Here is a 115,343-nt window from a genome sequence, read left to right on the forward strand (position 1 = left end):
ATCGAAAAGGCCTCAAAACACTTTGAACACTCCAATAAGCTTAACTGCTACTTTCACTTCTCTGTGATCAACGCCTCTACTACCAAACTCCTTTTCAACCTCTTCAGCATGCTAACCAAAGAAACCAGAAAAGGAAATCAAGTCACCATATACTGGGTGGTGGAGCAGGACGATGAAGACCTCATCGACGTAGGGCTAGACTTTAAAAATGCGCTAAACCTCGACTTCAGAATTACAGTTAAGTAGAGTGGGTCTCTACTTGAACTGTGATCTCAACTGTCAACCCTTTTTTCTCAATGTTGACAAACTTAAGGCTCCCGCCTATGGAATTGATCCGGTTTCTTATGTTGGAAAGACCAATCCCTTCTCTACTTTTTTCAGACTCCCTGATCCCCTTTCCATTATCTGAAACATTTACAATAAGCATACTTTTATCGCGATACGCCATAACCATGGCTTCAGATGCCCCAGAGTGTTTGATAATGTTATTAGCCAATTCCTGAATCACCCTGTAAAGGTTTACTTTCACATCCTCCTCTAGGGACAGGTCTCCCAAATCATACTGAACATCAAACTCTATCTCGGAAATACTATTGAGGGTTTGACTAAGCTGATCGAGTAACTCTGCAAAAGTCATATTGCTCATATCCGCAGACATCAGGTTATGAGAGACGTCTCTTGTATCCAGTGTGATCTTTTTTATGTATTCAGTTAAGGTATCTATTTGCTCCTGCAGAGCAATCTCATTGCCCAAATAACTCTTCAGGCTATCTGACTTCATCCCGCAGGCGACCATTTCCTGCACTATGCCGTCATGCAACTCTCTGGCCAGGCGGTTTCGCTCCGCTTCCTGTGATTGGATGGTGTTTTCAAGAAGTTTTTCTCTAAACCTACGCTCTTCTGTCACATCTGCTATGACCCCAATCATTTTTACGGGCTTACCCTGTTCGTCACGGGTGATGTACCCCCTGTCCTCGACTATTGCCATCGATCCGTTCTTCCTTTTGAAGCGGTACTCTCCAGACCAAAATTGCTCGCCAGCCCGACTAAATGCTTCATCCAGCGACTGCATAATTCTGATATTATCCGTTTCATGAATTTTCTTCTTCCACTGACTGAGTGTGGATCTTCCAGGCTCATAACCAAAGAGCCTCTTATACCCCTCTGTCCAGAAAATCCGCTCTGTATTCACCTCCCACTCATAGATTGCCTCCAGTGCTGCCTTTGAAGCCAACTCGAATCGTTCATTACTGTCCAGGAGCTCCTTTTCAACACGTTTTTTCTCATCAATATCCTGAAAACTTCCATAAAGACGGACGCACTTACCATCCACCATTTCAGCCCCTCCGATAGCCCGCACCCATTTTTCATTGCCTTTAGCAGTAATGATTTGCAACTCCAGGTCCCAAGAGCCACCTTCCTCAATAGCCATCTGTACTCCATTGGACACTGCCTCCCGATCTTTCCCTTCTTTGTAGAAATTAATGGCCTCTTCCAGATTGGGTTCATAGTCCTGAGGCACCTCATGAATCTCCTTAGTCATGGGTGTCCAGTATAGTCTGTTTTTAATCATATCCAACTCCCAGCTTCCCATTTTTGCCAACTTGTGTGACGCCTGAATGAGCCGCTCCAGTTTCTTCTTTTCGGTAATATCTTTTCCCACGGCCATGATTACATTCATTTCCTTGCTATAGGACGCTGACCAGGAAATCCATTTAACCACACCACTTTTTGTGATGTACCGGTTCTCAAAATGGTTCGTAACCATACCGGTGAGTAAATGATCAAATTCTCTTTCTGTCTCCAATCGGTCAGGCTGGTAAACAAATTCCAAAAAATGCCTGCTCAAAAATTCCTCCTCCGAAAAACCCAGGTTACCACTAAATGCGGGGTTTACACGCTTCAATAAACCATCGCTTCCTAAAATGCACAGCAAATCAGCACTTAGCTCAAAGAAATTGTTGAGTTCCTCTTCAGATCTCCTTCGTCTGATTTCCGGAGCCAGCTGATGACTAATGGGACCGAGCGTACCTTGTAACCGCTCCATAATGCCTTTTTCGCGTTGGTTGATGAACATGATAACTCCGATCACTTCATCACCGTGCATAAGTGGCACCCCATAAGCAGATTCAAGTCCGAGCGCCCTGGCCTCCTTACCCCGAACAAACCGCTTTTCATTGCCTATTGATCCCCAGTGATGGACAGTTCCCGTTTCCCATACCACACCTACTATTCCATCGCCCAATTCCATTCTCTGAATCTGCAAGTAGTTTTCGTACTTATCAAGCTCTTCTTTGGGATCCAATTCATAGGTTACCATACTCACATACTCACCGAAAGCCGAAGGCAACCATACCTCCACCAGTGTCACGCCTGTGAACTCACGTAGCAATTTGGCCACCCGCTTTAAAGAGTTATTCAGAGAATCGGTGAGTCCCATGACTGCACTGATGGATAACAGGAGGTCCTTCATCCGCTCCTGATTTTTTTGATCGGAAATATCTCTGGTGGCTCCAATTAACCTTATCGCCTTTCCCTCATCATTCCGAATAATAAAGCCTTTGTCATGCAAGTAGGCATATGAACCATCTGATCTCATAAACCGATACTCATGTTCACAAAACGTAGACTTTGGATTTTCTAACTCCAAAAACAAACGATCAAATGCCTCCTCCATATCATCCGGGTGGACATGCTCTTTCCAGAAATGAATGCTACGGGACACCGAAGAATCATATCCTAATAAATTCTTCACCACGTTTTCATCACGACTTGTTTGGCCCGATTCCAGGTCCCAATCATAAATAATATCCTGTGTGGCAATAGAAGCCAGCCGATAGCGCTCATTACTCAGCTCCAGTTCTTTTTCCCTCTGCAGCAAAGTGGTGATGTCCTGAGAATTTACAATCAATCCATTAATAGACGGTTGTCGAAGTTGATTCGTAATAGTGCATTGGTGCCATCTCCATTGATTAAATGCATTTCGAAACCTATAGGGTTCTACGATAACAACGTCTTTACCCTTCACTCCCTTAAAAGCCTCCATGAAAACACTTATATCATCCTGGTGGATAAAAGAGAATATGCTTGTCCCCCTAATTTCATCCAATGAGTACCCCAGTAATTTTGAATAGTTGTTACTGTTAAACAGGAAATCTCCATCCGTTGAAACGGTGGCTATAAATTCGCTCCCACTTTGAACCAAAGCCTCAAAACGTTTTTCGTTTTCCTGCATTTGATTCATATATTCAATTTTGGACTTTACTTCACCTAGTTCACGCATCGCCCTCACAATTGCTGCCGGCAGGAGATGAATCTGATTTTTATTGATAAAATCAGAAGCACCTGTCTTAATGGCACGCACTGCATTTTCCTCACCTAATGTACCTGTAACGAATATGAATGGTGTGACAGGATCATAGTCCCTAAGGATTTTTAAAGCCTTAAGTCCATCGAACCTTGGAAGGTTAAAATCTGAAATAATCAGATCCGGATTAAATGAGGTGAGTAGATCAACATATTCATTTTCCTTGTCTGTGACCACAAAGCTGGGATCGAAATCCATCACCTCAAACTGAAGCTTGACCAACTCAGCATCACTCCTTACATCTTCCAGTATCAGTACCTTCAATTCTTCCTTCTTCATATCCTTAGCTCAGTTACATTCGATTTAATCCCAACTATTCAGGAGTCAGTATTTCCATTTTTACGTGGATGTTGATTTAAGATCCCCCAATAGTAGCCCACGTCCTTCACTGCCTTTACAAACTGGTCGAAATCGACTGGCTTTACGATGTAGCTATTTACTCCCAATTGATAAGTCTCCACAATGTCCTTGTCTTCCTTGGAAGAAGTAAGTACCGTCACCGGGATGAATTTGGTTTTGGGATCGGAACGAACGGCTCTTAGCACCTCTATTCCGTCCACCTTGGGCATTTTTAGATCCAGCAGAATAATCTTGGGAACCTGCAAAGTATCACGACCTTCGTACTCGCCTCTTCCAAACAAAAAGTCCAATGCCTCTTTACCATTTTTCAACCAGACAATTTGATTGGATAAGTGAAAGTCCTCCAGCGCCATAAGCGTTAGCTCTGCATCACTTTTATTATCTTCCACGAGTAGTATTTCTACAAAAATTCGATCGGTCATAGTATTGGATTTTTAGATAGTGAAAAAGAAAAGATGGCACCATTATTAAGCTCTGAATGAGCCCATACCCGCCCCTGATGGCGTTGAACAATCCGCTGAACAATAGCCAGACCTACCCCGGTTCCTTCAAACTCATCATCAGAATGAAGTCTTTGAAAAACTCCAAATACCTTACCTACAAACTCCATTTCAAAGCCTACTCCATTGTCTTCTATATGATAAATCACCTCCTGAGGGGTCTCTTCCGCTGTAATTTTAATGATGACTTCTTCCCGTGTAGACGAAAACTTTAGTGCATTGTCCAGCAGATTACTCCAAACCAACTTAATCATTTCCCGATCTGCTGGAACCTGAGGCAGATCGCCTACAAAAAACGAGATTTTGGGTTTTTCATTCAACTGTGTCAGTTCAGCAAACACCTGACGTATCAGATGAGCCATATCAAAATTGGCCAACTGCCTTTCCACTCTACCTATTCTCGAAAAAGCCAAAAGATCATCTATCAATTGTCCCATTTTCGTAGTGTTTTCAACAATCATTTGTAAATAATGGTTTTCCTGGGATCCTAGTATCCCCTTGGCCTTCTTTGCCAGCACTTTGGTAAATCCATCTATGGCCCGAATTGGTGCCCTGAGGTCATGCGAAACTGTATAACTAAAGCTTTCTAATTCCCTGTTGATGTTTTGGAGTTCGGCTGTACGTTCATCCACCCTTTGTTCTAGTACTTTATTCATTTCCTCTACTCTTCTATTGGCCAATACCTGCTCTGTATTATCTCTGGCAATGACGGCAACCTTACGTACCTGATCTCCTTCAAAAATGGGTGCGATAGAAGAAGTATAAAATCTATTCCCTCCTTTCAGAACAGCCTCATGGTCAATGACACTTGATTTCCCAGTCTCAAATACACCACGTACTCCTGCTTCCAAAACCAGACGAGTGGCTGGGGTCTGGTAGTCATAAAAGCTACTCCCGATTACCTCACTCATCTCCAGGCCCTCCGCCACATGGTTAATATATAGTATGATCCCATGCTCATCCACCATAAAAATCACATCCGTGCTATTCTCAAATAACACCCTAACCTGGGCTTCGCTCACTGTTAATTGGCGTAAAGCCTCTCGGGTCTTGTCTCGCTCTGCTGAGATGATTCTCTCCTTTTCCAGAAAGTAGGATTCTGCGATCACATTGAGGGCAAAATCAATGATTTTATTCATGCCAGCTAGTGTGAGAAGCATGCCTCTGATATCACCGGTGAGTTTCGCAGAGATGTACGGCTGAGCATAGTCCCGGTAAACTTTAACGATATAAGACCAATCAGAAAACTGAAGTCCCATCTGGGCATAAGCAACTCCCTGGTCCAGCAACTGAGCGGCATAAGAATCCCAGTCTTGCTCACGTATCGCCTTTTTTTGGAGGATTCTGGATTCTTCATCCTGCTGATCCAGCTGCTCGGTAGTCATGCTGTTCATTATCGCACCCAAAACCGGATGTTTTGCCAGGATCATTCTAAGCTTCTCAGCTATGTCATGATGATGCTCATCCATGAAATCATCATAGGCCTCCAAAGCCAAAACATCCTCAGAGTCAAATTTTGGCCTCAAACCTTTGATTTGCTCCCCATCAAGGTCCTGTGTTAATGTTTTAGCTTTCATATCTGGGTAGTGAAATAGAAAAAGTAGCGCCCTCATCAAGGATAGCCTCTGCCCAAACCCTCCCATTATGGCGATTTATAATCCTTTTCACAATCGCCAACCCAACGCCTGTACCTTCAAACTCGTCCTCGTTGTGAAGCCTTTGAAATATTTTGAACAGCTTGTTGGAATACTCTGTATCAAAACCTACTCCGTTATCTTTGACTTGAATAACTGTTTCATTTTCCTGATCATAGGCGGTGATCTTTATCAACTGCTTTTCCCTGGTGGAAGAATACTTAATGGCATTGCTGAGGAGGTTCGACAGCACGTGAGAAATCATGGCCCTGTCTCCCCTGATAAGGGGCATTTCACCTATTGTCAACTCCACTCCCCCGGTATCCATAGAATGCTCAAGTTCTTTGTAAATTTCCCTCACCAAATCTGCTGGATCTATTATGGTATAGACTTTTTCAAGCCTCGACATTCTGGAAAAATCCAGTAAGTCATCTATGAGCCTACTCATTTTGTCCACATTTTGAACAATCATATCGAGGTACCGGGCATGACCAGGCTCCAAACTCGATATCTTTTCTTGGAGGATTTGAGAAAATCCAGCGATAGCTCGAAGAGGAGCTCGAAGGTCATGTGACACGGAGTAACTAAAAGACTCCAGCTCTTCGTTAATCATTTGCAATTGTTCTGTTTTCATCTTCAACGCCTGCTCCTGATGATATTTATCAACAAAAAATTGAACCTTCGCTATCAAAACCTCGGGCTCAAAAGGCTTCGTTATATAGCTAAAAGCCCCCTTCTCGTAACCCTGGAATACATTGATGCTATCTGTGAAAATGGCTGAAATAAAGATGAAGGGTATATGTACGGTCTTTTCCTCCTCACGAAGAATACTTGCCAATTCATAGCCATCCATTTCAGGCATCTGAATATCCAACAAGGCCAGTGCAAAATCATGATGAAGTGTCAGCCTGAGGGCTTCGTTTCCACTAGTGGCTCTGAAAAGGCGAACGGGCAGGTCGCGCAAGATGCGCTCAAGAGCCACAAGGTTCTCAATTTTATCATCCACCATCAGTATTTTAGGCTGATCATCTACATCCTTGAGTGGTTTCACTTGTTCGCTTATGTTAAACTCAGTCATCTTTTACCTTTTTTAATCCAAATTCTCATTAAAGAAATCAGTCGATCTACACTTACCGGCTTGGTGATGTAATCATTGGCTCCTGCTTCTATACATTTTCCCCTGTCTTCCTTCATCGCTTTTGCCGTAAGTGCAATAATGGGCAGATCCTTGAATCGAGCCCTCTTTCTGATTTCCCTCATGCAGTCATACCCATCCATCTCGGGCATCATGATATCCATAAGGACCAAATCAATATCATCCTCCAGCACCTCCAAAGCCACTTTCCCGTTTTCTGCTTTAACAATCACCAATCCCTTCTCTTTCAGCACCTTACTCAGAGCAAAAACATTTCTCATGTCATCATCCACCAGAAGAATCTTTTTCCCATGAAATAAGGTTTCTGTATCATACATTTGAGTGATTATCTCCTGCTTATGCTGAGGTAGGTTACCGACGGTTCTGTGAAGAAATAGCGCTGTTTCATCCAGTAATCGTTCTTCGCTCTTAACCCCCTTTACGATAATGGTTTCCGCATATTCCTGAAGCTCTTCATTTTCCTTCTTTGTGAGCTCCTTTCCTGTATAAACTATTATCGGTGGCACTTTTCCCTTATTTTCATTTTCAAATTTCTTAATCAATTCAAACCCACTACTGTCTGGTAATCCGATATCCAAAACAATGCAATCAATAGAGTCCTCTCTGAATTTCTCAAGTGCTTCTTTGGCAGTAGCCGCTTCAACGCACACCACGTCCCCATTTCCAATTAGTTTCACAATGGATTTTCTCATCACATCATTATCTTCAATGACCAAGAGGGTTTTCAATTTCTTATTGATAAAATTCTCCATCCTGCCAAATGCCTCATCAAGCCGTTCTTTGCTGACAGGTTTTGTGATGTACTCTATAGCTCCTGACCGGATCGGATCCAGTGTTTTTTCATTAGAAGAAATCACATGAACAGGAATATGCCTTAAATCGGGGTTCCCCTTGAGTTCCTTCAGCACCATATGTCCGTCCATTCCGGGAAGCTCAATATCTAGCAAAATGGCATTTGGTCGGTACTGTGCAGCGAGGATTAACCCATCTTCTCCTGAAGAGGCGACTAAAAATTTGAACCCTTTAGATGTGGCTTGTTTACCCAGAACTTTAGCAAAATCAAGATCATCTTCAATGATCAGCACGGTATGACTGTCTTCAGAAATCTCATTTCGATTATCCTCAATGGACGGATAATTGATGAATTGGTGAGATGACCCTACGGTTTTTTGTTCCGTTCTCATGGTATGAGCTGTAGTCGCCTTCTCATCCTTTAGGTGCAAGGGAAGGTACAAGGTAAATGTGGAGCCTTCACCAGGAACACTTTCCAGAACTATTCTACCACTCAACAATTTGGCTAGTTCTCTTGATATTGAAAGACCAAGGCCTGTACCACCATATTTTCTGGAAGTCCCACCTTCCGCCTGCTGGAAGGCTTCGAATATAATGGTCTGTTTGTCCACAGGAATCCCTATACCAGTGTCTTTGACCGAAATACTCAGTTGATCATTCGGAGCCAAATCAAACATCACCTCCACACTCCCTTTTTCCGTGAATTTCAGGGCGTTACTCAAGAGGTTTTTCAATACCTGATCTAATCTCTGTCTGTCTGTTCTAATCATTTTGGGAAGATTCTTACCCATAGTTGAGACCAGCTTGACGCCCTTTTCATCTGCAATCCTCCTGAAATTTCTCAGCAGGTCTGCAGAAACTTCCTCAAGCATTATATCGGCAAGATTCAACTCAATCTTTCCTGATTCGATTTTGCTCAAATCAAGTATTTCATTAATCAGCCCGAGGAGATCGTACCCGCTCTTGGCGATGATCTGAGCACTTTCCACCTGCTCCTCTGTCAAATTTTCAGCACTATTCCTGGCCAGGTCGTTGGAAAGTATCAGCAGACTATTGAGTGGGGTGCGAAGCTCATGGCTCATGTTAGCAAGAAATTCACTTTTGTATTTGCTGGTTATCTCTAACTGTTTAGCCTTGAGCTCTATCTCGGTACGGGCTGTTTCGAGGGCACTATTTTTTTGCTCCACCATCTCCTTCTGCTCCTCCAGCTCTTCGTTGGATACCTGTAGCTCCTCTTGCTGTTCCTTAAGTCTGTGAGTTTGCTCCTCTAATTCTTCATTGGTTTGTTCCAACTCTTCCTGCTGCTGCTGGAGTTCTTCACTTTGCTGCTGAGTTTCCTCTAGCAAGAGTTTTATTTTATTGCGGGATATTGCTGAATACATGGTGATCCCCACATTCTCCATCACAGATTCAATGAAAGTGGTAATCTCCTCATCAAACGGATCCAGCCTACCAAGTTCGATCACTCCGAGGGTCTCTCCATCATAAAGGAAAGGGGTTAGCAAAACGTACGCTGGCGTGACTTCAATCAAAGAAGAATGGATGATCATGTTCTCTTCGGATGTATCTCCTAACAGAAATGATTTTTGGTCTACGGCAACCTGACCAACCAGCCCTTCGCCCATCTTAAATTTCACAGCCGCAGAATGACCCATCGCATACCTCCCAGTTAGTATAAGTTCATTCCCTGACTCACTGACAAGGAATAATGCACCTACTTTGCATCCAGCATATTCGGCAAGAAAACTCACAATATCATCAGCCAATACTCCCTCTTCCTTATCCCCGCGCATGACTTCATAAAGCGTATTCTGCCCCCTTGTCAGCCAATCATACCTTCTGGTTTGTTCGCTCTTCTCCTTGAGAGAATCCCTCATCCCGATAAGGGCTCTTGCCAGCGTGTCAAGTTCCAGTGCCCCACCTATATTCACCTGAGTTTCCAGATTACCACCTCCGATTTCCTGTGCCACGAGTACGGTCTCAGTCAGCGGACGTGTGATGGCTCTAGTAACCACTACAGCTAAAATGGTACTAATGAGAACACCAGCAAATAACAAAATCCATTCAATGAGACTCAGCATCCATATCTGATTTCTAATCACAGCAAAATCAGTGATCATCAGTTGCTCATGATCTTCGGCCATGAGCCTCACTATTTCCTTAATTTCCTTGTTGACTGGAAGCATCCGGTCATCCACAAGATTGATCGCTGCGGTTAACTCCGATTCACTCAATTCTTCGACCCGTGATTGAAGATTTTCCATTTCAGCAATTAACGGGATCAGCATATCCTTCCTGCGTATATTCTCTGGATTAGTCCAGTGTGCAGATAATCTCTCCAATGAGGCAAGTGAAGGTCTAATTTCAGTTTCCCATGCCTGTTTTCTTCCCACTTTAAAGGTATCCTTCTTCAGAAGCATCCATCCTCTCAGTTCGGCAATACTGCGATTGATACCACTGAGCAATTCGATATCTGCTCTGGCCGAAGGCTGCCTAATACTTAGAAGCCGCTCCGTACTATCATCCACTGTGCGAACCTGAATAAGTGTGCCTACCACAGCCACCATGAGCACGAGCGTAATGAGACCGTAACCAAAACCTATTCGCTTACCTAGTGTGTTCATTTTCCAAATCATTCGCGCATCATTCATTTTTGATCATTTTCAATTAAATGTGATGAAATAATTCTTCATGGATTTCCATCTGCCAGGTTGACCGAATGCACTTCCAGTAAATACTTTATAATGCCTTCCATGGTCAGTATCCTGTCTGGTTTGGCCAATGCGATGGCAGCCCGGGGCATAGCCTCTACTTCGGCTCCCTTTGGGTCCTGAACAATGGTCATACCTCCCATCTCTTTGATTTGCTTTAGCCCTTCGGCCCCATCAAAGTTTGCACCTGTGGCCACCACCCCAATCAGATGCTCTCCATATGCCTCGGCGGCAGAGATGAATGTAACATCTATGGCGGGTCGGGCATAGTTGACACGCTCATCCACTGTAAGGGTGAATGTGCGATCCCTCTCGATCAGTAGATGATAATTTGGAGGAGCTACATATACAATTCCAGATTGTATTACTTCCTTCTCATCTGCTTCTTTGATGAGCACCTTACAATCCCTTTCGAGTAGATCAATCCATGAACCAGGCGAAGCATCCGAAAGGTGTTGTATGATAATGAGGGCCATACTAAAATTCGCTGGTAAGGACATAACCAGGCTCCTGATGACCCTTAAGCCACCTGCCGAAGTACCAAATACAATGACCTCATATTTATTTGCCCTCACGACTTATAGGTTTTTCTATATATCCTTTGTCTCTTATCTAATGCATCATAAGAAGTGGCGATTTCCGTGAAATCGACACTCTCCTTGCTGCCCAGGCACAGAAATCCGCCTTTTACCAGGCTGTCATGAAAAAGCCTGTGTACCCTGTTCTGTAAATCCCTGTTGAAATAAATCAATACATTTCTGCAAATGACCACCTGCATCTCTGCAAACACACCATCAGTCACCAGGTTATGATCCGCCCAAACGATGTTTTTACTTAGTCTGCGATCGAATATGGCAGATTCGTACTGCGCATAGTAATAATCCGAAAAATCCGCCGTCCCTCCACTGGCCTGGTAGTTTCTCGCATATTTCTTCACTTGGTCCACTCCATATATGCCCTCCTTGGCATGGCTAAGGGCGGTCTGATTGAAATCAGTGGCATAAAGCTGGCAACGGTCATAGATACCCTCCTCTTCCAATAGAATGGCCATGGAATAAACTTCTTCACCGGTACTACATCCTGCATGCCATATTTTCACATAGGACCATGTTCTCAACAATGGGATGACCGTCTCTCTAAGGGCCTTATAAAACCCGGGATCCCTGAACATTTCAGTCACCCTGATACTAAGATTATGAAGTATTTTCTGTGCGAAGGAATGATCATGAAGTAAGTGGTGCTGGAGAAGGCTGATGCTGCTTATTCCATAAGTATTCAAAACATGGTATAATCTCCTGCGGATATGCGCCGGAGAATAGTCCCTGAAATCATAGCCGTATGCTTTATCCATGGCCTCTAAAAATGATTCAATTTCAATATCACTAATATCCATTGAGGCTACTCCCATTTATGACAGGCTTAGAAGTAAAAGAATTTGATATCTGGTTTCCCAGAATCGTAAAATAACCTCCTGTAGAAACACTAAGGTTTAGCTAAAGCTAGCTGAAATAAAAAGAGGTGTATGTAACATAAAATACAAATTTTATGTAGTACTATTTACGACAAGGAATCAGGATAACTACTGATTAGAAAACCTAAAGCTCAAGCAGCCCATTTTTGATGGTGTAGTTAATAACTGAAGCGTTGTTTTTCAAATTCATCTTCTTCAAAATCCGGGTGCGGTAGGTATTAATGGTGCTAATGCTTAAATCCATCTCAGAAGCGATTTCAGAAACCGACTTTCCTGCACCTATATGTAGCATGACCTGAAACTCACGATCAGACAACACTGAATGAGTGATTAAATAGGGATTGATGAGCTCATTTGCCAGCAGATTCCCGATCTCGTAAGGTATGTATTTACCACCCTTCAATATCTGATTTACTGCTTGCACCAGGTCGTCATACCCGGCATTCTTGTTCAGGTAACCCATGGCACCAGCCCTTATGCACCGCACTGCCATTTGATCCTCGGCATGTATACTGAAAATGAGTGAAGGAATTTTGATATTAAGATCCTTGAATCTATTGAGAACTTCTAATCCATTACTATCAGGAAAATTGATGTCCAAAATCACAAGATCCCAGGATTCGCCAGAAAGGCGCGCAATGGTTTCTCTGGCGCTCTGTGCCTCTCCAAATTCAAACTGTGGGAATTCATTGGTCAAAATATACTTAACCCCAACACGAATGGCGACGTGATCATCAGCTATCAATATCCTCTTCTTTCTCACCAAATTTTATTTTCGAATTAATTTGTACCGTAGTACCACGTTCTCCACTAAAAATAATTAATTCTCCCCCTATTAAGTTAGCACGTTCCCGCATCCCCAGGAGTCCTCTGGAAAAAAAAGTCTTTTGAGAATCAGGTATTCCTTTTCCGTTATCTTTAATCTCCATATTAAGGTAACCATTCTTCTCAACAACAACAACCCTCAGCTCTGTGGCTTCAGCATGCTTCATTACATTATTCAGGGCTTCCTGGCAAATTCTAAAATAGGCGATGGAGATAGACTTGTGAAAAAAGTCAACTGAAGTGTCAAAGGATTTAATACATGGGATTTGAGTAACTCTTTCAAATTCCTGTATCAGCCAGTTAAGTGAAGGAATTAATCCCAGGGTATCCAGTATTGCTGGTCGTAGGTCTAAGGAAATATCCCTGATTGTTTGAATCGCACGGCTCAGACCATAACCAATTTCATTTGCTAAATTCAGGTCTCCAGCAGCAAAACTAGTTTTTTTGTTCAGCGCAGCAAAAGACATTTTTAAACCAACGAGCTGCTGACCTAATTCGTCATGTATCTCCCGCGCAATCCTTGCCCGCTCCTCTTCAAGAACTTCGTTCATTTCTTTTGCGAAGGCTTTACTTTCATTTTTTGATCGAATCAAATTATCATAGTGTCTTTTCTGATCAGTAATATCTGTCTCTATCTCAAAAAAGTAGAGAAAGTTTCCTTCTTCGTCAAACACCGGCTGACCATCAATCTCTACCCAAAAAGATTCACCACTTTTTTTGTATTTCAATAGCTCGCAATGGAAGGGTTGCTGCTGACTCATCTGGCTTTCTTTGAAAGCCTGTATGGTTTTATCTGTACCTATTCCATGTAATACATACCTCGACTTTTTACCCAGTATCTCTTCTTGCTCAAACCCTGTCATCCTTGTGAACGCTTCGTTTACCCATTCCACTTTTCCATCCACATCGGTGATCAATACGGCATTCACTGTTTTTTCTGCTATCAAAGAAAGCCGCCTTACTTCCTCATTCTGCTTCGACTGCTCAGTCACGTCCTTCCCAACACCCCTGACTTTCTCCGCCTTCCCGAGATCATCTTGTACTACCTCGCCAATTGACTGAATCAATCTCACATTACCTCTTGCATCTATAATCCTGTAGGTATGCTCATAGGAACCACCACTCTCCAAAAATTTATTAATCCTGAACTGAACCTGTGGTAGGTCTTCCGGGTGAATCAAGGACAAAAAATCCTGGTAAGTAAAAGAATCCTGGATATCCAGTCCAAAGACCTGAAACATTTCCTCCGACAGCACCACCTCTTGAGTTTCAATATTCATCTCCCAACTCCCTATCCCGGCTATTCGTTGACTTTGTGCAAGTAATCGCTCACTCTCTCTTAATTTCTGCTCCGCTAATTGCCTTTGCGTAACATCCTCTACCACTCCGAAAATTTTCCTTGGTTGATTATCAGCATCCAGCAATATCTCACCCTCAGATCGAATTACAACAACCACCCCATCAGCCCTTTGAATCCTATACACATGTGAAAATGCCCCTCCTACTTTCATATAGTTCCCAGTCCGCTTTAGGAAATCATTCCTATCCTCAGGATGAATTAAGGATAAGTAGTTATCCCAAGATGGTTCCAAAGCAGATGGTTCCAACCCCAGAATCCGATACATCTGCTCAGACCAAAACGTTTTAGAAGTTACAAGATCAACCTCCCAGCTACCCATGCCTCCGATCTTCTGACTGTGGGTCAGAATACGCTCGTTGTCTTTTAATCGCTCCTGATAGCTATGGTTTCTTTTCATGATTGAAAGGATAGTACTCTCTTATAAAAATAAAACAAACTCCATGAACCGAAACGACCCCACCTTATTTACCGCGTAAAATCTCCTTTTCAGGTGTGACCAAAAGTGGATAACTTTACCCAAAACAATTGCTATGAAAGACGTACATCCAAAACTGATCGTTTTATTAATCTCATTAAGTTTTGTCCTGGGATGTAAGAAGGAAGATATCAAAAAAGAAAATCAGACCAATATAGTGGGCACCTGGCTGCTCAATACTACTTCTAAGTCCAACTGCGATGACCCGGATCTCAATGGACTTCAGTCGCATCAGTGTACTGACGATAATTGTACAAAGTATATATTCTCCAGTGACTCCACCGGCATGACCTACATTAAGGAATTCATCACCGATGGCATACTGATGTCTGAAATAGGGACCTACTCTGTAGGTGAGTCCAAGCTCACGATGTGTCTGGAAACCGAAGACGGTCCTGAATGCACAGATTTCAAACTGGCTTTGACCGTAAACACCATGGACATCAGTGGTAAAAACCAGGAAACGGGCTGTACAGAAGCACTCTTCTTCGATAAAGAAGCCGGGGAAGAAACCAACTAAGCCTTTGCTTAACTAATCAATTACTTTAATGACATGCCATGGATAAGGAAGCTGCAAAGCATCATAGGGAAGCCCATATTCATGGTGAAAAGCATTTTTTCTCCAAATTTCAGGACTACCTGGGTGAGTTTGTATACGGAGCAATAGACGGTAGTGTGACCACTTTTGCAGTGGTAGCCGGAGCGGCCGGAGCTGGTCTGGACAGTGCGGTGGTTATCATTCTCGGTTTCGCCAATCTTATTGCCGATGGATTTGCCATGTCTGTAGGGAGCTATCTTTCCACCAAATCAGAACAGCAAAACTATCATAAGCACAAGCAGATAGAATATTGGGAAGTGGATCATATGCCCGAAAAAGAACGGGAAGAAATCAGGGAAATCTACGCAGCGAAAGGATTTGAAGGAGACCTCCTAGATCAGGTGGTGGCCACCATCACGGCAGACAAGGATCGATGGGTGGATGTAATGATGAAAGAAGAACTGGAAATGGCGGAAGGAACCAAGTCTCCCCTCGCCATGGGCTCCGTTACATTTATCTCATTCATCAGCCTGGGGTTCATCCCACTTATCATATATGTAGGGGATTATATCCAACCCATATCGGCTGATCTGTTTCTGATTTCCAGCCTGCTCACAGGCGTTTGTTTTTTAGGTATAGGCTATCTGAAAAGCATCGTCACCAATACTCCGAAGCTCCAAAGCATTATGGAAACACTCCTGCTTGGAGGTGCCGCAGCCACTCTTTCGTACTTCGTGGGGAATATTCTCGAGCGAATTATTTCCTGATAAATCTGTCTTTTTGAAAATATTGATTCAGAAAACATTCACCCTCTTCACCTTTTATTTTGATAACAAATCTTCTAAATCTTCCAGACTTTTTCCTTTTGTTTCGGGCATCATAAAATGGGTGTAGAGCAACTGTAGGACCATAAAGCATCCGAAAAACACAAATGCCACCCACGGCGCAAATGTATTGATCAATACTGCCCCAAAAAGTGTGATCAAAGCTGCAAATACCCAGTGTGTGCCACTGCCCCAAGCCTGACCGTAGGCTCGCACCCTATTAGGAAATATTTCAGATATAAATATCCAGATCACAGATCCCTGGCCAATGGCATGGGAGGCGATGAAAGTCAAAATGAATATGAGCTTGAATATGGCACTGGACTCGACATAAAACCCATAAGCCACCATGAACAGGCTAGTGATATAGCCGATAGAGCCAATATACATCAGTTGCTTTCTTCCTGCTTTGTCGATCAACACCATCCCCACAAAAGTGAAAGCCAAATTCACGATACCGATTGAGATCGAACTTAACAGTGAATCGGATGAGCCAAATCCTGCCTTCTGCAGAATCTCCGGAGCATAGTAAAGAATAAAGTTGATCCCAGACAGCTGGTTGAAAAAAGCAATCAGAAAAGCCAGTATTAACGAACGTTTGTACTTTGCTGAGAATACTGAAGATTTATCATCTTTTGTTTTACGGTGATCCTCTTCTATGGCCTTTAGCATAGCAGAAGCTTCTGCCTCAGACGAAGACAACTCCTTGAGCACCTTTTCGGCACCAACATAATCGTTCCGATGAGTAATCAACCATCTCGGGCTTTTGGGTACACCCAGCACCATTAATGTGTAGATGAATGCGGGTAATGCCTCTATTCCCAGCATCCAGCGCCAATCATTATCTCCTCCTACACCCTGAAGAAGGTAGTTAGAGATGAATGCTATTAGGATTCCAAAAACGAGATTGAACTGATAGAGAATACCCAAACGACCCCTGTTACTGGCTGAAGATATCTCCGAGATATAAGTAGGAACGGCAATTGAAGACACCCCCACTCCTAATCCTCCAATGAAGCGAAAAAATGAGAACCAATAAGGGTCTAATGCTAAACCACTGCCGAGAGCTGACACAAAATACAGAACACCAACCCAGATCAATGTGGTCTTTCTGCCAAGCCTATCGGTAGGAATACCTGCCAGCATAGCCCCCACCACAGTGCCCCACAGCGCCATAGACATGATAAAAGTGCCATGAAACCACTCTGAGGTATTCCACAACTCTTTGAGAGGTAGGTTAGCCCCAGAGATAACCACCGTATCAAATCCAAACAAAAAACCCGCTAAAGAAGCGGTTAGAGAGGCCATAATCAGCTTTTTACTCATGCTATTTTACTTTTCAGATTCATTTTCTTTTTGATATATGCCGAGGCAGCTCCTAGAATTGCTGCACTTTCTCCAAGGGTAGATAGGTGGATTGGCTCCTTTATTCCGGTTTTGGTGAGTTCCGCTTGCACCTTAGGCAAGAAAATATGTTGCGCTTTTAACATATTCCCTCCCAGGATGATCGCGTCAGGGTTTTCTTCGGACACAAACAGGCCAATCAATTTTGCCAGGTTAAAAGCGAACTCCTTAAATATCGATCTTATTGACGGTTCACTATTGCTCATTTCTGTGAGTTCCTTTACTCCAGAAATCTCCTGGCCGGTCAGCTCCGAGTATCTTCGCTTAAACCATTTCGTGGAAATAAAATCTTCAACTATTCCATCATTGAATGGGTATTGCCATAGCTCCCCATCTACACCTACTCCATGCCTGATTTTTGCGGTCCCGCATCCAGTTCCAAGCGTTATACCAATTGGATGTTGATATTTCCGACCAACTCCCATGTCCAATTCGCCTTGAAGAAAACAAGCAGCATCGTTGGTCATCTGAATGTCTTCCTCAGGGATATTCAAAGCATGAGCTAGCGTCTCACAGACATTTAATCCATACAAATTGGAGTATTTCGACAAGCCATCTATGTGGCAAATACCTCGCTTATAATCACATGGACCGGGCATAGCTAATCCGATATGTTTGGACATATCATTATAATCACTATAACAAGATTCAACTATTCCTCGCCAAACATTCAGTATCTCTTCAGTTGATCCTTGTGAATCCAATTCCACTCTTCGGAGAGAATCCTGAACAATTATCCCATTGCCCAAATCCACCAATCCGGCGGTTACATGTGAGCCCCCGATATCCATACCAAGGACATAACTATTTCCCACAAATAGATTAGTCATATGTGCTCTCAGACTACTTGATTAGTTTAAAAGTGATTACGCCTTGTCCGGTGTGAAATCTCAAAATATAAATACCTGACTTCAACGAGTTCGCTCCGATTTGATCCTTGTCACTCAACTTAGCATTTAGAAGCAGTTTTCCACTGAATCATCTATTTCAAATGGTGTCTGCTTATAAAGGGGTTATCGGATGATAACTCTGGTGACAAAAGTTCCATTGGTTGTACTGACCTTCAATAGGTAAATTCCTTTGACAGAGCGACCAATACTCACCTCAACTTCATTTGGTAGTTCATGATAGGATGACCGTTGTATTTGCTGACCACTCAGGTCAATCAATTCAATTTCTCTGATACCATCATCCTTGTATGTATGAACTATGAGTTGATCTCCAGCGCTGATCGGATTTGGATAAATCTGAACCTCTGCTGGCGACAATTTCTCAACGTGGCCCTTTTGATCTTCATGGCTTTCCCGACAACTTACACAACTCTCTTCAACTCCAAATAACTGCCATTCTGCGAGCTGGAGCAGTGAAGACCCATTATTGGCAGTAATATCCAATCGATAACGCTTGTAACTGTTGTCATTATCAATGTAGAAGAACCTTCTTTGATAGCGATTAGAAAAATCCTGATTTGTTTGCGTGTCCAGGTCTACCCAGCTCGTGCCATTGTGCCCTTGCAGTTTCCAGTCTTTGGGATCCCGGTCTTCAGCATCGTTAGCGGATGTTATGGAATAGGCAGTCACCCGGTGACCTTCGGATGTTTGATACTCAATATATCCTTCGGCATGAGTTGTCAGGTATTTAGTTAGTGATGAATTATCAATGACTTTATCAATTTCTTCCCCACTAGGAGAGTCGTCATGCTCATCAGAAATGGTGCCACCCCCATCAGTGATGTCATAGAGTAGTTCAAACCAATTCATATGAAACTCGCCCTCATTGCCTAGCAATTGAAGCACAGTATTACCTGCAGAAGGAAAATCAATCACTGCATCAAGATCGTGCCATCCAGTATTACTGGAAATTGAAATGGAATCGTAAAGCGTAGAAGAATTGGCATCTTTTATCATCATTTCGGCATCATTGCTAATGTGACTATTTGAGACCCTGGCCTTAAATAGGTATTGCCCCGCGTTATCAATGTCAAGAAAATAATCCATGTGATCTCCGACACCTATATCATTACTCGTATACACTATTCCATTGTCGCTTCTCTGATCCACGAACACTCCCGCTTCGCTATTGGAGTTTTCAGCCTCAATCTTCACATAATCACCAACCACAACAGCTTTATCGAAACGAATCCAATTCAAATTGAAAATTCCAGTTTGAGCATTAACCCTGAGAAGATGGGGCCCTTGGGAAAGGGATATTTGATCGGATAGGGTCACAAAATCACTCCAAGTGCCTGTGCCGTCAATAGTAAGTGTAACAAGTGTACTGCCATCTTCGACCAGTTGTAAAACACCCTGGCCTGAAAGTGCATTGTCTCTGGAAACCCTGGCCGAAAACAAATAGGTAGCAGTGGTGGGTACATATACGTAATAATCCAGCCAACTGCCTGTCTGCATCGATAGCTGCTTGGTACCGAGGTTATCTTCTGATTCCTCACCATAGATCTCCGTTTGATAGGGACTGGAACCATTGAAAGTTGGGCAGCCTGTACCACTTTGTTCACTATGCTCTGTATGGGCATTTTCTGCTTCAAGTCGAGCATCGGTGAGGCTGAAGGCTCGGAAAAATTTCAGCCAATTCAAATTGAATCCCCCTGTGCTGCTAGAAATTCTAATCGTATGACCTCCTTCACTAATATTCAAGATGGTCGAAATCGATTCATAAAATTGCCAATTCCCGGTGTTCGGAACATCTATCGTTTCCACTGGCGTACCATCAACCTCGACTGTTAAAGACTTTCCGGACAACTCACTGGACACTCTCGCGACAAACATATAATCCGTTGTAGAATCGGCATAAACCAAGTATTCTGCCCATTCGTTTGCGTCAATTCCAGCCAGGCTGAGTCCACTACCTATATCACAGTTCGTTTCTGTGCCTACACCAGCATGAGCGGATATAAAGTCCTCTGCCTGAATTGTTCTGACAAATTTGGGAATGAAGGTCAGTTCAAACCAGTTGATATTGAACCCGCCATCAACTGCATGAATTCTCAAAGTTTGAACCCCTGCGGTCAGTTGTACATAGGCGGTCTCCGTTTGAAAATTTTGCCATCCTCCAGTATTCGGAATATTCACTGTGGTCAGCACATCAGCTGACTTTTTCAATTGAAATGATCTCCCTGTATAAATACTAGCGATCCTCGCATCTAGCTTATACCACCCATCTGATTCAACGCTTAGCTCATAGTCCATCCATTCCCCAGCATCAATGCCGCCTACATTTTGCCCACCACCTGTATCTGTTGTAGTTTCAGTAACTACTCCACTCATAGATTGGTAATCTTCCGCTTCAATTTGGCCGCTGACCACACTTTTTATACTATCCAGTTTGAACCAATTGATATTGGCGTTTCCATGTTTCGACTCCAACCTGAGTATTTGAGCTCCTGCGGCTAAAGTAGCTGTGGTACTTTGGGTGGCCCAGTTTTCCCAACCTCCTGTGGAGGGGATGGCAATTTCCTGTATCAGGGTAGCACCGCTTTTCAATTGGAGCGTATCACTTCCTACTGGCTGACGTGATGCGCGAACCAAAAAATTGTATTGTCTTGATTTTTTCACATCCACGTAATATTCCATCCAATCACCTGATCCTACCGCATCAACCGTTTCCCCACCACCAAAGTCAGAGGTTCCTGATGTTCCTACTCCCGACATCTCCACAAAATTCTCAGCTTCTATCTTTTCTGAGGTTAACACCAATGGATTTTCAAAGCGAATCCAATTGAGATTGAAACTACCATTTGGTGCTGACAATGTTAAAAGCGTATCCACGCCTTCAGTTAGGTTGATCATGCCAGTCACCGTTGAGTAGGTCTGAGCATCACCCGTATTATCAATATCTATTGTTGCCAGAGCATTTCCATTTGATGAGATAGTGAGCTGACGTCCACTATTGACACTCGCCGCTCTCACCCGAACTAAATAGGTGTCGGTGGAGGTTACCCTAACTTTGTAGCTGATGTCATCTGGAGCATCAAAACTGGTAATATTCATACCACAATAAGGGTCTGCATCTCCATTTTCCTCAACACTAACTCCAGTTGCACTGGTATAATTTTCAGCATTAATTCCACCAGGGATCAAAAACCCATCATCATGTGAGATCAACCCAAGTTTCACGGCCATTTCTAATAGTGTAATTCCCGCCAGCTGAGCGGAAAGCACCGCATCACAGGTTGATTCACCCCAATATGGCCCTGTATGATAGTTCACCAGATTTAACCCTCCACTCACCAGAGCACTTGCATTGTCAGCAACCATCGCCTTATAAGTATCTCTCTTGATAGACGAAACGGATGTTTCCATGGCAAGCTCAGTTAAATACCTTATCAAAATTCCCTTAAACAAAGGAGCGTCCCCACTTGCTCCTTCACTCTTATAAATCCCATCATTCAACAGATTATTTGATTCCCCTACAGCATAATCTGCGGTAAGAATAGCATCATCCAAATAATGAGTGCTGTCTGTAGCTCTGTACATTTCCAGTGCAGCACCTATAAATGTCCCATGCCCATAAGTGAACTCCCAGAGATCAATTTCACCGGGTGCGTTTTTGGGGTCTCTGTTCACTCCATCATATACGCGACCCGAACTTGCCACCAGATTACTTTTAACCCAACTATAGAGTCTTCGAGCCAACGCAATATCTTCAGCATCACCCAAATACTGATACCTTCGGGCTGCCACTATTACAGTGGGAGAATTGGCAGCATTGTTCTTGTAATCTCTTTGTGATTTGCGCCAGGCAATACCTCCTCCCATTATATCATTTTCCCCAGTCTTGATATCCTCCAATAATGTGGTGGAAACATCAAGAAATAAGGAAGAATCTGACGGATGAGTACCTTTGATGGCTTCAAACGCCCTAAAACTGGAAATGGCTAACCATTCCATATCATCATAAAAATTATTGTAGTGCCCATAGTTGTTGTTGAAGGTTTCATTGGCAGTTTCCATCCCATTCACCAAATCTTTCATGAGCTCTACAGCAGTGTCTCGTTGTGTCCCGGAAGTAGCTCTTTCATACCTATCTACCAGGACTTCTAATGCATAACCATTCCACCAATAATGAAAATACGTATTGGACGGGCTCGTACTCTGATCAAAAAAGTAGCCCCCCGTAACAGTATAAGAGTAATCGTCAACAAGAGCCTGCTGCGCCGAATCAGCCAACTGTTCATAGCTTTGGCTCCTTAAATTGAACATGCTCAGCAAGCTTACTATTGTGAAAATTAGTTTGGTTTTCATGGATTAGGGGTTTGGTTTTAAAAAAATTAAATGCTCTTTAGCACTTCAGGCCTTTCATTGAATGTTTTGAGAATTAATTCACCAAACAGGGTATTTGCCCAGGCAAACCATTCTCTCGAAAACTTCTTTGGATCATCTTTATGGAAGGATTCATGCATAAACCCGGTCTCTGCATCTGTATCCATAAGGGTTTTGATACAAGCCGCTATTTCCGCATCGTTTTCGCTAGTCAGGGCTTTCATAATAATGGACATAGGCCAAACCATATCCATACCCACATGGGGACCTCCAATACCTGACGCAGCCTTTCCCTCGAAGAAGAATGGATTGTCCTTGCTCCAGACAAAATCTCTGGTGTTCTGATAGATGGGATCGTTCTCAGATACACACCCTAAATATGGAAGTGCTAAAAGGCTGGGCACATTAGCATCATCCATAAATAGCTTGTTTCCAAATCCATCTACCTCGAAAGGATAAATATTTCCATAACCCAAATGTTCTACAATAGCATATTCCTTGAGTGCCGCCTCTACCTCATCGGCTAAGGCTATACACTCCCTGGCAAGTGATCCATCACCTAATACTTCGGTAGCGATCTCAGCCACCTGTCGCAAACTTACCACGGCAAAGAAATTGGATGGTACCAGAAAAAGATATGTAGTAGCATCATCAGACGGTCTGAAAGCCGATGCAATCAAGCCAACAGGGACTACCGGGTTTCCAAAACCTCTACCTGGCATGGTGTCGGTTTGTATGGGCGTTTCGCGCATGAATTTGTAAGGACCATCCCCTCCTTTTCGTTGTTGCTCCTTAAATGTTTTAAGTACCAGTTTCATGGCCTCTTGCCACTCTGAAGTAAAGACAGAGGTATCTCCTGAGGTCTTCCAATAGTGGTAGGCCAGTCTAATGGTGTAACACAAAGAATCCACCTCCCACTTTCGCTCATGCAGCTCCAGCTTCATTTCTGTATCATCACTCTGCCAATGCCCTCCGGTAGCTTCCTTGTTGAATGCGTTGGCATACGGATCTATCAGTACACATTTGGTTTGCCGCCGCACAACTCCCGCAATTAGCTTCCGAAGCTTGTCGTCTTTGTTTATCAAAGGTAAGTACGGCCATACCTGGGCCGTACTATCCCTTAACCACATAGCTGGTATATCTCCTGTAATAACAAATGTATCTGGCAACCCACCTTGCTCTTCGTACTGAACGGTGGTATCCAGTGTATTGGGAAAACAGTTTTCAAACATCCAAGCCAGTTTTGGGTTGTCAATACCCTTTTTCACTGCGCCTATAGTTTCTTCAACAGCTTTGCTGACAAAGTTTCGTTTTGACTTTGGAGGGCGGTTAGAGGTGTAACTCTTATCCCCTAAAGGCACTGGGAAACTCATTCCAGACAATAACGTGCCTACCCCAATCAGAGAAAGGGTATTGGTTTGAATAAACTTTCTTCTATTCATTTTATCAAATGTTATTGTTGAGTTATAAAGTTTTGAGAAGTCCTTCGTTTTCAAGAACTGCAAGTGTCTCCATTAAGAACACACCGCTCAGAGCCACTGTGAGGTCCACAGAAGATGAAACTTGCCCCTGACCATTTATAGGTGGGCTGACCCTCCAATCATGATTGAACAAAAACGGATAAGCAGGGTTTTTTGCCTTATCCCAGGCACTTTCCCCATTATCAACCAAGTAATCAATTACATTCCTTCGCTCTCCATCACTTAACCCTTCAGAAAGAGCCAGCACACCAAAATAGCGCATCATAATCCCTTTGAACAACCCCCCATCTCCATCGCCCTCCGGGCGGATGATGCCTGCAGAGCTTGATAAAAGTGATTCTGTAGCGGAGAACGTCTTTAGTGCTTTAACCAACAATTGGCGATCCTTTGTGATGGTATAGAGCTCAGCAAGAGCACCGGCATATGTTCCTTGGTTATAGGTGAAACGCCAAAAATCTTCGGTACTGTTGTCTCCGTCTATCTCAGTTCCTCCCTGACGACCAATGCCATCCCATACAATTCCGGTAACAGGATCAACGAGCTTTGATTCTTGCCAAGCCAGAATTTGTTTTCCGAAATCAAGGTCAGCTGCTGATCCGGTAATTTTATGAAGCCTAAAGGCCAAAATTGCTGCTGGACCATTCGAAGGGGCATTTTTATAATCCAGTTGGTTTTCATTCCATGCGATTCCTCCACCGTGATTATCATTCCATCCAAGTTTGATATCTTCCCATAGTCCCTTAACATCGTTGAGGTATTCTTCATTTTCTGTAAGCTCATAAGCTCTTAAAATGGACAGTGCCATCCATTCGCGATCGTCAAAAAAATCATTGTTTCGAAGTGAACTGATATTGTTTTTTATACCAGAAATCATTTCGTTCATCTGATTAATTGTTGATGGGCTCTTGGCCCTGACGGCAGCATCCACCACGGCGTCCAGCGCATTGGCCTGCCACCAGTAGTGCTGAGTATTCAGGTTCTTTTTATTATCCGTATTATAAACACCTTTTTCCGCGTTCCAATAAATTAGGTTCAGAGAATTGAATGAGGAATCAGCCCGAGATATCCAGGAAGGAGGCACCGGTTGTTTAGGTTCGTTTTCATCAGGATCCAGGTTAGATTCTTCTTTGCAACCCATAAGGGGAAGCAGTATTAAAATAAATTTTAAGAGTATCATCCTATTTTTCATTAGTAGATTTTCAAATGGTTCTTGAAGAATTTTTCTACACATTTCCGCGCAGGTCTGAACCAGTCTTTAAAAATTTGGGCAATAGTGTACAAGGCCGCACAATGATGTGCGGCGTTATACATGTATGAAGAAATGTGAAGTTTTATTAAACTATCGAGTGCTTACGATAGCTCCATCTACTAAGGACAAATTGTTCTCCCCTTCCGTATCTGAAGCCCAGTCTGTGATCAAATCAGTTGTAGCAGGCTTGGCAAAAGGCCAGTAGCCAATCAGGCCAGTTTCATCCCCGTCGATAATAAAATCCATGTCTTCTTTGATTTCGGCTGCAGACCTTGCCACTCCCCAATAGCGCACATCAAACATTTTACCGACCAACCTTCTTTCAGGTTGTTTAAAACCCGCACTATTACCCAATGTAAGAGGCTGAGCCCCTTCCTGAGCAGCTACTTCACCCATTCTGTCTCTATCAGATGCATCTAGTGACCCTATTTCATTCCCATTGATGTAAGATTTCATAGTCGTACCATCAAAGGTGCATGCTATATGAACCCACTCATTTCTAGGAACAATAGCCCCGGGAACAGCCGTAACATCAGGTTGAAGTCTACTCTCTCCATCTGCATCCCCAATTGCAAAGTCAAGCGCGTCTCCATCTCCAACTCTTACATTCCACCCCCAAACACCGTCAGCATAAAACTCGGTAGAAGCCATTTGCCCAAAGAATCCCGGCTTATCCGTGTAGTAGACCCAGGTTTCGAATGTGAATTCGCCTCTATTGAAAATACTCGCGGAATTGCTACTTTGCTCCACGGCAATTGCATTTTCGGAACCATTGGCCGAAAACTGCAATGCTGCATCTTCAATCTCTCGAGCTGCAAATGCAAATCTGGCATCTTCGAGTGAGGTCAACGCGGCATCTATTTCTTCCTGAGTTGCAGCCTCGTTGTTGCTTACGGTTTGAGCGTCTGCCAAGGCCGTTTCCAGTGGTTCCTTAGAATTCTTATAGTACTCTCCAACACCGTTCCCCTCAACGGATGAAGAAAGCAAAGTCTCTACGGTTGATATTTCTGCTGTTAATGCTGTTAAATCAGTATTCGGACCTTTGTCCTCCCCGTCATCTCCGCATGAATTCAGGGTAAAAATCACAAGTACACCTAGGGACAGCACCAGGGCCCTAATCCCGTAAATTTTGGTTTTGTTGTTAAAATCAATCATTGTAGTTCAAGTTTAGATTTAATTAATATTCAATAAATATGCTTTTCGTTTGGTCATCTGGTTAATCCGGGTATCCTGGATTCTGATCCAGGTTTGGGTTTACGTTTCTACTGGACTGCGGAATAGGAAATAAGGTTCTGAATCCGTCACTCACCTCCTTATCCCACCAATTTCCAGTATACTTTTTGTATCTGATCATGTCCGTACGGCGTAAGCCCTCAAAGGCCATTTCTCGTCCTTTTTCATCATACAATTCATCTAATGTTAGGTTTTGATAAGTTGGAACATTTGCTCTGTTTCGTATTACATTGATTGCATCAAGCACATCTTGAGGAACGATACCCCCATTCCTGAGAGAGGCTTCGGCTATATTGAAATAAATCTCCGCTAACCTGAAAAGCACTATATCATTGGAGAACCCTACCGCACCATATTCTACCTGATACTTAATGTTTCTGGCCCCTGAAGCTTCATTGCCATCTTCCATGTTTGGTACATCCAACTCAAAAACCAAGTGCTGTCCATTCTTGTCATTAGTTCCCAGAATAGGATTACCATCTCTTCCGTACTGTGGTCCCCACATAAACTGGCCTCTCAGCAAAGTCGGATCATTCTCGTTTCCGGGAATAAAAACTCTTGAGTCAAAAAAGCATCTGGCATCATTTAGGGTGTCATAAGTTTCTATAAACTCACGGACACTGACCATGCCATTGTATCCACCATTTCCCTGATATCCAAACTGTGGTTCTCGCTGCTGCCAGTGGGTAGTGAATTGAAACATTTGCTGTAAATCATTTCCAAAAAGCTCATCAGCTGGAATAGCAAAAACATTTTCGTCGGAGGCATAATTATCGGTTTTGAAAGGAGCATCCCACTGTGCCTCCAGCGAGAACGAAGATCCCAATACCAAACGACTAACTTCAATACAATCAGTCCATCTGGCCTCACCTGTATACACTTCAGCATTCAGGTATAGCCTTGATAGCAGACCATTGGCAGCTTCTTGAGTAAATCGTCCGTACCATCCTATATCACCTTTCTTAGGAAGGTTGGCCCTGATGTCCAGGATTTCTTCTTCGATAAAATTGAATACTTCTACCCTTGTATTGTTGGACGGGCTAAATTGGTTAATCGCGGTTACTATCGGAACATTGCCAAACAGGTCGAGCAAATAATAGTAATATAGGGCTCTAAGTCCTCGTAGTTCAGCTTGATATTGTAGTTTGTCCGTAGAGTTAACCGCATCAATATCCTTAAAGTCAAAAAGCAGATTATTGCATAAAGCTATTCCTTTATACATGTCGTTCCAGGAAATAGCGAAAGAACCATCCTCCACAGTCCACTCATGGCGATGCAATCGAATCCAGTTTCCGTTATCAAAGCCATCTCTACCCTTGGTAGGCCAGGCAGCCTCATCCGTTGACAATTCTTGTAAGAGAAATACCCCGCATCCATTGGTGGAAAAATTGAGGAAGACTTGTCTTAGATGAGCATATGGCCTCATCACTGCCGACACCACTTCTTCTTCATTCTGATAGAAATTACTCGCTGTAACTTCACTATAAACTTCTTCATCCAAGTCTACACAACTGGATAGACTAATCCCTAGCAAAAATATTTTCAGTAAATTTTTCATGATCAAAATGTAATGTTGAGGCCTAGTAAATAAGTGGCAGATCTTGGGTAGAAACTACGTGTATCCCACCCGAAACTCAGCCCTCCGTTGGTTCCACTACCCACCTCCGGATCAATTCCAGAGTAGTTAGTCAATAATGCCACATTTGTAACCGTGGTGTAAATCCGCGCCTGTTTGAACACAGACACATTTTTCAGGTTATAACCGAGGGTAATGTTATCGAGTCTTAGGTAATTACCCTTTTCCAGATAGTAATCAGAAAATCTTAGGCGATCATCGAGTGAAGACTGGGGCTCATCCAACATTGATTTGAAGTAATTGGATGGTGAATTTGCCGTATTCTCATACCATAACCGTTTCTCATTAAAAACATGATAACCTGCAGCTCCTACCATGTATACGGATAAATCAAATTGCCTCCAGCTAAACTGGTTGTTCAAGCTGAAAAAATACTTCGGGAGCCCATTCCCTATTACTTGGTAATCAATGTTTTCATCAATTCTTCCATCATTGTTTTGATCCTTGAATACCCATTTTCCATCAGAGCCGATCTTTTTAAACTTAAAGCCGTAGAATGTACCAACAGCTGTGCCTTCAGCCATCATATACAGAGACGTTGCTACATTTCCATAATCACCATAATAAATCGTATCTGCTTGAAACTGATCATTGGCCAGTGAAATGACTTCATTCGTATTGATAGAGAATGTGGGTGTAATGTCCCACTTAAATTCATTGCCATCTATGGCCTTGAAAGTCCCTATAAATTCAATCCCCTGATTCTTAATTGATCCGACATTTGTGAATAGCACTGGCTCTAAACTTGGGGGTGTTTGTGTGTTAAAGGAACCAAGCAAATCATCTGTGATTCTGGTATAAAAATCTACCGAACCAGTCACTCGTTCAGATAAAACACCAAAATCCAATCCTATATTCAACTCCTTGCTTCGTTCCCATCTCAAATCCGGATTGGGGTTATTAATGGGGCCATAAGTGAAGATCCACTGCCCATTGTAAAGTGCTCTTCCGCTTTCACCTATTCTGGCAAGAGACTGATAAGGTGCAATTCCCTGACTTCTTCCTGTCACTCCATATCCGGCTCTCAATTTTAGGGATGAAATGAAGGGAAGGTCAGACATGAAGTCTTCTTGCGAAATTCTCCAACCACCAGAAACGGCGGGAAATAAACCCCACTTATTGTTCTCACCAAAAACACTCGCTCCCTCTTGTCTCAAACTAGCATTAAAAAGATACTTAGTCGACCAGGAATAGTTGAACCTCCCAAAAAAGGCAATGAGTCTATAGCTCTGTTTGAAACTTCCAAAATCAGCTCGGCCATCCTGCAGAAAGCTCCCAGCTCCGATATCATTGTATTTGAGCTTGTTGGTAAGGAAACCTCGATTGAACATATTGCTACCGTGCGTAACATTGTTGATCAAGCTATATCCAGCCAGTAGTTTGATGTTGTGTTTACCAAACTGTTGATTGAAGTTTGATGTTGCTTCGAAAATATTCTCAACCGATGAATTATTCTCTTTTTCGGCTCTACCCGGAATACCTGACAACACGCTATTTCTTGAGTCTATGTCTTCAAAAAGTGAGCGTTCATAGTTTCTTAGAAAAGAAGATCCTTTGACCGAAACTGATAGGTTATCAGTAATATGACCTGTGAGGTTTACGTTCAGATTTACCCTGTTACTTATTGCTCCGTTTTCAATCTGTTTCAGCAGTGCAACCGGATTTGAAGCGCCCATACCTGGCAACTGATAGAAAGTGCCATCTTCATTATACACTGGAGCGGTTGGGTCATATTTCAACGCCTCATCCAAAGCATTGTAATTGGCAAAAGCCTGATCGGAGCGGTTTCCACCAATGGTTCCTTCCGCCTCCAGCCACTTGTATATTTGTTGTTTGAAGTTTAATCTAAAATTGGCCGTCTTATTGCTACTATTCAATATTAGCCCCTTGCTATCTCGATACCCCAAAGAGAAGCGCATCTGGGATGTTTTTGTTCCTTTTGATATTGCCAAAGAATGATAGGAACTCAATTTTGATGTGATCAACTCATCCGTCCAGTTGGTATCAAAACCCTTATCAATAGACTCTTTGCTAAAACCCAAGGTTCTCATCACATCGAGGTATTCCTGAGCATTCAACATTTCGGGGTTTCTTCTTGGCTTCTCTATAAAATAGGAACTGGTATAAATGATCTGACTCTTCTCTCGTTCACCAAACTTAGTCTCCACTATGATTACTCCATTACTACCTCGGGTTCCATAGATAGCGGCTGATGCGGCATCCTTCAGTACGTTAAAGGATTCAATGTCATTAGGGTTTAGAATGTACAAGTCAGGCATAGTACCGTATACACCGTCTATAATTACAAGCGGTTCATTGTTAGCGCTAATGGTACCCACGCCTCTAAGATTTACCTGCGGAGTGCTGTTTGGATCACTTCCTGCTTGGTTTATGATGGAAAGACCCGGCACTTTCCCTTTTAGCAACTCAACAGGATTATTTGTCACTCCTGCTCTGAAATCCTCACTTTTGATTTGAACTATGGAACTAGTAAGCTCCTCCTTTTTAGACGTGCCATAGCCCACAACCACTACTTCATCAAGCGCCTCAATATCCATACTCAACTCTACATTGATCTCAGTACGGCTATCTACGGGCACTTCCATTGTCTTAAAACCAACAAATGAAAATACCAGCACATCCTGCTCCTCTGCCACTATAGAATATAAACCATTCACATCTGTAATAGTGCCAATAGATGTCCCTTTGACTTGCACTGTGGCACCTGGGAGCGTTTCTCCCGAGTCGTCAATCACGCGGCCACTTACTGTGATCTGTGATATTAATTCCTCGTACAACTCCGGATTTTGGGTATTGTCTAATACCAGTTTTATGGAAATTATTTCATTTACTCTGCGGATAGAAACTTTTGACTGGCTTGACACGTCCTTCATCAATCTTTCCATATTCCATTCTCCTTTTGGAATACTTATCTTTTTACCCTTTAAATCAGAACGGGTATACATAAATGAAAAGTCAGTGGCGTCTTCAAGCTCCTTTATGAGACCCAGCAGCTCTTCATGGTTTTGCCTGACATCCACATGGGTCTCCACGAGTCTTTTTCTTTGCGCGAGCGACTCACCGGCAAATGCCATCGTGAGCGAATAGCAAAAAATCATCGTGCATATGGCCAGTTTGGACATAAAAGAAATAAATAAGTGTACTTTTGTATTCATAAGTTGTTGGTTAAATCCAAGACTTGTAGTTCAAAAAAGCCGAGTAGTTTTCCCCAAAACCATACTCGGCTTTTGTATTTATTTGATTAAAATATCGTTATTAAATCCCCATTTATCTTATAGTCAAATTCGTAGTTATAAGAAAGACTTTCCATCAGTTCCTGGATTGAGCAATCTTTACAATTTATAGTTATTTTCTTTTCTTTCAGTGCAATTTTGTCGTAGGAAACTGAAACACCGTACCACCTTGAAAGCCTTCTAAACACCACGGCGAGTTCTTCATCTTCAAAAACCAACCTCCCATCCATCCAACCGAAAGCTGCAGCACTATTCTCAATACTTGACCGACTAAGTATATTTTCTCTCTTGTTATAAGTTGCTCTCTCAGCTGGGAGGATATCGACAAAGCTTCTGCCCGAAGGATCACTCACCCTGACTTTCCCGGACCGTACAAATACCTCAGAAAAAGACTCATCTTCATAGGCCTGAATAGAGAAGGAAGTCCCTAATACCTCAATATTGATATTGTCGGTGGTTATAATAAATGGCGTGGATTCATTCCTGACTACATCGAAAAAGGCCTCACCGGTCAAAACCACCTGCCTACTGTTGCCTTCGAACACTTCCGGGTAACTAATCTTCGATCCTGAATTTAATTTGACGGTGCTACCATCAGCCAATTGTAACTCTAACTTCTTTCCTACAGGGGCCACCTTTTCAACCACACGAATAATATCCGAATTACTAAGATTGCTGCCTGACCAGAAATTATAAACTAGCCAACTTGAGGTAATAAGAAGCGCAACTGCAGCTGCCATATGATACCATGTAACATGAAACTTCTTCGATTCCTTTTGACCATGATAACCTGCAGACAAATCGATTTCATCAAGTAGTTGAAGCCAAATTCGATTTTTTGCACTCTGAGCTGAAGGGTCTGATGATTTCCAGTATAACTCAATCTTAGTTAAAATCTGACGATTCTTCGGATCCTCATCCAACCACTTTGACAATCTGTGCTGATCGTCAATGTTCATTTCATTATTCAAATACTTAAGAATGATCTGGTCCATAAGATGCTTTAACTCTATGTACTATAAAGAGTCAAAAGCATGTCTCAAGTCACATTCAAATCTAAAAATTTGTAATTATTTCACTGATATGAGCATACGCCTGCATAAAATCCCACTAAAAAACCGCTTAAAATAACAATTTCACAATTATCCAAGCAGCCCCATAGTACCAAGAAACAGCAGAACAGAGAAACTACCATAATTAGACTTAGTACCACCCGAAGCCTCAAGATAATCTGTAACTTCTTCTCTTATTCGGGAAACAGCCTTCGTCATGTGGTTTTTTACCGTTCCTTCCGATATACCCATTTCTGTTGCCACTTCTTTCACAGATTTTCCCTCCTGTCGGATCAGCTTATAAACAATCTGGCATTTATCCGGCAAAGCATTTATAGCATCATTTATAGCGCCAACCAGTTCTTGCTCCAGCATTACCTGTTCAGGATCGTGTCTATCAATCTCTTTGATAGTTTCTTCCAAATTACTGCCAAAAAAACAATTGGGATTTCGTGTAACGAACCTTATTGCTGAATTCTTTACCGTAATGAAGAGATAAGAATTGATATCCCTAATTGAAGTGAGACTATCTCTATTACTCCAAAGATTCATAAATACTTCAGAAACAATATCTTCGGCAGATTGCACATCATGAGTTATGCTCTTAGCATATTGATAAAGACTTGTAAAGTTCTGATCGTAGCAGCTTTTGAACCATTGATGGGTGTCATCAAGTGAATTAATATTATGAATTTTCCGCCTTATGGTCATTTACTTTAAAAAGTTACTCATGCAAGCTGCATCTAAGCTGAAAATATTGCTTAAGTCACAATGATATAAATAATCAATCTCAATTGATAATAAAATAAAGTTCTCTCAAGCCTCTTTGATTCCTGTTATGTAGTCGGTCTGTTCCACTTTGAGCATATTATTCTCCTGAGCCAGAGCCACTCCTCCTTGGAGGTGCCGCAGCCACTCTTTCTTACTTTGTGGGGAATATTCTCGAGCGAATTATTTCCTGATAAATCAACCTTTTTGAAAATATTGATTTGCAGCTTATTATAGGGCAAATTGGTTAATATTGCATTTTATCAGATCATGAATAACCAGACCAAAAATCCGCTTATGCTCATCTGGGATCGAGTCAAAAACATGGACGACCTCAGGGCCTTCATTGAATCTAAAGCGTTTCAATATTCCATCATAGCCCTTATTATTATCAATGCCATCACCATAGGACTGGAAACCTCTGCCACTATTCGGGAGTCAGCGGGGCTTTGGCTTACAGAAATAGACAAATATATTCTGGTCATCTTCACGCTCGAAATCTCTGTGAAAATCGTGGCCTATCGTCAGAAGTTTTTCGCCAACACCTGGAACATTTTTGACTTCCTCATTGTGGCCATTGCGCTGATCCCAGCTGCAGGCCCCCTGCACATCCTCCGTACCCTCCGCGTGCTACGAACCGCCCGCCTCATCAAAAATGTACCTAAGCTTCGTTTGATCATAGAGTCTTTGCTCAAATCTATTCCAAGCATTGGATGGATCGGGGTGCTGCTATTTATGATTTTCTACATTTTTGCGGTGATTGGTACCGATTTGTATCAGGATCAGTTTCCTGAGTACTTTGGCGATATGGGCAAGACCTTTTTCACCCTGTTTCAGGTGATGACGCTGGAAAGCTGGTCTTCGGGGATTGCCAGGCCTATGATGCAGGAGGTATCCTATTCCTACCTGTTTTTTATTCCTTTTATCCTGCTGGCTACCTATACCACACTCAATGTATTCATTGCGATAGTGGTCAACACGATGAATGAGATCAACCGTGCTGAAATGAAAGAAGAAGAAGAGCGGGTGAAGGATTTCGTACATCAGGAGCACGAGCAAATGCTCGATTACCTGTCTAGTATTGAGAGAAAAATCACCCAGCTCGAGAAAAAAATAGATCAGAAGAATTGAGCTCAACTCACTCTGCTTCGAGTTCAGGGTTTTTATCCACCAGTTCACCATCCTCATATCGGTAGGCTATCGACAGGTTTCCTTCCTGGTCATACCACTTTGCCAAACCGTGAAGTTTTCCATCAACATAGGGCGCCTCCTGCATCAGCGTACCATTGTCATAGTATTTGGTAAGCGGCCCATTCAATACCCCATCCTCATAGTTCCTGGTTTCAATTACCTTTTTACGCTTGTAGACCACATACTCACCATCCAGCTGATCACTGTGGTAATAGCTTTTAGTCTCCACATATCCCTGCTTGTCAAATTTCAATGACACCCCCTGTTTTTTACCCTGATTGTAGGTTTCCAGAGAGGTAATGGCTCCTTCTTTGTCGTATGTAACCCATGAGCCATGCTTAACCCCATGGAGTACGTCCCCTTCTGTCAGGATTCTCTGATCATCCCGCTGGGTGGCTTTGCTCAACCCCTCCACATCTCCATAGGCATTCACCTCTGCCGCAGATGGGATCAAAGATGTTTCCAGAATCACAGGTGTCCCGTTCTGGCAAGCCATCATTCCTCCAAAAACCAACATCAACCAAATTGAACCAATTCTATTCATGCTATTACAAAGTTTTTAGGTTTAAGATGGGCCAAAATTATACAACCAAAAGAAAAAATTCACTTCCGTAAAATCGGAAACTGAGACTCAGTCAAAACAATGAGTGGCAACCAGCGTTCCTTTATTGATGAAAAATAAGTACCTGGAGGCCTGGATAGAAGAGGCCACTTATATACCTGAAAAAATTGACCGGCACTTTAGCGGACTGGACGAACAGATTCTGAACCAAAAACCTGCTGTCAACAAATGGAGCATTGGGGAGCTACTGGATCACCTGATGGTGACAAATACGCTGTATTTCCCCAGGTTTGAGAAAATCATTGCCCATGAGCATTCCAATCCGTTCGGGGCGAGATTCACATACCTATCCAGTTTTTTTGGCCAGTCGATATTCAAATCTGTACACCCTGAGAATCCCCGCAAAATCAAGACGGTACGCAAGTTTCAGCCGGTGAAGAAGGTGTTCACGCTGGATAAAATAAAAGAATTCAAAGACCACCACGCTGTATTAATGGATTTCGCCCATAAAACTGATGCGGTTGATCATAAAAAAATTATCATCACTTCCCCGGCAAGCGCACTCATCTTCTATTCCCTGGAAGATGCATTCAGGATCATACTGGCTCATGAACAGCGACATATCCAGCAAGCAGTTCAGCTTCTCCCCACACCAAAAGAAATGCCCGTATCTTCCTAAAAAAATACGGGCATCCGCGTTCGTTAAAATCGGTCAGATTTAAGTAGTGTACATAGAGTTAAACATCACATAATCGGTGGTAAGGTCTGTACCCCAGCCGATTGCTGAAGATCGCCCCTCGCGCAGCTTCATTTTGATGGTAATCTCGGATTGTTTAAGGATTCGCTTCACCAGGTTGATGTCAAATTCCTGAGGCTTTCCCTGAACCATCATCATCACCTCCTCCTTGTCATTGCCCAATGAGAGGTCTACCTTATCCACGTCAAATGGGACTCCTGAGCGCCCCATAGCCGCAAGAATACGGCCCCAGTTGGGGTCGCGACCGAACATGGCAGTCTTCACCAATGATGAATCAGAAACCACCCGAACAATTTTACGGGCCTCCTCCCTGTTCTTGGCTCCCGACAACTGGTACTCAATAAACTTGCTGGCTCCTTCACCATCGGATATAATCAGCTTGGCCAGGTGTATCATCAGTTCACTCAGTTTTTCCTTGAAAGTGATGTAGTGAGGATCGCTGGCGGAAGTGATCATCTCATTGTCTGCCAGTCCATTGGCCATAATGCTGGCCATATCGTTGGTGGAGGTGTCCCCGTCCACGGTGATCATATTAAAGGAATCTTCCACTACTTCTTTGAACGCCTTGTCCAGTAGCTTTTGATCTATGTTGATGTCGGTGAAGGCAAAAGCCAACATGGTGGCCATATTGGGATGAATCATGCCTGAACCTTTGGCAATCCCGCCGATATTGATGGTATTGCCATCTATGTCAAATTCCACATAACCTTCTTTGGCGAAAGTATCTGTGGTCAAAATGGCATTCGCCGCAAAACTCCCTGCCCGGGAGTTTTCAGAGATCTTCTTTACATTTTCCTTGATCCCCTCTACTACTTCCTCAGTAGGAAATTTCTGCCCGATGATACCCGTAGAAGCGATCATCACCTGGTTGACATCAATTTTGAACTCATCAGCAGCCGTCTGTGCCATAGCCAGAGCTCCCTCCGCCCCCTGCTGGCCTGTGACTGCATTGGCATTACCGGAATTCACGATAATGGCCTGCGCCATGTGGTTAGACTCCTGCAGGTGTTTTTTGGTCAATTTAATGGGCTCCGCAATGACGAGGTTCTGAGTAAAAACCGCCGATACTTTGGCGGGCACCTCAGAGTACATGATAGCCAAATCCCGGCGCATAGACTTCACGCCCGTATGCGCACCCCAGCATTTGATGCCTCTTACATTGGTAATATTTCTGATCATATTCAAAGCAATAGTATTTTTAAGGTTGTAATGGTGAAATACGAAGACCGGAAGTTTCGTCCAGCCCGAGCATAATGTTCATATTTTGAACAGCTTGCCCGGCGGCCCCTTTTACAAGGTTATCGATGACACTGATCGTGATGATGGTATTGGTCCGGTCATCATAGGTTGTAAAAATATCACAATAGTTTGTCCCCCGCACCTGTTTTAGGTTGGGCAGCTCATTCCTCAGGCGTACATAAGGCTCGTTTTCATAATATTCTCTGAAAATTTTCTCCAGATCCTGAGTACTCACCTCACGGGTAGGCTTGGTATAGGTGGTAGAGAGTATCCCACGGTCTACGGGCAAAAGATGCGGTGTGAAAAGCACTGTTGCTTCACTGTTGGCGTATTTACCAATGATCTCCTGTATCTCTATGGTGTGCCGGTGTGATTTGACTCCATAAGCCGAAAAATTGTCATTCACCATTGGGAAATGAGTATTCGGTTTTGACTTGATCCCAGCACCCGTTACGCCGGTCTTGGAGTCTACGGTAATCTGATGCTTGTCAATAATACCCTCTTTCATCAAAGGCGCAAGGGCCAGAATAGCAGATGTAGGGAAGCAACCCGGATTAGCCACCAGCCTGGCTTCCCTGATTCTTTTTCTGTAAAGCTCTGGAAGACCAAAGACAGCCTGATCAAAACCTGGCTCAAAATGATGATTTTTCTGATACCATGCCTCATACACTGCTTTGCTGGAAAGCCTGAAATCTCCACTCAGATCTACTATTTTGAACGATTTATCATGGTTAGCCTTCACAAAATCCATGGACACGCCATGTGGTAACGCCAAAAACACCAGATCAAGACCTGCTTCATCCAGGTCATCAATTCCTATCAGTTCGGGCTCAAAAATGTCCTTAAACTGGGGGTGAACATCCGAAAACCGTTCCCCCTTTCTGCTCTCAGAAGTGATCGATGTGATGTTCACATCCGGGTGATTGATCAATATTCTCACCAGCTCGCTACCCGTATATCCGGTGGCTCCTACAATTGCTACGTTATATTTAGACATTTATCTATTTGCTTTGATTGACTTGAGCAATACCTCAAAAACTGTTTTCAAATCTTCCATGGGGATGTTGAGCGGCGGCACTAACCTGATGACATTGCCGGCTGTGGCATTGGCCAGTACCCCGTGCTCCATCATAGTGGCTACCACAGGTTTGGATTCTACACTCAGCTCTATGCCTATCATAAGTCCATAACCTCTGATTTCTTTAATTTCAGGATACGATGATTTTACGTTGGCCACTTCCGCTTTTAACCAGGCTCCTTTTTCAGTGGCCTGTTGCAACATTCCTTCCTCTTCCATGGCTTCTATAGTGGCCAGCGCTGCTGCACATGCCAGGGGATTGCCGCCAAAGGTGGTGCCATGGTCTCCCCAATCGATGGCCGATCCCACCTTTTCTGAAGCCAGCACAGCACCAATGGGCATGCCTCCGCCCAGGGCTTTGGCCAGGGTCATCACATCCGGCTTCACATCATAATGCTCATGGGCGAACATTTTACCAGTGCGCCCCATGCCCGATTGTATCTCATCAAAAATCAACACGAGGTTTTGCTCATCGCAATATGCCCTCAGTGACTTAAGAAAAGCTGAATCTGCCAGATTAATCCCTCCCTCGCCTTGTATGGGCTCGAGCATGATGCCTCCTACTTCCTGAGTGACCATACTTTTGATGGCCTCCAGGTCATTGAAAGGAGCATGCAGAAATCCGGCAGGAATAGGCGCAAAACCATTCATCATGGCCTCCTTACCTGTGGCGGCCACTGTGGCTAAAGTACGCCCGTGAAAAGCGTTTTTCATCGCTATGATGGTGCCTCCGCGTCCGTGCTTACTGGCATATTTTCGGGCTATTTTGATGGCTCCCTCTGCAGCCTCTGCTCCACTATTTCCGAAAAAAACCCGCTGGAGACCCGATAGATCAGCCAGCTTTTTGGCGAGCTCCATTTGCGGTTCACTGAGGTAAAAATTAGAAATATGAATCAACTCATGGGCCTGCCGGCCAATGGCATCTGCCACTTTGGGGTGTGCATGCCCCACGTTATTCACCGCGATTCCTGCCAGGGCATCAATGTATTCCTTGCCCTCCATATCCCATAGGCGGGAGCCCTGTCCTTTTTTGAAGGCCAAAGGATAGCGTCTGAAAGTGGGTAAATAGTAGGTTTTGTCTAATTCGTGTAGTTCTTCTGTTGAATAACTCATTGGTTATTTTAATGTGATTGCCCGAAGGTCAAAATAAAAAAATGAAAAGCCTCCTAAAAAATCAACTGGCCAGGGAACATAAGAATCCCACAGCAGATGGAGACATCTACATAAGTAATAGTTAAAGGCACCAAATGTTCCTTAAAACTTCAAAAAATCAAAATAACACAGTAATATATTGGAATAATACCAAGTTACTTCACAATCTTTCTGGGGATAGCTGATGGCAACCGGCTGAGCATCTCATTATTTAAAAGCTGGGTGAGCTGAGTAAATGAGCTGATGTTGATGGTATTGTTCTGTTGACGGCCTACCAGCACTACTTCGTCGCCCACCTCCACGTTAGAAATATGAGAGATGTCCACCATGAATAAGTTCATATTAATCAAACCTACGATTGGCGCCTTTTTCCCTTTTATCAATACAAACCCGCGGTTAGACTGTCCCCGTGGATACCCGTTGGAATAACCCAATGGAAGTACTGCTACCTTCATATCCTGGGTAGCCTGATAAGCCGTGCCGTAGCCAATAAACTCTCCGGCATCCACATCACGCACGTCCATCACGTCCGTCTTCCATGTAAAAAGTCGTTTGAGTGAACCATTTCCTTTCGCCTCACCCGCCTGCATGTGCATATAGTAGATGTCCGGGCTGGGCCAAAACCCATACTGCGCCACACCCATCCTCACCATGTCATAGACCGTATCCGGGTAGGCCAGCGCAGCGGCCGAGCACGCTATGTGTCGGATTTCAGGTTGTATTTTTTTCTTGTCGCAGATTTTCAAAAAACCTCTGAAACGCTCCTCCTGGGCAGTAATCTTAAACTGATTGGAAAAGCTCTCAGCTCCACCAAAATGAGTACATAGCCCTTTGAAAGCGACATGCTCATGATTTTTCTTCAGAAAAGAGAGTGTATCCGGAAACTCCCTGGCGTTCATCCCGGTGCGATTGGCTCCCGTCTCTACCTCTATATGCACTTTGGCCCGGATGCCCAGCTTTTGGGCCTTCTCCAAAACCAGGGGTAAACGCTCATAGTTGAATACATAAAACTCAATGCCATTTTGAATCGCCCACTCAATATCCACATCATAGAGAATACCCATGATCATCACATCCGCACCCATGGATTTAGCCTCCAGTACCTCCTCTGCCTCAAATGCAGAGGCAGTCGCAAAATGATCAACCCCTGCCCGCTCGGCCATCTTCACAAACTGAGCGATCCCATGACCATAGGCATTGGCTTTTACCACGGACGAAATCCTGACTTCTTTTCCCACCTTCTTGCGAATGAAGTTGATATTGTTCGTCAATGATGATTGACTAAGTTCGATCCTTGAAGAGTGCCTTACCATAACTTGATTTGTTGATTCCATACATAGGATTTACCCCAGCTCTCTTTCGCCAGAGCGGCTGCGTCTTTCAGCAGATGATCAGGCACGCCAGTCAGAAAATCGGTTGTGTCCAGTGGGTTGTAATGAAAAGCGTATACCCTGGCGGCAAACTGCCCAAAAGGCAAAGAGGACTCACCATGCTTCTCTCCATGACCAAATACGGATGGTTTGATGCCCTGCCCCCAATCCTGTCTGCCTTCATTGTTAGGGTTTAAAAAATAGGCACGTACTCCGCCCATAGGATCCTTATCCACCCTGAGTAAGGAGATCGCATGAAACCCTACCATATCACCTTTAGCACTGGTAATGAAAATGCCCACCGGATTGGGGTAGACCATTTCCCGGTGACCATTGTAATCCGGGTGAAACGCCGCATAAAAGATTCTGACAAAGCCTTCAAAGTCAAGAATGGAATTGGTCAGGTAGTCATAGCAAGAGGCAAAGCCCAGCTGAATCCATTGACCATACATGAGTGGATTGACCCACTTATGAGGATCCTCACCGCGTCCGGCTGTCCGTTTCATCATCTCGCTGTACAACTTGTCCAAATGCGGTACCAGCACCACACTGACGGGATCAAGGTTATAATCCAGCTTCTCCATCAGCCCCTTCCCCAACTGATTGGAGGTAAGGTCCAGGTTCTCAAACCTCATGATCAGGTTATTTTGGGTGGCCACCGTGATGATCATATCAATGAGTTTGGCAGGCGCATGTTGACTCCACATACTGATCCCCCTGGCAGACTGACAGGTGGGGTTATTACCCTGCCCGACTCCTAAAGGTTGACCCAGGACCCTGAGTGTACCGCCCAAAAGGTATTTCAAGGCATTGGCGGCAGGCTCCTCATTGGCCAGTGATTTCAGGATGCGCTTTTCTACCTGACTGTTCAGTTTGATTTTCCTGAGGTTCTCCAAACCCACGCGCACAGGCCTTCTGGAAAACATGTTTTTTCCCAGCATGCGGGCCAGCCCATAGATACACTGACAATTATCCGGGCTCACAATCTCCATAATCAGGGTGGAAACCAACTCATGAAACTTATCCCATTCGGCTCTTCCCCGATCATTCAAATCCAGGCAGTCAGGAACCAGCGCCGGATACTCCTGCACCAGTTTTTGAAGCAAAATGGGATGATACCTGCTCACCAGCCCTGTCGAGCTCATATGATAACCCATCGCTTCGGCTTCTGCCCTGAGGGTCTTCATATTCGCATTGCTCAGAAAATACTGATAATCTGACAGCTCACTATGCGCTCTGGCTCCATCGGATGGGCCATATACGGCTTCTATGTAGTGTCTGACTGATTGATCGGTTTTGGAGCTCCCTGTGGTGTCAAACCGCTCGTCCACCAGTCTGATGAGTTCCCGAACTTTTCTGGTCACAATAGGCCGCTGAGCACAGATAAGCCTGATCTCCTCAGCCAGCTTTTCATAGACCCCACTAAGATCTATCTCACTCATCATAAACCCGAAGAGGTTAAACGCCTTCTTCAACTCCCGCTCAGACATGACACTTCTGGTTTCCTCAGATGGCTCCTTCAGGGCAAACTCCAGATTATGTACCACTACCTCCTCCAGAAAATGTTGGGCTTCTCCGGCTGACATTGCCGGGCTGGTCATGTCTCCGTTGGCCAGGGACAAAAGCCTCAGTTCTGAAAGAATTTCGAAACTAGAAGAGGGATGTCCGAACTGGAGCGTGCCCTTCACGAGGTATGGCACCAGCTTGTCCGGTTCGTTCCAGGACGTACCAGCAAAGATCCCCGCTTCGTCAAGATCAGGGCATTTCTCATAGAGGTATGACAAACCATCCCTGGTAAGACTCAATAAATCTATCTGGCTAGCCAGCTTTGTAGCTTTTTCGGGTTTGGTGAGTTCCGTTGATTCCGAGAACTCCCGAAAGCTTTGCTCAAAATTGTCAAATACCCGATCTGAGGCTGTTTGCATATATCTGATTTGAATTCAATACTCTTAAAAGACTCTTAAAAAGTGTCTACAACCTGTCCTTATATGTAAAAATCCACCTCTTCGTAATGCTGAAGAAGTTCTGTCATCCGATCGGGATCCTCCCCTTTGAAGTTGATGGTACCGAAATGATTACCAAAACCCTCGCGGCTATCGCCAAGCTTCTGGCCACTATATGGAGGCACCAGTGTGTGATCTACAAAATAAGGTTCATTGTTGAGCTCCTCGGGTATTTCCAGTTTAGAAAACTGACGCTTGCGCGGATAGATCATCACGTTACCATGATAGTTTTTTGGTTTGAAATCCCTGGCCGGGAAGATAGCATCTAATTCCTCTTCGGTGGCATTGGGATCATGAGAAACGACAAAAGCCGCCAAAGCATCAAACTCCCACGACTTACTGGCCAGCTCCAAAATGTGACCTCCCGGGATTCTACAGGCCGTTTCACCAAAATTCAATTCATCATCGTCAGTAAGGAACCACTCTGGGTGCACCATCCCATACTCTATTCCGAAAATGTCCACCAGTTTCTGCACATGTTGATGAATCATGTCTCTTTTGCTTTGCAGGTATCTGCCTTCGGGGATGAAGTTTGAATATCCCAACTTCACATACTCTGTTATATTCAGAAATCGTATTTTCCCTTTATGGATAAAAGCCTCACAGGAAAACTCCCGCCCGGGTAAATGACTCTCGGCCAGGCATGGAAAATCTCCTTCTTCACACTTCTCATCAATGTCTGACATAGACCTGAGCAACCGATGACCAACTGTACCTGCCGAAGCAAATGGCTTAATATGTACCCAGCTATCGGCCTCTCCATCCAACTGGAGGTTGGCTTCATTGAGGCGTCTCATAAAAGCTTTAACTCCTTCCTTGTTATGCACTTCCTCAAAAAGGCCTACCCGCAATCCACCAATAAGGGCCTTGCGCTTCATCATGGCTTTGTTTCTAAACAGAAAAGCACGATTAAGTACCCGGGGATCACCACGATAGATCGAGTTAAGTGCGCCTGCCCATTCCACCGTTTCCTCATAGAGGGGCACTGCTACATCAGCATTAAAAGGCTTCAGTTTTTCTACCAGATCCAATGAATTGGAGGTGTCACTCCATTCATCCAACTGGTAAGAGACAAACGGGATGTCATTCTCTTGAGCATAAGGTTCAAAATCAGCAAAGGAAACCACAACATAAGGTTTTCCCAGCTTCTGCATACTCTCTATTACGGGCAAACTCCACCCAATCAATGCAAAACATTTAGCCATAATTATTTTCTGTTATAAGGTTGAAATCGATTAATCAGTGCAGACACATCTCCTCGAAGGGACCCAATTGGACATATATTTCCTGTATTAGATAGACACATCTATCCATAGTAATGACTCAACGTCCTTATTGTTCCTGAAAATTGTGATTACCCCTCAGAGTACAGCAGTTTCTTAGAATAGTTTAAAATGAGGAGGTATGACGAGATGGTTGGTGGCATTACCTGAAATGCACTAATTTAAGGCCTGAAAAAAATCCAACCACGATGAAAAATCTGATTTACCTGATATTCACGCTCATTCCCATGCTCTCCTTCAGCCAGGAAACCATTCGCGTTTTTTACCTGGGTGGTCAGTCCAACATGGACGGCTATGGGTACAACAAAGACCTGCCGGATTCACTGGCCTCATTTGACAATGTCTGGATATTTCATGGCAACCTTGCCGGAGATGGTGAGCCCAACGGAGGGATCGGCCTATGGGAACCCCTCAAACCTGGCCATGGTGTGGGGTTTGCTTCAGACGGTCAGTCCAATCAGCTAAGCGATCGGTTTGGGCCTGAGCTCTCCTTTGCGAAGCGGATGCAGGCGCTTTATCCTGGCGAAAAACTAGCGCTCATCAAATACTCCAAAGGAGGCACCTCCATTGACAGCCTGGGTGCCGGACCATTCGGTTCATGGGAGCCCGACTTTCGGAGCAAAGGTGGGATCAATCAGTACGATCATTTTCTGGCTACTATCAGAAATGCCACGCAGATACAAGACATTGATGGAAATGGAGTGGCAGACATCCTTATCCCCAGTGGCATTCTTTGGATGCAAGGAGAAAGTGATGGTGACAAAACCGAAGCAATGGCCAACAGATACTACGCCAACCTGAAACGCCTGATGGATCTGGTGCGTGCGGCACTTCGCACGGATGACCTCCCAGTAGTAGTTGGAAAAATATCGGACTCCTGGAATGATGAAGATGGCAAAGTATGGGACTATGGTGAGCTGGTACAATATGCTCAGGAAAAATATGCCCGCACTGATGGGAATGCGGCCATTGTAAGAAATACACGCTACTATGGCTACTCAGATCCGTGGCATTACAAAAGCGAAAATTACATAGACCTGGGCGAGGCCTTTGCGGATGCCCTGTACAAAATCAAGGGCGACGATTGATCTCCCTTGATTTTATCCCTTGATAGGTTTGAAAAATCTAACCGGCTGTCCTTTTGAAAACCTCAAGGAAGTGATCTGCATCTGCTTTACTGAGATTGAGCGCGGGCAATAAACGAATGGTGTTTTTTCTGGAAGCAGAACCCGTAAAGATCTGGTGGTCAAACAACAACTTCTTTCGAAGATCTGCCGCCGGATATGCCATATCAATTCCAATCATCAGACCTTTTCCCCGAACCTCTTGCACAGCAGGTATTCCAGTCAGTTCGTTCATCAGGTACGCCCCCACTGCTCGCGCATTTTCGATCAGATTTTCCTCCTGAATCACCTCCGCCACAGCCAATGCTGCCGCGCATGCGAGGTGGTTACCGCCAAACGTAGTACCCAGCATTCCGAATTTTGCTTCGAACTTGGGAGAGATGAGTACACCGCCAATAGGAAATCCATTGCCCATTCCCTTGGCCATGGTATAGAGGTCGGCTTCCACGCCATAGTAGTCCTGTGAGAAAAACCGGCCGCTTCGGCCATATCCGCACTGGACTGAATCGGCTATAAACACCGTGCCATAGATATCGCACAGTGATCGGATCTTTTTCATGAAAGACTCATCCGGCAAATAAATACCACCCACGCCCTGAATGCCTTCTATGATTACTGCAGCAATCTCGTCATTGGCAAAAGCCATCTCCAGGGCCTCCTCATCGTTAAACGGCAGAATCAATGCATTGTCTGTGGCATTAACCGGCGCTACAATGCCGGAATTATCTGTCACCGCCACGGCCAGCGATGTACGACCATGGAATCCATTGGTGAAGGAGATAACCTTCTTTCTCCCGGTATGAAAAGAGGCCAGTTTCAGCGCGTTTTCATTGGCCTCAGCCCCTGAATTACACAAAAACAGGTTCCATTCGGGTCTCCCTGAAAGTTCGCCCACCTTTTCCGCCAGCTCTTCTTGCAGGGGATTCAGAATGGAGTTGGAGTAAAATCCCAGCTGCCGTACCTGCTCAGTGATGCGCTGAACGTAGCGCGGGTGAGAATGACCAATGGAAATGACAGCATGCCCGCCGTACAAATCAAGGTATCGGGTGCCCGCTTTATCATAGACATAGCTGCCTTCACCTTTAGTGACCTCTATAGGAAAGAGAGGATATACATTAAATAAACCCATTTTCTGAATTTGAAAAGTTTGATATTGTAAAGGCTTTTCGCCTTGTCTGTCTTTGTATTAATTGGTTCGGATTTGCCCGTCTCCCCGCACCACCCATTTGTAGCTGGTCATTTCTCTCAAGCCCATAGGGCCACGGGCGTGGAGCTTTTGTGTACTGATGCCTATCTCCGCCCCCAACCCAAACTCACCGCCATCAGAGAAGGCTGTGGAAACATTGGCGTATACGCAGGCAGCATCCACCTGTTTCAAAAACCGATCGATGGTTGGCTGATCTTCCGCAATAATGGCCTCACTATGTTTGGAACTGTACCTGGCAATATGCTCAAGGGCTTCCTCCATATCTGCCACCACTTTTATCGACAGCTTGTAAGCCAGCCATTCTACCCCAAAATCTTCCTCCCTGGCAGGTCGCAATAAATCACCACTGTAGTGTCCCGTTAGGGCTTCCAAACTTTCCTCATCGGCGTAAACCTCCACCTGATCACTTTTATCCATTCCAGACAGTAGCTGAGGAAGCGCTCCAAGCAGGTTCTTATGCAAAATCAGACAATCGAGGGCATTGCATACACTCACCCTTCTGGTCTTCGCATTTTGCACAATGGCCCTGGCTTTGACAAGATCAGCCGAGCCGTCCACGTAAGTATGCACTATGCCCGCACCTGTCTCTATCACCGGGATACTCGCATTTTTTCTCACAAAATCAATCAGTCCCTGGCTACCTCGTGGAATGGCACAATCGATCAGCCCCTCCGCTGTGAGGATGGGCAGCAACGCCTCACGCTCGGCAGGTGCCAGGTAAACCACGCCTTCCAGCCGATGAGCCCTGAGCACTTCATGAATGATGTCCACAATGGCGGTATTGGAATCTTTGGCATCTCTACTTCCCTTCAGCACACAGGCATTGCCAGTCTTCAGGCACAGTGAAAACACATCAAAGGTCACATTGGGGCGAGACTCATAAATCACGGCAATCACTCCTATGGGCACGGACATCCTGGACAGCTTCAAACCATTGGGCAAGGTGCGCTCTTCCAACTGCTGACCCAGTGGAGACGGCAGCTGTGCCACCCTGCGAATATCATCCAGAATGGACTTCAAACGATCGTCATTTAGCAGCAAGCGATCATACTTGGGGTCCGAGGGGTCCATGCGTTGGAGGTCCTTTTGATTGGCCGCCAGAATGTCTGCTCTGCGTTTCCAGGCCAGGTCGGCCACTTCATTCAATACCTGCTGTATCTGAGCATCTTCCAGACTCACCAGCTGACGACTGGCCGCCTGCACGCTCTTCAAATCTATTAATATCTGCTCCATCACTTGATTCCTTCTTTTGTAGCAAAACGGGTACCTACCCCTTTCCCGGACAATATGTCCAAAACAATGTTGTCCTGCTTGCCATTGGCAATGAAGGTCTCAATGCCTCCTTCAGCGGCCCGGGTAGCTATGTCCACCTTGGAGTGCATGCCGCCTCTCCCCATGCCTGATTTTTCAACAGAAATATGCTTCCTGTGGGCATTGTCGCCAAAAGGAACCAGACCAATCACCTGTCCGGCATCATCGTAGACTCCATCCACATTGCTCAGGATAATCAGTTTATCAGCCCCAATCATAGAAGCCGTAAGCCCGGCCAACTCATCGTTATCTGTAAACATCAACTCTGTAAGCGACACCACATCATTTTCATTTACAATAGGAACTATGCCCTGACCGATCAGACCTTCAAAACAGTTGATCATATTTTGATAGTGTTCACCTTCGGCAAAGTCTTCTTTGGTGGTGAGCACCTGCGCACAGACGATATCATACTCTATAAACAGTTCGAAGTAGCGTTTCATCAGTGAGGTCTGCCCAACTGCTGATAGCACCTGCCTGCGAATGGCCTCACTGGTGATGCCGCTCTCACCAATGATGCTTCTCCCGGCACCCACGGCGCCTGAAGACACCAATACCGGGTGCCAACCAGCCTGAATCAGCTTGACGAGCTGCACCACCACTTGTCGGAATATGAGTTTATCCAACATCCCATCGTGCCTGGTCAGCACATTTGTTCCCACCTTTATTACGATCCGTTTCACCTCTTTTCGATGATTTAAAAATGTCAGTTCTCTTTGGGTAGTTGTCAGATCAGACCATTCGGGGCAATGTCAGAACGACTCGGTCTAAATCGAGCGGAAAAGTAGCAGTAAATTGATTCAAAGTGAAGGAAATAAGTCAACAGTTGTCTCATTTTTTGTACGACCTACCCCATTGACTTTTTTTTGGATAATTCTTACCTTCATAACTCACGAACCTGACCTAATTTATGAAAATCCTAAAAATCCTTGGAATTATTGCCGCCGGCATTATTTTGCTGGCCCTTTTTGGCATTACCTTCATTAAGACTACTATGCCCGACGTTGGGCCCCCACCCACTGTCTCCATAGAGGTCACCCCTGAACGAATCGCTCGCGGCGCCTATCTCGCCCACAGTGTGACAGTATGCATGGACTGTCACTCCACCCGGGACTGGAGCAAATTTTCAGGTCCACTGGTGCCCGGCACCCTGGGCAAAGGTGGAGAAGTCTTCAATCAGGACTTTGGTTTTCCAGGCACCTTTATCTCCAAAAACATCACCCCGGCAGGCGTGGGTGAATGGACGGATGGCGAATTATATCGGCTGATCACTACCGGGGTAACAAGGACCGAAGATCCTATTTTCCCGGTGATGCCCTACTACAAGTATGGTCAAATGGCTGATGAAGACATCTACTCTATTATTGCCTATATCCGGTCGCTGGCACCCATACAAAATGAGGTGGCCCCCTCAGCTGCAGATTTCCCAATGAGCATTATCCTCCATACCATTCCCAAGCCAGGAAATCCTCAGCCCCTGCCTGAAAAAAGTGATGTATTGGCCTATGGTGCCTACATGACCAGCGCAGCGGCCTGCGGCGATTGCCACACACCTCAGGACAAAGGAGCTCCGATAATGGAACTGAATTTTGCTGGCAGTTTTGAGTTCAACATGCCAGGATTTGGAATCGTGCGGTCGGCCAATATCACACCAGACCAAAAAACAGGTATAGGGTCCTGGTCCGAAGAATTCTTCGTAAACCGATTTAAGGCTTATGCCGACTCAAGCTACGTGCCCCATGCAGTGGGCGAAAATGATATGCAAACTGTAATGCCATGGATGATGTACGCCACCATGCAGGAGGAAGACCTCAAGGCGATTTATGCCTACCTAAGATCCCTTCCGGCCATCGAAAACCAGGTAGTAAAATTCACTCCGGCTTCAGAATTGTAGACTATCCTATTTTTTCCACCAATTGCTCCCAGGTAGCGTTGAGCGTTTCCAGCTCAGCTTTCTTACTTTGGTAGCGATTGGTGGTCTTTTCCATCTTAGCAGGGTCGCCAAACACCTCCGGTTTAGAGAGTTCCGCTTCCAGCTTAGTTACCTCCCCTTCCAGCGCTTCTATTTTTCCTTCCAGCTGAGTAATTTCTTTCTCCAGCTGCTTTTGGGAATCATCGTGGCGTGGCTTCTCTGCGGCTGCCTTTGGCTTTTCTTTTTTCTCGGTATTCTGAGGCTGAGGAGATGACTTTTTCTTCTCCTGCTCCCTATTGTACCACCACTCCCACTCCTCGTAGGTGCCCGGGTACTCCTTGATTTCATGGTCCTCAATCCACCAGATTTTATTGGCCACTTTCGAGATGAAATCCCTATCGTGAGATACCAACAGGAAGGTGCCCTCGAATTGCTGCAATGCTTGCACCAATATGCTCACCGACATCATATCCAGGTGGTTGGTAGGCTCATCCAGCATGAGGAAGTTAGACTCGGTAATCAGGGTTTTGGCCAAAGCCACACGCGACTTTTCCCCTCCACTTAATACTTTTATCTTCTTAAAAACCTCGTCATCTGTAAACAGGAAACAACCTAATACACCCCGCAGCTCCTGATCGGTTTTCCCCGAGCCGGCTTGCTTTAACTCTTCCAGTATTTCATTCTGAATATTCAGGGCCTCCAACTGGTGCTGAGCATAGAATGCTGTGGTAACATTGTGTCCCTTCTGTAAGCTCCCCTGAAAAGACTCTGTCTCCGCGACAATTCGCAAGGCCGTTGACTTCCCTTTACCATTCGCTCCGATAAACGCAATTTTATCTCCACGTTCTATGTGCGCATTGGCATGTGAAAGGATATTGAGGTCACCATAGGATTTGGAGATGTTCTCCATCTTTACCACATGACGGCCCGATTTTACCTTGAACTTAAACTTGAAATCAACCGCAGCGGCTTCATCTGCCACCGCTTCTATGCGCTCCATTTTGTCCAGCATTTTGGCCCGTGACTGGGCTTGCTTAGCCTTGGAGGCCTTGGCTTTGAAGCGTTCCACAAATCGCTCCGCTTGTCTTATTTTCTGCTGCTGGTTTTCAAAGGCATTTTGCTGAATTTCATTTCTCAGCTCCTTCTCCTCCAGGTAAAAATCATAGTTTCCTGCATACATATTGAGCTGATAAGCCGATACTTCCACAATCTTGTTGATCGAAGCATTCAAAAAGCGCCTGTCGTGAGAAACAATGATGCATGCGCCTTCATAGGTTTGAAGGTAGTTTTCCAGCCACTGAATGGAGGGTAGATCCAGGTGGTTAGTAGGCTCATCCAGCATGAGTAGAGAAGGCTTTTCAAGAAGTAACTTGGCCAGCATCACCCGCATCCGCCACCCACCCGAAAATTCCTTGAGTGGCCGCTGCAGGTCCTGTGTGCTAAACCCTATGCCTTCCAGAATTTCTTCGGCCTTAGCCTGCATGGTGTACCCATCGTTGGTTTCGAACCGCTCCTGCAGCTTGGCCAGCTTGTCCACCAGCTCATCACGGTAGTTGGCTTCCATCTCATGGAGTACCTCATCTATTTGCTTCTGAATCTTCATGGTTTCTGCAAAAGCCTGCATGGCCACATGAAGAATGGAGTCATTGGTGAGATAAGAAAGCAAATCCTGGTTGAGAAAGCCGATGGTCGTATCATTACTCATATTGATCTCGCCAGCGGTGGGTTGATCTTCCCCTGTGATCATTTTCAGCAGGGTAGACTTACCGGTACCATTCAGCCCAATAAGGCCTATACGGTCCTTTGGACCTATAAAAAGCGAAGCATCATCATACAGGGGTCTGTCTCCGATGTAATATGAAAGGTTATTGATACTAATCATGGCCGCAAAGTTATATGACTCAGCAGATGAAAAACGATTCCCGCTCGTTTTTTCCTCACTATCACTTAATTAAGTATGAATAGTATTATACGAGGTTATTAATTAATTTTAAGCTTGAGCCGCCATCTCATTTTTCGAATAAGCCATGATATCGCCTAAAATCTACTCCTGCAAGCGGTGCGCCATTGCATTGCTGTTTCTCCTGATTTCCTCTGCCGCCATTGGGCAAACCTGGGAAGTCGTACTGAAAAAAGCTGAAAAGCAATACACCAAAGGTAAATATGCCAAGGTAGAGAAAGCACTGAAAAAGCTGAGAAGCAAGCACATTGCGAAGAAATACAAGGGTGACTCCTCCCTCTACCCACTCACCTACATCATGGAAGCCAGGGCAGACTATGCACTGGCGGATTTTCGCGGAATGGAAACCAATCTCAATACCGCATTGAAGACGCTGCCAAAGTGGAAAAACGGGCACACCTATAATTACACCATGGGAATGCTCAGGATCATTGATTTTTACAATGAATATGGGAACCACCGAAAAGCTGATAGCCTAACCACCATCCTGGAAGGACTCAGCACGGCCTATCTGCAAAATGATCTCCTGGTGCAGGAGATCAAAATACGTCGGGCATTTACGGATGTCGCCATGGGATCGTATGATGAAGCCCTTGCAGCCCTCAAAGAACTCATTACCACATGGCCAACAAAACTCAAATTGAGCTATTCATTTGAAGCAGTGAATTCGGAGGATGAAGCTTACAAAACACAACTTCTGATAGACCTTTTCACAGCGGAAGTAGAGGCCTATCGAGGGAAAGGTGAATATCAAAAGGCCATCGAGCTGCTGGACACTCGAAATAAACAAGTCAACAGACTGGTAGAAGCCAACACTGAAGCCTATATAGACTTCAGGATTGCGGAGGCCAATGTATACCTGGACTATGGCGATGCCACCCAAGCCCGAAAGGTAAGTGATCAACTGATCACCATGAAGCCAAAAGGTAAACTCATGGAAAAAGCCGGCTTTGCCAACATTATGGCCAATGAACACGAGGGCCGTTTTGGGGATGCGGTGACCACTTCCATGAAAGTGGAAACAGCGCTGATCAAAGCCAAAGTGAGCCGGGAGTACGCGTATTTCAATACGGAGTTTCTCAACACCCTCATGCGCAGCTATGAACGAGACACGAAGCAAAATATAGTCATGAGATTCAATTCGCTGATCTCGCGAACAGCCAAGCTCTTACCTGAAGATCACAGAACCATGACTTTGGCACTGGAAAATGGAATTCAGTACATTTTTGATATCCAGCGGTCTGAAAATTACCCGCTCGCAGAGAAGTTCTACGTCAGGCTGGGTGAGTCTTTAAATACCCGATATGGAAAAACTGCCCTGCAAACCAATATTTACCAAATCAACTTTGCCGGGTATTATCTGAAATACTCCGAGAACCCGGCAAGGGCCTACAAACTACTGGCTGGCGAAGTGTATAAGAAGCCACTCACCCAGCTCTCCACCCAACACCCTGATTACGCCCGCATTGTGACAGACCTGATGGAATATTTTACCCTGACAGGTAACTTTGACTACCCCATAGCACTGACCAAATCAGTAGTGGAAGCTATGGTGGCCAATCCCAACACCACCAATGCTGAGCTCGGAGACAAGCTGGTGGAACTGGCCAGGCTGCAAATACAGGGAGGCTACTACAAGGATGCGGAGCTCAATGCCGACGAAGCCCTGAAAGTGCTCAGACGTGGAGGCGAGCGCAAATCCGAGGAGTTTGTGAAAGCCCTCAACAGTGCTGCATTTCTCTATGGCACCATCGGGTTGTACAACAAAGCAGAGAATCAGCTTCGCAAGTCAGAATCCATATATAAGAAAATAGCCACTGCCAACCAGGAACTGAGACTCGAGTCCATCGTGGATCTGGCTTTTCTCTATACCCGCATGGGCAACTACAGCGAAACCGAGGAGTTGGTGAACATGGCCATTGCTGAACGGAAAAAGCTCTACGGAAGCAACAGCCGCAGGTTGATCAAGCCATACAGCGCGCTGGGTGAGGTGTTCATGATCCGTGGTGACTATCCGGAATCTGAAAAAAACCTGAGAGCTGCACTGGCCATTGCCGAAACAGTGTATGGTGACACCACCCTGATTTTTGCTGAGACGCTCAGTAAAATGGTGAAACTTTATCTTGATTTGGGCAATTATGAAGCAGCGCTGGTCAACGCCACCGATGTACTGAAAATTCGGGAAAAGACCCTTCGCCCTAACCATATTCTCTTTGCCGATACCTATACAGACCTTGGGCACATCCATTATAATCTGGGTAGCCAACTTCAGGTGGTGGACAAGTACTATCAGTTAGCCAAAGAGATCACCGCATCCAATTTCGATCAGCAACACCCACTATATGCCGAAGCACTCAAGAACATTGCGTTTGTACACCTTCAGCGAGCAGAATATAACGAGGCGCTCACACTGCTGGATCAGGCCGATGACATCTGGAGGGATGCGCTGTCCAACCAAAACAGAAGTTCCGGTGAGGTAGCCAGAATCAAAGGAGACATCTACAATTATCAGGGGAAATTCAGGGAAGCCCGCCGGGAGTATGAAAAAGCAGCCAAGTATTTCAAACGCATCTTCAGTGAAGAACATCCTGACTTTCTCAACACGCAAAGTCGCCTCGCCCGTGCCTACTACATCAATGATGAAGTGAGTAAGGTGGAATCCATTCTGAGCGAAACAACCCTGGCCTACCTGAATTATACCAAAACCTACTTCCCTACCTTAAGTGAGGACGAAAAGGCCAAGTTTTGGAACAAAATCAAACCGGATTTTGAGTTTTACAATACCGTGGCTGTGCGCTACAGCACCAGCAAAGAAAAGTACCTGGAGAACATGTATGACTTTGCGTTGGCCACAAAGGGTCTGCTCCTGAACTCTTCCATCAAAACCAGGAACAGTATCCTCCACAGTGGGGATGAGCAACTGATTTCCCTCTTCAAAACCTGGGTGAGCAAAAAAGAATACCTCACCACCACCCTCGCTCAAAGCTCAGAAGACGCAAATGAGACCGAAGTAGACATCAAAAAACTGAAAGACGAAATTGCCGTGCTCGAAAAGCAACTGAGTGAAAGTTCCGATGCCTTTGAGGATTCTTTCGAGTACAAACTCTATACCTGGAATGACATACGCAAGTCGCTGAAAGAGAATGAAGCCGCCATCGAAATCATCCGGTACCGGGAGTTTGATGATCAGTTCAATGACGAAAAAATCCGATATGCTGCCCTCATCGTCACCAGCGAAACCAAAAAGAATCCTGAGCTGGTTCTTTTTGAAGATGGCAATGAAATGGAAACCCGGCATTTTATGTATCACCGGAATGTCACCAAATACAAAATAGCAGATGCCAATTCCTTTGGCGTTTTCTGGGAGCCTATCTACAATAAGGTACGGGACAAAGAAATCGTTTACTTGTCTCCAGATGGTATCTACAACCAGCTCAACGTAGAATCCTTCAAAATCAATGAGACCGAGTATGTCATTGACAAAATGAATGTGCGGGTAGTCAACAATACCAAAACCATTGCAGCACTGCGCTCCAGAGAAGCCAAAAAGGTGAAAAAAGATGAGGAGCCCCGAGAATTCACTGCCATGCTGCTAGGCAATCCTAACTATTATGAAACGGATGAAAACAGAAAAACCGCACAGCGTGAGGCGAACCGCGGGGGTGCCAATGTGTTTGTGCCACAACTACCCGGCACTGAGCAGGAAGTCATCACCATCAACGATCTGCTAAAGACCAAGGGCTGGAAAATAGAATATTATCTCGGCGAAAATGCCACTGAAAATCAGATCAAGCAATCTCAGAACTATACGCTTGTGCACATTGCTACCCATGGTTTCTTTGATGACAAAGCCAAAGCGGAGAAAAAGCCGGAGTTTATGATTGAGGAAGATGACAATCCGCTCGACAGGGCTGGGCTATTGGCTGAAGGCGGTGGAGATGTGTTAGTGAAAGCTACCAAAAATTACAACATCGATGATGGGGTACTCACTGCGCATGAGGCCATGAACCTCAATTTTGACAAAACTGAACTCATCGTACTGAGCGCCTGCGAAACCGGTCGTGGAGAAATCCAGCAAGGTGAAGGAGTATTCGGGTTACAACGTTCATTTCTGGTGGCCGGAGCAGATGCCATTGTGATGAGTCTGTTTCAGGTGTCTGATGAGGTCACTCAGAAGCTCATGGTAGAGTTTTACAAAAACTGGCTCAATGGACAAGATAAGCGAACTGCTTTCAACAATGCCCAACTGACCATCAAAGCACAGTACAATGATCCCATTTATTGGGGGGCATTCACGATGATTGCCAAGAGCTAGCTTTATCTTTGAACAATCAAACGACTCGTTGATTAGACATTTATGACCAGACTAATTATCATCCTGCTGAGCATCGCGCTCCTTTCCTGCACTAAGCCTCAGGAATCAGATTCAACTACCACAGAAAATTCCACAACCGCTGATACCGCGCTGCTGGACATGACCGACTTGCAACTAGACTCGCTGGTGCTGCCGGACGGGTTCTCCATAGCGCTCTATGGCAGGGTAGAAAACGCCCGATCGATGGCCATAAGCCCTTCAGGAGTACTTTATGTGGGTAATAGGGGTGGTGATAAGGTCTACGCCTTAAAAGATAACAACGGTGATTTCCAGGCAGACGAAATTTTCGTTTTAGCCACTGGTATGCGAATGCCCAATGGTGTCGCCTTCAAAGATGGTGATCTGTATGTAGCAGAAGTCAGCAAACTATGGAAATTTCCGGCAGTAGAAAGTAACCTGTCCGCTCCGGTTAAAGAGCTGATCTACGACGATTACCCTACAGATGGCCACCATGGCTGGAAATACATCGCTTTCGGCCCTGACGGCAAGCTTTACGTGCCCGTAGGAGCTCCTTGCAATATTTGTGAAAGCAAAGATGAAATCTACGCCTCCATCACCCGCATGAATGCTGATGGGTCGGACCGTGAAATCTATGTAAGCGGTGTTAGAAACACAGTGGGTTTCACCTGGCATCCTGAAACCGGTGAGCTTTATTTTACCGACAATGGACGGGACATGATGGGCGATGAAATTCCTCCCTGTGAACTGAACAGAGTAACCGAGAAAGGTCAGCACTTTGGCTACCCCTACTGCCATGGTGGTGATATCAAAGATCCGGAATTTGGAGACAAAAGATCGTGCGACGAATTTGTGGCACCAGCTCAAAAACTTGGAGCACATGTAGCTCCATTAGGTATCAAGTTCAACACCGGCAGCATGTTCCCTTCTCAGTATGCCAACCTGGCCTTCATAGCAGAGCACGGCTCCTGGAACCGCTCCTCGGAAGCAGGCCACACCGGCCACAAAATCACCACGGTGAAAGTAGAAGATGGTCAGGGTGTAGCCTATGAAGACTTCATCAAAGGCTTCCTCAACAAAGCAACCAACACTGCCTGGGGTCGCCCGGTAGATGTGCTCTTTCTCAAAGATGGCTCAATGCTCATCTCAGATGACCTGACCGGGTCCATTTACAGGGTGACCTACACCGGATCATAAGGATTGTCCATACTCAGCGCACATTCCGTAGGGAAAAACTATGATGGCCGGGCTGTCCTCCAAGGCATTTCATTCGAAATCCACAAAGGAGAGGTATGTGCCCTCATAGGTAGAAGTGGGTCAGGAAAAACCACACTGATCAGGATATTGGCTGGCCTACTGGCACCAGATACAGGCGAGGTATGGCTGGAAGGCGAAAAGCTTGAAAACCCGGATGATCAGCTCGTACCAGGCTACGAAGAAATCAGGCTAGTACATCAGGATTTTCAACTGAAACACCGCATGTCGGTAAAGGAAAACATCCGGTACGAGCTCCTAAGCTATGTGCCCGACTATCAGCAGGAACGGATCGCCGATCTGATGAAGCTTTGCCGAATCGAGCACCTGCAGGACAAGGACATCTCTCTGCTCTCCGGTGGCGAAAAACAACGGGTAGCTATTGCCAGGGGCATGGCCACCGAACCTGACGTACTGCTGTTGGATGAGCCTTTTAGTAACCTCGACATCAACACCAAGGCCATCTTGCTGGAAGAGGTAAAAGAGATTGCCAGCTCTACGGATACTGCCATTTTCCTGATCACCCACGATGCCCGGGATGCTATGGAAATTGCTGACAGGCTACTGGTCCTGGATTCCGGGCATCTCATCAAAACAGGTACACCCGCAAGTATCTATCACGCTCCGGCTGACACCCGGGTGGCTGACCTGCTGGGTCTGTACAATACCTTTACGCGTGAAGAACTTGGTACCCTTCTCCCTGATATCACTCCACCTGCCGGGCATCGATTCGGCTTGTGGGCAGAGGATTTGAAGCTCAATACCAAAGGTTTTGCCGCCACCATTCAAAAGGTGGTATTTGGCGGACCATACAACAAGGTGGTGCTCTCTCCGCATTCACTTCCTCATTTGCACCTTTGGGCCCTCGACCATTCAAAACAAATCACCCCAAAAACACAGGCCTGTTTTTCAATCACAGTAGATTACCTCTTCCCTGTCAATTTCGTCTGAAATTAGTGAAATTGAGATCAAAAATCCCGGTCATGCCATAAAGCATGGTAGTTATGGTTTGTACCAACTCTCATTTCAAAAAAGATTAAATCCACTATCACCTAATGGGAGATGTCACTAGATTAGCAACATGGACAGACCAGCGTTTGACGATATCTTCATGGAACTGGCAGTAAACCTTGCCAAAAAAAGCCATTGTATTAAAAGACATGTGGGGGCGGTACTCACCAAAGACACCCGCATCATCTCCATTGGCTACAATGGACCCCCAGCAGGTACGCATAACTGCGATGAGGAATACCCGGAAACAGGCTGCCCAAGAGACTCGAAAGGTGGGTGCTCATTGGCTATCCATGCAGAACAAAATGCCATCCTCTATGCCGTGAAAAACAAGGCCACTGTGGAAGGCTCCACACTCTATGTTACCCTGTCACCGTGTCTGGCCTGTGCCCGGATCATCTACACTGCCGGTATTGAAAAAGTCATCTACCTCAACTCCTATGCGGCACATAAAGGTATAGAACAAGATGAGGGAGTGGATTTTTTGAGCAAGTTTGGAGTAACCATGGAAAAATATCAGGGTCAGATCTCACACGTCACAGATCTGATCTAAAAACTATTTAATCGCCAGTCTTTTGGTAATGAACCCATTGGAGTTCTGCACTTTGAGTAAATAAGTCCCGGAGTTCATTCCGTCAGTGCTCACCGCATTGTCGGTGTTAAAATTGCCCGACCTGATTTGAAGCCCGCTGATGGTATAGAGGGCCCAGACCATATCAGCCTTTGCACCCTCTACATAAAATACCGATTCAGAAAACGCGGGGTTTGGATAAGTTTTGATTTGAGAAGAAAAAATAGTGGCACCAATGGCTATAACCTTAAGCACTTCGTGAGTTCCGTCATAGTCCGTCTGTGAAAGTCTGTAATAAGTGGCCCCCCATTCACGATGTCCACTGCCATCAGTGACCTCATATGCCCGCATTTCTTTACAGGAACCCGCTCCATCCACTTTAGCTATCTCTTCAAAGTTCTGACCATCGTTTGATCTTTCCAGGGTAAAAAAGCTGTTATTTAATTCTGAAACAGTCTTCCACTTCAGTAGCACGGTACCTGATAGCACTTTTCCTTCAAAAATCAGCAGACTAACAGGCAGTGGATTACAGGAGCTCCCGCAGCATCCGCCACTACCGCCAGAGCAATCACCGGAATCGCCGGTTGGAGTATTTCCAGAAAAGGTTCCTCCCACTACCAGAGTTCCTCCGTTCACATCTACAGCGCCTCCATTGCGGTTATCAAAGTTTCCACCAACATCAATAAATCCCCCGTTATCAGCAGAAACATCACTGTTCCCACGGTTGTCAAAATTGCGAAGCAAGTTAAACGTGCCATTATTGCGCACTACCAAAATCTCATTTCCGGCATTATCAAAATTCCCAGTGGCTCTTACATGAGAGTTATCTATGTACCATTCATTGTTCACAATGTCCCCTCTGATATCCACCTGGGTATTGTTATTCATAGTGAGCACCCCATTTCCACTAAAATCAAGTGCTGTAGTTCCAAACGACATGAGATTGGAAGTACCCAGGTCAAGGGTACTGTTGTCAAATACCACGTTCCCATTTTCAATGGTCATTTTTCCTCCTGAGTTCAGCGTACTGTTAGTGACCGTCGAGTTTTTTAACGTGACATTGGTGCCGGCATCCAGCACCCCATCATTGATGACAGCATTCTCGAGTTGCAAATTTCCGGAGGTGGCAATGTCCGTCCCCGTCATGGTCATGGTGGTGACACTGGTGGTCCATGAGGTCACACCTGTGAAAGTGGTATTCTCCAGAACCATATGATTTCCAGAGATACTCACTGACCCCATGCTCAGATCCACAGTACTATTATACATGGCAAAATCACCGCCATTGGCAGTTGAGAAGTTGGTAGACACGTTGTAGGTTCCTCCATTGTAGGTGTTGGTGGATCCAGCACCATCCGACAGGGTCCAAACGTTAAAAGTAGCTCCTGTTCCATTGAGTGTGCCGCCGGACTCTACTTTGAGTGTTCCCATCACGGTGACCGTCACTCCGGGGTTCACATTGAGGGTACCACCGGAAATGGTCATATTCCCTACGGCAGTACAATTACTGGTGATGGTGCCGGAAGTAGGACATTGTGCCCAAAGGTCTGCCGCGGCTGTTAAATACAAGATTGTGAGTAATCCTATTTTGTTGATCATAAGGCGATTTTTTTAGTCCATAGCTAAGACTACACCTCAAAATAGAATTATATTTTATTCATAACATACTGATAAACATTGATTTGGGGGAATTACGCATGTTTTTGCGTGTTATACGCAAAGGGACTTTTACGTAACGGAACCAACCAAAAAGTGCGGATAAAAGAATTTATTCAGTGATGTTACTCTTTCTAACGAATGATCACTTTTTTGGTGAGAACAGCTGATTCACTAAAGATTTTTAACAGATAGGCACCAGGCTGATAGTACGGTGTCTCCAAAATATTCCCCGAGATGAAAGTACCTCTGGCCATCAGCCCCCCGGAGAGGGCGTATATTTCCCAGGACATATCGGCTGTTACACCCTCTATCATAATTTCACCTCCCTGCACGGCCGGATTAGGGAATATTTGGACATTATCTACCAGGCTACTCTGCCCAAGACTGATAACCCGGAGCCACTCAAAAGTGCCGTCATAATCGGTTTGTGATAAGCGGTAATATACAGCAGGGGATGAATTTGCAAAACCCAGGATGTCCTTGAAAGAGTAATGTTGTACCACTTTGGAAGTGCCATGCCCGGGAATCTTAGCGATGGGCTGAAAGATACGCCCATCCGCAGATCGCTCCAATGTGAAATAGTCGTTGTCCTTTTCAGAAGCGGTGCTCCAACTCAGAAGCACCTGATCATTTTCCTGAATGACATCAAAGGTGACCAAAGAAACAGGCAAAGCAGCGCACCCGGACCCACAGCAACCATCCGTACACTCTGCATCGCCGGAGGATGCAGAAACTCCACTGAATGGGTCTGACATGGTGCCTCCATAAGAAAAGGTGCCATCCGGCACCGTGATGCTGGCGGCCTGTGCATTGGTTACATCGCCGGCCACTGCGAAGGATCCACCCCCGTCCACACCGATCGAACTGCCGTAGCTGTTATTCAGATTTCCTCCGACGGAAATGGAGCCTCCATCTATGTCCACATAGCCCTCGTTAGCCGGGTCACCATTGGATTGTAATCCATTGTTAAAGTCACCAGTCACTGTGAGCGTTCCATTGTTGCGCACGGTCAGCTGTGCATGGTAGTCATTGTTCATGTCTCCATTGATGTACACATCGCTGGCATCGATGATCAGGCTGGACTGATCCTCAGTATTCATATTTCCGTTGGACAACGTAATATCACTTCCATTTTGTGCCAAAATAGTGGCCTGGAAATCATTCATGAAGTTTCCGGATGTCAGTGTGATCGTAGAGTTATCGAGTATCATATCAGCTCCATTGTCATTTAAGAAGTTGCCTCCTACCACAAGAGCTGATCCATTGGTGATGTTAGAGCCAGATTGCTCACCGATGGTGAAATTGGTACCTGAGTTAATCGAAGAGCTGTTCACTGTGAGTGTATGCCCACTGCCACCTGCAAAATTGAAAGAAGTTCCAGCGTCTATAGACGAGCCATTAGTAAGTGAGAGTTGAGTACCTCCGCCTGAGGTCGCAAAAGTAGTACCGGTGGTAATAGCCGAATTATTCAATGTGATGGTACCCTGAGCAAACCCCTCAGAAAAGGACGTCCCAACATCAAGTGTAGCATTGGTCATGGTAAGTCCACCATGCCAGCCACCCGTGTAGCCATTGGTCACGTTAAGCGTCGTTCCACTCAGGTTGAGGGTGTAATTATCTCCAATGGTGGCCGTACCTACATTTACAGTACCTCCTGAAATCGTTCTGGTAGTGGCTCCACCCACATAGGTATTATTCAAAGTACCTGTCACGGTGAGGGTAGCTCCTGCGCCAAAAGTGAGATTGGCATCCAGGGTGAGGTTCCCGGTAATGGTATAATTGGTACCGGCTGCAATCGTGCAATTACTACTTATTGTTACGTTTCCTGTCACATTGCCTGTTGGACACTGGGCATAAGTAATGAACCATGAAAACATGAAAATCAAAGCGCATAACGCTTTCCATAACACCGTCATGAGTGGACTATTTTGGTTGGACTAATTCGGTAAAAATACCTTTTTCCACCACTTACAGCCCACTTTTATCGCTCAATGGGGCTTATGTATCGACACACACATCAAATAGAACTATGACCAGTAAAAGATTGTACGTTTTATCTGCCCCACGTGCTATCAACCCTACTCTTCCTTCAAGGAATCCAACGGATTATTTGATGCTGTGCGATAGGTTTGCAGAGCAACAGTGAACAGGGAAATCAGCGTGAGAAACACCAATGGAACCGCGAAAATCATACCCCCTAAATCAATGCGTTCCACATAATCATCCAGCCAGTCATGCCCCAGGTAAAAGGCCAATGGCATCGCAATAAATGCGCTGGCGATAATGAGACGCCCGAAATAGGTCATTATCTTCACAAAGATTTGACCAACCCTGGCTCCCAGCACCTTTCTGATGGCAATTTCCTTGCGTTTACGCTCCAGCACAAACGCCGATAAGGTAAATAACCCAATGGCAGCAATCACAATGGCGAGTATCGAAAAGCCTGAAAACAACAAACCAAATCTCCGCTCTCCATCATACAATCTCTGAAAAGAATCATCCATAAATCGCCCATCCAACGGGTAATTGGGTAAAAATCGATCCCAGGAAGCCTCAATGTGTTCCAGAGCATCCCCAAGGTTTCCGTCTATTTTCACCATGAGGTAATCGCCACCAAACGTCCCAAACCCAACGGACTCCAAATATCGAAACACAACCGGGGCATTTCTGCTTTTCGCCGAGCCCAGGGCAAAGTCCTCCACCACTCCTATGATTTTGAAATGCCGCTCTCCTCTGCCCAACATTTTTCCGAGCGGTTCCTCCCACCCCAGAGTTTTCACCAGCGTTTCGTTGACGACAATGTTGGTGGTATCTGTAGCCAGGTTCTCGCTAAAAAACCTGCCTTTGACAAGCTCCAACCCCCATACCTCCTGAATCTCGCTGGAAACAAAGAGGTTGTTCGGGCTCAGTTGAATTCTGTCTTCATCGATAGAGGTGTAGTTCCAATCAGACAGACCTCCTGATGGATATCCATTCGCCAGCCCCACCTGACCGATGGCAGAATGCCCAATCAGCTGCTGCTTAAAAGCTCCAAACTCACCCACTATTTTACGGGCGTCCCTGATGACGTAGGTCTGCTCCGTATCCAGGCCCAGCTTTCGGTTGCTCATTAGTGAAATCTGCTGATACACTATGTAAGTCCCCACCATCAGTAACAACGAGATGGAAAACTGAAAAACAACCAACCCCGAACGCAATCGACTTCCACCCCCTTTCACGGTCTCACCTTTCAAGGCCGCGATTGGCCTAAAGGAAGCCAGATAGAGCGCAGGATAAATCCCTGAAAGAAGACTTGTGGCTAGCAAAATGAGCATGAACCAAAGGGCATTCTCCAGATTCACAATGTCCCAAACCCCATAACTACCAAGGCTCACCTGATTGAAATATGGGAGGCAAACCAGTGCCAGGACAAGCCCGGCCACCATAGCGATCGATGTGATCACAAAAGATTCTAACAGGAACTGTTGCGTGATTAGGCTTTTCACGGATCCCATCACCTTTCTCATCCCTATCTCTTTTGCTCTGAGTGATGAGCGCGCAGTGGCCATATTGATATAGTTGATACAGGCAATGAGCAGAATAAAAACCGCCACTCCTCCAAAGGTGAGCAGGCTCTGATAATTTGCCCCCACGCCCAGGGAAAGCCGTGGGTGATGCAGGTGAATATCCTTCATGGGGACAAGCCCAAACGAATGCTGATGACCTTCAGCAAAATAGTCCTCAAGGGTAGCATAAGAATCATTAAACCCCAAAATCTCCGGGCCGATGTATCGTTTGACAAAGTCGGTAAACTTTGCCTTCAGTTGCTCAATGTTAGCATTAGAATCCACCAGCAAATAAGAATAAAAGTTATTCCCCGTCCAATAACCGCTGGTCACCCATGATTCGCGGGGCATAGACAAGACAAAGTCATAGGGAATGGAGCTGGTTTCAGGCAGGTTTTCTACCACGGCCGTCACTACATAATCATCGCCATCCACATCGATCACCTGCCCCATAGCCACCTCATCCTGAAAAAGTTTGGTTGCCACTTTTCTGGTCAACACTATATCTCTGGGGCCAGTAAGTATATGGCTACTTGTTCCAGCCAGGAATGTGGCGGGGAATAACTCAAAAAAAGTAGAGTCCGCATAGATTCCCCCACCCTGCCTGATGTACCGGCCATTCTGTGAAATCACACCTTCCAAAGGTCCCATAATCCTGGTGCCATTGAGCACTTCAGGATAGTCAGCCTGCATCTGTTTCACCAGCAAAGCCGGGGTGTTTCCGCCACGCTCATTTATTGTCACACGGTAGATATTGTCCAGCTGTGGGAGGTGCTTATCGAAAGCAAACTGATACTTGATATGGATGAGGATGAGAAAACAAGCAGCGATGGCCATTGACAGGCCCAGAATATTTAATGCTGTCTGCACCTTGTTTTTGCCCATGCTCCGCAGGGTTACTTTGAAATAAGTCTTGAACATACCAAAAGGTGAATTGGGTTGAAAATCTTCTAAATCCTTAATGTATCGCCACCTGAAAAACCGGATCACATTTAGGTAGGTCGCCAGCCTGGCCTTTGCCGGATGTGTGGTGACCTCTCGGTGATATAGCTCCAATAGGTCTCCCTCTATCACTTCGGCGTACCAGGGCTTGCAGAACCATCTCAGTATCCTGAATGGCAGTTTCGGTGGGTTGGCAAGTGTCATCGGGTTTCCAGCAAAACTTTAGGTATTTGATCATAAAGGGTATTCCTCACCCTTCTGTTGATTTCCAATACCTGAACCCCCAGATTAGTCACTTTGAAATACCGCTTGCTACGCCCGCCTCGTTCTGCTGTAGCACCTCCCATGTATGAGCTGAGGTAGCCCTTTTTCTCCAGTCTGTCGAGCGCAGTGTGTACTCCGCTAATGTTCACCTTCCGGCCGGTCTGGGCACCAATCTCATCCATCACCCGCACCCCATAGGCATCTTCATGAAGAATGGCTGTCACCAGCAGCACCAGTTCCTCAAATTCCCCTATCTGTACCTTTTCTTCCTTCATATCATTCATGATTGTAAATGAAATACGAAAGTAAATCTAAAAAGTTTCTTTCATCATTGTAAATGATATTAATAAAACAAAAAAAACCGACTCATTTCAATGAGCCGGCTTCTACCAATCAACCTAACCAACTATATCTTTTTTGTGTTATCAAAAACCACCATCTCCTTCAAACTCGTCGCGGCCTCCGCCACGATCCGGTCTTTGCTTCTTCTGGTTGAGTCGATAAGTAGCCGTGAGTACAAAGGTTGGCCCCTTGCGCCACTGCCAGGTGGACTCCTCATAGAAGGTGGGTATATCTGTGATAGACCTCCACTTGCGTGAATTGAAGAGATCCCGTGCGCTGAGTGAAATGGTTCCGTTGTTTTTCCAGATATCCCGGGTCAGCCCAACATCAACCACTGTTACTGAGAGCCTTCTGCCCTGAGACTGATTCTGTGGAGCCTGGTAGTTCACATTGACCTGCGCATCAAAGAGCTTGGGTATTTTGAAGTTGTTACTCACCCGAGTGCTGAAGGTGGTGGTGCGCGCCCCCAGGTTGATACTGTCTCCCACTGTGCCGGTAATCTGCTGGTGATAAAAGTTGAAATTACCACTCACCCGGTACCAGCTGGTAAACTCATGGGCCGCGTTGATTTCCATACCTACTGCATCACTCTCCCCAATGTTATAAGGGATCTGTACGCGCTCGCCATTCTCGTTTGGAGCAAGACTCACCCGACGAATCAGTTGAGTAGTATGTCGGTAATACACGCCATAGTAAATGGACGAAGCCTTCATATTCTGAAGAAATCCGGTTTCGTATGAATCAGTAAATTCGGGCTGAAGCTCCGGGTTTCCTATGCGGAAATTACGGTTGTCCGTGAAGGAGCTAAACGGGTTCAACTCCCTGAATCGGGGCCTGTTGATCCGGCGGCTGTAGCTCAGCTGCAGCTGATTTTCACCCTTGAGCTTGTAGGTAAAAAAAGCACTGGGGAAAAGATTGGTATACTGCCAGTTTCGTTGCTTGCCTGTCTCCTGAAACACGGTATTGATGCTGGTGGTCTCGCTTCTGAGTCCCAGCTGCCAGGATATTTTATCCAATTCATTACTCACAATACCATAAAACGCATGTACATCCTCATTATAAGCAAAGTCCGTGCTGAAGGTGTCCAGGGTCACATAGGCCTCTGAGAGGTCATTCTTTTCCTGCACGTCATAGATATTTTTCACCTTCCGAAAAGTACTTCGGAATCCGGCTTCAACTTTACCCTTTTGTCCAAAGGGCTGGATATAATCTGACTGTAGCATCAGGCGCTTTTCCCCTTCATCGTTTCGCACTTTCTGAAAGAGTTCAGGCACACTTTCCGCCATGGTGGCTCCCTGATACTGTATGATGTCGGATTTCTCCAGCTCATTGTTATTCTGATACTGAAAGTCAGCAGTGAGCTTTTGCCCCTGACGCTGAAAGGTGCGGGTGTAGTTGACTGCATACTCCAGATTCTCATCGCCCTCCGTTTCGGTGTCTTCCCGACGGGTATAGTCTATGAGCTGCTCGTTGCCATCATAGTCTTTGTATTCAAGTTCCGAATCGTTAAGCTCATCAGAGTAGCGATAAAGAAAAGAAGTGGTGATTGTGCTGTAATCGTTCAGGTAAAAATCTGCCCCGAATCGCACGTTATTGGAAACTCCACCCCTGATGTGCTGCCGGCTCAGGTCAGTCGTGTAGGAAGTATCGGGCAGCATGTACTGCTGACTGGCTCCACCCAGACCAGGTGCTTTGTTGTAGTTTACCCCGTAGTTCAGAAACAGGTTCACCCATTTTTTTCTGAAGTTCACATTGGCGGAAGCTCCATGATTATGTGGGTAGCCGGTGTTCACCTGAAAACTGCCATTCAGCCCTGTTCCTTTATCCTTTTTCAAAATGATGTTGATGATACCTGCCATGCCTTCGGCATCATATCGGGCAGAGGGGTTGGTGATGATCTCTACCCGCTCAATCATATTGCCCTGAAGCTGACGCAAAGCATCAGTACTGGACAACCCCACGAGCCCTGACGGCTTACCATCTATGAGTACTTTTACGCTGGAGCTACCACGCAGCTCCACATTGCCCTCCACATCCACGGTGACCGACGGCAAATTTCCCAAAATATCGGAGGCCGACCCACCCAATGAGCTCAAATCTTTGCCCACATTGTATACCTTCTTATCCAGACTGAGCTGCATCTGCGTACGCTCTCCGGATACAACCACCTCATCCAGCTCGCTCACCGATGGCTTCATGCTGATCGCTCCCAGGTCCGGATTACGGTTACCCTGCCCTACAATGACGGAGATTTCTTTCGTTTCAAAGGTGACAAATTGTATTTTCACCACATACTCTCCGGGCTCCACAGCCAGGCTAAACCGACCTTCGGCATCCGTAATACTGCCGGTAATCAGCCCCATATCCTCCGCACGCAGGATGCTCACTGTGGCATACTCCAGTGGCTGACCGGTAGCCGCATCGATCACCTGTCCCCTGATAGAAGGTGCCTCTTCTACAGGAACTGCCCCATGAACAGTGAGACCAAAAAGAACAAAAAATAAAGTGGTATAAATGCTTCGTATCATAGTCTATTAGCTGAGTGCGAAGCTACCATCACACTCTGAGTGAAATTTGTTTGAATTCTGAAGGAAATCTGAATTTTATGTAGCTACATCTAATTTCTACTCTCCCAACGCACTGAGAGGTGATGTTGTTCGGCTGTTGCTTCATAAATAATGGAGAAATGATGCTCTGAACATATCTGCTGGACAATAGACAATCCCAGCCCGGAGGAATCCGGATTTTCAGAACCTTTTTTGAACCGCATGAAATAATCCTGGGGCTCTCCCTGTAGAGGCTCTCCGGTATTGATGACGTCCAGCCCACCGGAGGTGAGCACCACACGGATGCTTCCACCTGTGCGGTTATGCCTTACAGCATTGTTCAGCAGGTTGGTCATCAGGATGCCCAGCAGCGTGGCACTGCCAGATACCTCTACTCCAGACTCCACCTCTGTTGTGAGGGTGATTTGCTTCAGCTCTATCAGCTCTTTGAAATCAAATAGAAGCCCGGATAGTAGTTCTGAAACATTCACCGGGGAAAAATCAGAGAACTCCTTGTTTTCGATCTTGGTCAAGAGAGAGAGTGAATTACTCATCTTACTGAGGCGCTGAAGGGCATTCTGTGCTGAAGAGATGAGTTCCATCTGATCTTCCCTGAGCTCTGGCGATTCCATGAGCAGCTCCAATTTACCCTGAGCAATGGAAATGGGTGTCTGAATCTCGTGAGAAGCATTTTCTGAAAACTCCTTCAAGGAGCGATAATCCCTTTGTGCTTTCTTCATCATTTCATCTATGAACTGGTTGAGCTTTTTGAACTCAGCAGTAGACGAAGCGGGCAGCTCTGGCCTTTGGGACTGCTTGATGGAGAAATCACGGATGGCAGCCAGCGTGAACTGAAATGGCCTGAATACATAATAGGAAGCAATGAGACTGAGGACGAGAGAAACCAATAGCAGCATTAGATAGGTTTTCACCATGGATTCGCGCACGGCGTCCTCTATATCGTCTTCTTCTATGATAAGGTCATAGAGCATGATTTGATAGGCTTTTCCGTTGACCTTTCGGATCACATCAAGCTTAAGGTGAGGTTCTATGCGGCGAAGGGTGGCGTGGGTCACCAGGGTGTCTGTAAACACAAGTTCGGTCTCTGCGGTACTGCTGTCCAGCGGGGTGATAACCATCTTGTCCAAAATAATTTCTTCGTTGGGCTTTTTTTGCTCCAGATAGCCCAGTACGTGCTGAAGTCTTTCCTTAAGGAAAAGCCGCTCTTCAATGTCAATCTCCCGGCTCATGGCATTGTAGCTAAACACTGCCCCGATGAGAAAGACGATAGAAGAGATGATCACAAAATACAGCGTGATTTTTATGACAAGCTTCATCCTTTTTTAAATTTATAACCTACACCATACACCGTGTGAATGTAATCGGTCCCTCCAGCTTCTGCGACCTTTTTGCGGAGGTTTTTGATGTGCTGGTAAACAAAGTCAAACGAATCTGCGGTGTCCATATAATCACCCCAAAGGTGCTCTGCAATGGACTGTTTGGTAAGCACGCGGTTTTGATTAAGCAAGAGGTATTGGATGAGCTCAAACTCCTTGCGGGTGAGGTCCAACACCTGTCCACTCACTGACACCTCAAAGGTCTGCGTGTTAAGTTCCATGTCCTCAAACAGGATTTTATCATCTCCCTGCTGGTTTTTTCTCCGAAAGATTGCCTTCAGACGGGCGTTGAGTTCAGCCAGGTGGAAGGGTTTCGCGAGGTAGTCATCTGCGCCCAGATCAAGTCCCTTGATTTTGTCATCAAGGGCATTTTTGGCAGATATGATCAGTACGCAGATATGAGGCCAGTTTTCTTTGATGGATCGGAGCAGATCCAGACCGTTGCCATCGGGCAGCATGAGATCCAGTGCCACCAGATCATACTGATAAGCATAAAGTTTCTCCACGGCCTGCTGGTAGCTGCCAGCCACTTCACACACATAGCCCTCCTCATGGAGATACGTGCGGATGTTGGCACTGAGCTGATCATGATCCTCTATGACGAGTAGTTTCATTGGGATCAAAAATACGGGCTATTTCTGAAGGAATTTTGAAATGACAAGAGATACCGCGCACCAGCGCACACTCAAAAAGCGGAAATCTGGCCATCCATCCACTGGGTGCGCTCCTCCAGGTAAGCCTTGAGGCTGGCAATGCTCACTCCATAATCAACACCGATAGCCTTTCCCCAGCGTTCATAGTTGCGATCAACAGCGCCATTCTCCAGCAGATAGCTGGCGGTGGCATCTACCATCGCCTTGAGGGACACGGTGCTCAGGATCCCACCCCGCAGGCTGGTCCACCTGGTCTTTACTGCCGCTCTGAAGACGGGATCTTCCATGAGTCTCGGCCACCAAAAAGGCACCATCCAGGCATCAGACCCCACGTACTGGTTGTAATTGATCACCCACCCATCTATAGGGACCCGACCACCATTGTCATAGCCAATGTTCAAATCCCAAACTGGCCCCATATTCAACTTTCCACCCCGGTCCTTATACAGATAGGTGCTGAGCCGATAGGCATCTACATTTCGGACCACTTCGTTGAGGATGAAAAAATCCACAAAACTTGACAGGTCAACATAATCGGTGTAGGTCCTTACCTCAGTGGAAAAATCATCTGCCAGAAGGGCCGTCTCAAAATCTCGGATATAGGTTTGAATATAATTTTTCTGAGCAGCAGTGATCTCTGCAGCTTTTGGATACTCATAGAGAAAATAGGTCTCCAGATACATATTGGCGTGGTACGGCTCCCCATAAGGATCAAACGCCATGGGCTGACCATTGACGTCATAGTACGACCGGAAGCTGATATCCTCAGTGTACCGGGCATCATCTTCCCAGTTGTTTTCAAAGTACTCCAGCGGTTGGTTGATGTTGAGGTCTCCACCGGCAGTTTTATCAATTTTCAGGATGTAGCCACCCGTGATTTCATCAGCCAGCACATCCCCTGGCTCCAGTTTTTTGATGTCAATACGGTTTTTGTCCCGTTTGAGCTTTTCCATAAACACATAGACACCCTTGTAATCATCGTCTATCTGAAGCTCCACAAACTCTGTACGGCTGGCATATCGGCCCATAGCCTCGAAAAGCTGGTAACCAAACTGATGGTACATGAGGGTGCGATCGAAAATATACCCCTCCTCTTCATTGACCACATGCCCCATCAGTATCCAGTCTTCCTCTTCCGGCAAACCAAAAAAACTCACCTGCGTGTCACTGCCATCCTCAGCCCAGGTTTCTATTCCATAAGATTTCTTGTCGGAAAGCCGGAAGGACGTGGACCCACGATATTCAATGCCTATATGAGCACTTTGGACGGGGGTCTTTTCCACATAGATCTTCAGTTCGGCAGAAACTTTAGGCTCGTTCTTAATGTCAGTGCCCTGGGTATCAATGATCAGATAAGGAATTTGGCTTGCTCCCGTCTCAACAGCAAAAACCACCTCTTCAGGGGTTTCAGGATTGGGTTCCTCTTTCTTATCGGTTTTGCAAGCTACCAGCACAGAAAGCCCGGCCATAGCACTTAAAAAAATCAAATGAGTTCGCATGATTCCTCAATTTAGATAATTTTCATGCTCGTAAAAAAGAGTGAATGGATTACCAATCTGCTGTTGGCATACGAAATCATTAGATTTTTTAGTCATCTCCCCATACGTTTACCTTGATCTTTGGAAACTTACCTTTAAATACGCATTATTAACCTGCAATGAGTACAGCTGAGGTTTTTTGTGCCTTATTTGCAAACAAAGATTTATTCATCAGCCATGACCACTACATATCAAAATCAAAAACGACTGCTTGTTGCAGTAGACTGCATCATCTTTGGCTTTGACAATGAGGAGCTCAAGCTGCTGCTTATCAAGCGAAATTTTGAACCTGAAAAAGGCAAATGGTCGCTGATGGGCGGATTCCTACAGGAGGAAGAAACATCAGCTGAAGCTGCCAACAGAGTGCTCCACAGCCTCACCGGACTACAAGACGTCTATATGGAGCAGGTGCGCACCTTTAGTCACCCTGAGAGAGATCCCGTGGAGCGTACTATTTCGATCGCCTATTATGCCCTCATTAATATAGAAGATCATAACCAGGAGCTCTCCAAAAAGCATTCCGCAGAATGGTTTAGTCTTAGCAATGCCCCTCAATTGATCTTTGATCATGGAGACATGGTCACTACGGCCATCAACCTCCTGCGCTACAAAACGTCCGTGCAGCCCATAGGATTTGAATTGCTCCCCGAAAAATTCACCATGCGACAGCTGCAAAAGCTCTATGAAGCCATTTTGGACCAGGAGCTGGATAAGCGCAATTTTGTCAAAAAAATCAATCAGCTGGACGTGCTGACCAAACTGGAAGAAAAGGACATGACCTCCAGCAAAAAAGGTTCATATCTCTATCAGTTTGATAAAGAAAAATATGCATCTGAATCCAGAGGCGACTTTTCTCTGAATATTTAGGATCAACCTCACTTCTCCATATCCATAAAAAAAGGGAAATGAAACAAATCATTTCCCTTTGAAATTCACCTAAACCAAAAAGTGAACGCTCTTAAATATATTGGTTGATGATGTTTTCGAACAGCTCCTGCTTGCCACTCTGCAAAGGAATGTTATCCAGCCCGGCACCTATCTTTGCCAGATCGGTCAGTTTTAGTTTTCCTCCTTCAAAGGCCCTGCCATCTGCTGTACCAAAAGAAGCATATCGCTCAGCTTTCAGTTTGGTATAATCGGAATTAGTCAAAATAGCATCAGCTGTAATCAGTCCTCTGGCAAATGCATCCATTCCGCCAATGTGCGCATGAAAAATATCCGCCAGATCCGTAGAGTTTCGTCGGGTTTTCGCATCAAAGTTGATCCCGCCACCTTGCAGGCCTCCTACTTCCAGAAATACCAACATCATCTCGGTCAATTCATTCAGGTTGGTTGGGAACTGGTCGGTATCCCAGCCATTCTGGTAGTCACCTCTATTGGCATCCATGCTGCCCAGCGCTCCGGCATTGGCGGCTATCTGCATCTCGTGCTGCATGGTGTGCTGCGCCAGTGTGGCATGGTTCACCTCCAGGTTCAATTTAAAATCTGCCAGCAAATCATACTCCCTCAGGAAGCCTAATACAGTAGCTGCATCAAAATCATACTGATGTTTGGTAGGCTCCATCGGCTTAGGTTCTATAAAGAAATTGCCTTTGAATCCCTGACCCCTGGCATAGTCCTTGGCCATGTGCAGGAACCTCGCCAGGTGATCCAACTCACTCTTCACATTGGTATTGAGTAGGCTCATATAGCCCTCTCTACCACCCCAGAACACGTAGTTTTCACCGCCCAATTTGATGGTCGCATCCAGTGCATTTTTTACCTGTGCCCCTGCATAAGCCACCACCTCAAAATTGGGGTTGGTCGCTGCACCATTCATATAGCGGGGATTGGAAAACAAATTGGCCGTACCCCACAGCAACTTCGTGCCTGCAGCTGCCTGCTTTTCTTTCGCGTAGTCCGTAATAAAGTCCAGTCGCTTGGCAGACTCTGCCATGGTATCACCTTCCTCTATCAGATCAAAATCATGGAAACAGTAGAACGGCGCCCCTATTTTAGTGATAAACTCAAAACCCGCATCCATCTTGTCTTTGGCGCGCTGGTAAGCATCTCCGGCTGTACTCCATGGGAAGTCTTTGGTACCCGGACCAAATGGATCCCCACCGGTACCGCAGAAGGTGTGCCAGTAAGCGATTGCAAACCTGAAGTGTTCCTTTAGGGTTTTGCCTGCTACCACCCTATTTTCATCATAATATTTGAACGCAAAAGGGTTGTCCGATTCCTTGCCTTCAAAAGCGATCTTGCCGATTCCGCTGAAGTATTCCCTGTCTCCTAAAATAATTTGTTTGCTCATGTTTTTAGTCGTTTAAAAGTCTCTTTAAATCACCTACCCAAGCCTGGTAAGCGTTGCTGTATTGTTGATATTCACTCACAGTGGGCTCATAAATATTCACCGTAGCATCCCCACTCACGGCCTCTGCCAGGCTGGAAAAATGCCCCTGCGCATATGCCGCACCTCTTGCAGCGCCTACTGCCCCGGTAGTTTCCACAAGCTCAATGGGCGCATTGGCCAACGTGGATATTGTCTTACTGAAAATAGCAGATTGAAACAAGTTGTCATTGCCTACCCTGAGCTTCGTAATCTCCAGGCCCAGTTCTTTCAGTATCTCTATGCCATAGATAAAAGAAAAGGCCACTCCCTCGAGTGCTGCTCTGTAAAAGTGTTCTTTTTTGTGCCTGTTGAATTGCAGGTTGTTTACCTGAGCGCCAATGTTTCGGTTGCTGAGAATCCGCTCGGCTCCATTCCCAAAAGGAATCACCCGCAGCTCGTCCGCACCAATGGGCACACGGGTCATGACCCGTTCCATATCAGTATATCCCAGACCCTCCTCAGCCATCATCTGCTTGATATAACGGTACTGAATGCCCGCCCCATTGATACAGAGTAGTACCCCGATTCGAGGGTCTTCAGTCGCATGGTTGACATGGGCAAAACTGTTGACCCGTGATTTGAGATCGTAAACCGGCTCATCCTTCACACCATATACCACCCCGGAGGTACCACCCGTAGCTGCCACTTCTCCAGGATTGATCACCCCAAGGGCAAGTGCATTGTTTGGCTGATCACCCGCACGGTAGCCAATGCCAATACCTGGCTTCAGGCCAATCTCCCTCGCCGCAGCAACAGATAGCCTTCCCTGATCCCCAAAAGTGGGCACAATCGCAGGGATAACCTCCGGGTCAAAGCCCAGATGATCCATGAGAAATCCGGCCACTTCGTTGTTTTGAAAATCCCAGAAAATCCCTTCGGAGAGTCCCGAAACTGTAGTGGTGTTTTCACCGGTCAGCTTCAGGGCTATGTAGTCCCCGGGCAATAAGATTTTATGAATCTTCGCGAAAAGCTCCGGCTCATTCTCCTTTACCCATTTCAGCTTGGAGGCTGTGAAATTACCAGGTGCATTCAGTAAATGCTGGTGACACTTTTCTGCTCCTATGCCCTGAAAAGCCTCCTCGCCAATCTCCACCGCGCGGCTGTCACACCAGATGATCGCAGGTCGCAGCACTTCATGGTTTTTATCTACCAGCACCAGCCCATGCATCTGATATGAAATACCGATCCCGGCCACCTCCATCGGATTGATTCGTGCCGAATTCAGTGCCTTTTGAGTCGCTGCACAAGCATTTTTCCACCAGACCTCCGGCTCCTGCTCTGCCCATCCCGATTGCACGCTGATCATGTCCATCTCCGTTTCGGGGTATTGAGCCACCGCTATCTGCTTGTTGGTAGCTCCGTCTACCAGGGCTGCTTTGATGGAAGAACTCCCTATATCTAAACCTAAAAAGTACATTTTCCAAGAATTTAAAAATAAAGATAATACTTATAGTCATAATGACCATAAGTATTGGAAAATATTTTATCTTTATTTTGGCAAAAGCTTAAAATCACGACATGGCAGAACATATCATGGAAGACCTTTCTATTGACTGTGTGATCTTTGGATTCACGGACGAACTCAAAGTGTTACTGGTCAAACATGGGGAAGGAATCAGCAAGGGTAAGTGGGCACTGCCCGGGGGATGGATCACCTATGAGGAGTCGCTGGATGCAGCGGCTAACAGGATTCTCTACCTCCTGACCGGGGTGAATAACCTCTTTCTGGAGCAGCTGAAGGCTTTCGGATCGGTGGATCGTTTCCCAACCAAGCGGGTAGTGACTGTGGGCTATTATACATTGATCAAAGACACCGACTATGATGTGGTGGCCGGTTACACCGCGTCCGATGTTCAGTGGTTTTCGCTGGATGAGGTGCCCGAACTGCCTTATGACCATGACGAAATTCTATCCTATGCGCTGGATCAGCTAAAGAGTAAAGTGAAGCAGGAGCCCATTGGATTCAATCTCCTGCCAGAGAAGTTTACGCTGCTGCAGTTGCAAAACCTGTATGAGTCCATTCTTCAAATTAAACTGGACAAGCCGAACTTCCGGCGGAAGATTCTGGGCATGAAACTGATCGTGGACCTGGGGGAAAAGCAAAACAATGTATCCCACCGTGCGGCCAAGCTCTATAAGTTTGATCAGGAGGTGTATCAGGCCCTGAAAGAGCACAAGTTTGTGCTGGATTTGTGAGGCGAGATGGAAGGACTGCTTCCAAGCGCTGGTGCGAGCATTGCTCTTACCTTATCACGGTGCCAAGAAATCTAAAAAGAGCCTTATTAAAGGAATCTTCGAGAGAAAGAGCTCATAAACCAAAAAAACAGATACTCCGAGGGCCAAAAATCGATTTCCAACCCCTGCCATGTGAATAAATTAAAAGCCCCATTTTAAGCTTAATTATGCTGCGCTAACTTAAAGTGTAAAGGGTCAAAATAGATTGAAAATAATAAACAAAACTAAGGCTACTAAAACAGCCCAAAAGAATAATTTCATCCTATACTTCCTATCATGAAAATCGTTAATCAGTCCCATGTCACTTAATATTTGCTAGCCCCCAATCAAGCAAAGTCTTTTTCAAGAAATAAAAGGAATAATACTCAATACCACTAATATTAGCACTATTTCAATCAAATACTCAGTCTGCTTCAGGGATTAAATAGCTAGAAACATAGAATACCCCCCACAGGCTTCAGTTTGCAACAGAAGATTACTTTCCTCACGTCAACATTGGCGGATCACGTCAACGCGAAAAATTAACTAATCCCTCATCTCCCAGTTGAGGTAATAACTGGCTTTCTCAGCACCTGCTTCGTTACGGATGAGTAGTTCAGTGAAGTTTCCAGAATCGAGGTTTTTGAAGTCAAGGTGAAAAGTCCCCAGGTGGTCATTTTTACTCGTGACATCATATTCCCACAACTCAAGCTTCATTATGCCCGGACCTTTAATGTTGAATTTCAGCCCGACGGGTAGCATTTCGTCCACATCAATCTTCAGGTATTTCTTGTTCTGTGGCCAGATTTTTTTTCCCTGGAGCATAAGGTAGATTTCATCTTTGTCAGATTCTTCCGGGATTTCGCAAACAATGGAGGATAGGATTAGTGTTGGCATAAACGGTGTTTTGATTGAGCCAAGATAACTTAGAGTTTCTAATTTATCCATTTTAGACAAATCTTCTTTTGTAATTGAGGCTTGTCGAGTGGTTTACGAGAAAACATGCCGCTCCTCTGGAGCTGCCTTTGCTATGCCGTGTTTATCTATTAATATTAGACACCTCTGGTGTCGGGGCACACGGTCATAACACAGCATGGTTATTAATTGAAACGTCGATTACCAGAACACCAAACCCTCATAACAAACATCCGGCTGGATAAAGATTTAACCAAATCATAAGGCTCGGAGCCACATTAATAGACCAGGTATGCCCAGGTCATGGCCGTGTCACTGCTAAATGATCTTTGGAACATACCGCTCCTCTGGAGCTCCCTTTGCATGGCGTGTTTATCTATTAATATTAGACACCTCTGGTGTCGGGGCACACGGTCATAACGCAGCATGGTTATTAATTGAAACGTCGATTACCAGAACACCAAAATCTCATAGCAACATCCGGCTGGATAAAGATTTAACCAAATCATAAAGCTCTGAGCCACATTAATAGACCAGGTATGCCCAGGTCATTGGCCGTGTCACTGCTAAATGATCTTTGGAACGTGCCGCTCCTCTGGAGCTGTCCCTTATGCTGGTATTTGGCTAGTGATATATGACACCTCTGGTGTCACTCACTGGTTGTTGATACAGAGAATGGGAAACAAACCACCTCATTTTTCACCTAATATAGCGTCAATCCCACTATGGAGCCTAACATTAATAGACACCAGACATTATCCCGATCCTGGAGCTGCGAAGCTGCGAAATGTCCTTCGAAACAGGCCCTGCCAACCATATCAAATGATCACATCCAGAATCAACACGCCAATCAACCCCACCACGGACACGATCGTCTCCATCACAGACCATGACCTGATGGTATCTTTAATGCTCAGATTGAAATACTCCTTGTACATCCAAAAGCCACTGTCATTGACATGTGAAAAAAGTAAGCTGCCAGCACCCACAGAAAGAACCATCAGGTTTGGATCTACATCCACCTGCCCCATCACAGGTGCCAGAATACCAGCGGCCGTAAGCCCGGCCACTGTGGCCGATCCAATGCACACCCTGATAATGGCCGCAATCAACCAGCCAAGCACCAAAGGATGAATGTTCATGTCCTGTAAGCCCGATACCAACTCTATGCTCACGCCACTCACCACAAAAACCTGCTTGAGGGCACCAGCACCGGCTACAATCAAAAGAATCGGAGAAATATCCTTGATGGCATCTGTGTAAAACTCCATCACTCCTTTCATGCCATAGCCCTGCTGGAGTCCTATAGAATAAGTGGCATATGCCAGTGCAACGATCATCACAATGGAAGGATCACCAATAAAGCCTATGATTTGCCCGGCCAGCCCTGTGGGCTCCCAGAAAAGCTGTAGCAAAGCCGCACCTCCCAATAAAAATACCGGTAGCAGGGCCGAAAAGAAGCTATTAAAGGCCCCCGGGAGCTGATCCTCAGGTTTAGTCTCCGCCTGAAAGGTTTTAAGCGGCCTGGCATCAATGTTTCGGAGTGTTCTGGCAAAGACTGGCCCGGCAAGAATAATGGCTGGCACTGCCAGACAAAAACCATAAATAAGGGTAAGTCCCATGTCGGCATTGAGCTGCCCTACCAGGGCTGTGGGTGATGGATGAGGTGGCAAAAAACCATGGGTAACAGACAGAGCCGCCAGCATGGGAATACCTATGTATACCGCTTTGATTTTGAACTGATAGCTCACAGAGAAAATCAGCGGCACCAACAGTACAAAGCCCACGTTGTAGAAAAGTGGAATGCCCACCACAAATCCGGTGGTCATCAGGGCCCATTGAATCTTTTTCTCACCAAAAACACTCATCAGTACATTGGTGATCTTCTGTGCTGCACCTGTCTCAGCCACCAGCTTGCCCAGCATGGCCCCCAATACTATTACGATCACCAGTCCTCCCAACATGCCACCAATCCCCTGCTCCACGATGCTAGTCACCTCCTGAAGTGGAATACCCAGAAGCAAACCGGTGAGGATGGACACGATGATAAATGCAAGAAATGGATTAAGTCTGGCCCACGTGATCAAAAGCACCAGAATAACAATACATAGCAGGATGATTAACAAAGACATTTTTCGGGTAGGTTGATTAAATTGTTCACAGGCATTGCACACAATAACCATTCAGGCTGAATACTTTCAACCAGCTTTTTGCCAGATAACATGACCGGAGGAATTGGTGCAAAAAACACTAAGATATCATTATCTCAAAAGAACGCAAACGATTGTGTGCATGAATACCAACATGACCAAATATTCTTACGAAAACAGCATTAAACACTGCTAAACAAATTAACCAACAAAGCTATGTTTGACTTAGAAAAAGCCATCGAAATACTGGAGCGAACACCCCGAACATTGGAACAGCTGCTGGACGGCCTTTCCTCACAATGGATCATGACCAACGAAGGCCCAGGAACCTGGAGTCCCTATGACGTGGTGGGACACCTGATTCATGGAGAAAAAACTGACTGGATACCTCGCATACTGATCATATTATCAGAAAAAGAACCAAAAACCTTTACCCCGTTTGACCGCTTCGCACAAGAAAAAAACAGTCATGGAAAAACGATCAATGAGCTGTTAACAGCGTTCAAAAACCTTCGTTTGGACAACCTTAACACCCTCAAAGCTCAGAACATCTCCTCTGAAGATCTGAAGAAAACCGGAATTCATCCTGACTTTGGGCTCGTCACTCTCGCTCAGCTACTCGCCACCTGGACCGTACATGACCTCAACCACCTGTCGCAAATATCACGAGTCATGGCCAGGCAGTACTCCTCTGATGTAGGGCCATGGACTCCATATCTTAAAATTCTAAGGGGCTAGGCAATACTTACATTAAAAATAATCTCACAAATACTCCTAACATTATTTGTAATTTATCTTCTGTTTCAATTGATTTAATGTTTAGCATGAAACTGTTTATCTATGACCAGCCCAACCAGCTATCAGCAGAACATTACGGAGTTTCCTGTCCGCAATATTGAGAAGATTCATTTGCCCAAAAACCTGGAAGACCTCAGAGCCATCCTCCTCCTGGCTGGTGAATCCGGCCGGCCGGTATACCCTATTTCCACCGGGCATAATTGGGGCCTGGGTTCCAGAATGCCAGTGAATGATGCGGACATCATAGACCTGAAGCATCTCAATCGAATTATAGAAGTAAACCGGGAGCTGCGCTACGCCAGAGTGGAGCCGGGAGTCACTCAGCAGCAGCTCTATGATTATCTGGAAATACATGCTCCGGAGCTTATGCTTAATGTGACCGGGAGTGATGCCGGGTCATCCATTCTTGGAAACATCATGGATCGGGGATCGGGTAAAAGTGGCCACAGGGCTGAGGACCTTCGCGAACTTACCCTAATGCTAGCCGATGGGCAGCTCATCCACACGGGCTTTGGCGAACTCCAGAGTACTCATGGATCTTTTTACAAATATGGACTAGGGCCAGACCTTACACACCTTTTTACCCAATCCAACTATGCCATTGTCACAGAAGCTGTGGTGAATCTCAGGGTAAAACAACCATTCAACCTATACCTGGCAGTCATCGACAAGGCAGGGCTACAAGCCTTTCTGAACCAAATGGCGAAGCTGGTCGCTCAGGAGATCGTGGGCTACTCACTGGAAATAGACAGCCAGAATGATCCCAAGATTTATGAATTATTCGAATCAGGAAAAGACTTCAGCGATAAATGGATTGCATGGTTTGTCGTCACCGGACAAGAGGAAGTGCTTCCGGCCAAACACTCGGTGGTCTCCAAAGCACTGGCCAGCCTGACCTCAGATCTCAAAACATATTCATCTGCTGCTGATCATTCCTCCTCTACCCCACCGGTAAGGGTTCGGATAGACCGCTATCATGGCCAGCCAAATGACCACTCCTTACTGGCCACTGCGAGAAAATTTGGTGTGGAGCTATCAGGGCAGGAAGTCAACCTGGATCTGCATCCTCAAATTCCAGGATTTCGATGTGTCTTACCCGTCATTCCATTCACTGGAGCTTCCGCAGCGCTCATCCAGTATATAGAGAACTTTTCCCATGATCGCCAACTGGATCCGGCAATCTCCGTCATTGCTCTGAACAGCTACAGTCTGGAGGTTTTTGCAAGAGTCTACTTTGACCGCTCAGATCAAAGTGCCGTTTCAAAAGCAGGCACCTGGGCCAGCGATCTGTTAAGCGAATTGCAGCTGCAAGGTATCTACCCCTATCGCCTGGACATAGAGAACATGGCAGGATATCTTCAGAAAATCAAAAATCCCTACACCCGGCTACAAAATCAACTGAAAAACCTGTTTGATCCCAACAATACCCTTGCTCCGGGAAGATATTCTTAAAATAATTTAATTTTTTATCCACAACGTGTTAAGCTATATGTGAAAAAATGTTATTTTTCGTCACTAACCAAATCAGCTAATGGCAGAATACATAAGTTTCGAAGACAATATTGAAGCAGGGGGCAACGAACTCCCTATCATCGCAATGGGTAGCCTCGGGCAAAACCAGCGAAAAGCAATCATTGAAAAACACGGGCTCAATGCCAACACCGGAGCCTGGAATAATCTACAATCCCTTCTGGATGCCATGAAAGAAGTGGCCAGTACGATCGGAGAAATGAACCTCTTTCTCATCGGGAAGGCCATCATAGAAGGCACTCAGTTTCCTCCTATGGACAGTCTGGAGAATGCTCTACGGTCAATCGATGTGGCCTACCACATGAACCACCGTAAAAACGGCCAGCCAATGTTCAATCCTAACACCGGTCAAATGACAGAGGGTATCGGTCACTATAAACTGGCCCGGTATGATGCCGAGAATAAGGAAGCCTTGCTCGTTTGTCATACCCCATACCCAGCCAAATTCGAAGAAGGTCTGGTGGTTCAGATCGTGCGGATGTTTAAACCAAAGGATTCTTTGTTTACCAAAGTGAAACTTGATGAAACCAAGGAGACAAAATCGAATGGTGGAGATTCCTGTACTTTCATCATCAACTGGTAGTCATCGGAGAATTTGATACTGGTCAACTTGAATATGTTCAGGCGATTGGATCACTTTCGTGTGAAAGGTGTATGAAACACTCATAATTGTAAAAAAAATCTCAATTTTTTTTCGATTTTATATCACTGCTCTTTTCAGTAATTAGTAAATTATAGCATATAACTGTTTAAATAAGTCAACCGGTGCAATCGTTTGCTCTATACAGTTATGTGTTGTCCTATATCAATTAATTAAAAAAGTAAAGCTATGATTACTCCTATCGAAAAAAAGGGAAACATTATCACTCACGAAGACATCAATTTCAAACTGCAGCAAGAGTTCCAATATGGAGCACTCAAGTTTGCCAACAATCCATTGCACAAAAAGCTGAAAGGCGATGGGCAGGTTTTGGACAAACTTATCTTCCTGCCCCGAATGCTATTCTTTGTAATGGGATTCAAAGACCTGATGCAATTAGTCAGGTACGAACAACCTCAAAACAACCTTGAAGAAAGCGTGAACACTCACAGCGACGAAGATTCCTACCACTGGGAATGGTACCTGAAAGACCTGGCGAGTATGAGTGGTCAGTTCAAAAATGGCAACTCGATAGACCTTATTACCAATGTATGGGACGATGAATCCCTCGCTGTAAGAAAAACCATTTATGCCTTTTCAAGGCATATGCAGAACATGACTGATCCTGTAGCCAGGATGCTCATGGTGGAGGTACTGGAAATCACCTTTGACAAATTCAAAGAAGCAATACATCCTGTACTGAAGGATGCGGATCTTTATGACCGCCTGGAATACTTTGGAAAAATGCACCAGGAAACCGAAGAAAATCATACCACCGGAATCAGTGAAGATGAAATTTCAGGTTTAATAGAAGCACTACCGGATCATCTGAAGAACGATATGTTACTGGTAGTGCGTGAGTTATTTGATAGCATGTACCTCATGGCCGCTAATTGGGCAGAGGCTTAAGTTTATGAATCAACCTAATTTGCGAAAGGCCGGGAGAATTTCTTCCGGCTTTTTTTAATTGTTGTGAACAATAGAAAGTAGTCTGTCCAACTGAAAATCCATGGCCCGACCATCGGCGGTTTTTTGTGGCTCAAGCGATCCAAATTTCTCTGTCAGAGTGTGATAAACTTCAATTCTGGTGGTTTTAATCAGTTGTTTTGCGGTAAAAGGAAAGTGATTATTCATGATTGGTAGGTTTTTGGTGATTCTCTTTATTACTGGAAAGTTACTTCACGTTGCCTTTAATATTAAAACTCTTTTCGGTCAACCTTCGGATTTTGTAGGTGTACACCTGATATGGTCTTATATATTCAGACAATGCCATTTGAAAAACTCCAATGACACCAAGACACTCCCTCAAAACGATTAATTTTCTTATCCGGGAATTAATCCATGACCAGATCCCTTTACTTGAATCAACCAGGCAATCATATGGAAATAGGAATAGATAGTTTCGCTTCAACCATGACCAGCGAGCATGCACAGCAAATCAGTAGCGTACAGGCCATGTCTGAATTGTTAGCAAGAATTGAACATGCAGATCAATGTGGCCTGGATGTCTTTGGCATAGGCGAGCATCATCGCAAGGAGTTTCTGGATTCTTCGCCCACTACCATCCTGGCAGCCGCAGCAGCACGAACCAGCCAGATCAGGCTTACCAGTGCCGTCACAGTATTGAGTGCGGCAGACCCCGTCCGGGTTTTCCAAAATTATGCTACGCTGGACCTGATCTCTAAAGGACGGGCCGAGATGGTGGTAGGTCGTGGATCTTCTGTAGAAGCTTTCCCTTTGTTTGGTTTCGATCTGCAGGACTACGACGAACTTTTTATAGAAAAACTAAACCTCCTCTTACACATCCGGTCCAACGAGCGGGTGTCCTGGTCTGGTAAATTTCGACCAGCAATTAACAACCTCCCGGTATACCCCAGACCTGTGCAAGACCCGCTCCCTATCTGGCTGGGTGTAGGTGGAACGCCTGCTTCATTTGCCCGGGCAGGCTCATTGGGACTGCCCCTGATGGTGGCCATTATAGGTGGAGACACTCACCGGTTCAGGCCGCTCGTAGATCTCTACAGAGAAGCTGGCGCCAAGGCAGGTTTCACTCCTGACCAACTGAAAGTAGGGCTCCATTCACTTGGTTATGTAGCCGAAACCACCGAAGCGGCTATTGCAGAGTACTATCCGGGACATGCCGCCAATATGACAAAGTTTGGAAAAGAGCGAGGCTGGCCTCCAATGAGTCGTGCGAGGTTCGATGCGCACCGGGCACCGTTGGGCTCACTCCTACTTGGTCAACCGGAGGAAGTGGCTGAGAAAATACTCAGGCACAGTGAGGCTCTGGGGGGCATTTCAAGGGTCACGTTTCAAATGGATAATGCCGACTTATCCCATGCGCAGCTCATGCGGGCCATCGAATTGATTGGGGAAAGAATAGCCCCAGTTATTCGAGAAGCATAGCATCACATTGAGGCTACACAATCCAGAGGAGAGTATTCCGCCATTGCTTTCAATTTTATTCTGGGGATTGATTGCCGTTTTTATGGGCTGGGGAAGATTTAAAAAGTTGCCCAGAGCAGGAAGGAAGTAATTCGACCTTCTTCTCGCGTACTAATGCTCCCAAACCTGTCGGCGTATATAAAATTGTGATACATGTTTTTTGACCTTGCTAATGCGTTTGGTAAGGGTTTTCAGGTATCTGTGCATTTCTATTTCCAGCACATGGATTTTCCCATCGTATGAGTGCATACCAAAGCCACTTTTGTATTGACGGGCCATAGCTTCCAACTCCACCTGAGCCTTACAGCGCTCGCCAAAAAAAGCATTAAAACTCGCAATACTGTAATCCTCTTCCAACTTATCCAGGTGTTTCAAAATACGCCTGATGGTGCGTGCAGAGTGATGATGTGTGGTCTCCAACAGTTCCTCATAGAGCAAACCATGATAGTTATGAATCTCGTCCAGCAGTCCATACACACCTTTGCGATGGTCTGCGCTCTCACAAAAACTGGCAAGCCCGTGGTATTGGGTGAGTAACTCCATCTCTTTCTCCCAGTGTCCGGCCAGGGCGATCACACGAGCCTCCAGCTCCATGGATGAAGGATCCGCAAATGACCAAAAAGGGAGCACCCAAAAGTATGCAAGCACTGATATTTTCATGTCTCCAACAAACTGGTGAACATGGCAAAGTTCGCGATACAATGGGTCAGATTCTCTCCCGAATTATCACTAGGCTACTTAGGGAGGAATACTTAGAAATGGAATGCGTATGATTTACCTATCGTCAATAAAAGGTTCTCGCTGCCTCTAACACCTCTTCCAATACTCCAACGGGCAGGTCACTATTGGGATCGACAGGCAGAATCTTCATACGTATACGATCCCCCTTGATGAGCATCGGGTGATCAATCTTACCTCCCTCCACAATGCCGACATAGGGCATTTTTGTCTTTTTATCGGTCCATAGATAACAAAAGGTTTTGCCCCGATAAAGGTAGAAGGGGAGTCGCCACTTCCATGCCTCCGTGATGTCGGGATGGAAAGTCAGCAAGAATTGCCTTAGAGCCAACATGCACCCTTTATTGGGCTCCGGTTGAGCTTCAAAGAAAAGGTCTATGTCGCGGAGGTTCATTTCTGCTAAGCACAATTACCACTCTACCCTATAGGTTAATATGGGAATTAAACCCAGTTGATACTGAGTTTCCAACTGATTGGTAAATCCATCGAAATACTTATAACCTTCATTCTGAACGCCTGATGCATTCTGTAGGTCAAGTGCTATAGAGGTGGTACGGTTTTCCCGGTATCGGGTCCAGAGCAAACGCACATCCAACCGCAGATAAGGTGTTGTCCGATAGTCATATCTCGTGAAATCCATCATGGCCCCGTCTGGATTGGGCAGGTTTTCATAGTAGTTAAAACCTCCCTGATACTGCCCCCTGATATTGAGTCCGAAACGTCTGTTTTTAGTGGCTTTAGACACATCCCATTCCTTGCCGGCGGCCATGCTCACATTGTACTTTGTGTTATATGGTTGCTCAACCGTTCCTTCGATCTCGGATTCAAACACGCTGCCGCCAAACCGGAAATAGAGACCATCTGAAAAACTTTTCTCTGAAGTTAAAGTCCCTCCGGCAGTCCACGCAGTGCGCTCTCCAAGAATCATTACCGAAGGATAGAAGTATCCAAAAAGCTCACTCTGAATATTGAACCCGCGTTTCTCATACACGTGGGTGAACGTACCCCGATAGGACCTAATCAAACCGTAATTCTCATCCCAGACCTGTCCTCCTTCCGTGTGATTAAAATAGTAATTATAGGGATTGGTCAATTGACTGTATTTCCCTCCGGCGATGGTGAGGTAGTTATTGGCATTGAGTTGCTGGGTCAATGAAATTCTAGGGTCAATACTCGCATCGTCGGTACTCTGATTATAGTTCACTCCCGCTTTGACTTTGAGGTCACTGAAAACACGCCATTCTATTTGCGCATACGGATTAATCAGAAACTGATTCAACGAATGATCATATATCCCCTGAAGGCTTCCTGCCCAACTGTATTGATTAGCCAACACCCCCAGCGTCAAATTGGCACCACCAATAGATCTATTGTATGATGAATGAATGCTCAAAATACGTTGACTATTCTGCATGATCAGGCTGGTGTCCCGAACATCGTTATCGTCATACTCATATTCGTCACGTGTATTTTCATAGCCAGAGAGCACGACAGACGTGGTTAGGTGACTGTTGTCAAAACCGGATTTCAGGCTGGCCCCTATCACTCCGGTCTTGTTGTCATAATAAATATCCCGTCGGTCTTTAATCACCTCCGATTCAGAAAATGGTTGATGGTCAAAGTTGTTGAAACTAAGTCCTCCGGTTCCAAAAACTTTCAGCCTGGACCGGGTACCAAGCGGTGTGGAAATATTCAGAGAGAGGTCCTGAAAACCAATGGATTCTCCCCCGAAATCCACCCCAAACTGGGTGAGTAGTCCGGTAAATGAATAGCGATAGTTGGCCGCATAGGTCATTTTACCTCCATTTTTGAAAGGGCCCTCGGTAGCCAAATCCAGCCCAATGAGCGAGGCCTGAGCCGTATATTGCCGCTGGGTGGTGTTCCCATTTTTCAGGTTCATATCGAAAACACCCCCTACACTGTTGCTATATCTGGAATCGAAGGTGCTATACAAGAATTGTGACTGACTGAGCATCTGAGCACTGAGCATATTCACCCCGCCACCAGTAGCTGAGGGTTGATCCAGAAATGTACCCGCATTGGACAGGTGATTAGGGTTAACAATCTCGGCACCCTCCAGCCTCCAGGTATTGTAGTTGGGAGAGATTCCACGCACAGAAATCTGATTATTCTGGTCATTGGTGACCGCCACATCCGGAGAGCTTGTCACCAACCGGGCAGGGTCATAATAAGTAGCCGCAAAACGGTTGATCTGCTCTTCTGTGATACCGATCTTACCAGGCTCAGTAATAGAAATATTGGTGGTTATCACCACCTCATCCAGGTTGGAGCTATTGCGTTCAAGGTATACATCCTGACGAGTAATCACACCGGACTTCACCCACACCTCAGAGAGCGTCTCGCTGGTATAACCTACATAGCTGATCAGAAGCCGGTAACGCCCCGGCTCCAAATCAGTCAATTTGTAGAAACCACTGTCATCGGTGGCCACACCAGTGAGTGTACCTGAGACGCTCACAGTAGCACCTGCCAGCGGTGTATTGCTCATTTGATCATAAACAGTACCGGACACGGTCTGCGCACCCAACTCCACACTGATGATCGCCATCAGTCCCCCAATCCAATATTTCATAGCTTATCCGAGAATTTTTTCTGTCAGGTTTTTATAAGAAAGTTCAATGCTTTTGAGCGGGTTTTCAGACTGATCCTGCTCCACAAAAAAGTGCTTCATTCCTGAGGTTTTTTTCTCAGCAAAAATGCGCTGAAAATCTATGGTCCCTGTGCCCACCTCGGCAAACCCACGCTCCGGTGTGTTGGCAATATCCTTCACATGCCACATGGGTACCCGGCCGCTGTTATCTTTGAAAAACTGGACAGGGTCCAATCCGGCTTTGGTAATCCAGTATAAATCAAGCTCAATCTTGACCATTTCAGGGTCGGTCTCATTCAGCAGGATGTTCATGGGCAGCTCGCCTTCCAGTTCCTGGAATTCAAAGTCATGGTTGTGATAGCAAACTGTGATACCGGCAGACCCGGCCTTCTCAGCGCATTTGCTCAGGGTGGCGGCATAGCCTTTGTATTGATCCAAAGAAACACGCTGCTCTGGCGACAGCCACGGGAAAACAGCATACTGCTGCCCGGCATCCACCATAAACTCAAGTGCCTGATCAAAACCCTCCGCGAAAACCTGGGAAGACATGTGACCACTGGTCAATTCCATACCCAGATCACTTACTATGCTCCTGAATTCCTTTCCAGAAAAGCCATAAATTTTGCCAGCATCATACCCGGCTCCCTCAAGCTTCTTATAGCCTATCCTGGCTATCTTCTCCAGGGTGCCCTTAGGGTCACTGCTCATTTCATTTCTCACAGTATACAGCTGCACGCCAATCTTAGTAGATGGTTTGACCGAGGCGAGCAACGATGGCATGGCCATAACGGCCGCAGAGGCCACGGCCGAGGTTTTCAGGAAAGTTCTTCTCTTGTAAGTCATAGCTGGTTAAGGTTTTGGGTTGAATTCAATATTTCGAATATAAAGGAGCTTGTTTTCTTCTCCTTCATTGGTAAACACAAAGTAGACATTTTGGAAACCCGTCACATCGTTGATCTCTATCTGAAATGACGTGGCAGGGCCCGCTGCTGGATCCGGATAAATCTCCCGACTACCAATCTCCTCTCCATCAGGAGCACCTGTGCGGATAGATACGTGGCCACCCTTCTCTCTGTTAGCTACCAAAAAGGACACACTCGCGATCCCGGTCAGGTCAATATTTTTGAAACTCACCCATGAACCGTGATAAATGCTTCGGATGTCACCACCACGCGCCTGAATATCTTTCGAATCATCAAACAGGTCTGCAGCCATGCGGGACGGACGCAACCAAATATTTCGGGTAGATTCGATAGGGCGTAGCGGAGCCTTACCGCGATCCTTATAGGCGGCAGTAAAGAGGTATCGCCCTTCTGGCTCAGTGGCTGTAAATGCTCCGGCCAAAGGATAGCTCGCTTGGTTAGCTAGGGACAATATATACTCCACTATACTGGCCGCATCATCTGTGGTCAAATCGGGGTGTGCGGACATTGCCTGCTCGCCCCATACGCCACCACCACCACTGATGATCTTTCTGCTGAGGTAATTGACCGCATTGCGGTCAGTTTTGTAGCGATCTGCCACAGCCGCATAGGATGGTCCGATGGACTTTTCATTCACCTTGTGACAGCCCTTACAGTCCAGCGCCTCAATAAGAGTGAGTCCATTGCTCACCGGTACCTGATGACCAAGTGCTTCCGCCATATCTGTGGATTGATAGTGGTTAATATCAAACCGGATTTGATCTGAGGCAATACCTACACCTTTTTCGTCTTCCAGGTCACTGATCTGCACTTCATAGGCGATGTTGCGACCTTCCCAAAAGAACGTATTGTTACCCGCTATCGCAATATCCACCACCGGGGGCTCATTGCCCACCTCAATGGTAAACTGCTGGGTACGGTAGTCCCCTTTACCATCTGAGAGTGTGAGTTTAGGATAGTATACACCTTCTTTTTCAAACACATAAGTGAATGATGAGTCATTGAATGTCTCATTTTCTATCTCCCATTGATATTTAAGCTTGTCACCATCGTAATCTTTAGATTCGGATGCATCAAAAATCACCTTCAGTGGCGCGGATCCGCTGTATCGCGAAGCTGAAGCATTGAGAACCGGAGGCCGATTGCCCTCTATGTATCTGATTCTGGATAGTTTGGCGTTCTCGTTTCTTGTAAACCAGCCCGTACCGTACTCTATCATGTACAAATTTCCATCCGGCCCAAATTCCATGTCCATGGCATTGTTGAATTCAGTATTGGGCATAAAAGGATACCAGTCGGTAGGGTTACCCTCTTCATCAAGCTCCAGAAAATAAATAAATCCGCGCATCCAGTCATAATAAATCACACGACCGTCCAGATAAGCCGGAAATTTAGAGCGGCCTTCATACATCTCTGAATAGTACACCGGACCCGCCATGGCATTACGCCCGCCATTTTTCAACTGTGGAAATATGTCGGTGCGTGCATAAGGATAGTAAATCTTTGCTGGCTGGGCCGGAGGCAAATTTTGAAGTCCGGTGTTGTTAGGCGAGTTATTAACAGGTGATGCCGGATCATACATATCCCTGGAAATGCCCGTTTCAAAATCATATTCGTTGTAGGCATAGTTGTTTCCAACAAAAAGAGGCCAGCCGAAAAATCCGGGCGCTCGGGCCACATTGAATTCATCATGTCCACGGGGCCCACGGCCTTCGGCATCTTCTCCGGCATCAGGACCTACATCCCCCCAAAAAAGCCATCCACGCTTAGGATCCACAGAAATTCGGTAAGGATTTCTACAACCCATCACATAGATTTCAGGTTTGGTCAAAGGGTCTTCATCTACAAAAAGATTGCCCTCAGGTATGCTATATGTACCATCCGGCTCTGGTTTGATCCTGAGAATCTTACCTCGGAGGTCATTGGTGTTGGCAGAAGACTTCTGGGCATCCCAGGCGGACCTGCCGGGGCGCTCATCCGAAGGCGAAAAGCCTTTGGAGGCAAAAGGATTGGTATTGTCACCAGTGGAAAGATAGAGTAGTCCATCGCTGCCAAACTGTATAGATCCACCGGTGTGACAGCACTCCTCACGCTGCACGGGCACTTTCAACATCACTACCTCATTAATCAAACCTTTAGCGGTGTATGAAAACCTGGACAAATGCTGAACAGGTTCGTCCCCTACCGGAGAGTAGTACACATACACCCAATCATTTTGCTCGAATTCAGGATCCAGGGCAATTCCCATAAGTCCATCTTCTTTTTCGTGGTACACCGGAATGGAATCATAATCCGAGAGCTCATTGGTTCTGAGATCATACTGCTTGATCGCTCCCCTTCTCTGGGTAAATAATATTCTATCCTTGGGCAGAACCACTATTTCTGTAGGCTCATATAGATTGGTAGCAAAAACTTCCTTAACAAATCTGCTCTCCTCCGGCGCCTCTTCCACTTTGGTTTCGTGGGCTGTCTGCCCACATGATAGAAATAATCCTACTAACCCTACTAACCCTAATTTTTTCAATTTACAATTCTCTAATTTTTATATTTCTGAACCACACTTTGTCCCCGTGATCCTGTAAGGAAATATGACCCTCTTTACCCGTGCCAAAGGCTTCCATTTCTGAAAATTTGCTACCTGCCACCAGTGCATTCCACTCTGGTGTCCAGAAATCAAACTCCACCACTTTGTATCCATTGAGCCAATGTTCCACATGGCCATTGTTCACTTTGATTTGGGTTCTGTTCCACTCTCCTGCAGGGTTTACGGTCACAAATTTGGTTTTGATCATATCATACAAATCTCCACTGCGGTGCTTTTCAATCTGACCATCTGGATGTCTCAGATTGTCCAAAAGCTGATATTCCGGACCCGTATGCCATACATAGTCATACTGATCATCCTCTACCACATTGTAGATGATCCCACTATTGCCCCCCTCTGAGATTTTCCAGTCAATCTGGAATTCGTAATTCTTGTACGGCTTATCGGTAATGATGATGTCTCCGCCATCCTCGGCCTGCCAGCCAGCTCCTGACCCCTTACCGCTAAAATGGAGGGTACCATTGGCCACCCGCCATTTTTTACCCAATGTTTCTGACTTGAAATTGCGGATACCCCCGGTAGTCTTTCCATCAAAAAGCAATTTCCATCCCTGTGCTATCTCAGCGTCAGAAAGCTCATTGTGAGCAACCTGATAACTGTTGGTAAACCCTGGAAGATCCTTTGGGATATTGGTCAAGGTATACCAGGCCTCCGTGGTCCACAGTTCATGATCCAATTCGCTTGCGAATGGTCGTTTGATGCGGAAGTATACCACGTGCTTTTCCTTCAATCCTTCCAGCTCAAAAAACACTTTTTTGCGGTCTTCTGACAGGTAGAAATTCTTGGGCTTCATCTCGGTCACGCCAAGCTTTGGTCCTCCGTATTCGGCGGTTGGCTTGAAGTAAAACTGTTCAATGAGAAAGTCCTCAGCGCTGATATTCTGACCGGCTTTGATCGGTTCGGTAAATTCAATTTCGAATCCATTGGAACGAGCACTTACTTTAAGCATTTCGAACACTGAATTTTCATTGTAGACCAATCGCTGCAAACCATAATTCAGCTTACCCGTCTGACCCCAGTTGCCAGACACTCCAATACCACCCGCCAAAAGAGAGCCATCAGGTGCCCATGCCAGGCGATTCACCCCAGCCTCTATGCCTTGTGAGAATCTGAAAACAGCACCCTGATAGATGCCATCAACTTTCTCAATGGCAACACGCTTGATACCTCCATGAGTCACTTCACAGTGAATCATTTGGCCGGCATATGGCCCCTTATCTATGGCCAATGGGGTACTTGGTGAGTTCCCAATTTCGTCCTGAGGCAGCCAAACAACCGGCTCGTCCTGTACAAGACCTTCTGTTCCTTCAGGATCAACGGAGCGTGAACCATACCATGCGCCTTCTCTTACATGATTGATCTTAGATGCCGGCAACCAGTCTCCCTGATTGTCAGCTACGAAAATTTCTCCATCCACTCCTATTCCAATGCCATTGGGTGTTCTGAGACCCGAGGCTATGAACTCTACTGCACCCGTTTCTTTGGATATCTTGATGATCTTACCACGATCTTTGGGCTGTGGCTGCGCAGATGCACCTCCTGGCAGAATGTCTGTAGCCAGTGCACCGTAGAAATAACCATCCTTATATACCAGCCCGAATGAGAACTCGTGAAAATTGGCAGAAACAGTCCAGTCATCCGCTACCGTCTGATATTCATCTATCAGTCCATCTTTGTCATTATCTATGAGTTTGGTCAATTCCTGTTTTTGAAGCACATAAATCTCCCCATCCACCACTTTGATACCCAAAGGCTCTGCGAGTCCGGTAGCTATACGCTGGACAGTGATCTCCCCGGGATTAGGTGATCTGAAATTTTTGACGAGGTAAACCGGCCCCAGGGAATCCCAGGTACACACGAGCATTTCATCCGCTGAAAGGAAGTCTATACCGCCTACTCTAGGTCGGAAATCATCAGGTCGTGCCTGGAAAATATCAAAAGCAGGGTGTACGCCCGCGAGCCAGCGACCATCTCCGGGAATGGATTTTACCAGCACTTCATCACTGATGTATTCTTTGGTCTCCAAATAATCCGAAGGGGATACGAAAAGCATAGACTCAGGTACCACTTCAAATTTACCGGCCTCCTTATTAAACCACTGTAAAGAAACCGACCCACCGCCACTGGCCTGAAAGTATTGAATTTCGAAAGGGTGATCCCCCTCTGTGAGATATACCTCGCCATCTTTGGCCGTGGGGCCATGGAAGCCACCATGATCAATGGCTATCATATTGTCCACAAAAAGTCGGGAGCCGTCATCAGACACCAACCTCAGGCTATAACTGGCTGTCTTGCTGATTTTTAAATTCCCTTTGAACAAAACAGCAATGCGCTGTGTACGCTCACCAAAATCGCTTGCCTCCCGCACGTGTATCTGAGGTACAATGGCTGCACTAATGGGCAATGCTTCCTTTTTCAGGGTATTGAAGTTGGGCTGATCTCCACTATAGAGGTAGAGGTATGCGGCCGCACCGGATGATTCTTTGGATATATTCACTTCATCCTGAAATTTCACCGGAACGGTTTTTTCACCCAAATGCCAGGCTCCACCATCCGAATCCTCATCATCGTCATCCAGAGATAAAATGTACCGAATCATCTCCCCGGCATCCTCCTCAGACAACCCTGCATGTGGGGTCATCATCGCTTCACCCCAAACGCCACTTCCTCCGTTGATCACCTTTCCGGCAAGCATCTTCACTGACTCGTCACTATCACTGTATTTTCTGGCGACGGATATATAAGCCGGACCCACTGTTTTTACCTCCTCATTGTGGCAAGACTTACAGTCACTGCGCTCTATCAGCTGAGCACCAGCCGCCAGACCTGTATCTTCAGTGTCCTCCGCCTCAACGGCCAGACCTTTGTCAAAGCCTTCGTGATAAAACGCTCGCAACTCTGTGGGCTCATCCGGCGATAAAGTCAACACCCCTGCCACTGTCACTACATTTCCATCAGGGTACTCCTGATTACTTGTGGAGGTCACCTCAAAGCTGCCATTGGTATTGAAATCCCGCTCGCTCACCAATGAAGAAATGGTGGTATTGAGTGCCACCTGATAATCTCCGGCGTTTGAAACCTTAAATTGTCTGGACAGTCCACTCTGACTACCTCGCTTGATGGCTTCAGGTATTTCTTCAACTAGAATTTTGCTGTCCGGTGTGCTCAACTCGTAGGTGAACACGACCTGACCATCCACAAAACGATGGCCTTTATACTGTACCTCAGGAATCGTGATCTCGTCTCCTTTTCTTAAAACCCATTCTACATCCTCTTTCTCATCTGTGTAGTAAGCATAGCCCTTGGAGGTGGGCTGAGGTCCGTGAACAGTAGTATATACTGCACCGTCAAAATTCACTCCACCCTTCCATGCCTTATAAAGGCTGGCGGTGCGGGCATCGTAGGCCACCCATACATCTTCATTAAGTGCTGCGGTCACCATTCTGGGCTTCAAATCCAGGACAGAGCGAAACACCCAGGCTTCTCTGGGCCTTTCAAATTGTCGTTTCTCCTGACAGGCTGCCAGTGCGCCAATGAGCAAGCTGATATAAACTAATTTCTTCATACTTCTTTACTTCTCTTCTTACTTATTCTTACTTATATACCTAAGATTTTCCTGTTGGCCACATCATCTGGCTTGGCACCGGCAAAGTCATCGAAGGCTTTTTCGGTCACCTGAATGATATGATCCTGAATGAATGGTGCACCTTCTTCAGCCCCCTGTTGCGGAGACTTAATACAACACTCCCATTCCAGCACCGCCCAACCATCATAGCCATATTGGCTCAGTTTGGAAAAAATGCCGCTAAAGTCTACCTGTCCATCTCCCAATGATCTGAATCTGCCCGGACGATCCACCCATCCCTGAAAGCCACCGTATACGCCCGACTTTCCGGTAGGATTGAACTCCGCATCCTTCACATGGAACATGCGGATGTTTTCGTGATAAAAATCGATGAACTGCAAATAATCCAACTGCTGCAGTACGAAATGCGATGGATCATACAGAATCTTCGCTGAGCTATGCTTACCGGTAGCTTCCCAAAAGCGCTCGTAGGTAATACCATCGTGCAGGTCTTCGCCCGGGTGCAGTTCATAACAAATTTCCACACCATTGTCCCTGGCATGATCAAGTATGGGCAGCCATCGTTTGGCCAGCTCATCAAAACCCATCTCTACCAGGCCGGCCGGGCGCTGGGGCCAGGGATACACCGTATGCCAAAGTAAGGCCCCGGAGAAGCTCGCCATCACATCAATGCCAAGGTTCTTGCTCGCAGTAGCGGCACTTTTCACCTGGTCGATGGCCCATTCCGTTCGGGCTTTGGGGTTTCCTTTGACAGCATCCGGAGCGAATGAATCAAACATGGTGTCGTACGCCGGATGCACAGCAACCAACTGGCCCTGAAGGTGTGTGGCCAGTTCAGTAATTTCTAATCCTGCTTCGTTCACGATCCCTTTGATCTCATCGGCATAGGTCTTGCTCTCAGCTGCCTTTTTAACATCGATCAGCCGGCCATCCCACGCCGGAATCTGAACACCCTTATACCCTATTCCTTTTGCCCATTGGCAAATGCTCTTCAGGTTATTAAATGGTTCTTTGTCATCAGCAAATTGTGCTAAAAATATGGCTGGTCCTTTGATGGTTTTCATGTCTTTTTTAATCTAATGATTCTACAATTGATTGATTGGGAAGCTGCTTTGCCCTCAGACTTTCGTCCAAATGTTTCCATTTTTGGTGGAGGCTACAACGGCTTTCACCAAAGCCATTCCCTGAACGCCCTCCCTGATACCCGGAAAATCCAAAATTGGATTAGCTGGTTTACCCTCGGCGTGGTTTCTCAATGCCTCTGCATAGTTTCGGTAGATATTGGCGAAAGCCTCAATGTATCCTTCCGGATGACCAGAGGGAGTACGTGTGTGCTGCATGGCTTCATCGTACAAATAGCCGCCCCTGTCTCCACCCGTCCGATAGATTTTATCCGGGTTTCCATGGTCTTTGACAATGAGGGTGTTCAAGTCCTTCTGACTCCACTCAAGGCCTCCTTTGTCACCATAAATTCTGATTTTAAGGTCATTTTCCTCACCAGAAGCCACCTGTGAAGCAGAAAGCACACCATTGGCGCCATTTTCAAAGTGTAACAAAACATTGGCATCATCGTCCAGAATACGACCGGGTACAGTAGCGCGTATTTCTGAGAGTACCTCGGTGATTTCCAGTCCGGAAACGTACTCAGCCAGATTGGCTGCATGCGTGCCAATGTCTCCAAAACAATTACTAATCCCTGCACGGGCCGGATCGGCTCTCCAGGAGGCTTGTTTTTGATCGGTATCTTCTACCTTGGTACTGAGCCAACCCTGTGGGTATTCTACCATTACCTTTCTTACCGTACCTATATCTCCCTTGCGAACCATGGCCATGGCCTGTTTTACCATAGGGTAGCCTGTATAGGTATAGGTCACCGCAAAGGGAAGTCGGGTCTCAAGCACTTTTGCTTCCAGATCCCTGGCTTCTTCCAGGGTAAAGGCCAACGGCTTATCGATAATCACCGGAAAGCCATTTTCCAAAGCCATCATGGCCGGGGCAAAGTGCATCACATTGGGTGTGACAATGGAAACGAAATCCATACGCTCCCCAACAGGAAGTGCCTGCTCTTTGGTGATCATTTCCTCAAAAGAGTCATAAATCCTGCTTTCAGGAAGAAAAAGTGCCCGGCCTGACGCTGCGGAGCGCTTGGCATCCGAGCTGAAAGCTCCGCACACCAATTCGATTTGTCCATCAAGATTGGCAGCCATGCGGTGCACCGCTCCAATGAAGGCGCCCAAGCCCCCACCTACCATTCCCATCCGGAGTTTTCTATCTCTCATTTTGGATTACTTTATTTAATTTCTACCCAGGCCTGTCCCTTCTTATTGGACTCCAGTACGGCCTCAATAAACTTCATTCCTCGTACGCCATCTTTCACACCAGGGTAAGCTCCTTCCCGAACTTTCTCTCCTCTGATGGCCAGCGCTGTGCCCTTGTATATATTGCCCATGGCATCAAAAAGACCCTCAGGGTGCCCTGGAGCAATCTTAGTGCTTTCCTGTGCAAATTCAGAATTGTATGGATTTCCGGGTTTGAAAATCTGAGCGGGCTTCCCCTCCTGCAGATAAGTCAGGTATGTGGGGTTTTCCTGCTCCCACTTCAAGCCCCCCTTATCTCCGTACACCATGACGGAAATGTTATTCTCTTCGCCTGTGGCAATCTGACTGGCACAAATGACCCCTTTAACTCCATCCTTTGTACGGATCAGCGCCGTTCCGTCCACATCCAATGGATTGTCGTCATATAGGGTGTCTATATCAGCCAATACTTTTTCTACCTCCAATCCAGTGGTGTACTCGATCAAATTAAAGGCATGAACCCCAATGTCTCCAAAACAGCAACTCTGACCCGATTTCTTAGGGTCCAAACGCCAAACCTGAGCCCGTTTGTCTTTTTCATGAATAAAAGGGTTGATCCAGCCCTGATAATACTGTGCATCTACTTTCTGAATCTTACCAATAGCGCCAGCAGCTATCATGGCCTTCATCTGGCGTACCATTGGATAACCTGTATAGGTGTGTGTGAGACAGAAAACCACCTTCTTTTTATTTACCAACTCCTCCAACGCTACGGCCTCTGCCGCTGTGATGGTGATCGGCTTCTCGCAAATCACATTAAACCCTGCATCCACGAGCTTCATCGCCATGGAGTGGTGCAGAAAATTGGGTGTAAGTATGGAAACCACCTCAATTCGCTTGTCTGCTGGCAAGGCCAATTCTCTTTCTATAAATACCTCCAGGCTCTCATAGGCCCTGGAAGTATCCAGCTCCAGTTTTTCCGCAAAAGCAATCCCACTTGAATGATCAATATCAAAAACACCCCCAACAAGCTCATACTGCTCACCCATATAGGCCGCAATCCTGTGGACGATTCCGATAAATGAATTGGGCCCTCCGCCGATTAAACCGAGTCTGATTTTTCCTTTGTTCATGCTGATTTATTAGTCTGAAATACTCTGATTAGAAATAATATTCGTTGAAACTCCGAATTTGGTTGGAAATCTATCAAGATTGACCGCCAAATTCAATTTTTTATTCCCTGCAAACGTTTGCAATAAGTGTTAATCTTACAACTTTTCTAATTTGCTTTGAATTTGATGCTTCGATTTACTTACTTGACAAGTTTTAACCTTAACTAACAGATGGAAAATCAATTGAATCGCAATCGACTGTTTATAGCCAGTTGCTTTGCACTACTTACCACCGCGTTTGCGTTTGGTATCCGGGCCGGTATCATGAATGACCTGGTCACGGACATGAGTCTTACAGATCAGCAATTGGGCTGGATCAACTTTATGGGAATATTTGGATTCCCGATAGCCACATTAGTAGGCGGGCCACTTTATAACTCCCTGGGACCCAAAAAAATAGGAAATATTGCCTTTTTGTGTCACTTCATCGGCATCACGTTTTCCATACTTTCTAATAGCTTTTACACCCTTTTCTTCTCCACCTTCTTCATCAGTTTTGCGAATGGTATGGTGGAAGCGGCCTATAACCCGCTCATAGCCTCCATGTATACTTCTAACAGGGCCACCATGCTCAACAGGTTTCATGTGTGGTTTCCCGGTGGTATAGCCATAGGCTCGTTGATTGCTTTAAGCCTTGGGCTGCTGGGTGGTAGCTGGCAGGTCAAAATTGCTGTGATGTACGTGCCTGCATTTACCTATTTTCTTCTGTTCAGAGGTCAGTCTTTCCCTGAAGCACCCAAAGAAACGACCATGTCCACTGCAGAGAACCTCAAAGCGATCATGTCATCGCCTATTTACTGGCTGATGCTGGTATGTATGGCACTGACCGCCACCACTGAGCTGGGCACACAGTCGTGGGTAGAAAGAATCCTGGCCAACTCCGGCGCACAGCCACTGCTGGTACTGGCACTCGTGACGGTACTGATGGCCGTAGGCAGAATGTTTGCCGGGCCGCTGATTCACAGACTCAACATTACAGGGGTGCTATTGGGCTCGGCCATTATCTCCGCACTGGCTATCTTCATGATGAGCATGGCCACGGGGCCCATGGTTTACGTAGCTGCAGTACTTTTTGCCATAGGTGTGTGTTACTTCTGGCCAAACATGATCTCCTTCGTAGCAGATTATTTACCTAAAACGGGAGCACTCGGCATGTCCCTGATAGGTGGCGTGGGTATGCTAGGGCTTTCTATTTTCCAACCTATCATTGGTGGGTGGATAGAGGGGCACAGAGCCGTCAAATCTGCTGAAGGATTGACCGGAGAGGCGCTGGAATTGGCTGCCGGCCAAGCTACCCTGGCCAACATTGCAATCATCCCAACCTTACTGATTGGTGTGTTTCTTTTCCTGTTTTTCTATGTAAGGAAAAACAAGACTCACGCTTAAGCTTCACATTATAGTATTCAAAAAGGGCTCCGAAATGCAGATTGCATTTCGGAGCCCTTTTTCATTTTTAAGACTCAGAGGACTATTGCTGATATTTGATGTCTTCGTTCTTAAATGTCAGCATAAAAGCAAAAAACACTAACAAAGCAAACCCTGCAGGAACAACCCAAATGCCGCTCCAGTCGTGGCCACCTTCCAGCACGTAAAAATCTGTGATTTGTCCGGCAACCCAAAAACCTACCAACATCCCCACTCCGTAGGTGGCCAGCGTGATCATGCCCTGTGCCGAGCTTTTAAACTTATCACCTGCTTTAGAATCGGTGTAAATCTGACCTGAAACAAAGAAGAAATCATAGCAGATGCCGTGTAGCGCAATCCCCAAAAGCAGCATCACCACCAGTTCTTCATTGTTTCCAAAGGCGAACATCAAATACCGGAGTACCCAGGCAAGCATGCCGAAAAGCAGCGTTTTCTTGATGCCATATCGGCTCAGGAATATGGGAAGCAAGAGCATAAAGCCAACCTCTGAGACCTGCCCGATGGTCATTTTACCGGTAGGGTTAGCCACTCCCATTTCTGAGAGAAACGGATTGGCATTTTGATAGTAGAAGGCCAAAGGGATGCAGATCAATACTGAGGAAAAAAAGAACACCGCGAAATTTCGATCTTTCAACAGCCGGAGTGCATCCAATCCCAATATGTCCTTCAGCAATAGCTTTTCCCCTTTGGCAATACCCGGAGGAGTAGCCGGAAGCGTGAAACTGAACACTCCCAATAGCAGCGAGAACCCTGCACTCATGATGAAGGTGTTTTTTAAGAGTCCTGACGAGATTGCATCCGGAGCATCCCAGGAAAACAAATAACTAATCACCAAACCGGCGGCAATCCAGCCAATGGTACCCCAAACCCGTATTTTGGAGAACTCTTCGGAAGGGTTTTCCATTTGTCTGAATGCAATGGAGTTGACAAGGGCCAGTGTGGGCATGTAGGTGATCATATAGGCCAGCACATAAGGATAAAACGCTGTGAAATCCACGGATACATACATCTGGTACATGAGCAATGCTCCGAGCAAGTGCAGTAATCCCAAAATGCGCTCCGCATTGAAGTACCTGTCGGCAATCAGTCCAATGACAAAAGGCGCAATAATGGCGCCCCAGGATTGCGTGGAAAAGGCCATTCCAATCTGACTACCCGTCGCTCCAAGGTTATTGCCCAAAAAGGTGCCCAGGGTGACGAACCAGCTTCCCCAGACAAAAAACTGAAGAAACATCATGGCACTCAATCGAATTTTTATCTGATTCATGTGGTCAAAGGTTTGCTCTCATACGAGATTTTAAAAATCGGCAGGTAAATAACACTTACCCTTAAAGTAGCTAACTTAATTAAAGTTTGGCACACAAAGTGACCGTGATACGCCGGGGAAATCGTCATTAAAGCTATGCGCAACCTCCTGTTATACTGCTTATGTCAAATGCTGATGTTAGTGGCTGTCAGTCAGCCAACACCACGCTATTTTGACCATCCGGGGCTATCGGCTGGCCTCCAGGAGGAGCATATCTGGAGTATTTATCAGGACAAAGAGGGCTTTATGTGGTTTGCTTCCTTCACATCAGGGCTCATTCGGTATGATGGCAATGATTATCTGTTTTTCAGGCATCAGCCTGAGGATTCCACTTCTATCAGTGACAATTGGGTCACGTGCATGTTTGAGGATTCCAAAGGCCAATTTTGGGTCGGCACCAGAAATGGAGGCCTGAACCTGTTCGATCGGGCCACAGGTGCTTTTTACCACTTCCAATCAAACCAACAACTCCCTAACCGCATTAGCCACAACCTCATCCGTGATATTGTGGAAGATGAATCAGGTGCACTGTGGATTGGTACCGATCGGGGACTAAATCGCTTGGAGTATTCTGGTAAGCCCCACGATCCGGGTGATTTCAAGCACTATTACCATCACGAAGAAGACCCTCAAAGCCTGAGCAACAACAGCATTACGGATCTCCTCATTGACAGTAAGGGACGGTTTTGGGCAGGCACCTATGGCGGGCTGAATCAGCTAGAGCGCAACGGAACCTTTATCAGGTATATCAATAATCCGCTGGATGACCAGAGCCTCTCGCACAACATTGTAAGAAAAATAAGAGAAGACGGGAAGGGGCGCTTGTGGATAGGCACTTTTGGAAATGGCCTTAACCTTCTGGATGGTAAAACCGACCGTTTCAAGCGATTCGTAACCACCCCGAATGAGGGAAGCATCCCATCGGGCCTCATTTGGGACCTGGCCATTGACAGTCTGGATAATTTATGGATATGTACGGAAGATAAAGGACTGGTCTACTTCGATGTGCAGAAGGGCTCCTTCGAGTCTTTTATGAATGACATCACCAACCAACGCAGCATCAGTTCAAATCAGGTTTTTTCAGCTTTCATAAGTAGAGAAAATGACATATGGGTAGGTACCTGGGGTGGCGGTATCAACCTGATCAATGGAAACCGTAAACCTTTTATTGTCTATTCGCCTTCTGCGCGAAAAGGGACCATCAGTCACAGGAAAGTCACCTCCCTGTCTGAAAGGCGTGATGGGCACATACTAGTGGGCACGGAGGGCGGAGGACTCAATCTCTATGATCCCGATACCGAACAATTCACCACGTTTAAGCACATTCCCGGTAATGCCAACACCATCCGAAGCAATGAAATTCTGACCCTTTTAGAGGATAACAGGGGATTTGTATGGGTGGGTACCCGTGGCGCAGGCATTAGTGTACTTCATGCTGACTTAAAGCGTATTTATAAACATTTTGATCACTCATCTGCGAGAACCGGCGGACTGGCTTCTCATACCATCCGGGATATTGCACAGGATGCCAGCGATAACATCTGGATTGCCACAGATGGAGGACTCAATTTACTGAAGGCCAACAGTCATGACCTGGAGACATTCCTGCCGGGTACCTATACCACATGCATTTTTCCATATAACCAGGACACTTTGCTTTTAGGAACAAGAGCGGGGGCCTATTTTTTCAGCATCGCCAGACAGGAGGCATCGCCTGTGGGTGCCCTCACCGATGATCAGGATCCGCTCCATGGACAATGGATATCCCGAATTTTCAGAGATTCCATCCAAAATCTATGGATAGGTGCACATCAACTGTATTTGTACCAGCCAAATACCCATCAATTAAAAGCGTACCATGCGGGGGCAACTGGCTATGCAGAAGATAATGCGGGACATTTCTGGCTGGCTTCAGAGCATGGGTTAACGAAGCTGGATATCCATTCCGGTAATTCATCTCATTACAATGAGGCCGATGAATTACCTACCAACCACCTGAGCCAATGTATCAAAATGCGCAATGGAGAAATCCTTGTAGGCGGGCTCAACGGATTGATCCGGTTTGATCCGGGAAAGATAAAAACCAATTTGAAAGTACCTAAGGTAATACTCAATCAGTTTTACCTCTTCAACCAGCCTGCCAAAGTAAAGACCTCCGATTCAGAGGCGTTAGTGGATATTTCGCGTGCCGATGACGTCATTCTCACTCATCGGCAACCCGTTTTTTCCATTGCATTCAGTGCGTTACAATTTGCACACGCTTCGGAGTGCACGTATGCGTATAAGCTGGATGGTTTTGATGATGACTGGATTATAACCCAGAGTGAAAGAAGGATCGCCACTTACACCAACCTGGATCCGGGAGATTATACCTTCTATGTAAAAGCCACCAACAATGATGGAATCTGGAGTGAAACGGCCACCTCCATTCCCATTCGTGTGATCCCTCCACCCTGGAAAACCTGGTGGGCCTATACCATTTATATCGTACTCGCATCACTGGCAGGCCTTCTTATACGCAATCATGAAATGCAGCGAATCAGAGACCGGCACCGGCTTGAAATCAATGCGTTGGAAACCCAAAAACTCAGGGAGTTGGACGAACTGAAATCCCGACTCTTTGCCAATATTTCTCATGAATTCAGAACTCCCCTTACCCTGATACTTGGTCCCCTGCAGCAGGCCATCAAAACACTGGAACCGAGCGATCCCAATAAGGAGGAACTATCCATTGCCATCAAAAATGCACGCAGACTGCAGGAGTTGATCAATCAAATTTTGGATCTTTCCAAACTGGATCAGGGTAAAATGACCCTGCAGGTGGTCAAAGAAGACATCATTGACTTTCTCCAACCGCGGGTACTCTCTTTTTCTTCTCTGGCAGAAAGAAAGGGACTTACTTACCAAACCGAGTGGCCGGAAGGTACGCTCCCAATGTATTTCGATCCTGATAAAATCGAAAAGATCGTCAACAACCTCATCTCCAACAGCATAAAATTCACCTCTCAGGGTCAGATCATTGTTAGCTGTACTGTGGAGGACAATTGGCTGATGATACGGGTAAAGGACAGTGGAATCGGGATTGCCCCAGAGTTTCAAAGTCAAATTTTTGAACGTTTTTTCCAAATTGGGCCCTCACATTTCACGCCGGAGGCGGGAAGTGGCATAGGTTTGTCCCTGACCAAAGAGCTCGTAGAACTCAGTCATGGAACGATATCCTGCCATAGTCAGGAGGGCCTGGGAACTGAGTTTGTCGTGAAGTTACCTTGCGATGACATATGGTATCAGCACAATCAGCACTTGGAGCGTCCAATTCCTGACCTACCCGAATTTCCCGTCAGTGACGATCAAACATTTGAACAACTTCCTGCAGAGAAAAAAGATCAGAAAACCACTGTATTGGTCATTGAAGACAACGAGGTTTTAAGAAAGTTTATCGTCCGACAACTGAACCACCCCAGCCCCGACTATTTTATTCTGGAAGCCTCTGATGGTCAAATGGGATTTGAAAAAGCACTTCAGGAGATTCCAGACATTGTGATCATGGACTGGATGATGCCCGGATACACTGGCATTGAGCTTTGCGAAAAAATAAAACAGAATGAAATCACCTCGCACATCCCGATAATCATGCTCACCGCCAAAGCTGACCAGGAGAGCCGCATTCAGGGGTTGGAAAAAGGAGCAGATGCCTATTTAGCCAAACCATTTGATCAACAAGAACTCTCAGCCACCATCAGGAACCTGCTCACCCAAAGAGAGAAATTAAGAGAAAAGTTCGGGAAATACCTCATTAAAGTAGCGCCGGTACATGACGAATCTGTTGATGACAAGTTCATACAAAAGATCAGGAACCTCATCGAAGAAAATCTGAGTGATTCTACGCTCAATGTACAGTCACTGAGTCATGAGCTGGGCATGAGCAGGTCGCAGTTATTCAGGAAGATTAAAGCAATCACGGGACTTTCGCCCAATCAATTTCTCAGGGTTTACAGACTGGAAAAAGCCCATCTGCTCCTCAGCGGAAAGCATGGAAACGTCTCCGAAATCGCCTACAGAACCGGATTCGACAACCTCTCCTACTTTACCAAATCTTTCTTTAAGCACTTCAACAAGCTACCTTCAGATTTCCATCCAAAAAGAAATTCATAGTCATTTCTGATCATTTTCCCATCCCGCAACAAATGTGTCAGAGATTGCACCATTTGAGCTAATGGCTTTATTGCAGCCGGTCTACCTTCGATTTGGATTATCGCTGATCAACGTAAGCAGCGCCAGTCCCAACACTAAATGAACCATGAAAACATTCCGCTTATCTCTCATTTTACTTGCCCTGACAGTTGGATCTGCCCGGGCAGACTCAGGGGACTCCTGTGCCGAAGCTGTTAACATTAACCAGGGCACCCATGAAGCACCTAAGGCGCCTTACTGGTATCAGTTTACAATGCCTGAAACGGGTAAAGGCCTGATGATTTCGTCCGTTGGCCTGACGACCACTGATACTTACCTGAAAGTATATGATGCTTGTAACGGGAATCTACTGGCAACGAGTGATGACTATACTTATGGTCAGAGTCAGGTTATCATATATAGCCTATCCAAAGACGATGTGGTGTACATTGAATGGGCAGATAATTATTCTGCTGCTGGATTTAGGTGGAAACTGGAACTCATAGAAGTCTCTCCGGGTGATGACTGCACCCTGCCGGTTACTGCCTATGAAGGCACTAATGTAATCCCTGAAAATGCGGGTACCCATTTTTGGTATGAATTTACTATGCCACGCTCGGATGCTAAAATGACGGTAAGTACAAGTGCCAATACCTATATTCAACTTTTCACCAACACTTGTTCGGAGCTTATAGAATTGAATTCCGGAACAGCCGAGCTCACCGTGTATGATGTTTCTGAAGGTGAGTCAATCTTCATCAGGTGGGAACTCTATGAGGGTGGTAATTTTCCATGGAACCTTTTAGTGGAAGATGTCATCCCAGGGGAAAGTTGCTCCTCTCCCCTCCTGGCAACAGTTGGTAATAACATCTACCAAGGAGAAACTTTGACCACCTATTGGTATGAGTACACCATGCCTTCTGCTGATTCTAAAATGGTGATCAGTACCCATGTGGAATCGTATGTAAGTGTTTATAGAGGAGTCGATTGTTTGATTCCCAACATTATCAACAGCGGATATATGAACCTGTCAGTAACTGATATTCTCCAGGGAGAGACCGTACGTATATTCTGGCAGGTATATGATAACGTGCAGCTTAGCTGGACCTTAGACATTCAGGAGTTGGAACCCGGGGAGCTTTGTACTACGGCTGTGACGGCCTTGGAAGGCACCAACACTGTCTCGGCGGTCCCTTATTACTGGTATGAATTCACTATGCCCGCTGAAAATTCCAAAATCGTCATTACATCAGAAGGCAATGCAGGTGTCTATGCGTTTTCCAATGACTGCTCCAATGCTGAATACCTTAATTCAGGGTACGGTGGACTAATCCTCCTCGAAGTGTCTGCTGGAGAAAAAATGCTCTTGCTGTGGGATAACTATGATGCGATTCAGTTTGACTGGCAACTTAGTGTAGAACAAATCGCACCGGGAGACAACTGTCAACATCCTCATGAAATCTCCGCAGGTACCCATGAGTTTACCCATTCCCCCCACTGGTACGTCTACACTGTACCGGAAGCCGACAAAGAAATTGTTATCACCTCTGTCGGGTACACTTCTGAAGACACATACCTGGTGGTACTCACTGAATGCAACGGCTCTATCATTCAGCAAAGTGACGATTTTGAAGACACTCAGCAAAGTCAGCTTTCACTCACCAATTTTGATGCGGGTGATAACATCTATATTCTCTGGTCAGATTATTATACACGCAATGGTTTTTCCTGGAACCTCTCTCTCCATGACATTGCCAAAATCTCACTATCCAACCCTACGTTGACACAAACAGTTGCTAAGGGCGAAGCGGGCTCAATCAGCCTGGATATTTCCAACCCTGGCAAAGCCGACCTGGATTACCATATTGGTCAGTCACTTGGCCTGAGCTTTACTGATAATGAAGACATGGTCTACATCCCCTCCAATACCAGTTTTAATGCCAGCAGCGGCATTACGGTGTCCCTGTGGCTTTACCTCATCGAAGACCTCAATTGCAATAGCTACAACAACTTCAGATATCTTTTTTCAAAAGGCTCATCTGTCATCCCTTACGAAGGCTATCACGTCATTGTAGAGGAAGACCGTACGCTCACATGGAGCCTGGGAACAACCGACGGAGTACTCAGGTACCATGCTGAAACGCCAATAAATATAGGAGAATGGGTCTTCCTGTCTTTTACCTATTCTGCTGCCTCATCTGAAGCCAAAATATACCTGAACGGCGAGGAACTAACCGGAGCCTACTGGACCCATGACTGGCCAGTCTGGGGTGGAGGAATCCTCTCAACGGATGAGCCACTGCTCTTTAATTATGCGACTTACGAACCATGCAGTTTTGGGTACGGACACCTGCCTTCCTACATGGATGATTTCAGCTTATGGAACAAGGCACTTACGCAAGAACAAATCCGGCAGACTATGCTCCATCAGGTTTCGGTAACTGCACCCAATCTGGTGAGCTACTGGGATTTTGAGGAAATAGAGGATGGAATGATTCCTGACAAAACGAACGCCCAGAATCATGGATATGCCTATGGTCTTGATTATGTCACAGGTGCTCCGGTCAATGGCTGGCTATCATTTACGCCCGCCAATGGCTCCATAGCCGCCGGGTCATCCGCCAGGATCAACCTCACTGCAGATGCAACAGATCTTGACCAGAAAAACTACACCGCTCAGATGACTGTACTCAGCAACGATCCTAAGCATCCCGCTGTGAAAATCCCCATTACGTTGAAAGTAACTGCCCCACTGGGGATCAATAAAGATGCGCTGACATACACCCTGGAGCAAAACTATCCTAACCCTGTCACCACTGAAACCATCATTGGGTACCATCTTCCTACAAATGCTCAAATCAACCTGACAGTGTACAATTTACAAGGGCAACGGATCGTCACGCTGAAAGACGGGTATCAGACCGCAGGAAGGTATAGGATCACATGGACAGGGCTGGACGCGCTAAATGAATCGGTTCCAAACGGAATGTACTTCTATCGCCTGGTGGTGTTACTGCCAGATGGCCATCAGACTTCTGCAATCAAGAGAATGATCATTTCAAGATAACCGCGTAGCCAAGCGTCCAAGTCTCCCATGAAAAAAATGCTCCGAATGATCCTGGTGATCGGCACGTTCTGTCAATGTCCAACCATGGTTGCGCAGGACTTGCTGGTCACCCAATCCGGGGATTCTATCAACTGTAGAATCCTCGAAATACAGCCGGAGCGAATTGATTTTATAGTCAAAAAACACACCAGAGGTGTGCCTACCTATTTACCTCGGGAGAGAGTTATGACCTTTGCCATTGGCTTTTATGATCGACGAAACCCCATCGGTACGAACAGGATTGATTCTGCAAAAGTCTATTTCATCGAAACTAACCATGGAAACGTATTAATCGGAAATATCCTCCAAAGAACGGGTGAAACGATCCTTATGCACACAGATGAATTGGGAGACATCACTATAAAATTGACCCAGATAGATAAAGTAAAAGAACTGGACCCTGCCGGCTACCGTAACGCCGCTCACCAGTGGTTTGACTACCTGGAGTCCAGCAGGTATTTTTACGGGCCTACAGGTTATGGATTAAAAAAAGGGGACGCTTATTATCAAAACGTCTGGGTGCTCTTCAATCAGTTCACCATGGGCTTCACCGATCATTTTTCGGCGGGCATTGGTACGGTCCCACTGTTCCTGTTTGAAGGTTCGGCTACCCCATTATGGTTTACTCCAAAATTTTCAATTCCCATAGTAGAAAATAGTTTCAACCTCGGCGCTGGAGCCATGATAGGAAGTGTGATAGGTGGTGACTTTGATTTTGGAGTTGGCTATGGAATGGCCACGCTGGGTGACCGGGATGCTAATATCAGCTTCGGACTGGGATACGGATACCAGGGAGAAACCGAAAGCCAATGGAACAGTCGCCCCACGTTCAGCGTGAGTGCCATGGTGCGGACTGGAAAAAAGGGCTATTTCATTACCGAAAATTACATTTTTGATGCCGTTGGGCTCCTGACTATCGGTGGCCGTCGGATCATCAGGTCAGTTACCCTTGATTTTGGGCTTGTGATGCCTGTGGGAGATGGTGGATTCGTGGGGGTGCCCTGGCTTGGACTGGTCATACCCATCACTACCACCTGGGGTAAAAATTAGCTCAATGTAAATTCCCCGATGAGCGGCTTCTGACCAGGGTAAGCAGCTTCCAGTTCTGAGGCAGTCAGCATTCTGAAGTCCTTGAAATCAAACCCCGGATTGACCATGCATCCCATGAGCACATAACTATCAGGTGCTGAAACCTCACTGGCAAAAATCGACCGGGCAGGTAGTAGTAATTGCGGCCTTTCACCTGCCTCCAGATTCAGCCCGAGCAGGTGCTGGGTGTAGGCGCCATGATCGAGCACGTGTACCCTGGCGCCGCTGCCCGCATGGAAATACCATAGTTCATCCGAACTCAGCTGATGAAAATGTGACTTATCAGCCCCCTCCAGCAAGAAGTAAATACTGGTAGAGAGGTTTCTGGTACCACCACCTCCCATGATCTGAATGGTGCTTGGGTTTCGGTAAACTTCCTTATAATATCCGCCCTCCGGATGTGGCTCCAACCCAAGTTTGTCGATCCAATATTGTGCATTCATTTGATTCAAAAAAGTTTGGCTGCCATGACCACCTCTCGTTTCACTTTGTAAAACTCCTTATGGATGTTAAATACCTTCCCGTTTTCAGGAGTAATGGGCACAAAAGAGCCGTCCTCTTTCATCTCATAGCCATTGATATTGTCTTTGAGGTTATAACACAGGAGGTTGATGGCCTGCTGCTTCAGGAGTTCATCTTTGATCAAAAACAAAGACTCCAACCTCCGCTCAAAAGAACGAACCATCATATCAGCACTCCCGGAATACACCAACGGATCGCCCTGATTGTGGAAATAGAAAATCCTGCTATGCTCCAGGTACTCACCTACAATGGACCTGACTGTGATGTTCTCACTCAGTCCCTCACGGCCGGGCCGCAGGCAGCAGATACCCCTCACAATCAGATGAATAGGCACCCCGGCCCTGGATGCCGCATACAGGGCCATGATGGTATCGATATCCTGTAGTGAGTTGATTTTGATGACGATGCCCGAAGGAAGTCCATTCCTGGCATTGTTCTCCTCTTGCTGAATGAGTTCGATCAGGCGTGAGCGCATCTCGCGTGGTGCCGTGATCAGGTTATCGTATCTATCGGGTACGGAGTGTCCAGTAATTACATTGAAAAACTCCTGTACATCATTGGCGTAGCCCTCATCTGAGGTCATCAGCCCGATATCTGTGTAAAGCCTGGCAGTGTCCTCATTGTAGTTGCCACTGGACATGTGGACAAAGCGCTTAACCTTCTCTCCTTCCCTACGGACAATGAGTAACAACTTGGTGTGGGTCTTGAGCATGCCTACACCATAAATAACAAAGCAGCCCGCCTTCTGTAAGCGCTGGGCCTCCTTCATGTTGTTTTCTTCGTCAAACCGTGCCTTCACCTCAAAAAGCACCGACACGTGCTTGCCATTCTCGGCTGCATTGAGCAATGCGGACACCACTCTGGAATTTTTAGCCAATCGATAGATCGTCAGCTTGATCGACAGAACGTTGGGGTCCTCTGCGGCCTGATCCAACAGGTCCATCAGGGGGTCTATGCTATTGTATGGATGATGCAGCAAGATGTCACGGTCCTTGAGAATCTTGAACATATCCGGATGCTCATACTCAGACATGCTGAGGGGGGGCACCGGCTTGGGCATGTCAGGCCTGAAGTCTCTGAAGTCTTCATGTTTGACAATCTGCCATAACCCCGTATAATCCATCAAAGCACCTTTGGGGACTTCTATAATGTTATCCTCATCTATCTCGTATTTCGTTCTAAGCTGCTTAATCAGCCACTTGTCATATTCTCCCTCTACCTCCAGCTTTACCACGCGACCGGTCTTACGGGTTTTGAGCTTCTTTTTCATCTCCTCGATGAAGTTAGCCTCTACGTCCTCCGACTCCTCCAGGGTGAAATCTCCATTTCTGGTAACCCTGAACAAAGTAGATGAAGTGATCTCTACATTCTTAAATACCTCGCTGATGTGCTGCCGTACCACCTCCTCTATAGGCACAAAAATCATCTTATCCTTCCGCTCCATCTCATAGAACCTAGGCAGGTTTTGAGGGATTTGAATGAAGGACATTTTACGTTTTTCCTTGGTATCCTGGGTCTTGGTGACCACCCCAAACACCAGGATGTTGTTCATCAAAATAGGAAAAGAGTGATACGAATCGTAAACCATGGGCGTAAGCATGGGGAATACGATTTTCTCAAAGTAATTCGTTACACGCTCCTTTTCTCGCTTCTGTAAACTCTCATAGCCGAGGATCTGAAAACGATGGTTATTGAACTCAGGCCTTAGGTTGTTGATGAAATGATCATTCTGAACCCGAGTGAATTCCTGAAAATCATGAAGCAGCTTACGCTTGAATGGCACCGCCCTCAAGCCCGAGTAATCCACGCGATCCTTGCCATAGTCCAGATAATTATACAAACTACCCACCCGAATCATGAAAAACTCATCGGCGTTGGATGCCGTGATGGCCACGAATTTGAGCTTATCAAAGAGGTTTCGTCCCTCCTTCATGGACTGAGCCAAAACGCGGTAATTGAAATGTAACCAGCTCAGGTCCCTGCTGATGAGGTCACTTTGCTGTATCAGATGATCGTATTTTTCTATCATTTAGATATATCCTTCTCCATAGTGAAAGGCGTCAGGCCTTTAGATCCCCAAAATACAATAGTCTGAAAGGAAATCACAAATTAATTGCCCGATGAGACCAAGAATAGTTTGGGGAAAATCAGAGCCATGGCTCACGCAAACAACGAGAAAAACGTAAAACGCGAAACTCTGTTGCCGATTGATAGAGCAATCAGAACCTTTTCACCTGATTCCTCATATCCAGGACACGGAATGGTTTGGAACGACACCACATCATAAAAAATCCCCGGCGGCCGGCCGGGGATTTTCAAAATTCAATACCTGAGAATTTTTAGCTTTATAACAAACCGTTCGTTTTTCTAACTGCATCGGCACTTTCTGCCAGTTTGGCCTTTTCTGCAGCGTCCAGTTCTATCTCCACGATCTGCTCAATTCCGTTCTTGCCAATGATGGCCGGGGCACCTATGCAGATGTCGCTCAGGCCATATTCGCCTTCCAGCATGCAAGAGCAAGGGAACATCTTTTTGGTGTCGCAAGCAATGGCCTGTACCATGGCTGAAACCGCCGCTCCCGGAGCATACCAGGCCGAGGTTCCTAATAATTTTGTCAGGGTAGCTCCTCCCACTTTGGTCTCTTCGCTCACAGTCTCCAGTTTCTCAGCACTCAAAAACGCTGAAACCGGCACGCTATTTCTGGTAGCCAGACGAGTCAAAGGAATCATCCCTGTGTCGCTGTGTCCACCGATGACCATACCATCCACATCAGAAGCCGGGCAATCCAACGCCTCAGCCAATCTGTACTTGAACCTCGCCGAGTCGAGCGCACCGCCCATTCCGATGATTCTGTTTTTAGGAAGACCTGTAGCCTTGTGTGCCAGATAGGTCATGGTGTCCATTGGGTTTGAAACCACAATGATGATCACGTTGGGAGAGTGCTTGATGAGGCTTTCGGCCACAAACTTCACAATTCCGGCATTGGTAGAGATGAGCTCTTCACGTGTCATTCCTGGCTTTCTTGGAATACCAGAGGTAATCACCGCCACATCACTATTTGCTGTTTTTGTGTAATCGTTGGTGGTACCGGTAATTTTGGTATCAAAACTATTCAGAGAAGCAGTTTGCATCAAATCCATGGCCTTGCCTTCCGCAAAACCTTCTTTGATATCGATGAGGACTACCTCAGAAGCAAAATCTTTAATGGCAATGTATTCTGCGCAACTTGCACCTACTGCGCCTGCACCTACAACGGTTACTTTCATGATGTATGGGATTTTATCTTTGAAACTTTTCTGTGCTCAAAACTACTATCCAAAGGGCGAATCGCAAAGCTTTGAGGATTAAAGCTTCATGTCCGAATAAACCGTGCCCAGATCAAAAAATCCGAGGGAAGCTTTATAGGTTTTGAACAGGTTGTTCATGTACTCATTGTACATTTCGGCAAAGGCCGACATAATCTTGGCCCTGACCTCTGTATGGTTGTTCATTACCTCCATCAGGTTGGCTTTGGGGATCACATAGATCTCACACTCATTGGTCAATACGATTGCCGTGTAGATCCGTTTGGTGCTTTTCAGCACCGCATTGTCGCCAAACAACTTTCCGCTACGAAGAGTCAGCAGTCTTTCAAACCCTTCCTTGATGTCAAGATTTAAGGAAACAATCCCTCTCTTGACAATGTACACCGCCTGACTGGGGTCTCCGGTGAAGAAAACCACTTCATTCTCATGGTATTTTCTCAGGTATAGATAAGGTAAGAAATAGGAAAGCTCGTCATCAGTGAGGGACTCGAAAAGCCGGTTTTTCCTCAAAAAATTGAACATGACAATGTCAGTATCCGAATACTTCCTTTTGAAAAACCTAAGCATGGCGCAACACTTCTAGTTTTAACATTCGGGCGGTTTTAGAGGTGATTTTAAATCGATTGTCTATCCTATGCCCCACTATCCAGGCGATTCGACCATCGGATTCCAATACAAGAACCTCTTTTTTCAATGTTACGGGAATTTTAGAATCAATCATAAAATCACTTACCTTTTTTTTGCCCTCCATGCCCAATGGGTAAAAGACATCTCCCTGCTCCCATCGGCGCAGTTTCAGGGGAAAAGTAAGTTCATCAGGATCAAAAAATGCGGTGGTGGCCGGATTATGATTCGGAAGCTCATTGCCGCTTAAGTAACTCAGATGAACTTCGCAAGGCCCCGCACTCACTGCCCCTTCATCCTTCGGCACAAGTATTTCTACACACTCAGTAGCCTCTTCCTTACTGGTGATGTACAACTGCCCCCTGTCCAGGTTGATTTCATAAGTGGATGAATAAAATAGTTTCCCTGGCAGTCCGCTCATGATGGCCCCCGACAAATCCCTGGCATCAGCAAAACCAAAACCATAGGGCTTGATCAATTCTGCGAGCATAACCAGATGGTCCGGGTGGCCCTGATACCATTCCACATTGAGCAGCAGTCGACCTTCCTTTTCCACTGCCTGTCTGTGCTCCACAGCTTGCTGTAGCAGCCGCGCGGTGCCTTGTAGTCGCAGCAGGGTGTCATGAAAAGTGGCCTCCAGCGCCGGGTTGATTTTTTTCAAAAGCGGAACCACCTCGTTCCTGATGAGGTTTCGTTGGTAGTCATTTTTCTGATTGGACACATCCTCCCGCCAGGTGATTTGCTCACTTCGCGCATATTTATACACCTCCTCTTTGGTAGCGAACAGTAAAGGCCGGATCAATCGATCACCCTTCAAGGCAATACCGGTGAGCCCGTGAATTCCCGTCCCTTTGGTGAGATTCAGCAAAACCGTTTCCAGATTATCATTGGCATTGTGCGCAGTGGCTACCTTGGTGAATCCCTGTTCGTCACACAGTCGGTCAAAGAAAGTATAGCGCTCATTTCGTGCCACCATTTGGATAGACTCCTTTGCATAATAAATACCGGGAGCCACCCGATGGAGGTAAAAAGGAACCTCATGGGCCTGACACCAGTCTCGTACCAAAGCCTCATCCGCATCAGAATCCTCACCCCGCAGGTGATAGTTAACATGAGCCACCCCCATGCGAAAACCCGACTTCAGCATTAAGTGGGCCAGCACCATAGAATCTACTCCCCCACTCACGGCGATCAGCACTTTATCTCCCCGAGTGATCAGGGCATTTTC

General features: G+C 45.8%; 81 protein-coding genes (1 of these 81 running past the window's edge). 22 read left to right on the forward strand and 59 right to left on the reverse strand.

What is annotated here, in order from left to right; all coding sequences use genetic code 11:
• Nucleotides 1-246 (forward strand): SiaC family regulatory phosphoprotein (locus RIH33_RS01310; protein WP_406654598.1); only part of this gene is annotated, 246 nt, incomplete at its 5' end.
• Here the strand turns inward: RIH33_RS01310 and RIH33_RS01315 are convergent.
• The 9 genes from RIH33_RS01315 to RIH33_RS01355 all read right to left on the reverse strand — a co-directional run bounded on the left by RIH33_RS01315 (nt 239) and on the right by RIH33_RS01355 (nt 14,573).
• On the reverse strand, nt 239-3,646 hold the full coding sequence (locus RIH33_RS01315; RefSeq protein WP_406654599.1) for a PAS domain-containing protein: 3,408 nt from the start codon (nt 3,644-3,646) through the stop codon (nt 239-241). The two genes, RIH33_RS01310 and RIH33_RS01315, sit on opposite strands and share 8 nt — an antisense overlap.
• A gap of 38 nt (nt 3,647-3,684) precedes the next feature.
• On the reverse strand, nt 3,685-4,149 hold the full coding sequence (locus RIH33_RS01320) for a response regulator (protein WP_406654600.1): 465 nt from the start codon (nt 4,147-4,149) through the stop codon (nt 3,685-3,687).
• A complete protein-coding gene (locus RIH33_RS01325; protein ID WP_406654602.1) occupies nt 4,146-5,804 on the reverse strand; it encodes an ATP-binding protein in 1,659 nt (552 codons plus the stop codon). The genes RIH33_RS01320 and RIH33_RS01325 overlap by 4 nt, the downstream gene beginning before the upstream one ends.
• Nucleotides 5,794-6,939 (reverse strand): ATP-binding protein, encoded by a 1,146-nt coding sequence (locus tag RIH33_RS01330; RefSeq protein WP_406654603.1) that lies wholly within the window; start codon nt 6,937-6,939, stop codon nt 5,794-5,796. The genes RIH33_RS01325 and RIH33_RS01330 overlap by 11 nt, the downstream gene beginning before the upstream one ends.
• Nucleotides 6,936-10,433 (reverse strand): response regulator, encoded by a 3,498-nt coding sequence (locus RIH33_RS01335; RefSeq protein ID WP_406654605.1) that lies wholly within the window; start codon nt 10,431-10,433, stop codon nt 6,936-6,938. Before RIH33_RS01335 ends, RIH33_RS01330 begins: the two co-directional genes overlap by 4 nt.
• Nucleotides 10,434-10,498: 65 nt before the next feature.
• Complete coding sequence (locus RIH33_RS01340) at nt 10,499-11,095, reverse strand: chemotaxis protein CheB (RefSeq protein WP_406654607.1); 597 nt, start codon at nt 11,093-11,095, stop codon at nt 10,499-10,501.
• Nucleotides 11,092-11,928 (reverse strand): CheR family methyltransferase, encoded by an 837-nt coding sequence (locus tag RIH33_RS01345; RefSeq protein WP_406654609.1) that lies wholly within the window; start codon nt 11,926-11,928, stop codon nt 11,092-11,094. Before RIH33_RS01345 ends, RIH33_RS01340 begins: the two co-directional genes overlap by 4 nt.
• Before the next feature lie 187 nt (nt 11,929-12,115).
• Nucleotides 12,116-12,754, reverse strand: a complete 639-nt coding sequence (locus RIH33_RS01350) for a response regulator (protein ID WP_406654610.1) — start codon at nt 12,752-12,754, stop codon at nt 12,116-12,118.
• Nucleotides 12,726-14,573, reverse strand: coding sequence for a PAS domain-containing protein (locus tag RIH33_RS01355; RefSeq protein ID WP_406654612.1), 1,848 nt, complete (start codon nt 14,571-14,573; stop codon nt 12,726-12,728). The genes RIH33_RS01350 and RIH33_RS01355 overlap by 29 nt, the downstream gene beginning before the upstream one ends.
• 133 nt (nt 14,574-14,706) lie before the next feature.
• Here RIH33_RS01355 and RIH33_RS01360 point away from each other — a divergent pair, with 133 nt between their 5' ends.
• Nucleotides 14,707-15,171 (forward strand): hypothetical protein, encoded by a 465-nt coding sequence (locus tag RIH33_RS01360; protein ID WP_406654613.1) that lies wholly within the window; start codon nt 14,707-14,709, stop codon nt 15,169-15,171.
• 38 nt (nt 15,172-15,209) lie between these two features.
• Nucleotides 15,210-15,956: a VIT1/CCC1 transporter family protein gene (locus RIH33_RS01365; RefSeq protein WP_406654614.1), complete on the forward strand. Its 747-nt coding sequence runs from the start codon at nt 15,210-15,212 to the stop codon at nt 15,954-15,956.
• Between the two features lie 54 nt (nt 15,957-16,010).
• Here RIH33_RS01365 and RIH33_RS01370 read toward each other — a convergent pair whose 3' ends face one another.
• The 11 genes from RIH33_RS01370 to RIH33_RS01420 all read right to left on the reverse strand — a co-directional run bounded on the left by RIH33_RS01370 (nt 16,011) and on the right by RIH33_RS01420 (nt 33,312).
• Nucleotides 16,011-17,339, reverse strand: coding sequence for a sugar porter family MFS transporter (locus tag RIH33_RS01370; RefSeq protein ID WP_406654615.1), 1,329 nt, complete (start codon nt 17,337-17,339; stop codon nt 16,011-16,013).
• Complete coding sequence (locus tag RIH33_RS01375; RefSeq protein ID WP_406654616.1) at nt 17,336-18,247, reverse strand: ROK family protein; 912 nt, start codon at nt 18,245-18,247, stop codon at nt 17,336-17,338. Before RIH33_RS01375 ends, RIH33_RS01370 begins: the two co-directional genes overlap by 4 nt.
• A gap of 13 nt (nt 18,248-18,260) precedes the next feature.
• Nucleotides 18,261-18,383, reverse strand: a complete 123-nt coding sequence (locus RIH33_RS01380) for a T9SS type A sorting domain-containing protein (RefSeq protein ID WP_406654719.1) — start codon at nt 18,381-18,383, stop codon at nt 18,261-18,263.
• A 47-nt stretch (nt 18,384-18,430) separates the two neighbouring features.
• Nucleotides 18,431-22,678: a carbohydrate-binding protein gene (locus RIH33_RS01385; protein WP_406654617.1), complete on the reverse strand. Its 4,248-nt coding sequence runs from the start codon at nt 22,676-22,678 to the stop codon at nt 18,431-18,433.
• A gap of 26 nt (nt 22,679-22,704) precedes the next feature.
• A complete protein-coding gene (locus tag RIH33_RS01390; RefSeq protein ID WP_159584491.1) occupies nt 22,705-24,138 on the reverse strand; it encodes a glycoside hydrolase family 125 protein in 1,434 nt (477 codons plus the stop codon).
• 22 nt (nt 24,139-24,160) lie between these two features.
• A complete protein-coding gene (locus RIH33_RS01395) occupies nt 24,161-25,408 on the reverse strand; it encodes a glycoside hydrolase family 76 protein (protein WP_406654618.1) in 1,248 nt (415 codons plus the stop codon).
• A 108-nt stretch (nt 25,409-25,516) separates the two neighbouring features.
• Nucleotides 25,517-26,581: a LamG-like jellyroll fold domain-containing protein gene (locus RIH33_RS01400; protein WP_159584495.1), complete on the reverse strand. Its 1,065-nt coding sequence runs from the start codon at nt 26,579-26,581 to the stop codon at nt 25,517-25,519.
• 61 nt (nt 26,582-26,642) lie between these two features.
• A complete protein-coding gene (locus tag RIH33_RS01405) occupies nt 26,643-28,217 on the reverse strand; it encodes a RagB/SusD family nutrient uptake outer membrane protein (protein ID WP_406654619.1) in 1,575 nt (524 codons plus the stop codon).
• 2 nt (nt 28,218-28,219) lie between these two features.
• Entirely contained in the window at nt 28,220-31,471 is a 3,252-nt protein-coding gene (locus RIH33_RS01410) for a SusC/RagA family TonB-linked outer membrane protein (RefSeq protein ID WP_406654620.1), read from the reverse strand.
• An 86-nt stretch (nt 31,472-31,557) separates the two neighbouring features.
• Nucleotides 31,558-32,544, reverse strand: coding sequence for a FecR family protein (locus tag RIH33_RS01415; protein ID WP_406654621.1), 987 nt, complete (start codon nt 32,542-32,544; stop codon nt 31,558-31,560).
• Between the two features lie 147 nt (nt 32,545-32,691).
• Entirely contained in the window at nt 32,692-33,312 is a 621-nt protein-coding gene (locus RIH33_RS01420) for an RNA polymerase sigma-70 factor (protein WP_406654623.1), read from the reverse strand.
• A 327-nt stretch (nt 33,313-33,639) separates the two neighbouring features.
• On the opposite strand from RIH33_RS01420, the gene RIH33_RS01425 reads away from it, so the two are divergent.
• Complete coding sequence (locus RIH33_RS01425) at nt 33,640-34,500, forward strand: ion transporter (RefSeq protein WP_406658526.1); 861 nt, start codon at nt 33,640-33,642, stop codon at nt 34,498-34,500.
• A gap of 7 nt (nt 34,501-34,507) precedes the next feature.
• Here the strand turns inward: RIH33_RS01425 and RIH33_RS01430 are convergent, their stop codons facing one another.
• Nucleotides 34,508-35,104 (reverse strand): toxin-antitoxin system YwqK family antitoxin, encoded by a 597-nt coding sequence (locus RIH33_RS01430; protein ID WP_406654624.1) that lies wholly within the window; start codon nt 35,102-35,104, stop codon nt 34,508-34,510.
• 127 nt (nt 35,105-35,231) lie between these two features.
• On the opposite strand from RIH33_RS01430, the gene RIH33_RS01435 reads away from it, so the two are divergent.
• Nucleotides 35,232-35,801, forward strand: a complete 570-nt coding sequence (locus RIH33_RS01435; protein ID WP_406654625.1) for a DinB family protein — start codon at nt 35,232-35,234, stop codon at nt 35,799-35,801.
• Between the two features lie 39 nt (nt 35,802-35,840).
• On the opposite strand, the gene argJ is transcribed toward RIH33_RS01435, so the two are convergent.
• From argJ to RIH33_RS01465, 6 genes are all read right to left on the reverse strand, one after another.
• Entirely contained in the window at nt 35,841-37,058 is a 1,218-nt protein-coding gene (gene argJ, locus RIH33_RS01440) for a bifunctional glutamate N-acetyltransferase/amino-acid acetyltransferase ArgJ (protein WP_406654626.1), read from the reverse strand.
• 19 nt (nt 37,059-37,077) lie between these two features.
• Nucleotides 37,078-38,115, reverse strand: coding sequence for an N-acetyl-gamma-glutamyl-phosphate reductase (gene argC, locus RIH33_RS01445; RefSeq protein WP_406654628.1), 1,038 nt, complete (start codon nt 38,113-38,115; stop codon nt 37,078-37,080).
• The gene (locus RIH33_RS01450; protein WP_406654629.1) at nt 38,116-39,309 is read right to left on the reverse strand and encodes an aspartate aminotransferase family protein; all 1,194 of its coding nucleotides are present in this window, start codon (nt 39,307-39,309) and stop codon (nt 38,116-38,118) included. It abuts the gene before it with no gap.
• A gap of 194 nt (nt 39,310-39,503) precedes the next feature.
• A complete protein-coding gene (gene alr / locus RIH33_RS01455; RefSeq protein WP_406654630.1) occupies nt 39,504-40,661 on the reverse strand; it encodes an alanine racemase in 1,158 nt (385 codons plus the stop codon).
• Nucleotides 40,655-42,643 (reverse strand): hypothetical protein, encoded by a 1,989-nt coding sequence (locus RIH33_RS01460; protein ID WP_406654631.1) that lies wholly within the window; start codon nt 42,641-42,643, stop codon nt 40,655-40,657. Before RIH33_RS01460 ends, alr begins: the two co-directional genes overlap by 7 nt.
• A gap of 59 nt (nt 42,644-42,702) precedes the next feature.
• Nucleotides 42,703-43,926, reverse strand: coding sequence for an acetyl-CoA carboxylase biotin carboxylase subunit family protein (locus RIH33_RS01465; protein ID WP_406654632.1), 1,224 nt, complete (start codon nt 43,924-43,926; stop codon nt 42,703-42,705).
• A 266-nt stretch (nt 43,927-44,192) separates the two neighbouring features.
• Between RIH33_RS01465 and RIH33_RS01470 the strand changes: the two genes are divergently transcribed.
• On the forward strand, nt 44,193-45,092 hold the full coding sequence (locus tag RIH33_RS01470) for a sialate O-acetylesterase (RefSeq protein ID WP_406654633.1): 900 nt from the start codon (nt 44,193-44,195) through the stop codon (nt 45,090-45,092).
• Nucleotides 45,093-45,129: 37 nt separating this feature from the next.
• Here RIH33_RS01470 and RIH33_RS01475 read toward each other — a convergent pair whose 3' ends face one another.
• From RIH33_RS01475 to proB, 3 genes are read right to left on the reverse strand one after another with little or no spacing between them, the layout of a single operon-like run.
• Complete coding sequence (locus tag RIH33_RS01475; protein ID WP_406654634.1) at nt 45,130-46,257, reverse strand: aspartate aminotransferase family protein; 1,128 nt, start codon at nt 46,255-46,257, stop codon at nt 45,130-45,132.
• A 57-nt stretch (nt 46,258-46,314) separates the two neighbouring features.
• Entirely contained in the window at nt 46,315-47,568 is a 1,254-nt protein-coding gene (locus tag RIH33_RS01480; RefSeq protein WP_406654635.1) for a glutamate-5-semialdehyde dehydrogenase, read from the reverse strand.
• Nucleotides 47,568-48,329 (reverse strand): glutamate 5-kinase, encoded by a 762-nt coding sequence (proB, locus tag RIH33_RS01485; RefSeq protein WP_406654637.1) that lies wholly within the window; start codon nt 48,327-48,329, stop codon nt 47,568-47,570. The genes RIH33_RS01480 and proB overlap by 1 nt, the downstream gene beginning before the upstream one ends.
• Nucleotides 48,330-48,556: 227 nt before the next feature.
• Between proB and RIH33_RS01490 the strand changes: the two genes are divergently transcribed.
• Nucleotides 48,557-49,540, forward strand: coding sequence for a c-type cytochrome (locus tag RIH33_RS01490; protein ID WP_406654638.1), 984 nt, complete (start codon nt 48,557-48,559; stop codon nt 49,538-49,540).
• A 1-nt stretch (nt 49,541) separates the two neighbouring features.
• Here the strand turns inward: RIH33_RS01490 and RIH33_RS01495 are convergent, their stop codons facing one another.
• Nucleotides 49,542-51,440 carry an ABC-F family ATP-binding cassette domain-containing protein gene (locus RIH33_RS01495; protein WP_406654639.1) on the reverse strand — a complete coding sequence of 633 codons (1,899 nt, stop codon included), beginning with the start codon at nt 51,438-51,440 and terminating at the stop codon, nt 49,542-49,544.
• A 145-nt stretch (nt 51,441-51,585) separates the two neighbouring features.
• On the opposite strand from RIH33_RS01495, the gene RIH33_RS01500 reads away from it, so the two are divergent.
• From RIH33_RS01500 to RIH33_RS01515, 4 genes are all read left to right on the forward strand, one after another.
• Nucleotides 51,586-55,833, forward strand: coding sequence for a CHAT domain-containing protein (locus RIH33_RS01500; RefSeq protein ID WP_406654640.1), 4,248 nt, complete (start codon nt 51,586-51,588; stop codon nt 55,831-55,833).
• Nucleotides 55,834-55,875: 42 nt separating this feature from the next.
• Nucleotides 55,876-57,048 (forward strand): PQQ-dependent sugar dehydrogenase, encoded by a 1,173-nt coding sequence (locus RIH33_RS01505; RefSeq protein WP_406654641.1) that lies wholly within the window; start codon nt 55,876-55,878, stop codon nt 57,046-57,048.
• Nucleotides 57,049-57,051: 3 nt separating this feature from the next.
• A complete protein-coding gene (locus tag RIH33_RS01510) occupies nt 57,052-58,056 on the forward strand; it encodes an ABC transporter ATP-binding protein (protein ID WP_406654643.1) in 1,005 nt (334 codons plus the stop codon).
• 130 nt (nt 58,057-58,186) lie between these two features.
• Nucleotides 58,187-58,669, forward strand: a complete 483-nt coding sequence (locus RIH33_RS01515) for a deoxycytidylate deaminase (RefSeq protein ID WP_406654645.1) — start codon at nt 58,187-58,189, stop codon at nt 58,667-58,669.
• A gap of 3 nt (nt 58,670-58,672) precedes the next feature.
• Here the strand turns inward: RIH33_RS01515 and RIH33_RS01520 are convergent, their stop codons facing one another.
• The 8 genes from RIH33_RS01520 to RIH33_RS01555 all read right to left on the reverse strand — a co-directional run bounded on the left by RIH33_RS01520 (nt 58,673) and on the right by RIH33_RS01555 (nt 71,534).
• The gene (locus RIH33_RS01520; RefSeq protein ID WP_406654646.1) at nt 58,673-60,286 is read right to left on the reverse strand and encodes a T9SS type A sorting domain-containing protein; all 1,614 of its coding nucleotides are present in this window, start codon (nt 60,284-60,286) and stop codon (nt 58,673-58,675) included.
• Between the two features lie 191 nt (nt 60,287-60,477).
• Nucleotides 60,478-62,262 carry a T9SS type A sorting domain-containing protein gene (locus RIH33_RS01525; RefSeq protein WP_406654647.1) on the reverse strand — a complete coding sequence of 595 codons (1,785 nt, stop codon included), beginning with the start codon at nt 62,260-62,262 and terminating at the stop codon, nt 60,478-60,480.
• A gap of 162 nt (nt 62,263-62,424) precedes the next feature.
• Nucleotides 62,425-65,037 (reverse strand): ABC transporter permease, encoded by a 2,613-nt coding sequence (locus RIH33_RS01530; protein WP_406654649.1) that lies wholly within the window; start codon nt 65,035-65,037, stop codon nt 62,425-62,427.
• Nucleotides 65,034-65,372: a PadR family transcriptional regulator gene (locus RIH33_RS01535; protein ID WP_159584546.1), complete on the reverse strand. Its 339-nt coding sequence runs from the start codon at nt 65,370-65,372 to the stop codon at nt 65,034-65,036. The genes RIH33_RS01530 and RIH33_RS01535 overlap by 4 nt, the downstream gene beginning before the upstream one ends.
• Nucleotides 65,373-65,522: 150 nt before the next feature.
• A complete protein-coding gene (locus tag RIH33_RS01540; RefSeq protein WP_406654651.1) occupies nt 65,523-67,967 on the reverse strand; it encodes a TonB-dependent receptor domain-containing protein in 2,445 nt (814 codons plus the stop codon).
• Nucleotides 67,968-68,056: 89 nt separating this feature from the next.
• Nucleotides 68,057-69,322, reverse strand: coding sequence for a sensor histidine kinase (locus RIH33_RS01545; RefSeq protein ID WP_406654652.1), 1,266 nt, complete (start codon nt 69,320-69,322; stop codon nt 68,057-68,059).
• On the reverse strand, nt 69,319-69,996 hold the full coding sequence (locus RIH33_RS01550; RefSeq protein ID WP_406654654.1) for a response regulator transcription factor: 678 nt from the start codon (nt 69,994-69,996) through the stop codon (nt 69,319-69,321). Before RIH33_RS01550 ends, RIH33_RS01545 begins: the two co-directional genes overlap by 4 nt.
• 71 nt (nt 69,997-70,067) lie before the next feature.
• Nucleotides 70,068-71,534 (reverse strand): CotH kinase family protein, encoded by a 1,467-nt coding sequence (locus RIH33_RS01555; protein ID WP_406654655.1) that lies wholly within the window; start codon nt 71,532-71,534, stop codon nt 70,068-70,070.
• Nucleotides 71,535-71,750: 216 nt separating this feature from the next.
• Between RIH33_RS01555 and RIH33_RS01560 the strand changes: the two genes are divergently transcribed.
• Nucleotides 71,751-72,440, forward strand: coding sequence for an NUDIX hydrolase (locus RIH33_RS01560; protein WP_406654656.1), 690 nt, complete (start codon nt 71,751-71,753; stop codon nt 72,438-72,440).
• Nucleotides 72,441-72,531: 91 nt separating this feature from the next.
• On the opposite strand, the gene xylA is transcribed toward RIH33_RS01560, so the two are convergent.
• Nucleotides 72,532-73,866: a xylose isomerase gene (gene xylA / locus RIH33_RS01565; protein ID WP_406654657.1), complete on the reverse strand. Its 1,335-nt coding sequence runs from the start codon at nt 73,864-73,866 to the stop codon at nt 72,532-72,534.
• Nucleotides 73,867-73,870: 4 nt separating this feature from the next.
• Nucleotides 73,871-75,361: a xylulokinase gene (locus RIH33_RS01570; RefSeq protein WP_406654659.1), complete on the reverse strand. Its 1,491-nt coding sequence runs from the start codon at nt 75,359-75,361 to the stop codon at nt 73,871-73,873.
• Between the two features lie 101 nt (nt 75,362-75,462).
• On the opposite strand from RIH33_RS01570, the gene RIH33_RS01575 reads away from it, so the two are divergent.
• Entirely contained in the window at nt 75,463-76,140 is a 678-nt protein-coding gene (locus tag RIH33_RS01575; protein ID WP_406654660.1) for an NrtR DNA-binding winged helix domain-containing protein, read from the forward strand.
• Between the two features lie 564 nt (nt 76,141-76,704).
• Here RIH33_RS01575 and RIH33_RS01580 read toward each other — a convergent pair.
• Nucleotides 76,705-77,055, reverse strand: coding sequence for a hypothetical protein (locus tag RIH33_RS01580; protein ID WP_406654662.1), 351 nt, complete (start codon nt 77,053-77,055; stop codon nt 76,705-76,707).
• Between the two features lie 836 nt (nt 77,056-77,891).
• Nucleotides 77,892-79,205: a gluconate:H+ symporter gene (locus RIH33_RS01585; protein WP_406654663.1), complete on the reverse strand. Its 1,314-nt coding sequence runs from the start codon at nt 79,203-79,205 to the stop codon at nt 77,892-77,894.
• 234 nt (nt 79,206-79,439) lie between these two features.
• Here RIH33_RS01585 and RIH33_RS01590 point away from each other — a divergent pair, with 234 nt between their 5' ends.
• From RIH33_RS01590 to RIH33_RS01605, 4 genes are all read left to right on the forward strand, one after another.
• Complete coding sequence (locus RIH33_RS01590) at nt 79,440-79,961, forward strand: DinB family protein (RefSeq protein ID WP_406654664.1); 522 nt, start codon at nt 79,440-79,442, stop codon at nt 79,959-79,961.
• A gap of 102 nt (nt 79,962-80,063) precedes the next feature.
• Nucleotides 80,064-81,473: an FAD-binding oxidoreductase gene (locus RIH33_RS01595; RefSeq protein ID WP_406654666.1), complete on the forward strand. Its 1,410-nt coding sequence runs from the start codon at nt 80,064-80,066 to the stop codon at nt 81,471-81,473.
• Between the two features lie 79 nt (nt 81,474-81,552).
• Nucleotides 81,553-82,134, forward strand: a complete 582-nt coding sequence (locus RIH33_RS01600) for a hypothetical protein (RefSeq protein ID WP_406654667.1) — start codon at nt 81,553-81,555, stop codon at nt 82,132-82,134.
• 246 nt (nt 82,135-82,380) lie between these two features.
• Nucleotides 82,381-83,100 carry a hypothetical protein gene (locus RIH33_RS01605; protein ID WP_406654668.1) on the forward strand — a complete coding sequence of 240 codons (720 nt, stop codon included), beginning with the start codon at nt 82,381-82,383 and terminating at the stop codon, nt 83,098-83,100.
• A 54-nt stretch (nt 83,101-83,154) separates the two neighbouring features.
• On the opposite strand, the gene RIH33_RS01610 is transcribed toward RIH33_RS01605, so the two are convergent.
• Nucleotides 83,155-83,325 carry a hypothetical protein gene (locus RIH33_RS01610; protein ID WP_406654670.1) on the reverse strand — a complete coding sequence of 57 codons (171 nt, stop codon included), beginning with the start codon at nt 83,323-83,325 and terminating at the stop codon, nt 83,155-83,157.
• 246 nt (nt 83,326-83,571) lie between these two features.
• Here RIH33_RS01610 and RIH33_RS01615 point away from each other — a divergent pair, with 246 nt between their 5' ends.
• Nucleotides 83,572-84,597, forward strand: a complete 1,026-nt coding sequence (locus RIH33_RS01615; RefSeq protein ID WP_406654672.1) for an LLM class flavin-dependent oxidoreductase — start codon at nt 83,572-83,574, stop codon at nt 84,595-84,597.
• 150 nt (nt 84,598-84,747) lie between these two features.
• On the opposite strand, the gene RIH33_RS01620 is transcribed toward RIH33_RS01615, so the two are convergent.
• From RIH33_RS01620 to RIH33_RS01660, 9 genes are all read right to left on the reverse strand, one after another.
• On the reverse strand, nt 84,748-85,296 hold the full coding sequence (locus RIH33_RS01620) for a hypothetical protein (protein WP_406654674.1): 549 nt from the start codon (nt 85,294-85,296) through the stop codon (nt 84,748-84,750).
• 124 nt (nt 85,297-85,420) lie between these two features.
• Nucleotides 85,421-85,768: a DUF1801 domain-containing protein gene (locus RIH33_RS01625; protein ID WP_406654675.1), complete on the reverse strand. Its 348-nt coding sequence runs from the start codon at nt 85,766-85,768 to the stop codon at nt 85,421-85,423.
• A gap of 15 nt (nt 85,769-85,783) precedes the next feature.
• Nucleotides 85,784-87,967 (reverse strand): TonB-dependent receptor, encoded by a 2,184-nt coding sequence (locus tag RIH33_RS01630; protein WP_406654676.1) that lies wholly within the window; start codon nt 87,965-87,967, stop codon nt 85,784-85,786.
• Between the two features lie 3 nt (nt 87,968-87,970).
• Nucleotides 87,971-88,828 (reverse strand): sugar phosphate isomerase/epimerase family protein, encoded by an 858-nt coding sequence (locus RIH33_RS01635; RefSeq protein WP_406654678.1) that lies wholly within the window; start codon nt 88,826-88,828, stop codon nt 87,971-87,973.
• A gap of 6 nt (nt 88,829-88,834) precedes the next feature.
• Complete coding sequence (locus tag RIH33_RS01640) at nt 88,835-91,432, reverse strand: PQQ-dependent sugar dehydrogenase (protein WP_406654679.1); 2,598 nt, start codon at nt 91,430-91,432, stop codon at nt 88,835-88,837.
• Between the two features lies 1 nt (nt 91,433).
• A complete protein-coding gene (locus tag RIH33_RS01645; protein ID WP_406654680.1) occupies nt 91,434-95,078 on the reverse strand; it encodes a family 16 glycoside hydrolase in 3,645 nt (1,214 codons plus the stop codon).
• A gap of 32 nt (nt 95,079-95,110) precedes the next feature.
• The gene (locus RIH33_RS01650; RefSeq protein WP_406654681.1) at nt 95,111-96,163 is read right to left on the reverse strand and encodes a sugar phosphate isomerase/epimerase family protein; all 1,053 of its coding nucleotides are present in this window, start codon (nt 96,161-96,163) and stop codon (nt 95,111-95,113) included.
• A 54-nt stretch (nt 96,164-96,217) separates the two neighbouring features.
• Nucleotides 96,218-97,378, reverse strand: coding sequence for a Gfo/Idh/MocA family protein (locus RIH33_RS01655; protein ID WP_406654682.1), 1,161 nt, complete (start codon nt 97,376-97,378; stop codon nt 96,218-96,220).
• 11 nt (nt 97,379-97,389) lie between these two features.
• Nucleotides 97,390-98,529: a Gfo/Idh/MocA family protein gene (locus RIH33_RS01660; RefSeq protein ID WP_406654683.1), complete on the reverse strand. Its 1,140-nt coding sequence runs from the start codon at nt 98,527-98,529 to the stop codon at nt 97,390-97,392.
• 210 nt (nt 98,530-98,739) lie between these two features.
• Between RIH33_RS01660 and RIH33_RS01665 the strand changes: the two genes are divergently transcribed.
• Complete coding sequence (locus tag RIH33_RS01665; RefSeq protein ID WP_406654684.1) at nt 98,740-99,954, forward strand: MFS transporter; 1,215 nt, start codon at nt 98,740-98,742, stop codon at nt 99,952-99,954.
• Nucleotides 99,955-100,036: 82 nt separating this feature from the next.
• Here RIH33_RS01665 and RIH33_RS01670 read toward each other — a convergent pair whose 3' ends face one another.
• Nucleotides 100,037-101,260, reverse strand: a complete 1,224-nt coding sequence (locus RIH33_RS01670) for a nucleoside permease (RefSeq protein WP_406654685.1) — start codon at nt 101,258-101,260, stop codon at nt 100,037-100,039.
• Nucleotides 101,261-101,428: 168 nt separating this feature from the next.
• On the opposite strand from RIH33_RS01670, the gene RIH33_RS01675 reads away from it, so the two are divergent.
• From RIH33_RS01675 to RIH33_RS01685, 3 genes are all read left to right on the forward strand, one after another.
• Nucleotides 101,429-105,451, forward strand: coding sequence for a two-component regulator propeller domain-containing protein (locus tag RIH33_RS01675; RefSeq protein ID WP_406654686.1), 4,023 nt, complete (start codon nt 101,429-101,431; stop codon nt 105,449-105,451).
• 145 nt (nt 105,452-105,596) lie between these two features.
• Complete coding sequence (locus RIH33_RS01680; protein ID WP_406654687.1) at nt 105,597-108,536, forward strand: LamG-like jellyroll fold domain-containing protein; 2,940 nt, start codon at nt 105,597-105,599, stop codon at nt 108,534-108,536.
• Nucleotides 108,537-108,563: 27 nt separating this feature from the next.
• On the forward strand, nt 108,564-109,625 hold the full coding sequence (locus RIH33_RS01685; RefSeq protein ID WP_406654688.1) for a hypothetical protein: 1,062 nt from the start codon (nt 108,564-108,566) through the stop codon (nt 109,623-109,625).
• On the opposite strand, the gene RIH33_RS01690 is transcribed toward RIH33_RS01685, so the two are convergent.
• The 5 genes from RIH33_RS01690 to tilS all read right to left on the reverse strand — a co-directional run.
• Nucleotides 109,622-110,107 carry a cupin domain-containing protein gene (locus RIH33_RS01690; protein WP_406654689.1) on the reverse strand — a complete coding sequence of 162 codons (486 nt, stop codon included), beginning with the start codon at nt 110,105-110,107 and terminating at the stop codon, nt 109,622-109,624. The genes RIH33_RS01685 and RIH33_RS01690 overlap by 4 nt on opposite strands.
• Nucleotides 110,108-110,112: 5 nt before the next feature.
• Complete coding sequence (gene ppk1, locus RIH33_RS01695; protein ID WP_406654690.1) at nt 110,113-112,215, reverse strand: polyphosphate kinase 1; 2,103 nt, start codon at nt 112,213-112,215, stop codon at nt 110,113-110,115.
• A 316-nt stretch (nt 112,216-112,531) separates the two neighbouring features.
• On the reverse strand, nt 112,532-113,452 hold the full coding sequence (mdh, locus tag RIH33_RS01700) for a malate dehydrogenase (protein ID WP_406654691.1): 921 nt from the start codon (nt 113,450-113,452) through the stop codon (nt 112,532-112,534).
• 78 nt (nt 113,453-113,530) lie between these two features.
• Nucleotides 113,531-114,058, reverse strand: coding sequence for a Crp/Fnr family transcriptional regulator (locus tag RIH33_RS01705; RefSeq protein WP_406654693.1), 528 nt, complete (start codon nt 114,056-114,058; stop codon nt 113,531-113,533).
• Nucleotides 114,051-115,343, reverse strand: partial view of a tRNA lysidine(34) synthetase TilS gene (gene tilS / locus RIH33_RS01710; RefSeq protein WP_406654694.1) — the 3' portion only. Its footprint extends 30 nt past the window's final position; 1,293 of the gene's 1,323 nt are visible here — the last part of the coding sequence; the start codon falls outside the window, past its right edge — the gene reads right to left on this strand; the stop codon is at nt 114,051-114,053. Before tilS ends, RIH33_RS01705 begins: the two co-directional genes overlap by 8 nt.

It is taken from the genome of Marinoscillum sp. (assembly GCF_040222955.1).
GTDB lineage: Bacteria > Bacteroidota > Bacteroidia > Cytophagales > Cyclobacteriaceae > Marinoscillum.

What these genes read in the sequence shown, in the direction of transcription:
- RIH33_RS01315 (WP_406654599.1), bottom strand. Translation starts at nt 3,646, where the DNA reads ATGAAGAAGGAAGAATTGAAGGTACTGATACTGGAAGATGTAAGGAGT.
- RIH33_RS01320 (WP_406654600.1), bottom strand. Translation starts at nt 4,149, where the DNA reads ATGACCGATCGAATTTTTGTAGAAATACTACTCGTGGAAGATAATAAA.
- RIH33_RS01325 (WP_406654602.1), bottom strand. Translation starts at nt 5,804, where the DNA reads ATGAAAGCTAAAACATTAACACAGGACCTTGATGGGGAGCAAATCAAA.
- RIH33_RS01330 (WP_406654603.1), bottom strand. Translation starts at nt 6,939, where the DNA reads ATGACTGAGTTTAACATAAGCGAACAAGTGAAACCACTCAAGGATGTA.
- RIH33_RS01335 (WP_406654605.1), bottom strand. Translation starts at nt 10,433, where the DNA reads ATGAACACACTAGGTAAGCGAATAGGTTTTGGTTACGGTCTCATTACG.
- RIH33_RS01345 (WP_406654609.1), bottom strand. Translation starts at nt 11,928, where the DNA reads ATGGGAGTAGCCTCAATGGATATTAGTGATATTGAAATTGAATCATTT.
- RIH33_RS01355 (WP_406654612.1), bottom strand. Translation starts at nt 14,573, where the DNA reads ATGAAAAGAAACCATAGCTATCAGGAGCGATTAAAAGACAACGAGCGT.
- RIH33_RS01360 (WP_406654613.1), top strand. Translation starts at nt 14,707, where the DNA reads ATGAAAGACGTACATCCAAAACTGATCGTTTTATTAATCTCATTAAGT.
- RIH33_RS01365 (WP_406654614.1), top strand. Translation starts at nt 15,210, where the DNA reads ATGGATAAGGAAGCTGCAAAGCATCATAGGGAAGCCCATATTCATGGT.
- RIH33_RS01370 (WP_406654615.1), bottom strand. Translation starts at nt 17,339, where the DNA reads ATGAGTAAAAAGCTGATTATGGCCTCTCTAACCGCTTCTTTAGCGGGT.
- RIH33_RS01375 (WP_406654616.1), bottom strand. Translation starts at nt 18,247, where the DNA reads ATGACTAATCTATTTGTGGGAAATAGTTATGTCCTTGGTATGGATATC.
- RIH33_RS01385 (WP_406654617.1), bottom strand. Translation starts at nt 22,678, where the DNA reads ATGAAAACCAAACTAATTTTCACAATAGTAAGCTTGCTGAGCATGTTC.
- RIH33_RS01390 (WP_159584491.1), bottom strand. Translation starts at nt 24,138, where the DNA reads ATGAATAGAAGAAAGTTTATTCAAACCAATACCCTTTCTCTGATTGGG.
- RIH33_RS01395 (WP_406654618.1), bottom strand. Translation starts at nt 25,408, where the DNA reads ATGTGTAGAAAAATTCTTCAAGAACCATTTGAAAATCTACTAATGAAA.
- RIH33_RS01400 (WP_159584495.1), bottom strand. Translation starts at nt 26,581, where the DNA reads ATGATTGATTTTAACAACAAAACCAAAATTTACGGGATTAGGGCCCTG.
- RIH33_RS01405 (WP_406654619.1), bottom strand. Translation starts at nt 28,217, where the DNA reads ATGAAAAATTTACTGAAAATATTTTTGCTAGGGATTAGTCTATCCAGT.
- RIH33_RS01410 (WP_406654620.1), bottom strand. Translation starts at nt 31,471, where the DNA reads ATGAATACAAAAGTACACTTATTTATTTCTTTTATGTCCAAACTGGCC.
- RIH33_RS01415 (WP_406654621.1), bottom strand. Translation starts at nt 32,544, where the DNA reads ATGGACCAGATCATTCTTAAGTATTTGAATAATGAAATGAACATTGAC.
- RIH33_RS01420 (WP_406654623.1), bottom strand. Translation starts at nt 33,312, where the DNA reads ATGACCATAAGGCGGAAAATTCATAATATTAATTCACTTGATGACACC.
- RIH33_RS01425 (WP_406658526.1), top strand. Translation starts at nt 33,640, where the DNA reads ATGAATAACCAGACCAAAAATCCGCTTATGCTCATCTGGGATCGAGTC.
- RIH33_RS01430 (WP_406654624.1), bottom strand. Translation starts at nt 35,104, where the DNA reads ATGAATAGAATTGGTTCAATTTGGTTGATGTTGGTTTTTGGAGGAATG.
- RIH33_RS01435 (WP_406654625.1), top strand. Translation starts at nt 35,232, where the DNA reads ATGAAAAATAAGTACCTGGAGGCCTGGATAGAAGAGGCCACTTATATA.
- argJ (WP_406654626.1), bottom strand. Translation starts at nt 37,058, where the DNA reads ATGATCAGAAATATTACCAATGTAAGAGGCATCAAATGCTGGGGTGCG.
- argC (WP_406654628.1), bottom strand. Translation starts at nt 38,115, where the DNA reads ATGTCTAAATATAACGTAGCAATTGTAGGAGCCACCGGATATACGGGT.
- RIH33_RS01450 (WP_406654629.1), bottom strand. Translation starts at nt 39,309, where the DNA reads ATGAGTTATTCAACAGAAGAACTACACGAATTAGACAAAACCTACTAT.
- alr (WP_406654630.1), bottom strand. Translation starts at nt 40,661, where the DNA reads ATGGTAAGGCACTCTTCAAGGATCGAACTTAGTCAATCATCATTGACG.
- RIH33_RS01460 (WP_406654631.1), bottom strand. Translation starts at nt 42,643, where the DNA reads ATGCAAACAGCCTCAGATCGGGTATTTGACAATTTTGAGCAAAGCTTT.
- RIH33_RS01465 (WP_406654632.1), bottom strand. Translation starts at nt 43,926, where the DNA reads ATGGCTAAATGTTTTGCATTGATTGGGTGGAGTTTGCCCGTAATAGAG.
- RIH33_RS01470 (WP_406654633.1), top strand. Translation starts at nt 44,193, where the DNA reads ATGAAAAATCTGATTTACCTGATATTCACGCTCATTCCCATGCTCTCC.
- RIH33_RS01475 (WP_406654634.1), bottom strand. Translation starts at nt 46,257, where the DNA reads ATGGGTTTATTTAATGTATATCCTCTCTTTCCTATAGAGGTCACTAAA.
- RIH33_RS01480 (WP_406654635.1), bottom strand. Translation starts at nt 47,568, where the DNA reads ATGGAGCAGATATTAATAGATTTGAAGAGCGTGCAGGCGGCCAGTCGT.
- RIH33_RS01490 (WP_406654638.1), top strand. Translation starts at nt 48,557, where the DNA reads ATGAAAATCCTAAAAATCCTTGGAATTATTGCCGCCGGCATTATTTTG.
- RIH33_RS01495 (WP_406654639.1), bottom strand. Translation starts at nt 51,440, where the DNA reads ATGATTAGTATCAATAACCTTTCATATTACATCGGAGACAGACCCCTG.
- RIH33_RS01500 (WP_406654640.1), top strand. Translation starts at nt 51,586, where the DNA reads ATGATATCGCCTAAAATCTACTCCTGCAAGCGGTGCGCCATTGCATTG.
- RIH33_RS01505 (WP_406654641.1), top strand. Translation starts at nt 55,876, where the DNA reads ATGACCAGACTAATTATCATCCTGCTGAGCATCGCGCTCCTTTCCTGC.
- RIH33_RS01515 (WP_406654645.1), top strand. Translation starts at nt 58,187, where the DNA reads ATGGACAGACCAGCGTTTGACGATATCTTCATGGAACTGGCAGTAAAC.
- RIH33_RS01520 (WP_406654646.1), bottom strand. Translation starts at nt 60,286, where the DNA reads ATGATCAACAAAATAGGATTACTCACAATCTTGTATTTAACAGCCGCG.
- RIH33_RS01525 (WP_406654647.1), bottom strand. Translation starts at nt 62,262, where the DNA reads ATGACGGTGTTATGGAAAGCGTTATGCGCTTTGATTTTCATGTTTTCA.
- RIH33_RS01530 (WP_406654649.1), bottom strand. Translation starts at nt 65,037, where the DNA reads ATGACACTTGCCAACCCACCGAAACTGCCATTCAGGATACTGAGATGG.
- RIH33_RS01535 (WP_159584546.1), bottom strand. Translation starts at nt 65,372, where the DNA reads ATGAAGGAAGAAAAGGTACAGATAGGGGAATTTGAGGAACTGGTGCTG.
- RIH33_RS01540 (WP_406654651.1), bottom strand. Translation starts at nt 67,967, where the DNA reads ATGATACGAAGCATTTATACCACTTTATTTTTTGTTCTTTTTGGTCTC.
- RIH33_RS01545 (WP_406654652.1), bottom strand. Translation starts at nt 69,322, where the DNA reads ATGAAGCTTGTCATAAAAATCACGCTGTATTTTGTGATCATCTCTTCT.
- RIH33_RS01550 (WP_406654654.1), bottom strand. Translation starts at nt 69,996, where the DNA reads ATGAAACTACTCGTCATAGAGGATCATGATCAGCTCAGTGCCAACATC.
- RIH33_RS01555 (WP_406654655.1), bottom strand. Translation starts at nt 71,534, where the DNA reads ATGCGAACTCATTTGATTTTTTTAAGTGCTATGGCCGGGCTTTCTGTG.
- RIH33_RS01560 (WP_406654656.1), top strand. Translation starts at nt 71,751, where the DNA reads ATGACCACTACATATCAAAATCAAAAACGACTGCTTGTTGCAGTAGAC.
- xylA (WP_406654657.1), bottom strand. Translation starts at nt 73,866, where the DNA reads ATGAGCAAACAAATTATTTTAGGAGACAGGGAATACTTCAGCGGAATC.
- RIH33_RS01570 (WP_406654659.1), bottom strand. Translation starts at nt 75,361, where the DNA reads ATGTACTTTTTAGGTTTAGATATAGGGAGTTCTTCCATCAAAGCAGCC.
- RIH33_RS01575 (WP_406654660.1), top strand. Translation starts at nt 75,463, where the DNA reads ATGGCAGAACATATCATGGAAGACCTTTCTATTGACTGTGTGATCTTT.
- RIH33_RS01580 (WP_406654662.1), bottom strand. Translation starts at nt 77,055, where the DNA reads ATGCCAACACTAATCCTATCCTCCATTGTTTGCGAAATCCCGGAAGAA.
- RIH33_RS01585 (WP_406654663.1), bottom strand. Translation starts at nt 79,205, where the DNA reads ATGTCTTTGTTAATCATCCTGCTATGTATTGTTATTCTGGTGCTTTTG.
- RIH33_RS01590 (WP_406654664.1), top strand. Translation starts at nt 79,440, where the DNA reads ATGTTTGACTTAGAAAAAGCCATCGAAATACTGGAGCGAACACCCCGA.
- RIH33_RS01595 (WP_406654666.1), top strand. Translation starts at nt 80,064, where the DNA reads ATGACCAGCCCAACCAGCTATCAGCAGAACATTACGGAGTTTCCTGTC.
- RIH33_RS01600 (WP_406654667.1), top strand. Translation starts at nt 81,553, where the DNA reads ATGGCAGAATACATAAGTTTCGAAGACAATATTGAAGCAGGGGGCAAC.
- RIH33_RS01605 (WP_406654668.1), top strand. Translation starts at nt 82,381, where the DNA reads ATGATTACTCCTATCGAAAAAAAGGGAAACATTATCACTCACGAAGAC.
- RIH33_RS01610 (WP_406654670.1), bottom strand. Translation starts at nt 83,325, where the DNA reads ATGAATAATCACTTTCCTTTTACCGCAAAACAACTGATTAAAACCACC.
- RIH33_RS01615 (WP_406654672.1), top strand. Translation starts at nt 83,572, where the DNA reads ATGGAAATAGGAATAGATAGTTTCGCTTCAACCATGACCAGCGAGCAT.
- RIH33_RS01620 (WP_406654674.1), bottom strand. Translation starts at nt 85,296, where the DNA reads ATGAAAATATCAGTGCTTGCATACTTTTGGGTGCTCCCTTTTTGGTCA.
- RIH33_RS01625 (WP_406654675.1), bottom strand. Translation starts at nt 85,768, where the DNA reads ATGAACCTCCGCGACATAGACCTTTTCTTTGAAGCTCAACCGGAGCCC.
- RIH33_RS01630 (WP_406654676.1), bottom strand. Translation starts at nt 87,967, where the DNA reads ATGAAATATTGGATTGGGGGACTGATGGCGATCATCAGTGTGGAGTTG.
- RIH33_RS01635 (WP_406654678.1), bottom strand. Translation starts at nt 88,828, where the DNA reads ATGACTTACAAGAGAAGAACTTTCCTGAAAACCTCGGCCGTGGCCTCT.
- RIH33_RS01645 (WP_406654680.1), bottom strand. Translation starts at nt 95,078, where the DNA reads ATGAAGAAATTAGTTTATATCAGCTTGCTCATTGGCGCACTGGCAGCC.
- RIH33_RS01650 (WP_406654681.1), bottom strand. Translation starts at nt 96,163, where the DNA reads ATGAAAACCATCAAAGGACCAGCCATATTTTTAGCACAATTTGCTGAT.
- RIH33_RS01655 (WP_406654682.1), bottom strand. Translation starts at nt 97,378, where the DNA reads ATGAGAGATAGAAAACTCCGGATGGGAATGGTAGGTGGGGGCTTGGGC.
- RIH33_RS01660 (WP_406654683.1), bottom strand. Translation starts at nt 98,529, where the DNA reads ATGAACAAAGGAAAAATCAGACTCGGTTTAATCGGCGGAGGGCCCAAT.
- RIH33_RS01665 (WP_406654684.1), top strand. Translation starts at nt 98,740, where the DNA reads ATGGAAAATCAATTGAATCGCAATCGACTGTTTATAGCCAGTTGCTTT.
- RIH33_RS01670 (WP_406654685.1), bottom strand. Translation starts at nt 101,260, where the DNA reads ATGAATCAGATAAAAATTCGATTGAGTGCCATGATGTTTCTTCAGTTT.
- RIH33_RS01675 (WP_406654686.1), top strand. Translation starts at nt 101,429, where the DNA reads ATGCTGATGTTAGTGGCTGTCAGTCAGCCAACACCACGCTATTTTGAC.
- RIH33_RS01680 (WP_406654687.1), top strand. Translation starts at nt 105,597, where the DNA reads ATGAAAACATTCCGCTTATCTCTCATTTTACTTGCCCTGACAGTTGGA.
- RIH33_RS01685 (WP_406654688.1), top strand. Translation starts at nt 108,564, where the DNA reads ATGAAAAAAATGCTCCGAATGATCCTGGTGATCGGCACGTTCTGTCAA.
- RIH33_RS01690 (WP_406654689.1), bottom strand. Translation starts at nt 110,107, where the DNA reads ATGAATGCACAATATTGGATCGACAAACTTGGGTTGGAGCCACATCCG.
- ppk1 (WP_406654690.1), bottom strand. Translation starts at nt 112,215, where the DNA reads ATGATAGAAAAATACGATCATCTGATACAGCAAAGTGACCTCATCAGC.
- mdh (WP_406654691.1), bottom strand. Translation starts at nt 113,452, where the DNA reads ATGAAAGTAACCGTTGTAGGTGCAGGCGCAGTAGGTGCAAGTTGCGCA.
- RIH33_RS01705 (WP_406654693.1), bottom strand. Translation starts at nt 114,058, where the DNA reads ATGCTTAGGTTTTTCAAAAGGAAGTATTCGGATACTGACATTGTCATG.